We start from the raw sequence: 95,701 nt of genomic DNA on the forward strand, positions 1-95,701 counted from the left end.
ACCGCCGTGGCCGATGGCGCGCGCGGGCGGCGCAGCGCGTTCAGCCCGGCCGAGGAGCGGCTGATGCGCGGCGCCAGGCGAGCGAGCGCGCGTTGAGCGCGTGAAGATCCGCCACGCCCGCCGCCACTGCCGTCCCCAGCGCCACCGCGCGGGCGAGCGCGGCGGCGTCGATATGTCGATAGGCGGGGCGGCCCGGCACGTGATCGTACCACCGTCCGCCCACCGCATGGTCCAGCAGGATGCGCTGGAAGCAATGGTCCGCCGATACCGGCCAGCGGCGGGCGGCGGCGAGCGCCGGCAGCGTCTCGCGCGTCAACGCCAGCCACTCCCGCTCCAGCGCGTTGCGATCGTCCGGCGCGGGCGGATCAGCCTTCATGGATGGCGGGCGAGGCGGGATCGACGTGCTGGAGCGCCTGGAACGGGATGCCCAGCGTGCGCAGCCGCGCGACCGCGCTGCCGCGCAGGAAGTCCGCCGGCGCGCTGAGGAAGCGCCGCGGCGTGGTTCCCAGGAAGTCGTTGGCATCGCGCAGATAGTGCGAGCGGTCGAAGTAGCTCCTGTCGATCTCCCCCGTTCGCCCCGCCCCGTCCAGCCCGGTTTCGCGCAGGAAGGAGCGCAGGAAGCGGGCGCGCCGCAGCAGCGGCTTGGGCGGAAGGCCGAAGAAGCGCAGCGACAGCCGGCGCAGCGCCGCGGTGGAGATGCCGAGCCGCTCCGCGGCGGTGGCGATGTCGGGCGCGCCGTCCTCCACCACGATGGCGCCGAACGCCGCGATCAGCGCCTCCTGCGGGTGCGGCGTGCCGAAGAGCGGCGCCAGGTGGCGGTCGAGGATCGCGGGGATCTCCATGTCCGTGCCCGCGCCGGCCAGCGCGGCGGCCAGGCGTTCGCCCCAGCCCGTGCCGAACATCGCGCCCACCGGCACCACGCGGTTGTGGAAATCCGCCGCGGAACGCCGCGACGCCAGCCGTCCCCAGCCGAGCGGACTGATCCCCGCGCCGATCATCAACCCGCCGCGCGTCTGCGCGTGGATCGGCCGCGTCATCGATCCGTACAGCGCCACCTGCGGGACGGGATCGAAGCGATGCCGCCCGATCGTAACGGCCACCGGCCCCGCGTCGATCAGGACGTTCACCATGGCCATCATCGGCAGGAACGGGTCGGCGCGCGGCGCCTCCGCCACCGCGCCGTAGCAATTGTAGCCCGTCGCGAACGGGGCGAGCGCGGGCGCCGGCGCGAAATAGCGGACACGGGTGCCCGCCGGCATGTCGGGCGCGTCCAGGGGAGAGGTGGCGGCGACGAACGCGAAACGATCCATCGCCGCGCAACGCCTCAGATGTGGATCGGCTTCCCCGTCACCGCCATCGCCGCTTCCTTGATCGCCTCGGAATGGGTCGGATGGGCGTGGCAGGTGTAGGCGATGTCCTCGCTGGTGGCGCCGAATTCCATCGCCTGCGCCGCCTGCGCGATCATCGTGCCGGCGACCGTCGCGATGCACCAGACGCCCAGCACGCGGTCGCTCTTCGCGTCGGCGATCACCTTCACGAAGCCGTCGGGCTCGTGATTGGTCTTCGCGCGGCTGTTGGCCATCATCGGGAACCTGCCGACCTTGATCTCGCCCTTCTCCTTGGCCTGCTCCTCCGTCAAGCCGACGCCGGCCACCTCGGGCCAGGTGTAGACGACCGAGGGGATCACGTCGTGGTTCACGATGCCGTGCTGGCCGGCGATGTTCTCGGCGACGGCGATGCCCTCGTCCTCCGCCTTGTGCGCCAGCATCGGGCCGGGAATGACGTCGCCGATCGCCCACACGCCATCCACCGGGGTGCGGAAGTCGTGGTCGGTCTCGATCTGCCCGCGCTGGTTGGGTGACAGGCCGATCCTGTCGAGCCCGAGCCCGTCGGTGTTGGCGCGGCGGCCGATCGACACCAGCACCACATCGGCATCCAGCGTCGTCGCCTCGCCGCCGTTCGCCGGCTCAAGGGTCAGCGTCGCCGTCTCGCCGTTCACCGCCACGCCCGACACCTTGGTGCCGAGCCTGAACTCGATGCCCTGCTTCTTGAAGACCTTGTTCGCCTCCTTGCGGATGTCGCCGTCGAAACCGGGAAGGATCTGGTCGAGATATTCGACACAGGTCACCTTCGCGCCCAGCCGGCGCCATACGCTGCCCAGCTCCAGCCCGATCACGCCCCCGCCGATGACGACCATGTGCCGGGGCACCTTGGCCAGCTCCAGCGCGCCGGTGCTGTCCACCACCACCTTCTGGTCGATCTCGACGCCGGGGAGGGGCGTGACCGAGGAGCCGGTGGCGATCACGACGTTCTTCGCCGTCACCTTCTGGTCGCCGACGCTCACGGTGTGCGCGTCCTCGAAGCTGGCGCGGCCCTTCAGCCACGTCACCTTATTCTTCTTGAACAGGAACTCGATCCCGCCGGTCAGCTGCTTGACCGCGTCGCGGCGCTGGCCGTGCATCGTGTCGAGGTCGAGCTCGACCGTCGTCCTGATACCCAGCTTCGCCATCGCGCCGTTGGCGGCGTGGTCGTACAGTTCGGACGCGTGGAGCATCGCCTTCGACGGAATGCAGCCGACGTTGAGACAGGTCCCGCCCAGCGTCTCGCGGCTCTCCGCGCAGGCGGTCTTCAGCCCCAGCTGCGCCGCGCGGATCGCGGCGACGTAGCCGCCGGGGCCGGCGCCGATCACGAGGACGTCATAATCGAAATTGCCGTCTGCCATCACTAACCCTTCCGTGCTCCGGCGCAGGCCGGAGCGTTGGCCTCACGCACAAACGTCGGCGAAGAGGTCGCGCCAGTCGGGGTTTCGCTCCTCGATCAGGCGTAACTTCCACGCGCGCTTCCACTTTTTCATCCGGTACTCGCAGGCGCGCGCGTCCTGGAGATCGTCGAAATATTCGCACCAGACGAGCAGTGTGCAACTCTTGTTGCGCGAATGCCCGCCGATCACCCCGTTGCGATGCTGCCAGGCACGGCGGGGAAGGTCGCTCGTCACCCCAAGATACGTCTGCCCTCGGCGGTGATTTGCCATCAGGTAGACGCAGCCGGCTTTCACAGCGCCGCCTCGTCGGTGCGCTCGAGCCTAGGAGATGGCACGACAAGGTCCACAGTCATCGCGCCTTCTCCAGCGCTCCGGCCTGCGCCGGAGCACAACGAAACCTCTACAAATCGATTAAAATCCGCGTCGGATCCTCGATCGCATTCTTCAGCGCGACGAGGAACGTCACCGCCTCGCGGCCGTCGATCAGTCGGTGGTCGTAGCTGAGCGCGAGATACATCATCGGCTTCACCACGACCTGTCCGTCGCGCACCACCGGCCGGTCCTCGATGCGGTGCAGGCCCAGCACCGCGGACTGCGGCGGATTGATGATCGGCGTGGACATCAGCGATCCGAACACGCCGCCGTTGGAGATGGTGAAGGTGCCGCCCTTCATCTCGTCCATCTTCAGCGTGCCGTCCTTGGCGCGCTTGCCGAAGTCGCCGATCGTCTTCTCGATCCCCGCTACCGTCAGGTCCTGCGCGTCGCGGATGACGGGAACGACCAGGCCGTTGGGCGCCGACACCGCCACGGAGACGTCGACGTAGTCGTGGTAGACGATCTCGTCGCCCTCGATGCTGGCGTTGACCGAAGGAATGTCCTTCAGCGCCATGCAGGCGGCCTTCACGAAAAAGCCCATGAAGCCCAGGCGCACGCCGTGCTTCTTCTCGAACAGGTCCTTGTACTTGGCGCGCGCCTCGATCACCGCGGTCATGTCGACGTCGTTGAACGTCGTCAGCATCGCGGCGGTGTTCTGCGCGTCCTTCAGCCGCTTGGCGATGGTCTGCCGCAGGCGCGTCATGCGCACGCGCTCCTCCTTGCGACCGGTGGAAGCGGCGACGGAGGGGGTCTGCGGCGCGGGCGCCGGCGCTGCGGCCGGGGCAGTGGCGGGCTTGCTGGAGGCGGCGGCGGCGACGTCCTCCTTGGTGATGCGGCCGTCCTTGCCCGTGCCCTTGATCGTGGCGGGGTCGACGCCGTGCTCCAGCACCGCGCGGCGGACCGAGGGCGAGAGCGCGGCGGGGGCGTCGCTGTCCACCGGGGTGGCGCCGTGATTGCCGTAGCCGCCGGCGGCGGGCGCGGGCGCCTCGTCCCTGGCCGCTTCCGTCACGGCGGGCTGCGGCGCGGCCGCCTGCGCGGGGGCGCTGCCACCGGCATCGACGGTGGCGATCATCGCGCCGACCTGCACGGTGTCGCCCACGCTGACCGCGTGCGCCCCCATGACGCCGGCGACGGGGGAGGGGACCTCGACGGAGACCTTGTCGGTCTCCAGGCTCGCGATCGGCTCGTCCGCGGCGACGGCGTCGCCCGGCTGCTTCAGCCACTCGCCGAGCGTCGCCTCGGTGATCGATTCGCCCAGCGTGGGGACCAGAACTTCGGTTGCCATTCCTGTCGTCCTTACCACCCCGGCGCACGCCGGGGTCCAGTTACGCGACGCTGCGATGGAGCACGCCGCTCAACAACGATCGCCTTCCCAACTGGACCCCGGCCTTCGCCGGGGTGGAGGGAAGGTGCCAATCAACTTGCGGCCTTGCCGGCCTTCTTCACCGTCTCCGCCTCGCGCGTGCGACGGATCTCCTGGCGCACGCTGTGGCCCAGCGCATCGGCGATCAGCGCGCCCTGCTCGGCCTGGTGGCGCTTCATCAGGCCGGTCGCCGGGGAGGCGGCGGCGGCGCGGCCGGCGTAGCGCGGGCGCTTCACCGACGCGCCGGCGATGCCCAGCGCCTCCTCGATCAGCGGCTCGACGAAGAACCAATAGCCGTTGTTGCGCGGTTCCTCCTGCGCCCACACCACGTCCTCCAGCGCGGGCATGGCGGCGATCCGCCGCGCCAGCGCCTCGGTGGGGAAGGGGTACAGCTGCTCCACGCGGACGATCTGCGTGCCCTCGTCGCCCGCCGCGTCGCGCGCCTCCATCAGGTCGTAGGCGACCTTGCCGGTGCACAGCACCAGCCGCGTCGTCTGCGCATCCGCCGCGCCGTTCGGATCGGACAGGATGCGGCGGAAGTGGGTGTCGCCCTGGAAATCGGCCGCGCTCGACACCGCCGCCTTGTGCCGAAGCAGCGACTTGGGCGTCATCACGATCAGCGGCTTGCGGAAACTCCTGTGCATCTGCCGGCGCAGCAGGTGGAAGTAATTGGCCGGCGTGGTGCAGTTGGCGACCTGCATATTGTCGCCCGCGCACAATTGCAGGAAGCGCTCCGGCCGTGCCGAGCTGTGCTCCGGCCCCTGGCCCTCGTAGCCGTGGGGCAGCAGCATGACCAGGCCGTTGGCGCGCAGCCACTTCGCCTCGCCGCTGGCGATGAACTGGTCGATCATGATCTGCGCGCCGTTCACGAAGTCGCCGAACTGCGCCTCCCACAATACCAGCGTCTTCGGATCGGCAAGCGCGTAGCCGTACTCGAAACCGAGCACGCCATATTCGCTCAAGGGGCTGTCCAGCACCTCGAAATGCCCGTGCTCGACGTTCCACAGCGGCACGTACTTGTGCTCGTCGTTCTGGTCGACCCACACCGCATGACGCTGCGAGAAGGTGCCGCGGCCGGAATCCTGACCCGACAGCCGAACGCCATAGCCCTCCGACAGCAGCGTGCCGAAGGCGAGCGCCTCGCCGGTCGCCCAGTCGAAGTTCTCGCCGGTCGCGAACATCTGCCGCTTGGCGTCCAGCACGCGCGCCAGCGTCTTGTGAATCGCCAGGTCGTCCGGCACCCTCGTCAGCGTGCGGCCGATCGCGTCGAACAGCTTGGGCTCGACCCCGGTGTCCGCATTACGGCGCGTCGCCTCGGGGTCCTTGGGCGCGGAGAGGCCCGACCAGCGGCCCGCAAACCAATCCGCCTTGTTGGGCTTGTAGCTGGCGCCGGCCTCGAACTCGCCTTCCAGCAGCGTCGTGAACTGCTTCACGTTGTCGTCGATCCAGGCCTGGTCGATCACCTTCTGCTCGATCAGGCGCTTGCCGTAGATCTCGCTGACCGGCGGGTGCTGGCGGATCGCCTTGTACATCAGCGGCTGGGTGAAGCCGGGCTCGTCGCCCTCGTTGTGGCCGAAGCGGCGATAGCACCACATGTCGATCACGACGTCGCGGTGGAATGCCTGGCGATACTCGATCGCGATCTTCGTGGCGAAGGTCACCGCCTCGGGATCGTCGCCGTTGACGTGGAAGATCGGCGCCTGCACCCCCTTCGCCACGTCCGACGGATAGGGCGAGGAGCGCGCGAACTGCGGGCTCGTCGTGAAACCGATCTGGTTGTTGATGACGAAGTGGACGCAGCCACCCGTGTTGTAGCCGCGGATGCCGGAGAAGCCGAAGCACTCCCAAACGATCCCCTGCCCGGCGAAGGCGGCGTCGCCGTGGATCAGGACGGGCAGCGACTTGCAATGATCGGCCAGGTCGCCCGCGATCGTCTGAATGGCGCGCACCTTGCCGAGCACGACGGGGTCCGCCGCCTCCAGGTGGCTGGGGTTGGCGACCAGCGACATATGCACCTTGTGCCCGTCGAACTCGCGATCGGTGCTGGTGCCGAGGTGATACTTCACGTCGCCCGAGCCGCCGATGTCGTCGGGATTGGCGCTGCCGCCGGCGAATTCGTGGAAGATGACCCGCAGCGGCTTCGCCATCACGTTGGCCAGCACGTTCAGCCGGCCGCGGTGGGCCATGCCGAAGACGATCTCGTTGATCCCCGCCGCGCCGCCGTACTTGATGACGCTTTCCAGCGCCGGGATCATCGATTCGCCGCCGTCGAGGCCGAAGCGCTTCGTGCCGACGTACTTGCGGCCGAGGAACTTCTCCCACTGCTCGGCCTCGACGACCTTGTTCAGGATCGCCTTCTTGCCCTGCGGGGTGAAATCGACGCCCTTGTCCTTGCCCTCCATCCGGTCCTGGAGAAAGCGGCGCTCCTCCACGTCGGCGATGTGCATATATTCCAGGCCGACGTTGCCGCAGTAATTGGCGCGCAGCGTGTCGACGACCTCGCGCACCGTCGCCCATTCCATGCCCAGCGTGCCGCCGAGATAGACCGGACGGTCGATGTCGGCGTCGGAGAAGCCGTGGTATTCGGTGGTGAGGTCGGCGGGCAGCTCGCGCAGGCCGGACAGGCCCAGTGGGTCGAGATTGGCGGCCAGGTGCCCGCGAACGCGATAGGTGCGGATCAGCAGCTGCACGCGGATCGCGTCGCCCGCGGCCTTGATGATGTCCGCCTGCGACGGGGCGGGCGCGGCGGCGGCCGGGGCGGGCTTGCCCTTCTGCGGCTTCGGCGCGGGCTCCATCTGCGTGGGGTCGAGCGCGGCGGTCAGGTCGTCGGTGGTGCTGAGCGGCCAGCGCTCGTTGATCCACGACGGGCCGCGGCCGGCGCTCTCCAGCCCCTCGAACATCTGCCGCCACTGCGGCTCGACGCTGTCGGGCGACGCCTTGTAGCGCGCGTAGAGCGCGTCGATGAAGGCCGGCGAGACGCTGCCGGCGACATCCGAGAAATCCTGGCCTTCGTAGCCCATCTTACCACCTCTTTTCCCTTCTCCCGCCGGGAGAAGGAGGGGCCCGCCGCCTTGAAGGCGGTGGGAGGATGAGGGTGAGGCGGCCCCGTCGCCCTCACCCTTCCGCAGCCTCCGGCTGCTCCCTCCCTCTCCCGAGGGAAGAGGGATTTACTTGTTCAACACTTCCAGCAGCGTCGAGCCAAGCTCGGACGGCGATGCCGCCACCTTGATGCCGGCGGCCTCCATGGCCGCGATCTTGTCCTCGGCGCCGCCCTGGCCGCCGGAGACGATCGCGCCGGCATGACCCATGCGACGACCCGGGGGCGCCGTGCGGCCCGCGATGAAGCCGGCCATCGGCTTGCTTCGCCCGCGCTTTGCCTCGTCCCGCAGGAACTGCGCCGCTTCCTCTTCGGCGCTGCCGCCGATCTCGCCGATCATGATGATCGATTCGGTCGCGTCGTCGGCCAGGAACAATTCCAGCACGTCGATGAAATTGGTGCCGTTAACGGGGTCGCCGCCGATGCCGACCGCGGTGGTCTGGCCCAGCCCCGCGTTCGACGTCTGGAACACCGCCTCGTAGGTCAGCGTGCCCGAGCGGCTGACCACGCCGACCGAGCCCTTCTTGAAGATGTTGCCCGGCATGATGCCGATCTTGCACTCGCCCGGCGTCAGCACGCCCGGGCAGTTCGGGCCGATCAGCCGCGACCTGGAGCCGCTGAGCGCGCGCTTCACGCGGACCATGTCGAGCACCGGAATGCCCTCGGTGATGCACACGATCAGCGGCACCTCGGCGTCGATCGCCTCGAGGATCGAATCCGCGGCGAAGGGCGGCGGCACGTACACGACCGAGGCGTCCGCGCCGGTCTTCGTCACCGCCTCGGCGACGGTGTCGAACAGCGGCAGTCCAAGGTGCGTGCCCCCGCCCTTCCCGGGGGTGACGCCCGCGACCATCTGCGTGCCGTAGTCGAGCGCCGCCTGCGTGTGGAAGCTGCCCGTGTTGCCGGTCATCCCCTGGGTGATGACCTTGGTGTTCGCATTGACGAGGATGCTCATACGACGCCACGTTCCTTGTTAAAGCGGATCAGAGCCCAGATCAAAGCGGCGACGTTGCCGCCCCAAAAGGGGATGAACGCGAAGAGAATGAACCCGTGTGGCCCTAAACCTATTGCCTGAAGGAGCAGAACTGACAAAGCGGACCATCCACCTGCCAGCCAAGCTCCAATGCCCGGTCGCTTCAGCATCAGCGCCACGATCGTAGGTATCATCCCTACGAGGCCGCACAGGGCGAAGAAGCCGAGATCAAGCACATCAATTCAAGCTGCTATCGATCCCCTTGCAGGCGACCAGCAGTTCCTTGACCGCGTCGACCGAGACCTGGAGGTTGCCCTTCGCCTCGTCGGACAGCGATACCTCGACCACCTTCTCCACGCCGCCCGCGCCGATCACCACGGGCACGCCGACGTAGAGGTCGTCGATCCCGTACTGGCCGGACAGGTGCGCCGCGGCGGGCAGGATGCGCTTCTGGTCGTAGAGATAGGCCTCGGCCATCGCGATGCCGCTGGTCGCGGGCGCGTAATAGGCCGAGCCGGTCTTCAGCAGCGCGACGATCTCGCCGCCGCCGCCGCGGGTGCGCTTCACGATGTCGTCGACCTTCTCCTTCGTGGAGAAGCCCATCGCGATCAGGTCGCTGACGGGGATGCCGCTGACGGTGGAATATTCCAGCACCGGCACCATGGTGTCGCCGTGGCCACCCAGCACGAAGGTGTTCACGTCCTTCACGCTGACGCCGAACTCCTCCGCCAGGAAGTGGCTGAAGCGCGCCGAATCGAGCACGCCGGCCATGCCGACGACCTTGTGCGTCGGCAGCCCGCTGAACTCGCGCAGCGCCCACACCATCGCGTCGAGCGGGTTGGTGATGCAGATGACGAAGGCGTCGGGGGCGTTGTCGCGGATGCCCTCTCCGACCGCCTTCATGACCTTCAGGTTGATGCCGAGCAGGTCGTCGCGGCTCATGCCCGGCTTGCGCGCCACGCCCGCCGTCACGATGATGACGTCGGCGCCGGCGATGTCCTTATAGTCGTTCGAGCCCTTGATCGAGGCATCGAAGCCCTCCACCGGTCCGCACTGGCTGAGGTCCAGCGCCTTGCCCTGCGGCACGCCCTCGACCACGTCGAAGAGGACGATGTCGCCGAGGCCCTTCAGCGCGGCCAAATGCGCGAGCGTGCCGCCGATGTTGCCGGCGCCGATCAGCGCGATCTTCTTGCGGGCCATTCCATCCCCTCTTCTATCGTGGACGTCGAATGGAAAGGCCGCCTACGCTCTTTGGCGCAGCGGGGCAACCCGATAATCGTCGAAGCGGACAGTTTAAATGCAAATGTTTCGCAAGTGCATTAAGCTCCATGTCCCTGCACCAGGTAGGCTTCGGACCGCATCTCTTCCAGCCGGCTGACAGTCCGCTGGAACTCGAATGCGCCGTCGCCGCGTGGGTACAGCGCGTCCGGCTGCGCGTCGGCGGCGGCCAGCAGCTTCACCTTGTGCTCGTACAGCGCGTCGATCAGCGACACGAAGCGCGCCGCCTCGTTGCGGTTGTCCGGCCCCAGGACGGGAACGCCGACCAGGATGACGGTGTGGTAACGGCGCGCGATGGCGAGATAGTCCGCGGTCCCCCGCGCTTCGCCGCACAGCCGCTTGAAGGAGAAGACGGCCACGCCCTTCAGCGCCTTGGGCACGTGCAGCGCGCGGCCCTGCACGGTCAGCTCCTCGCTGGGCACGTGCGCGCGATCCTCGGGCGGATAGTCGGTCAGGCGGAAGAAGGCGGCGGACAGTTGCGCGGTCGCCGCGGAGCCGTTGGGCACCAGCCAGGTGTCCTGCTGCCCCAGCCGGTCGCGACGGTAATCGACCGGGCCGTTCAGCGCGAGGACGTCGAGCCGCGCCTTCACCAGCGCGATGAAGGGCAGGAAATGCTCCCTGTTCAGGCCGTTGCGATAGAGGTCGTCGGGCGCGCGGTTACTGGTGGTGACGACGGTGACGCCGGCCTCGATCAATGCGGTGAACAGCCGGCTGAGGATCATCGCGTCGGGCGAGTTCGTCACCATCATCTCGTCGAAGGCGAGCAGCCGCGCCTCCTGTGCGAGCGCCGCGGCGACAGGGGGGATCGGATCGCCCTGTTCCTTGCGCCGCTCCATCGCGATGCGGCCGTGAACCTCCAGCATGAACTCGCCGAAGTGCACGCGTCGCTTCGCCGCCACGTCGACGTGCGCGAAGAACAGGTCCATCAGCATCGACTTGCCGCGACCCACGCCGCCCCACAGATAGACGCCCTTCGCCGGCACCGCGCGGCGGCGGAAGAAGCCGGTCGTGCGCGGATGCTCCAGCTCGGTCGCGAGCGCGTCGAGGCGCCGCGCCGCGGCCGCCTGTTCCGGATCGGCGCGCAGCTCGCCCGCGGCGATCAGCTGGTCGTAGGCGGCAAGGACATCGGGCATTCGTCACCGGAACGAGAGGCGCCGCTTCGCGGCACGGTGGATGCCGGGACACGCCCGGCATGACGGGTCAGCTGCGCGGCGCCGACGGCTTCCTGATCGTGCCGGAGAACTCGCACACCACGCCCGCGTCCTGCACCAGCAGCCCGCGCAGGAACAGCAGCCGCTGCGTCTCGCGCAGCAGCTCGATCCGGGCCTCCAGCGGCTCGCCCACCTTGCCCGCGCCGATGAAGTGGGTGTTGAGGTCCAGCGTCACCGCGGGGCCTGCGGTCATCAGGCCGAAGCTGCGCATCGCGGCGAACAGCGCCACGTCGATGAAGCCGAGCAGCGCGCCGCCGTGGACGTTGTCGCCGAAATTGGAATGGCGGTGCCCCGGCACCATCCGGACGCGCGCCTGCCCGTCCTCCACGCGCACGATGATCTCGCCGAGAAAGGCGTTGAAGCGGGTGTCATCGCGAAATTCCCAGCTCATCCAGCCTGGATGGTCGGGATGTTCCTCGTAGGAGAAGGGGGGCGGGGTGGCAGGCGATCCAGGCATCAGCGTCCTTCGAGACGCCGCTTCGACAGGCTCAGCGGCTCCTCAGGACGAACGGAAACACGCAGACCTCCGTTCGTCCTGAGGAGGGACTGAGCGAAGTCGAAGGCCCGTCTCGAAGGACCTCAGACGATCCGCTCGACTTCCATCTTCTTGATCTCCGCGATCGCCTTGGCGGGGGACAGGCCCTTCGGACAGGCGTTGGCGCAGTTCATGATCGTGTGACAGCGGTACAGGCGGAACGGATCCTCCAGCGCATCGAGCCGCTCGCCCGTCATCTCGTCGCGGCTGTCGGCCAGGAAGCGATAGGCCTGGAGCAGGATGGCGGGGCCCAGGAACTTGTCGCTGTTCCACCAGTAGCTGGGGCAGGAGGTGGAGCAGCAGGCGCACAGGATGCACTCGTAGAGGCCGTCCAGCTTCTGCCGGTCCTCCGGCGACTGCAGGCGCTCCTTGCCCGAGGGCGCGGGCGTCACCGTCTGAAGCCACGGCTTGATCGAGGCATATTGCGCGTAGAAGCGCGTGAAGTCCGGCACCAGGTCCTTGATGACGTCCATCGACGGCAGCGGGGTGATCGTCACCTCGCCCTTCACGTCCTCGATCGCGGTGGTGCAGGCGAGGCCGTTCTTGCCGTCGATGTTCATCGAACAGGAGCCGCAGATCCCCTCGCGACAGGAACGGCGGAAGGTGAGGCTGGCGTCCTGCTCGCCCTTGATCTTGATGAGGGCGTCGAGGACCATCGGCCCGCATTCGTCCAGGTTGACGTCGAACGTGTCGAAGCGCGGGTTCTCGCCCGTGTCGGGATCGTAGCGGTAGATGCGGAACGACCGCATCGCGCCGCCGGGCTGGGGCGAGGCGTGGCGCTGCCCCTGCTTGATCCTGCTGTTCTTCGGGAGGGCGAACTCGGCCATGGGTCTGCGTCTCGGTGCGGTCAGGAGGTGGCGCGCGCGCCGCCCCAGTCGATGTTGCGGGTCAGGTACATGATCGCGGCCAGCGCCGCAAACAGAAGCCCGGCACCGATCAGTAGCGCGTAGGCCTCCAGGCTCAAGAGGATATAGAGAACGCCGTAGAGCGCGCCAAGGAGCGCAGCGACGAATCCGCCGCGTCGCCACGATCCGAGCACCGCGGCGGAATAGGCGGCGTTGAGCGCGATGATGGCGAGGCTGGCCAGGATGTAGGCGGCGGCGAAGCCGATCACCTCGGCGAGCGCGAGCAGCAGGACGAAGAACAGGACCAGCCCCGCGCCCACCAGCAGATATTCCGCCGCCGCGACGCGCACCCCCGCGATCAAGTCGAACATCAGGAAGGCGGCGAAGGTGAAGCCGATGAAGAGGAAGCCGTATTTCACGCTGCGGTTGACCTGCGCGTAGAGATCGACCGGCGACACGAGGCTGACGCGCGCCTCCTGCTCGCCCGGCGGGACAGCGGTGGCGAAGCGGTCCGGCGTGCCGACCTGCGCGGTGCCGCCGGGATCGCCGGTCGCCACCAGCGCGCGGCCGAGCGCCAGATTGCCGATCCGCCACGTCGCGGTGAAGCCCTCGCCGATGCGGTGCGATACGGGCAGGAAGCCGCCCTGGAAGCTGGGATGCGGCCAGCGTGACGTGACCCACCAGCGCGTGTCCCCCGCCTGCGGCACGAGGCCGAGCCAGCCGTTGCCGCGGAAATCGAAGCGGAACGTGGCGGCGATGGCGCGGGTGCGCAGGGTTGCGGCATCGACGAAGGTGTGGAAGCCCGACCCGCCCGTTTCCGCCGGTCCCTTGCCGGGCTGGAGCGCCAGCGCGGCGCCGTCCACCGTCACCGAGGGCGGGCGCCCGAACAGCCCGCGCGCGTCGCGCAGGCCGAAGCGCAGCTCGGCCCGGTCGAGCGCCAGCCGGTCCGCGGTAACGCCGTAGCGCGCGATGTCGGCGGGAAGCGCGAAGCGCGCCTGCCCCGTCACCGCCGCCTCGTACAGCACCGCCTCGTAGATCGAGCGGCTGCGCGTCTGCGGCGCCAGCGCGGTGCGGATGTCCGCGACCTGCGGCGCCAGCGTCAGTTCCTTCCATACCGTGCGCGCGCGGGTAACGGGACGGCCGCCCTCCGTGACCGTCTCCGTCGCCTGGTCCTGATAGGGGATGACGAGCACCGGTCCCGCCAGGATCTGCGGCCCGCCCCACCCCTGCGCGATGCCCGCGCGCGCGGTGTCCGACTGCGACTGGCGATCGTAGACGAGCAGGTAGGTGGCGAACAGCGGGATCGCGAGCAGCGCGGCGACGAGGATCGCGACGGCCAGCTTTCGACCGGGGCTGCGGGTGTCGGTGGTCACGGTGGCTCCCGGCGCTGGTGTCACCCGTTTCTACGGAGTGGCGCCGGGTGCGTCCACCGTCCGCCGGCCCCGTCATGCCGGGACCAGCGCGGCATGACGATCGTGCCCTCGCCCTGCCTTGTCGGGAGCCGCCCGTCAGATCACGTCCAGCACCAGCCCCAGGTCGCGCGCCTCCTCCGCCTCGATGTACCAATTGCTCGGCGCCTTCGCCTTCAGCTCGCTCAGTGCCACGTTGGTGCCGCGCACCAGGTCGGCGAAGCCCTCGTCCTGGATGCGGATCGAATCCTCGATCTCGTTCAGCTTGGCGAGCAGGACGGGGGACAGGGTGTTGAGCGGGCCGGAGAGCTGAACGGTCGAGTTCATGATCCGCTCGTGGATCATCAGCCGGGTGTTGCGTGTCAGGAAGCGCTTGTCGGCGGGGAAGGCGGACATGAAGGTCGCGCCGGCCGAATAGACGGCCACCTTGCCCAGGAACAGCGTCTCACGCCCGGTATAGTCGCGCAGCAGGCGGATCGAATCGCCCATCGCGCGCGCCATTTCCGGATCGCCGCCCAGCGTCGTCAGCGAGACGACGATCGGCCCGTCCGCCGGCGCGCCGGCCAGCTGGTCCTTGAACGCGGCGTACATCATCTCGTTGACGGGGCCGTGCAGCTGGATGTGCGGGGCGGCGAGCAGCGGGTAGTTCCGCGCGTTGTTGGGATCGGTCATGCCGCGCCGAACCGCGCGGGGGGCGGCTTGTTCCCGCGTTATTTCGCGGTGAGTAACGAGGCGGCCGGGCGGCCCGTCGCCGGAGTGGCGGGCGGCAGCCGCGCCTCCAGCGTCGCCAGCCAGCGCGCCGCCTCCGCGCCGATCGCCACCTGCGGCTCGGACGGCTTCAGCTTCGCCTGGCGTTCCCACGCCGCGATGTCGCCGCGCGCCGCCTCCGCCGCCGCTGCAAGCGGCACCGGGCGGCGCAGCGCGCGGTTCACCAGCGCGTCGCCGAAGAAGGTCCAGTCGTTGTCCGCCTGGCAGCCGAACGAGGTGCGATCGGCGGAAGAGGCGGTGACGATCGCCGTGCTGTCGGACGACAGCATCGGCACGAAGATACCCGAGTAGCAGGCGCTGATGAGGATCAGGCGGTTGCGGATGCCCAGTGCCGACAGCTGCTGCCACAATCGCGTCGGCGACACCGCACCGTAACCTTGGTCGCCGTCGTTGTAGTAGAGGCCGAAGGGCGCGCCGTGGCTGGTGGTGTAGAGCACGAGCACGTCCTCCGCCCCGTCCATCAGCTCCGCCACGCGGGCCAGCGCGAGCGCCAGGTTGGTGGGGCTGCCCATCGGCGCCGCGCTGTCCGCCGCCCCGTCGCTGCCCGCCAGCAGGATCGTGCGCCCGTCCGCGTCGTAGCGGCGCGCCAGCACCGCGGCGGCGGCGCGCGCCTCGCGCCCGAATACCGCGTCGCTGTCCAGCCCGGCGACCACGACATAGGCGTCCACCGTCCCCTTGCGCTGCGGCTTCAGCGCGGCGAGCGCGGCGGCGAGGCGGCGGTGCTCCGCCAGCAGCCACGGTGCCGCCCGGTCGCGCTCCACGTCGATGCCGCGGTCCGCCTCCGCCTGCGGGTCGCTGCCCAGCTGCGGCGGAGGCAGGGTGTGCTGCGGCGGCTGGTAGACCTGCGCCGACGCCGCCGTGGCGACGGCGAGCAGCAGCGCGGTGACGGCTCTTCTCATTGGCGACCCCCGTTTGACGGGAGGTTGAAGGCGGCAAGGCGTGCGCGTCAATCCTCCTCGGCGGGAAGCCAGGGGTTGGGGGGGGGGCAGGGGAATGCCTCGCCGCGTGACCTTCGCGGCACGCCTCCTTGCACCAGCTTCGCTGGTCCCCCTCCCCGTGCCCGGGAGGACAGGCTAGGTTGCCGGCATGATCGACCTCCATTTCGCCGCCACGCCCAACGGGTGGAAGGTCACCATCGCGCTGGAGGAGCTGGGACTGCCCTACCACGTCGTCCCGGTGAACATTGGCGCGGGCGAGCAGTTCGCACCCGATTTCCTCGCGATCAGCCCCAACAACCGTATCCCCGCCATCGTCGACCACGCGCCCGCCGACGGGGGCGCGGCCGTCAGCGTGTTCGAGAGCGGCGCGATCCTCCTCTATCTCGCGCAGAAGACGGGGCGGCTGATGCCGGCGGACCTGCGCGGGCGCGTACACGTGACCGAGTGGCTGATGTGGCAGATGGGCGGGCTGGGGCCGATGCTGGGGCAGAACGGCCATTTCCGCCTCTACGCGCCGGACCGGATCGCCTACGCGACCGATCGCTACGCGCGCGAGGCGGACCGGCTGTACGGGGTGCTCGACCGGCAGCTGGCGCGGACCGGCGCCTTCGTCGCGGGCGCGGCCTTCTCCATCGCCGATATCGCCTGTTTCCCGTGGATCATCACGCATAAGGCGCAGGGGATCGACATGGGCGCCTTTCCCCATGTCGCGCGCTGGTTCGCCGATCTGCGGCAGCGTCCCGCGGTGAAGGCGGGCACCGCGGTCGGCCGGATGGCGCGGCCAGACGAGATCGGCGAGGACGCGAAGCGGGTGATGATGGGGATCGAGCGGAAGTGATCGAGTTCTTCTTCGACGTGTCCTCGCCCTGGACGTGGCTCGGCTTCGAGGGCGTGCAGCCGCTCGCGGCCGAGCTGGGCCAGGAGATCGCGTGGCGACCGATCCTGGTCGGCGGCGTCTTCAACGCGGTGAACGGCAGCGTGTACGAGTCGCGCTCGAATCCCGTGCCCGCCAAGGCGCGCTACATGAAGAAGGACCTCGCCGACTGGGCGCGGCTGTACGGGCTCGACATCCGCTTCCCGCCGTCGATCTTTCCGGTGAACAGCGTGAAGGCGATGCGCGCCTGCTGCTGGCTGGGGCAGGATTGCGTGCCCTTCGCGCGCGCGGCGTTCCGCGCCTATTGGACCGACGACCGCGACATCGCGCAGGATGCGGTGCTGCGCGACGTGGCGGCGGCGGCAGGGGTGGAGGCCGACGCGATGTTCGCCGCGATCGCGCGCGACGAGGCGAAGGCGCGGCTGCGCGCGAACACGGAGGAGCTGATCGCGCGCGGCGGCTTCGGTTCGCCCACTCTGTTCGTCGGCGCGGACATGTACTTCGGCAACGATCGGCTGCCGCTGGTGCGCGCGGCGGTGCTGAGCCGGCGATAGCAGGCGCGCCTCACGCAGCGGCGGCGGCGGCACTCTCCTCGTCCAGCGGCGCGACGTCGACCGACACGTCCATCGCCTGCGCGCCCGCGCCCAGCACTACGCCGTCCACCGGCGCGATCTCCGCATAGTCGCGTCCGATCGCGACGACGACGTGATCGCTCGCCATCCAGATGCCGTTGGTCGGGTCCACGCCCACCCAGCCGCGCGCCGGCCCGCACCACAGCAGCACCCAGGCGTGCGTCGCGTCCGCGCCGACCAGCCGCTCCTGCCCGGGCGGTGGGATCGTGCGGATATAGCCCGACGCATAGGCCGCGGGCAGCCCCGCGGCGCGCAGGCCGGAGATCATGATCTGCGCGAAGTCCTGGCACACGCCGCGCCGCTGCGCGAACGCCTCGTGCGGGGGCGTGTCGACCAGCGTCGCCGCCGCGTCGAAGGCGAAATCGCGCTGGATCCGGCGGGCGAGCGCGATCCCCGCCTCCAGCGCGCCGCGCGACGGATCGAGGTCCGGCGCGCAATAGTCGGCGATGGCACGGTCGGGCGGGATCAGCGGGGAGGGATAGAGATAGGCCGCGGGGGAGGCCGCCGACAGGTCGGTCGACCCGCGCGCCATGCGCGCCACCTCCGCCAGCGTCGGATCGTCCGCCTGCGGCACCGGCACCAGTCGGTCGACCCGCACCCGCGCGCGGCTCTCGATCGTTAGCCGCCGCACCGGCTCCTCGATCACCAGCCGGGTCACGTTGGCCAGCCCCGCCTCGGCGCGCGCGGGGTGGGTGCGACCGGCGGGCGCGACCGTCAGCGCGTAATCCTCTACCTGCTGCCCCGGCCAGTCGATCGGTTGCAGCCGCAGGTTGCAGCGCGCGAACTTCACCGCGTGGCCGTAGTCGAAGCGGGTGACGTGGCGGATGTCGTAGATCATGCCAGCGTCAGCCCCGCCGCGCGCAGCGCCTCCGCGCCTTGCAGGAAATAACGGTGCGCGACCGCGTCGGACAGCGTCGCCAGCCGCCGGTCGATCTCGCCCAGGGTGCCCGCGTCGAGCGTGGCCGCCTGCGCCGTCGTCACCAGCGCGTGCAGCGCGGTCGCCTCCACCTGCTGCGGCTCCGCCATGCCGTCGTCGTCCAGCACCGGCAGCGCCGCCAGATGCGCGCGGATCGCCTCCACCTGGAAGGCGAGCGCGCGCGGATTGCCCGGATCGAGCGCGACGAGGTCCACCACCGGCACCCGCGCGATTCCGGTCAGGTAGCGCTGGCGATAGCTGATCTGGCTGTCGGCGAGGTCCAGCAGCGTCGTCAGGTCGTCGAGCGACGCGCCGGCCAGGCCGAACGCCCGCGTCGCGCGCGCGGTGGCGGCAGCGCGCTCGATCCGCCGGCCCAGATCGTGGAAGCGCCACGCCGCGGTGCGGCTCATGTGCTCGGCGGAGAGCCCCGCGATCGCGGCGTAGCGGCGCTGGAGCGAACCGCACCGCTCGAGCATCCCCGGCTGCCGCGGGAAGGGCGCGTCCAGCAGTCGCACCATGTCCGCGGACAGGCGGTCGCGCGAGACCGCGCCGATGCGGCGCGCGTGCGCATTGATCTGCGCCACCGACTGCCAGCCGCCCTCGCCGGCCTCCAGCGCGGTGCGCGCGAACGGGACCAGGTCCGCGCGGCGCAGCGAGGCGGGGCGGGGGGCGGCGCCGGCGGCGACGATCTCCCCCACCAGCCGCCCCACCGTCTCGGGCGCCAGCGCGGCGCCCGTGTCGGCGTCGATCGAATTGCCCAGCATCAGCCGGATCGCACCGAGCAGCGCCTCTCCGCGCTCCAGGTAGCGGCCCAGCCAGAAGAAATTGTCGGCGACGCGGCTCGGCAGCGTCCCGGGGTTGCGGCGGATGTGGAGCGAATCGGGCGCGGGCAGCAGCGAGACGGGCGCCACCGCCTCCGCGCCGTGGACGCACACGTCGGCGGACCACAGCCCCTCGCCCATCACCGCGGCGCGCGGATCGGGATGCTCGCCGATCCGCGCGAAGCCGCCCGGCATCACCTGCCACCGCCCGTCGCCGTCGCGCGCGGCGAAGACGCGCAGGGTGAACGGCCGCGGTTCCAGCCGGTCGCCGATGACGACGGGCATGGTCGACAGCCGCACGATCTCCTGCCCGACATAGTCCTGCGGCCGCCGCTCCAGGTCGGTGAGGAACGCCGCCCGCCCCTCCGCGGTCAGCTCCGCCCCGGGCGTCGTTCCCGCCAGCGCCGCCAGGGGGTGGCCGAACGCGCTGGACAGCAACATCGACGCCATCTCCGCGCGCACGTGCGCCGCCTCCGCCGGCTGGCCGCACCACCAGGTGGCGATCGACGGCAGGATCAGGTCCGCGCCGGTCAGCCGCGTCGACAGCTGCGGCAGGAAGGCGGCGAAGGCCGCGCTCTCCAGCACGCCCGCACCCGGCGAGTTGGCGAGGACAACGTTTCCCGCTGCCCAGGCGTCGATCAGTCCCGGCACGCCGATGCGCGAGTGGGTGTCGAAGGCGAGCGGATCGAGCAGCCGCGGATCGAGCCGCCGCCACAGCGCGTCGACCCGCTTCAGCCCGCCGATCGTGCGCACGTACAGCCGGTCCTCGCGCACCGCCAGGTCGTCCCCCTCCACCAGCAGGAAGCCCAGGTAGCGCGCCAGATGCGCCTGCTCGGCGTAGCTGGCGTTGTAGCGCCCCGGCGTCAGCAGCCCGATGCGCGGGTCGGCGCGGTGACAGGCGCTGGCCAGCCCGGCGCGGAACGCGGCAAAGAAGGGCGCGTGGCGACGCACGTTGATGCGCCCCTGCAACCCGCCCAGCGCGCGGCTGACCGCCAGCCGGTTCTCCAGCGCGTAGCCCGCGCCGGACGGCATGCGCAGGTGATCGGACAGGACGCGCCACTCGCCCGTCGGCCCGCGGCCCAGATCCACCGCGACGACGTGCAGGTGCCGCCCGCCCGCCGGCGCGACGCCGACGAGCGGGCGCAGGAAATAGGGGCTGCCGGTGACCAGCGTCGCGGGCACGTGGCCCCGCTTCACCAGCGACTGCGCGCCGTACAGGTCGGCGACGATCGTCTCCAGGAGGTCGGCGCGCTGCGCCACGCCGCGCTCGATCGTGCGCCACTCCTGCACGTCGATCAGCAAGGGGACGGGGGAGACGGGCCAGGGCCGCTCGAATTCCTCGTCGATGATGCGGAAGCCGGTGCCGATGTCGGCGGCGTGGCGCTGCACCCGCTCGCGCGCCTGGCCGAGATCGTCCCCGGCCACCGCCGCGAGCTCCTCGAACGCCGCCATCCACGCCGGATCGGCGCCGGCGGCCAGCACGTCGCCGCGCAGATCGTGCGTGCGATATTCCTCGATCCACCGCTGCGCGTGGCTGGCGGCGTCGAACAGGGCAGGCTGCGTCGCCAAGTGGCCGGGTTCCCCTATGCGGCGGCGGCGAGTGATAGGGGATGTGGCCTGTCGGTGGAAGGGAGTTGACGGCATCGGGACGAGGCCCGATGTTCCGCGCGATGACGAAGACGGCGCACTCCAGGATCGCGATTGATCCAACCGTCTGCGGGGGCCGGCCGGTCGTGGCCGGCACGCGGGTGCGCGTGTCGGACGTGCTCGACATGCTCGCCGGGGGCGCGAGCGAGGACGAGATCGTCAGCGACTTCCCCTATCTCGCGACGGCCGACATCCGCGCCGCACTCGCCTTCGCTGCGCACCAGATGGACCATCCGATCGTCGCCGCCGCGGAATGAGGTTCCTGATCGATGCCCAGCTGCCGCCCCGGCTGGCGCAGTGGCTGATCGATCACGGGCATGATGCGGAACACGTCGCCGCGATCGGCCTGGCTGACGCGCGCGACGCTGCGGTGGTGCAGGCGGCGCTGGAGCGCGGCGCCGTGCTGGTCACGAAGGACGAGGATTTCGTGCTGCTGCGCCTGCCGGATCGGTTCGTGCTGTTGTGGCTGCGCATCGGCAACGCCACCAACCGCGCCTTGCAGAACTGGCTGGAGCCGCGCTGGCCGACGATCGAGCGGATGCCGATCGCCGGCGAGCGGTTCGTCGAGGTCAGGTAATCAATACACCCGCTTCTTCGGCTTGATGTACTCGACGTCGTCGGTCAGCGTGTAGTCGTGCACCGGGCGATAGTCGATCGCGGTGGCGCCTTCCTTGCCGCCCCAACCCTGGAACGTCGTGATCGTGTGCTTCATCCAGTTCGCGTCGTCGCGATCCGGGAAGTCTTCGTGCATGTGCGCGCCGCGGCTTTCCTTGCGGTTGTCGGCGCTCTTCATCGTCACGACGGCCTGGCTGATGAGATTGTCCAGCTCCATCGTCTCGACCAGGTCGGTATTCCAGATCAGCGATCGGTCGGTGACGCCCACGTCCTGGAAGCCGCGGTAGATCGCCTCGATCTTCTCCACCCCCTCGGCCAAGAGCGCGCTGTCGCGGAAGACGGCGCAGTGGCGCTGCATCGTCTTCTGCATCTCCGCGCGCACCTGCGCCGTCGGCGTCGCGCCCTTGGCGTGGCGGAAATGGTCGAGCCGGGTGAGCGAGAACTCCTCCGCGCCCTTGGGCAATGCCTGGTGCGCGGTGCCCGGCCTCAGCGTCTCCTTCAGCCGCAGCCCGGTGGCGCGGCCGAAGACGACGAGGTCGATCAGCGAGTTGGAACCGAGGCGGTTCGCGCCATGGACGGACACGCACGCCGCCTCGCCCACCGCGAACAGGCCCGGCACGATCGCATCGGGATCGCCGTCGCGCGGCGAGACCACCTCGCCGTGATAGTTACAGGGGATGCCGCCCATGTTGTAGTGGACGGTGGGCGTCACCGGCAGCGGCTGGCGCGTCAGGTCGACGCCCGCGAAGATCTTGCCCGTCTCGGTGATCCCCGGCAGCCGCTCGTGCAGCACCTTGGGATCGATGTGGTCGAGGTGGAGGAAGATATGGTCCTTGTCCTTGCCGACGCCGCGGCCCTCGCGCATCTCCATCGCCATGGAGCGCGCCACGACGTCGCGGCTGGCGAGGTCCTTGGCGCTGGGCGCATAGCGCTCCATGAAGCGCTCGCCCTCGGAATTGGTCAGGTACCCGCCTTCACCGCGCGCGCCCTCGGTGATGAGGACGCCGGCGCCGTAGATGCCGGTCGGGTGGAACTGCACGAACTCCATGTCCTGCAAGGGCAGGCCGGCGCGCAGCGCCATGCCGTTGCCGTCGCCGGTGCAGGTGTGCGCGCTGGTCGCCGACTGGTACACGCGCCCGCCGCCGCCGGTCGCGAGCACGACGGCGTGGCTGCGGAAGCGGTGGATCGAGCCGTCCTCCATGCACAAGGCGATGACGCCGCGGCAGGCCCCGTCCTCCATGATGAGGTCGAGCGCGAAATATTCGACGTAGAAGTCGGCGTCGTATTTGAGGCTCTGCTGGTAGAGCGCGTGCAGCATCGCGTGGCCGGTCCGGTCCGCCGCGGCGCAGGTGCGCTGCACGGGCGGGCCCTCGCCCATGTTCTGCATGTGCCCGCCGAAGGGCCGCTGGTAGATGGTGCCGTTGTCGTTCCGGCTGAACGGCACGCCGGCGTGCTCCAGCTCGTAGACCGCCGCCGGCGCCTCGCGCACCATGTATTCGATCGCGTCCTGGTCGCCGAGCCAGTCGGAGCCCTTCACCGTGTCGAACATGTGCCACGACCAATGGTCCGGCGAGTTGTTGCCCAGCGACGCCGCGATGCCGCCCTGCGCGGCGACGGTGTGCGAGCGGGTGGGAAACACCTTCGTGATGCAGGCGGTCTTCAGCCCGGCCTCGGCCGCGCCCATGGTCGCGCGCAGGCCCGATCCGCCCGCGCCGACGACGACGGCGTCATAGGTGTGGTCGACGATCTGATAGGCAGCGGGCATCAGGCTTGGCTTCCGAAGGCGATCTTCAGGATCGCGAAGATGGCGGTTCCGGCGACCGCGGCGGTGTAGACGTTGAGGAGGACCATCGCGACGAAGCGGCTCTCCATCCGCGCGTAATCCTCGATCACCACCTGCAGCCCGAGGCGGAAGTGGTAGAAGATCGACGCGACCAGCAGCAGCATCGGCACCGCGACCCAGGCCGACGACAGCCACAGCCGCACCGTCAGATAGTCGTAGCCCGGCAGCGTCGCCAGGCTGGCGAGCAGCCACACGAGCGTGAGGAAGTTGGTGCCCGCGGTCAGCCGCTGGTGCCACCAATGGTGCGCGCCCTCGTGCGCGCTGCCCAGGCCACGGACGCGGCCGAGTTCGGTCCTCATGCCTTCACTCCGAGATACAGCCAGAACAGTGCCGTCATCGCGATGGAGAAGACGAAGCACAGCACGGCGGACAGCTTGTTGATCTTCAGCTCGTAGGCCGCGCCGGTATCCAGCACCAGGTGGCGGATGCCGCTGGCCATGTGCTGGAACACCGACCAGGTCAGCCCCACGCCGACGATCCAGCCGAGCGGGTTCAGCGCGCCCGCGTCGGTGGTGAAGACGTCCAGGAACACGGCATAGGCCGCGTCGCCCGCCGCCACGGCGGCCAGCCACCACACCAGCAGAAGCGCGCCCACGGTCGCCATGCCGCTGCCCAGCATGCGGTGGAAGATCGAGACCGTCATCGCCGGGCCCCAACGATAGTGGAGCTGCATCGGCCCGCGGAAGGCGTGCGGGCTGCGCGGGCGCTTGTGCGGTATGGCGGGCTTGGAGGCCAAGGCGCGGGTTTCCTGCCGATCGGATGGATGAGAAGACGCAGCGGTCCATGCCGTGCCGGGCGGCGGGATGCAAGCCGCGCCGCCCCCGTCCCCCGCGTCGCCCCCGTCCCCCGCGCGGGCCATCCCTAACCGGCTCTTAAGCATTTCCGCCGTAAGCCTCGACGCGACCACACGCATGGGGACGTTCACACAGTGACCGACAAGACGCTTCCGCCGCCGACGACGATCGCCGCCATGATCGATCTCGACCAGCGTATCCGCGCGTTCGACGCGGGCGGCGGCACCCTCCTGCAGCGCGCGCGCGACCTGTGGACGGTGCTGGAGCCCGATGCGGAGGAGATCGTCGAGGCCTATTGGTCGCACTGGCGGCTGGCGAACCCGGGCGCGGCGGAATGGACTCCGCTCGACACGCAGCGCCGCATGGAGGCGGGCTGCGTCTACCTGAAGAACCGCTTCACCGACGTGGCGGGGCGTGCCTGGGTCGAATCGCTCGAGCGGTCGGTCGCCGCGGCCTGGTCGGCGAACGTGCCGACGATGGCGGTGCTCGCCATGTCCTGCGCCAGCGACAATGCCGCGCTGAAGGTGCTGCTGCGCCGCCTGCCGTCGACCGACCCGACGTACCACGCGATGATCGACACGCTGATGCGGCTGTTCGGCATGGAGACCGAACTGACCGTGGAGCTCTACGCCGGCTTCAACGCCCATCACGCCGCGCACCAGCGCGACCGGCTGGCCGCGGCGTTCCACGACGGCATCGCCGCCACGGTGGCGGACACGATGCGCGACGGCAACGCGCTGCAGGTGCAGGCGGCCACCGCCTCCTCCTCCACGCGCGGGATGCTGGGCAAGACCAGCGAAGTGGCGGCGGCGGCGGAACAGTCGGCGGTGGCGATGCGCGACGCGGCATCGACCGCGGCGGGGCTGATCCGCGCGATCGAGGACGCGCGCGCCGAGGTGGAGGTGGCGGCCGACATCGCCACCCGCGCCGCGCACCAGGCGGGCGACGCGGTGGGCGTCAGCGAGGCCTTGTCCGAGCACGCGCAGTCGATCGAATCGATCCTGGGCCTGATCCGCGACATCGCCGGGCAGACCAACCTCCTCGCGCTCAACGCCACGATCGAGGCGGCGCGCGCGGGCGACGCGGGGCGCGGCTTCGCCGTGGTGGCGCAGGAGGTGAAGAGCCTCGCCAACCAGACCGCGCGCGCGACGGACGACATCGCCGCGAAGATCGCCGCGATCCAGGCCGCGACGCGCGTCACCGTCGACACGTCGGCGTCGATCAAGGCGACCGTCACCGAGGTGCAGGACAGCGCCACGCGCATCCGCCACGCGATGGAGAGCCAGGCGCAGACCGTCACCGCCATCACCGCCGCGGTCGACGAGACCGCGCTCGCCGCCGATTCGATGTCGCACACCGTCGCCGCGATCCGCGAGGATACCGAGGCGGTGGCGAGCGAGATCGACACGCTCGGCACCGGCTTCGCCTCGCTGTCGGGCAGGCTCGGCACGCTGGAAGGGCGCGCGGGCGATTTCGCGAAGAAGTTCGCAGCCTGACGGGACCGGCGCACGGGAGGGGGAAGGGACGATGGAAGGCTCCGTTTGGGCGCACAACGGGCGCGCGTTCGACGATCGCGTGCGCGACTACGACTGGGACGGACAGCTCGCCGCTTTGGGCGCGCGCATCCACGCGCTGCTGGAACCCGACGGCGGCTGGATGCAGGTGGGCGAGGCCTTCTTCGACCGCTACTTCGATCTTCCCGCCACCCGCCGCCTGCACAGCCTGACCACCGCGGAGATGCGCGCGCGCCAGATCGCGCGCGGCGCGCATTATGCCGCCACCAAGTATCTCGAGCCGTTCGGCACGCGCTGGCGCGACATGGCGGTCGCGCACGCGCAGATCGCGCGCCACCAGGGCGTGCCGATCGCCGGGCAGATGGCGGCGCTGTCGTTCGCGCACGCGCACACGCTGCGGCTGATCCGCGAGCGCAACACGGAGGGCGAGGAGGCGATGGCGCTGTTCGGCTGCGCGGTGCAGCGGCTGGCGCTGGTGGAGGCGGACGTGATGACCGCCCATCTCGGCCGGCTGGACGCGCACGACGCGCGCGAGCAGCGGGCGGCGCGCGGCGCGGCGTTCGAGGAGCGGATCTCGGGCGGGATCGCGGCCACCGCCGAACTGGGCCTCCATGTCCGCACCCAGGCGACCGTCGCGTCGCAATCGGCGCGCGGGATGCTGGGCAAGACCAGCGAAGTGGCGGCGGCGGCGGAACAGTCGGCGGTGGCGATGCGCGACGCGGCATCGACCGCGGCGGGGCTGATCCGCGCGATCGAGGACGCGCGCGCCGAGGTGGAGGTGGCGGCCGACATCGCCACCCGCGCCGCGCACCAGGCGGGCGACGCGGTGGGCGTCAGCGAGGCCTTGTCCGAGCACGCGCAGTCGATCGAATCGATCCTGGGCCTGATCCGCGACATCGCCGGGCAGACCAACCTCCTCGCGCTCAACGCCACGATCGAGGCGGCGCGCGCGGGCGACGCGGGGCGCGGCTTCGCCGTGGTGGCGCAGGAGGTGAAGAGCCTCGCCAACCAGACCGCGCGCGCGACGGACGACATCGCCGCGAAGATCGCCGCGATCCAGGCCGCGACGCGCGTCACCGTCGACACGTCGGCGTCGATCAAGGCGACCGTCACCGAGGTGCAGGACAGCGCCACGCGCATCCGCCACGCGATGGAGAGCCAGGCGCAGACCGTCACCGCCATCACCGCCGCGGTCGACGAGACCGCGCTCGCCGCCGATTCGATGTCCTTCACCGTCGCCACGATCAGGGAGGATACGGAGATGATCGCGCAGGAGATCGGCGCGCTGGACGGCGACATGGACGTGATTCGCCAGCGGTTGGAAAGCCTGAGCGAAGCTGCCGCCGACTACGCCCGCGACGTCGCATAGCGCTTCCGACGCCGCTTGGGCCGACCTCCGTTCGGCCCGAGCGAAGTCGAAGGCCACGCCCGGCGCACCCGAAGCATCCGAACGCCGCTTCGCGACCGGCAAGCCCTCTCCGCGTCTCCGCGTCTCCGCGCCTCCGCCTGAACATCCTCCAAGCGCGGCCTTTCCCGCCGTTGCCGCCCCGCCGCCGCCGCCGTAAGGCGCGGCCATGCCCAATATTCTCCTCACCGGCGCGTCGCGCGGGATCGGCGCCGCGATCGCCGCGGCGCTCGACCGGCCCGGCGTCGCGCTCGCCGGCCATGCCACGGGCGCGGGCCCGGCCTTCCTCACCGCGCACCTCGCCGCCGACTTCGCCGAACCCGCCGCTCCCGCCGCGCTGTGGCGCGCCGCGCTCGACCGGCTGGGCAGCATCGACGTCCTCGTCAACAACGCCGGCATCTTCGAAGCGAACCCGATCGACGCCTCCGACGCCGACTGGCAGGCGGCGTGGGCGCGCACGATGCAGGTGAACCTGGCCGCCGCCGCCGACCTCTGCCGGCTCGCCGTACTCCACTGGCAGGCGCGCGGGGTGCCCGGCCGCGTCGTCAACGTCGCCAGCCGTGCCGCCTATCGCGGCGACAGCCCGGCGCACTGGCATTACGCCGCGTCCAAGGCGGGGATGGTGGCGATGACGAAGACGATCGCGCGCGGCTACGCCCGCGACGGCATCCTCGCCTTCGCCGTCTGCCCCGGCTTCACGATGACGGGCATGGCGGAGGATTACGTGGAGAGCCGCGGCGGTGACCGGCTGCTCGCCGACATCCCGCTCGGCCGCGTGGCGGAGCCGGACGAGGTCGCGGCCGCGGTCCGCTTCCTGGCGCTGGAGGCGCCCGCGTCGATGACCGGCGCGGTGATCGACATCAACGGGGCCAGCTATGTCCGCTGAACAGGAGGCCGGGGCGGTCGACAGCTGGCGCACCACCTTGCCCTGCACCCGCGCGGAAGCGGAGGCGATCGACGCCGCCGACGATCTCGCCATCGACGCCGTGCTGATGACCAGCGAGACGGTGGAGGACGACCGCGAGCACTGGCGGCTCGACGCCTATTCGGAAGCACGACCCGACGCCGCCATGCTCGCCGCGATCCGCGCGCTGGTGCCCAGCGCCGCGGACGTGGAACCCGAGGTCGTGCCGCTGACCGCGCAGGACTGGGTGGCGATGAGCCAGCAGGGGCTGGAACCGATCCGCGAGGGGCGCTTCGTCGTCCATACCAGCGCGCATCCGGTCGATCCGCCGGCGGGCGGGCGCGCCTTCCTGATCGACGCCGGGCAGGCGTTCGGCACCGGCCACCATGCCACCACCGTGGGGTGCCTCGCGATGCTCGACGGGCTGGCCGGGCGGACGGTGACGAATGCGATCGACGTCGGCACCGGCACGGGGCTGCTCGCCTTCGCCGTGCGCCATCTATGGCCCGGCGCGCAGGTGATGGCGACCGATATCGATCCCGCGGCGGTGACGGTGACGCGGCAGAATGCGGCGGTCAATGGCGTGGAGGGCGTCGCGCTGGTCGTCGCCGACGGCGCGCTGGATGATGCGATCGCCGCGCGCGCGCCCTTTGACCTCGTCATCGCCAACATCCTCGCCGGCCCGCTCGTCTCGATGGCGCCCGAACTCGCCGCCATCGCCGCGCCCGGCGCCGCGATCGTCCTGGCCGGCCTGCTGGAGACGCAGCGCGCCCAGGTGGTCGCCGCGTTCGAGGCGTGCGGTGCCACGCTGGAGGCGGTCGACCGCCGCGGCGACTGGACCATCCTGCGGCTCACCGCGGGGGCGGAGCGTTACGTGCCGAAGACGCCGGTGGACCCGAAGGGACGGGACGGCTGGGCGCTCGATATCTGAACGCGGAGGCAGCAAACCTCAGGGATCGGACGGCTCGCCGCTCGTTTGCTTTGAGGAAAGGCTGAGCGAAGCCGAGGCTTCGTCTGGACCGGCAGACGCGGTGGGTCGGCTGGCGGGCTTCTCAGGGCGATCCCGATCCCTGTGCTGATTGAGTACAGACCCTAGACCTCGCTCACCAGCAGCTTGTCGATGCGCCGTCCGTCCAGGTCCACCACCTCGAAGCGCCAGCCCTGCTCCTCGAAGCTCTCGCCCTCGGTGGGCAGCTTGCGAAACGCGGCCAGCGCCAGCCCGGCGACCGTGGCATAGTCGCGATCCTCTGGCAGATCGATGCCCAGCCGCTCGGCCAGCGCGTCCGCCGGCATCGTGCCCGCCACCAGCAGCGACCCGTCGTCGCGCTCGACCAGGTTGGGTCCGTCGTCCGCCTCCGCGTCGCTGGCGAACTCGCCCGCGATCGCGGCCAGCAGGTCCGCCGGGGTCACGATGCCTTCGAGGTGGCCGTATTCGTCGCGCACCAAGGCCATCGGCACCTCGGCCCGGCGTAGCGTATCCAGCGTGTCCATCGCGTCGACCTGGTCCACCACCACCGGCGCCTTGCGCATCAGCGTGGCGAGGTCCAGCGTCAGGCCCTGCGACAGCGCGCGCGCCACGTCGCGCGCCTGCACCACGCCCACCACCGCGTCGATCGTGCCGTCCGCCACCGGCAGCCGGCTGTGCGGCGTTGCCATCAGCTTCTGCCGGATGCCCGCGTCGTCCAGGTTCACGTCCAGCCAGTCCACGTCGGTGCGCGGCGTCATCACCTCGCGCACCGGCCGGTCGGCCAGCCGCACCACACCGGAGATGATCGAGCGCTCGTGCTCCTCGATCACGCCGGACTTGCTGGCCTCCGCGACGATCAGGTGCAGCTCCTCCGCCGTCACCTGGTCCTCGCTCTCGCGGTTGAGCCGGAGCAGGCGGAACGCGAGCGCGCTCGACTGGTCCAGCAGCCACACGACCGGCTTGGTCACGACCGCCAGCCACGTCATCGGCAGCGCCAGGATCGCGGCCACCGCCTCGGGCTTGCGCAGCGCGATCTGCTTGGGAACCAGCTCGCCGACGATCAGCGAGGCATAGGTGGTGAGCCCGATGACGATCGCGAAGCCAAGGTTCTCCGCGGTGGCGGGCGTCATGCCCAGCGCCTCCAGCCGCGCTGCCGTGGGCGTGCCCAGGCTCGCGCCCGAATAGGCGCCGGTGCCCACGCCGATCAGCGTGATGCCGATCTGCACGGTCGACAGGAATTTGCCCGGATCCGCCGCCAGGACGATCGCGGCGCGCGCGCCGCGCCGCCCGGTCCGCGCCATCGCCTCGAGCCGCGCCCGGCGCGAGGAAACGATCGCCAGCTCGCTCATCGCGAAGACGCCGTTCAGTGCCACCAGCGCGAGGATGATGACGACGTCGAACCAGGGGAACGGCGGAAGCATGGTCGCACGGTCCTTACGCGGCAAAGCCTTGGCGCGACAATCGCCAAAATCACCGTCGCGCATCATCCGTCCCGCCGGTCAGCCGCCGTTCAGTGCGCAAGCGGAACAATCCGGCGTGCCTCCGGGTTCATCCGGCGTGTGCGTAGTCAAGGGAGCAGGGTGATGAAGCGTTCGAAGGTGTGGCTCGGTGCGGTGGCGGGCCTCTCGCTGGTGGCGACGGCGGCCTGCACCACCGATCCGGAAACGGGCGAGCGGCGGGTGTCGAAGACCGCGATCGGCGGCATCGGCGGCGCGCTGGGCGGCTACCTGCTGGGCGACCTGGTCGGCGGGCGGCGCGACCGGACGGAGAAGATCATCGGCGCCGGCATCGGCGGTATCGCGGGCGCGGGGATCGGCGCCTACATGGACAAGCAGGAGCGCGAGATGCGGGCCCGTACCGCGGGCACCGACGTGCAGGTGGTGCGGCAGGGCGACGACCTGCTGCTCAACATCCCGTCGGGCATCAACTTCGCGACCAATTCGGCAACGGTCGAGCCGCGCTTCCGCGACACGCTGGATCGCGTGGCCAGCGTGCTGAGCGAGTACGGCCAGACCTATATCGACGTCTACGGCCACACCGATTCGACCGGCAGCGACGCGTACAACCAGGGTCTGTCTGAACGGCGCGCCGCGTCGGTCGCGGACTATCTCTCCACCCGCGGCGTGCAGCAGGCCCGCATCGCCACCCGCGGCTTCGGCGAGACCCAGCCGATCGAGAGCAACGAGACCGAGGAAGGCCGCTCCGCCAACCGTCGCGTCGAAATCAAGATCGTGCCGGTGTCGCAGAACGACACGATGTAGGGCGCGCGCGTCACCCCGGCCTGGTGCCGGGGTTGCCGCGCCGGGGACCGACCGGCAGCGGCGGCCGGAGCGCGGTGGATGCCGGGAGCAGGGCGGCGTGACGGGTGCCGGGTCTGTTCGTTCCGAACGATGTCTCCCGTTCGTGCCGGGCGCAGTCGAAGCACAGCCACGGCGCACCCCGCAGACCGCGCGAACGCCCCGCTCGCTCCGCCGCCTACCGCCGCGCCGCGAAGAAGTCGCGCAGCAGCGCCGCCGCTTCCGCCTCGCCGATCCCGCCGAACAGCTCGGGCCGGTGGTGGCAGGTCGGCTGCGCGAACAGCCGGGGCCCGTGCTCCACCGCGCCGCCCTTGGGATCGGGCGCGCCCCAGTAGACCCGCGCGATCCGTGCCAGCGCGATCGCGCCCGCGCACATCGCGCACGGCTCCAGCGTGACGTAGAGGTCGCAGTCGGCCAGCCGGTCGTCGCCCAGTGCCGCGGCCGCGGCGCGGATCGCCAGCATCTCGGCGTGGGCGGTGGGGTCGTGCAGCGCGCGCGGCGCGTTGGCGGCCACCGCCACCGTGTCGCCCCCGCGCATCACCACCGCGCCGACGGGCACTTCTCCCGCCGCCGCCGCGACGCGCGCAGCGTCCAGCGCGCGACGCATGGGAAGGGGCAGGGGGAACATCGCGCGCGGTCTAGCGCGGCGCGCGGCGTGGCGACAGGTGCCGGATCAGCGCGCGGTCTCGCCCGGCTTCTCCACCGACACGCGCGGCACCTCCACCGTCTTGTTCTCCGTGCCGACGTCGATGCGGCCCACGTCCGCCTCGAACTTGGGCGCCTGCCCGCCCTCGATCCGTGGCAGCTGCGCGGTCTGCGTCTGGTCCAGCCGGACGAAGCCCAGCGCCAGCGCGGCGAGCAGGACGAGGGCGGCAATGCCGAGGATGACGAGGAGCGCGCGCATGGGGATGGCCTTTCGCAGGACGTGTCGTTCCGATACCGCAACCAACGTACCGCCAGCCGCCGGGTTGCATCCCGGGCACCGTGCCGGTTGACGAACCGCCCCGCCCGCGTTAGGTGCGCCCACTTTCCGGGCAACCCGAATTCAGGACACGCATCATGTCGCGCATCTGCGAGCTGACCGGCAAGGGCCGGCAGGTGGGAAACAACGTTTCGCACGCCAACAACAAGACCAAGCGCACCTTCCTGCCGAACCTGCAGAACGTGACGCTGATCTCCGACGCGCTGGAGCGGTCGGTGCGGCTGCGCGTGTCGACCCACGGGCTGCGCTCGGTGGAGCATAACGGCGGGCTCGACAACTGGCTGGTGAAGACCTCTAACGACAAGCTGTCGCTGAAGGCGCGCCGACTGAAGCGCGACGTCGTGAAGAAGCTGGCCGGGACCGCCGCCGCCGCGGCGTAAGCCGCGCCGACGCTTCTGCCGGAATGATCGAACGGCCCGCCTTCCCTCACCGGGACGGCGGGCCGATTCGCGTCCGGCTTGGGGGCGGGGCGTCGAGCAGGCGGAACTTGGCCAGGATCGTCTTTCGCCAGAAGTACCCGTCGTTGTCGGTCACGATCCACACCATCGTCGCGCCGCCCTCGCGCGTCACCGCGATGCCTTCCGCATTCTCGCCCAGCAGCGCGGGCGGGAAGGCGGCGATTTCCTCCGCCACCGCCAGCGCGCCGGCGCGCAGCGAGGCGGCGGGCACCCGCGCCACCCGCGCGGTGAAGCGCAGCGGCTTGTCCCACCGCCGGTGCAGCACCAGCAGGTCTCCGTTCGGCAGCGCCGTCGCGTCGGTCGGCACCACGCGGCGCGGCGGGCGGTAGCGGAAGCGCGCGACGCGCGTCGCCCGATCGGCGGGATCGCCGGCGAACAGTAGCGCGGGCCACTCCCTCTTCTCCCAGTCGCCGTTCTCCGACAAGGCGACGAAGCGCCCGTCGGGCAGGCGCACGAGCGATTCGGCGCCGCTGTTGTCGCGCCACAGCCGCATCGCCGCGGGGGCGCGCCACGCTTCCCACCGCGCGAAGCCGGGAGCGTAGCGGAAGACGACGTTGGCGCGCTCGAACCCGACGAACAAGGTGCCGGTGGCGGGATCGACGGCGAGCGATTCGGAGTCGCGGTCCAGCTTCGACCACCCCGTCCCGGGTCCTCCCGGCAGGGTGCCGGTGGCCAAGGTGCGCACCATCCCGCCGCGGATCGCCAGGCGCACGAACGTGCCGCCGTCGCTCAGCAGAATCGCCTGCCCGTGCCACAGCGCCAGCGCGGAGAAGCCGCCGAACGCGGGATCTTCCGCGCTCAGCGACACCGCGCCGACCGGCTCCAGCCGGCCGATCCGCCGCGGCCAGCCGCCCGCCGGCGCCCAGCCGCGCGCGTGCACCACCAGGTTGCGACCCGGCATCTCCAGCCGCGGCTCGCCCGACCAGGCCGGCACTGCCAGCGCAGGGAACAGCACCGCCGCCAGCCAGGCGCGACGCCGGGAGGAAAGCAGGCGCGTCAGCGGCCGAAGCCTGAACCGGCGATAACGGGCGCATTCAGGCACGGCTCAATGCGAATCGGGCAGAACCTCTTCATCGACGGGGTTTCCGTCGCAGGATTCGCAAACGGGAGACGACCCATGTTCAAGCAGCTGACCCTCGCCGGCGTGGCCCTCGTGATGGGTGCGAGCGCCGTGGTGCCGACCACCGCCGACGCCCAGCGCTATCGCGGCGGCTACGACCGCTATTACGACAACGGCCGCGGCTATCGCGACTACGACCGTCGTTACGACAACCGCCGCTACAACTACAACCGTCGCTGCAACGGCGGCACCACCGGCACGATCGTCGGGGCGATCGCGGGCGGCCTGCTGGGCCGGGCGATCGACACGCGCGGCGACCGCACGCTCGGCACGGTGCTCGGCGGCGTCGGCGGCGCGGTGGCGGGCAACGCGATCGAGAAGTCGAACAATCCGCGGTACTGCCGCTGACGGCCGCAGGCGGCGGGGCGACCCGCCGCCGATGCGCATAGCGCAGCGGTCGGCACGGCCGGCGCGTCGGCAAAGCCGAATCCGTCCGAAGCCTGTCCTGAGCGCCTGCCTTGGCAGGCAGTCGAAGGGCGGCGGCTTCGCCGTCGCGCCACCCGATCCTTCAAGCAGTTTTGGTTCCCTCGCGTAGCGTATGAGGGCGCGCGCCGGTCGATCCGAAAGGAACGGCCGGCGCGTTGTATTCAGCGCCGCTCCAGCAGCAGCGACTGCACCGCGCGGCCGAAATAGCCGTGCCGGTCCGCCAGCCGCGTCATCGCCACTCCCTGCCCGTCCGCCCCGGCCCAGGTCTCCGCATCGGAGAAGATCCACTCGCCCTCGGGCAGCCTCGCGAAGCTGACCGTCAGGTCGGCGTTCAGGAACGTCCACTCGGCGAAGGGCAGCACCGGCGCGATCCCGTTGGAGAAGTCCGCCACCGCCATCGCGCGCATCGCCGGCGACGTGTCCGCGCCGGCGACGGTCGCACGATGCTGCCGGAACCAAGCCTGGCCCGGCCCCAGCTCGCCGAACCCGCCGCGCAGCCGCCGCACGTCGAAGTTCGCGCCGAAGTTCACGGCATCGCGCGTCAGCCCGCGGAAGCCCGCGTCGGGCGCGACCTCCTCCGGCGCGGAGGCGACCGGCGGCATCGCCACGCCGCCCGGCAGCGGCTGATCCACCGTGCGGACGCGCAGCACCGTCGCGCGCGTCACCTCGCTGCCCTCGTGCAACAGGCGCACCTGCACCAACTGGATCTTGCGCCCTTGGCGCAGCACCTCGGCCTCGACGTGGATCGGGCCGACCGGCACCGGCCGCAGCAGCTCCACCGTCACCCGCGCCACGCGCATCGGCGCCAGCGTCGGCACCGCCTCCGCCGCGTGCACCGCCAGCGCGGACGGCGCGCCGCCGTGCTGGAGCCGGGGGTGCCACGGCCCCGCCGCGAAAGCGGTGGCGCGATAGGCGGCGCCCTCGCGAGTGAAGATCGCATCGTCGGTCATGCGCGCGAGGCTAGAGGGAAGAGCGCGGGTTCGACAAGCTCGGCGCGAGTGGAAGGGGGGACCGCCACCTCTGGGGTGAGCGAAGTCGGAGCCCGGTTCTTCCTCGGCGGGCCACGCCGCGGGCGAAGCCCGCGTCGTCGGACGGGTTCGGCTGACGCCGACCCGCCGGCCGTGCCGGACGCTGCGCCGCCGGCGCACCGGCCCGCGGCGCGCGGGCCTGCGCCCGTCAGTACATATGCTGCCCGCCGTTGATGCTCAGCGTCGATCCGGTCACGAACCCGCCCTCCTCGGAGCACAGGAAGGCGACGCCGCGCGCGATCTCGCTCGCCTGGCCCAGGCGGCCGACCGGGATCTTCGCCACGATCTTCTCCAGCACATCGGCGGGGACGGCGGCGACCATGTCGGTGTCGATATAGCCGGGCGCGATCGCGTTCACCGTCACGCCGGCGCGCGCGCCTTCCTGCGCCAGCGCCTTGGTGAAGCCGTGGATGCCGCTCTTCGCCGCGGCATAGTTCACCTGCCCGTATTGCCCCGCCTGGCCGTTGATCGAGCCGATGTTGACGATGCGCCCCCACTTCTTCTCGCGCATCCCGGGGAACACCGCCTTGGCCATGTTGAAACAGCCGCCCAGGTTGGTGTCCATGACCTCCTTCCACATCTGGTAGGTCATCTTCAGGATCGTGCCGTCGCGGGTGATGCCGGCGTTGTTCACCAGCACGTCGACCGGCCCCAGCGCCGCGGCGACCTCCGCCACACCCGCCTGGCAGGCGTCGTAGTCGGCCACATCCCACTTGAACGCCGCGATGCCGGTCCGCGCGGTGAAGTCGCGCGCGCGCTCGTCGTTGCCGGCGTAGTTCGCCGCGACAGTCATGCCGGCGTCCTTCAGCGCGACGCTGATCGCCTCACCGATGCCGCGCGTGCCGCCGGTGACGATCGCTACCCGTGCCATGCAAACTCCTCTCCCTTGCTCTGCGGCAAGGCTAGGCAGGCGCGACCCACCCCGCAAGTTCCCGCGCCAGTAAGCCACGCAACATCACAATCCCGGCGGGGGTGTCGTTGAGGCAGGGCAGGTAGGCGAAATGCGTGCCGCCCGCCGCCTCGAAGCTCTCCCGCCCCCGGATGCTGAGCTCCTCCAGCGTTTCCAGGCAATCGGCGGAGAAGCCCGGCGCCACGATCGCCACCTTGCGCGCGCCGGTGGCGGGCAGCGCCTCCAGCACCTTGTCGGTGGCGGGCTCCAGCCACTTGGCGCGGCCGAAGCGGCTCTGGAAGGTGACGGTCAGCTCGCGCCCCAGCGCCTCGGACAGCAGCCGCGCGGTCTTGCGGCAGTGGCAGTGGTACGGATCGCCCAGCTCCAGCGTGCGCTGCGGCATTCCGTGGAAGCTGGCGAGGATCGCGTCCGGCGCGAAATCCAGCTGCTGCAGCTGTGCGCGCACGTTGGTCGCCAGCGCGTCGATATAGGCCGGATCGTCGTGATAGGGCGGCAAGGTGCGCAGCGCCGGCTGCCACCGCATTCCCGCCAGCGCGGCGAACGCCTTGTCGTTGGCGGTCGCGGTCGTCGCGGCGCAATATTGCGGATAGAGCGGAGCGAACAGGATGCGCTCGCACCCCGCGTCCTTCAGCGCGCGCAGCCGGTCGACAATGGCGGGGCGGCCGTAGCGCATGGCATAATCGACCGTCACGTCCGGGCCGAACGCGTCCTTCAGCGCCAGCGCCTGCCGCCGCGTGATCGCGGCCAGCGGCGATCCGTCCTCGGTCCACACCTGCCGATAGGCGTGCGCCGACTTCTTCGGCCGCGTCGTCAGCACCGCACCGCGCAGGATCGGCTGCCAGACCAGCCGCGGGATCTCCACCACGCGGGGGTCGGACAGGAACTCGGCCAGGTAGCGGCGCACGCTGGCGGCGTCGGCGGCGTCGGGCGTGCCCAGGTTGACGAGCAGCACGCCGACGCGCGGGGCCGGGATTGTGGGGTGGTCGGAAGGGTTCATCGCGCGCTCAACGGCAGCGTGCGCACCCGCGTTCCGGTCGCCGCGCGCAATGCGTTCGCGACCGCCGGGGCGACCGCCACCACGCCCAGGTCGCCGACGCCGCCGGGATCGGCTGTGGAAGGGATCAGCTCCACCGTCACCTCGGGCGCGGTGGCGAGCGTCGGTAGCCGGACGGCGGACATCAACCGCGTCGTCGCCAGCCCTTCGGCGTATCCGGTGGTGCAGCCCGTCGCCAGCGCCGCGCCGAACACCAGCCCGCCCTCAACCTGCTGGCGCACTCCGTCAGGATTGATCGCGCGGCCGCAGTCCACCGCCGCGACCAGCCGGTCGATCGCGACGCGCCCGTCCTCGCCCTGGTGCACCTCGGCCAGGACGGCGATGCAGCTGCCCGCCATCGTGTGGCAGGCGATGCCCTGTCCGCTGCCCACCATGCCGCCCTCCCATCCGCCCAGCGCCGACACCGTGGACAGGCACCGCGCCATGCGCGCGTCGCCGCCCAGCATTCCGATGCGGTAGGACACGGGCTCGCTCTGCGCGACATGCGCCAGCTCGTCGACGAAGCATTCGGTGAAGAAGGCGGTGTAGCCATGCGCCCCGCCGCGCAGGTGGCCGATTGCCAGCGGCAGGTCGGCCGGGTGGTGGTCGATCGCGATCGCGGGGATGCGATAGCCCGGCCGTGCGCCCGCCACCGCATGGCCGTCCGCGCCGTCGGGCAGCGCGCGCGCCACCCGCGCGAGCGGATCGTGCGCCAGCAGCCGCGCCGCCAGCGCGCGGCCGCTGGCCGGGGCGGCGATGGCGGCGTGCCAGCCGAGGATCTGCCCGTTGGGCGCCAGCCGCGCGGTCATCCGCGCCCGCGCCGGCGCGCGCACCGGCTGGTGCATCAGCGCCTCGCCGCGCGACCAGGTCAGCTGCACCGGCCGGCGCAGCCGCTGCGCCAGGATCGCGGCCTGGCGCGCGACGGCTGGTTCCAGCGCCGCGCCGAAGCCTCCGCCGACCAGCATCGGGTGGACGATCACCTGCGTGGTCGACAGCCCGGCCGCCTCCGCCGCGGCGGCCTGCGCGATGCCGGGCGCCTCGGTCGCGATCCACAGCTCCAGGCGTCCGTCCTCGTACTGCGCCGTCGCCGCGGGCGTCTCGATGGCGGCGTGGAGCGCGGGCGCCACCGCGTACTCGGCGCGAATCAGCCGCGCCCCTCGGAATGCGGCGCCCACGTCGCCCTCGCTCGCCGCTCGCCAGCCCTCACCCGCCAGCGCCGCCTCCAGCGCTGCGTCGGGGTCGGCGGGCAGGGGGCCGTCGGTCGCGAAGCGGGGCGCCAGCGCGGCGAGCCCGCGATTGGCCGCCCACCAATTGTTCGCCACCGCCGCCACCCAGTGTGCGGTCTCGACCACGGAAACCATGCCGCGCACCCGCTCGGCGGCGCGCTTGTCGCACGACAGCAGCCGCGACGCGGGCGTCGGTCCCTGCCGGATGCTGGCGAAGACCATGTCGGGCAGGCGGATGTCCGCGGTGAAGTTGGCGCTGCCGTCCACCTTGGCGGGGACGTCGATGCGCGGCAGCGACCGGCCGGTCAGCCGTCCCTCGTCGCCGATGCGCAGCGGCAGCTCGTCGGGCAGCGTCTCCGCCGCCGCCGCCTCCGCCAGCTCGCCGAAGCGCAGTCGCCGCCCGCCCATTGTGACGAAGCCGTCGGCGGTGTCGCAGGCCTGCCAGTCCGCGTCCCATCGCGCGGCGGCGGCCTTGCACAGCAGCACGCGTGCCGCCGCCCCCGCCTCGCGCAGCGGCGCCTCGAACCGGCGCACGCCCGTGGAGGCGGCGGTCAGCATCAGCGCGGATCGTGTCCAATGCTCCTCGCGCACGCCTTCGGGCACGCGGTCGAACGCCCCGGCGAACAGCGCGTCGGCGGCCAGCGGATTGGCGTAGAGCGGGCTGACCGGCGCCGCCTCGACGCCCACCGTGCGCCAGTCCGCGCCCAGCTCGTCCGCCACGATCTGCGCCAGCGCGGTAGTGATGCCCTGCCCGGTCTCTGCCTGCGGCACCGCCACGATCACCTGCCCGTCGCGCGCGATCTTCAGGAAGGGGCCGAACACCGTTTCCCCCGGCGCGGCGGGCAGGGTCGCCCGATACGCCCGCGGCCACGCCGCCCAGGCGACGACCAGCCCCACGCCGACGCCGCCGGAGATCAGCAGATTGCGCCGGGTGATCGCCATGGTGGTGGGGTTAGCCCGTAGGGGAGGGAAGGGGAAGGTTCACGCGAAGACGCGAAGACGCGAAGAAAGACGAAGGCTTGTTCACGCGGAGGCGCGGAGACGCGGAGAGTTGCGCGCGCTGCTCCGTCCCGAGCCGCCGGCGGCGGCTCCCTCCAGACTATGCGAGGGTGAGGCCGCTTCGCGGGAGCGCGCGCGGTGCGACGACATCCTCCGCGTCTCCGCGCCTCCGCGTGAACCAACCTTCTTCGCGCCTTCCCGTCTTTGCGTGAACTCAACCCGCCTCCGCCGCCCAAACCGCGCGAAAATCGCGCCGCAACGACACCTTGTCGATCTTCTCCGTCCCCAGTCGCGGCAGCGGGTCCGTCGAGATCCAGACGCGCTGCGGTACCTTGAATGCGGCGATGTGCGCGGAGAGGAACGCGACCAGGTCCTCCGCCTCCACCGCGCCCGCCGAGCGCAGGTGGACGACCGCACCCGGCACTTCGCCGTAGCGCTCGTCGGGCAGGCCGAAGACGCACGCCTCCGCGACCTCCGGATGCTCGTACAGCGCCGCCTCCACCTCCTGGCAGCTGATGTTCTCGCCGCCGCGGATGATGATGTCCTTCTTGCGGTCGACGATGAAGAGGTACCCGTCCTCGTCGAGGTAGCCGATGTCCCCGGTGCGGAAATAGCCGTCGTCGGTGAAGCACGCCGCTGTCGCCTGCGGATTGCCCCAATATTCCTCGAAACACGCCGCCGACCGGATCGACACCTCGCCGCGTTCCCCCTGCGCCAGCGCGCGCCCGGCGTCGTCCAGGATGGCGAGGTCGACCAGCGGCAGCGACGGGCGCCCGGCGGAATTGGGCTTGGCCAGGTAATTGCCGCGCCAGTTGCCCGTGCCGACGCCGTTCGTCTCCGTCAGGCCGTAGCCGATCAGCGGCGCGCCCTCCATCTCCGCGTCGATCCGCTTCACGTGCTCCACCGGGCGCGGCGCGCCGCCCGCGGCGATGTCGGTGACGGTCGACAGGTCGTATTTGGCGCGGTCCGGATGCGTCAGCATCTCGAAGCTCATCAGCGGCACGCCGACGAAATAGGTGACGCGCTCCTGCTGGATCAGCCGCATCGCCTCCACCGCGTCCCACTTGGGCATCAGCACCAGCTTGCGCCCGATGGCGAAGCTCTGCAGCATCACCGGCACCTCGGCCGTGACGTGGAACAGGGGCACGTTCAGCAGTGTCGCCGGTTGCAGGTCGCTCGTCGCGCCATCCTGCGTCGCGATGCCCAGCATCATCATCGCGCTGGCGAGATAGTTGAAAACGCCCTGCATCACCTGGAAGTGCGTCGACAGCGCGCCCTTCGACTGGCCGGTCGAGCCGCTGGTGAACAGGATCGTGGCATGGTCCGCGCCGGTCAGTTCGGGCAGCGCCACGTCGTCGCTCGCGCGCAGCAGCGGCGCCAGCGCGACGTCCAGCGGCTTCAGGTCGTCGAATTCCACCACGCGCCACGTCGCGCCGGCGATCTCGGCCAGCCGGCGCGCGCGCGGCGGATCGGCAAAGACGAGGGAGACGTCCACGTCGCGCAGCGAGGCTTCCAGCTCCTCCTTCTGCCACCACCCGTTCAGCAGCGTGGCGACCCCGCCCGCGATCAGCACGCCCATGTAGAGGACGATCCAGCTCGCCGAGTTGCGCGCCGCGATGCCGATCCGGTCGCCCCGCTTCACGCCGTGCTCGGCGACCAGCGCGCGCGCCACCTTCACCGCGGCGGCGTGGACCGCGCCGTAGCGCAGCCGCTCCTCGCCCGCGATCAGGAACTCGGCCTCCGCGTGCTGGGCGGCGAAATGCGCGAAATAGGCGGCCAGCGTCGGCGGCGCAGCGGCGATACAGGGGAGTTGCTGTCCGAACCGTTCCACCCGGCCGAGCGGCAGGGCCCCGCCCTCGCCGGTCATGGCGGCCATCACCGCGTCCATCCGCCCGTCCAGCTCCGTCCGCATCCGTCTCTCCGCTTGGGTTTGTCCCTTGCACCCCTTATGCAGGCGCGGTTCGAGAGGGAAAAGCCTTGATCCTACCCATGTTCGCCAGTGCCGCCGGGATCGCCCCCGCCGTGGCCGGCCCGGTCGCCACCGCCGGCCATGTCCGCTTCGCCGATCTCGGCCTGCATCCCGACGTCTTCTCCATCGGCGCCTTCACGCTGCGCTGGTACAGCCTGGCCTATATCGCGGGCATCGTCGTCGGCTGGTGGTACCTCCTGAAGCTGCTGGCGCAGCCGGGCGCGCCGATGGCGCGGCGGCACGCCGACGATCTGGTCTTCTACGCCACGCTCGGCATCATCCTGGGCGGGCGGATCGGCTATGTCCTGTTCTACGCGCCGCGGATGCTGCTGGAGCCGCTCTCCGTCTTCCGGCTGTGGGACGGCGGGATGAGCTTCCACGGCGGGGTGATCGGCACCTCGCTCGGCCTCATCTGGTTCGCGCGGGTGCACAAGCTCGACTGGCTGCGCATCCACGACTACGTCGCCTGCGCGGTGCCCTTCGGCCTGTTCTTCGGCCGCCTCGCCAATTTCGTGAACGGGGAATTGTGGGGGAAGCCGAGCGACGTGCCCTGGGCGATCGTCTTCGACCGCACCGTGCCCGTCGGCATGGCCGAGCCCGCGCGCCACCCGAGCCAATTGTACGAGGCCGGGCTGGAGGGCATCGCGCTGTTCGCGCTGCTCGCCTTCTTCTTCTGGCGCACGCGCGCGCGCTACAATCCGGGGATGCTGGTCGGCATCTTCCTCGCCGGCTACGGCGTCGCGCGCTTCACCGTGGAATTCTTCCGCGAGCCCGACCAGCAATTGCGCGAGTTCGCCGCGGCGACGGGCCTCCACATGGGCCAGTGGCTGTGCGTGCCGATGATCGCCGGGGGCGCCTTCCTGATCGCGACCGCTAAGGCGCGCCGCCGCCGCGTCGAGCCGATCGCCGGGACGCAGAGCGTCGCGTAGCCGCGGCTACACACCGGCACAGCCAAGGAGAAGAACCGATGACGAACCGCATCCGCCTGTCGGGCGTCGCGCTGAGTGTCGCGCTGGGCCTCGGGCTGGCCGGCGCTGCATCCCCCGCCTTGGCGCAGGACGGGGGCGCGGCGCTCGACCGCTTGCTGGCGTGCGACGCAGAGGCGGACGCCGGCGCGCGCCTCGCCTGCTTCGACGAGCGGGCAGCGCAGGTCCGGCGGATGCGGCAATCCGCGGTAAGGGCGCTGGAGCCGCGCGCCGCCAGGCCGGCGCGCCCCGCCTTCTCCGCCGTGGATTCGACAGTGCGGGCTGTCGACATCCTGCGCAACGGCTACTGGCGCGTGACGCTGGCGGACGGGTCGGTTTGGCAGAACAGCCAGCCGTCGGAAGTGGCGCCCCAGCAGGGCAGTACAATGTCGATCCGCAAGGGAGCGCTCGGCGGGCTACGCGCCACATCGGGCGCGCTCAGCGGTGTCGCCGTTCGACCCGCGTCTTGAGCGGCGGTGCCCTGTCGGCGGGGCGCGGTTGCCGTGCGGTGCCCGGCCCGGCATGAGCATCACGTGACCGATCCCGCGACCGACCCGGCCGAACCGCTGCTGGCGGAGCGGCTCGCCCGCGCGATCACGCTGGGCGGGCCGATCCCGGTCAGCCAGTTCATGGGCGCCGCCAACGCCCATTACTATGCCACGCGTGACCCGCTGGGCGCCGCGGGCGACTTCACCACCGCGCCCGAGATCTCGCAGATGTTCGGCGAGCTGATCGGCGCCTGGGCCGCGGACCTGTGGACTCGCGCCGGGCGCCCGGCGGTCGCCTGGGTGGAACTCGGGCCGGGGCGCGGCACGCTCGGCGCCGACGCGCTGCGGGTGATGGCGCGCGCGGGGCTCACGCCCCCGGTCCACCTGGTCGAGACAAGCCCGACGCTGCGCCGCGCCCAGACCGAGCGGATGCCAGGCGCCACCTTCCACGATTCGCCCGAGACGCTGCCCGCCGACGTGCCGCTCCTCGTCGTCGCCAACGAATTCTTCGACGCGCTGCCGATCCGCCAGCTCGTCCGCCGCGGCGCCACGTGGCACGAGCGGCTGGTCGCCTGCCAGGACACGCTGTTCCTGCCCGTGGCGGGGAAGGAGGTGCCGCGCACCATCATCCCCGCGCACCTCGCCGACGCGCCGCCGGGATCGATCATCGAGACTTCGCCCGCCGGCGTCGCGGTGATGGCCGGCCTCGCCGCGCGCGTCACGGCGCAGGGCGGCGCCGTGCTGGCGATCGACTATGGCTACGAAGGACCCGCGGTCGGCGACACGCTCCAGGCGGTCCGCGCGCATGCCTTCGCCAACCCGTTCGAGGCGCCGGGCGAGCAGGATCTGACCGCGCACGTCGATTTCGCCACGCTGGCGCTGGTGGCGCGCGCGTCCGGCGCGGCGGTGGCGGGGCCGGTGGGGCAGGGCGCGTTCCTGACGGCGCTGGGGATCGACGCGCGCGCCGCGGCGCTGGGCGACCGGGTGGCGCCCGACCGCGCGCGACTGGTGGAGGAGATGGGAGAATTGTTCAAGGTGCTGTCGATCCGCCACGCCGACTGGCCCGAGCCGGTGGGCTTCGCATGACCACGCCCGCGTATCGCGACGCGCGCGGCGGGGACGCCGCGGCGGTGGCGGCGCTCGCCCGCCGCACGTTCACCGACACCTTCGGCCATCTCTACGCTCCCGCGGACCTGGCGCTGTTCCTCGACCGCCACACGGCGGATGCGTGGGCGGCGGAGATCTCCGATCCCGCCTATGCGGTGCGGCTGGTCGAGGCGGACGGCGCGATCGTCGCCTATGCCAAGCTCGGCCCGCCGTCGCTGCCCTTCACGCCGGAGCACGGCGCGGTGGAGCTGCGGCAATTGTACGTCCTCTCCGCCTTCCACGGCGGCGGCGTCGCGCAGGCGCTGATGGACTGGACGATCGCCACGGCCCGAGCGCGCGGCGCCGCGGCGCTCTACCTCTCCGTCTTCATCGACAACCACCGCGCCCGGCGCTTCTACGCGCGCTACGGGTTCGAGGAGGTCGGCCCCTACACCTTCATGGTCGGCACGCACGAGGACGAGGACATCGTCATGAGACTGGCACTATGACGGACGCCGGCGGCGTGGAGGTGAACCGCGCCCGGCTGCTCGCCGGGGTGCCGCACGGCTTCCTGGGCCGGCGCGGCGGCGTCTCCACCGGGGTGACGGCTGGGCTGGACCTCGGCCGCCGCGGGCAGGCGGACATCTCCGACGAACTGGCGGAGAATCGCCGCCGCGCGGTGGCGGCGGTGGCGCCGGGGCGTGCGCTCGCGACGCTCTACCAGGTCCATTCCGCCGAGTGCGTAACCGTGGCCGCGCCGCTGGACGACGCGGCCCGTCCCCATGCCGACGCGATGGCGACCGACCGGCCCGGGATCGTCCTCGGCATTCTGACCGCCGACTGCGCGCCGGTGCTGCTCGCCGACGCCGCCGCCGGCGTGGTCGGCGCGGCGCACGCGGGGTGGAAAGGCGCGATCGGCGGCGTCACCGACGCGACCGTCGCGGCGATGGAAGCGCTGGGCGCCGAGCGCGGGCGCATCGTCGCCGCGGTGGGCCCATGCATCGCGCGCGCCAGCTACGAGGTGGACGATGCATTTCGCCGCCGGTTCGAGGAGGCGGACGCGGAGAACGAGCGCTTCTTCGCCGATGCCGGCCGCGCCGGCCACGCGCGGTTCGACCTGGAAGGCTATGTCGCCCACCGCCTCGCCGCGGCGGGCGTGGGGAAGGTGGAGACGCTCGGGCTCGACACCTACGCGGACGACCACCGCTTCTACAGCTTTCGCCGTGCGACCCACCGGGGCGAGGCGGATTACGGCCGGCAGGTGTCGCTCATCGCGCTAAGTGATTGATCCGCATCACAATAGGAACATCGTCCGGTGCGGCCCGTTGCCCGGCCGATGCCCCTGTCCGATGCCGCCGGCTATCCCGTCTGGGCCAATGCGCTCATCTTCCTCGCCGCGGCGGCGGTTGTGTGGATCAGCGGCGGCCGGCTGACCCGCCATCTCGACGCGATCGCGGCGAAGACGGGGATGGAGCAGGTGTTCGTCGGCATGCTGCTGCTGGGCGGCATCACCTCGCTGCCGGAGGTGGCGAACACGGTGACGGCCTCGTCGATCGGCAATCCGGCGCTGGCGGTGAACAACCTGCTCGGCTCGGCCGCGATCAACGTGCTGCTTCTGGCGGTGGTGGACGGCTTCGTCGGGCGCGCGGCGGTGACGTCGATCGTGGCGCGGCCGTCGACGATGATGATGGCCGCGCTGTGCATGATCGTGCTGATCCTGATCGCCGCCATCATTACCGTCGGCGACGTCATGATTCCGGGCATCGGCGTCGGCGTCGGGAGCCTGGCGGTGGGGGCGGCGGCGATCTTCTCGTTCTGGCTTGCCGCGGGCCACGACCGCCGCTCGCCGTGGAGCGTGGACGAGGACGGGGACGGCCGGCCCGACGCGGAGGAGGCGGAAGGGCAGGTGGAACCCGACCTGACGCTCGCCGGCCTGTGGTGGCGCGTCGCGCTGGACGGCGCGCTGATCTTCGCCGCGGGCTACGCGCTGTCGCAGACCGGCGACGCCATCGCGACGCAGGCGGGACTGACCAGCGCCATCGTCGGCTTCGCGCTGATCGGCGCGGCCACCTCGCTGCCCGAGCTGGTGACGATCGTCGCCGCGCTGAAGCTCGGCCGCCCGGAAATGGCGTTCGGCCAGGTACTGGGCACCAATTTCGTCAACCTGGCGCTGCTGCCGCTGGGCGACGCGGTGTTCCGCGGGCCGCCGCTGATGGAGACGCTGGGTTCGTTCGAGACCGTGTCGGCCCTCCTCGGCGCGACGCTGATCGGCGTGTTCATGGTGGGCCTGCTGGAACATCGCGACCGCACCATCTGGAAGATGGGCGTCGATTCGGCGGTGGTGATCCTGATCTTCGCCGCGGGCAGCGCGGTGCTGGCGATGATCTAGCCTAGCCGACGGCGACGATCTCGATCGCGTCCTCGCGCCCGTTGAAGGGCAGTGTCTCCCCCGCCTCAGCGCCCATCATCGCGCGCGCGAGCGGGGCGGAGAAGGCGAGGAGGCCTGCCGCCGGCTCCGCCTCGTCGTCGCCGACCAGCGTCACGGTCCGCTCCTTGCCCGCCAGCACGAGGGTGACGCGGCTGCCGAAGCCGACCACGCCGTCGCCGCGCGGCGCCGTCTCGATCGCGGTGGCACGACGCGTGTGCCAGTAGCGCAGCTCGCGCCGCAGCGGCTTGGCCGCCTCCGCGTCCGCCGCGGCCGCCACTTGCGCCTCCAGCGCGTCCACCTTCGCCGCGATCAGCGCCAGCCCGCGCCCGGTGACCAGGTTGGGCCCGGGCGGGATCGGCAGCTCGAAGACGGGTTCGAGATGCTCCTCGTCGCTTTCCCGCCGGAACGCGACGCTCATCCCAGCTTCCCGAACTCGCGCTCGAACGCGTCGCGCTCGCCCGCCGCCAGCAGCCGCGCCTGCTCGCGCCAGCGGTCGCGCTCCATCCGGCCCTGGAACGGCGCCAGCCGTGCGTCCAGTGCCGCCGCCTCCGCGTCGGACAGCGCGGCGAGCTGGTCGACGGTGACGATGCCTTCCTCGGACAGGCGCGTCGCGATCTTCGGGCCCAGTCCCTTCAGCCGCGTGACCGGCTCCGCCGCCGGCGCGCCGTCGGTCGCCGCTGGTGCGGCTTCCGCCGCTGGCGAGGCGTCGAGCGGCGCGGCGGCGGCGATCGGTTCGTCCGCCAGCGGCTCCGGATCGCGCACCGGGGTGGGCGGGACCGGCTCGACGGATTCGACAGGGGCGGGCGCCACCGGTGCCGGGGCCGGCGCGGTGTCGGTTCCGGTGGTGGCTTCGACCCCGTCCGCCTCCAGCGCCTCGATCCGCGCCTGCTCCTCCTTTTCCGCCTCCACGCGCTGCCGCTTGTTGCGGGCGCCCACGATCATGCCGATCACCGTCAGCACCGCCAGGATCGCGGCGAGCCCGAGAGCGATCGCGACGAGCAGGCCGTCCTGGGAGAACGGCTCCATCGACCAGCTAGCGCTATTCATCATGTGTCCTTTTCACGCCGCTGCAACGCGCGAGTCCGATGGCGGTGCCGTATCGACGTCGGCGTCATCGGGTCGCGCGCCAGCCGATGTCGCGGCGGCAGAAGCCGGTGGGAAAGTCGATCGCGTCGACGGCGTGATAGGCCGCCTCCTGCGCCGCGGCCACGTCCGCGCCGGTCGCCGTCACGGCCAGCACGCGGCCGCCGGCGGCGACGATCGCGCCGTCGCGCGCGGCCGTGCCCGCCTGGAACACGACCGCGCCCGTCGCCTCCGCCGCGTCGATGCCGTGGATCGCGCCGCCCGTCTCCGGCGTGCCCGGATAGCCGCGCGCCGCCATCACCACGGTCAGCGCCGCCTCGTCGCGGAACTCCGGCGCCGGCTCGTCCGCCAGCCGCCCTGCCGCCACCGCCAGCAGCAGCGCGGCGAGATCGCCGTCGTAGCGCGCCATCAGCACCTGGCACTCGGGATCGCCGAAGCGGACGTTGTACTCGATCAGCTTGGGGCCGTCCGCCGTCAGCATCAGCCCGGCGTAGAGCACGCCGACATAGGGCGTGCCCGCCGCCGCCAGCGCGTCGATCGTCGGGCGCACGATCTCGCCCAGCGCGCGCTGCTCCAGCTCGGGCGTCAGCTCGTGCGCGGGGGAATAGGCGCCCATGCCCCCGGTGTTCGGCCCGGTGTCGCCCTCGCCGACGCGCTTGTGGTCCTGTGCGCTGCCGAAGCTGGCGATGCTGGTGCCGTCGGACAGCACGAACAGCGACGCTTCCGGCCCCTCCAGCCGCTCCTCGATCACCGCCTCCACCGGCCCCTGCGCATAGAGGTCGCGGATCGCCGCCTCCGCCTCAGCGCGGGTGGCGGCGACCACGACGCCCTTGCCGGCGGCGAGGCCGTCGGCCTTGATGACGCAGGCCTCACCGAAGTCGTCGAGGCAGGCGAGCGCGCCGTCGCGCGTGGTCGTGCGGAAATAGCGCGCGGTGGGGATGCCGACGCGCGCGCACAGGTCCTTGGTGAAGCCCTTCGATCCCTCCAGCCGCGCCGCCTCGCGCCCCGGGCCGAACACCGGCACGCCGATGGCGCGGATATTGTCGGCCAGCCCCTTCACCAGCGGCGCCTCCGGCCCGATCACGACCAGACCGATCTGGTGGCGGCGCACGAAGTCGATCACCGCTCGATGATCGTCCACGTCCAGCTCGGCGATGCGCGCGTGCTGCGCGATGCCGGGGTTGCCCGGCGCGGCGAAGAGCGTATCGGTGGTCGGCGATTGCGCGAGCCGCCACGCCAGCGCGTGCTCGCGACCGCCCGACCCGACCAGCAGGATGTTCATGCCCGACCCCTTTTCCGATACGCCGACGGGCCGGCTGGTAGCCGAGGCGACGCCCGGCGACAATGCGATGGCCCTTTCCGTGGGCGAGCTGTCCGGCAAGCTGAAGCGGATGGTGGAGGGGGAGTTCGGCCACGTCCGCCTGCGCGGCGAGATTTCCGGCTACAAGCGCGCCGCCTCGGGCCACGCCTATCTCTGCCTGAAGGACGACAGCGCGGTCATCGACGGCGTGATGTGGAAGGGCAGCGCCGCCGGCCTCGCCTTCCGGCCCGAGGACGGGATCGAGGTGGTCGCGACCGGGCGGCTGACCACCTATCCCGGCCGGTCGAAATACCAGATCGTGATCGAGCGGATGGAGCTGGCCGGCGCGGGCCAGCTGATGGCGCTGCTGGAGAAGCTGAAGGCGAAGCTCGCCGCGGAGGGGCTGTTCGACCGCCGGCGCCCGCTGCCGTTCCTGCCGCGCGTGATCGGCGTCGTCACCTCGCCCACCGGTGCGGTCATCCGCGACATCCTGCACCGGCTGGAGGATCGCTGCCCGACCCACGTCGTCGTCTGGCCGGTGAAGGTGCAGGGGCAGGGCGCGGCGGAGGAGGTGGCCGCCGCGGTGCGCGGGTTCGGTGCGCTCGCGCCGGACGGTCCGGTGCCGCGACCCGACCTGCTGATCGTCGCGCGCGGCGGCGGCTCGATCGAGGACCTGTGGGCGTTCAACGAGGAGCCGGTGGTGCGCGCCGTGGCGGCCTCGCCGATCCCGGTCATCTCCGCCGTGGGGCACGAGACCGACACCACGCTGTGCGACCACGCGGCCGACCTGCGCGCCCCGACGCCCACCGCCGCGGCGGAGATCGCGGTGCCGGTGCTGGCCGAGCTGCGCCTGTCGCTCGACACGATGGCGGCGCGCACCGCCCGCTGCGCCCACCGCCACGTCGAGCGCGGGCGAGAGCGGGTGGCCGCGCTCGCCCGCGTGCTGCCGACGCGCGACCGGCTGCTCGGCCCCCAGCGCCAGCGCACCGACGAGCTGGCGCTGCGCCTCGACCGCGCGCTGGAACGCCGCGTGTCGCGGGCGCGCGGGGAGCTGGGGCAGGTGGCGGGCGCGATCCGTCCGGCGACGCTCGACCGCCGGCTGGAAGCCGCGCGGCGGCGGCTCGGCGACATCGGCCGGCTGGTCGAGACGCTGAATCCCGACCGCCTGCTCGATCGCGGCTACGTCCGCGTCGAGGCGCAGGCGGGCGGCACGATCACCTCGGCACAGGCGGCGCGCGAGGCGGGGGCGGTGCGGCTGCGCTTCAGGGACGGCGCGGTCGACGCGGTCGTCGGTGTGGCTGGCGGCGGCACCCACGTTGAGAAACCGGCGCCGCGCCCCTATTCTCGAACCAAGCCCGCCGACCAGCCGCGGCTGCTGTGACCTGAACCCACGAGTGCCTCCTTCATGCTGATGTCGCAATCCGATCGCCCCGCCAAGCTGCACTACATGGCCAACGGCTTCCGCGTGCTGACCGCCGGCGACCACGTTCTGTGCGCGGTGACGGGGGCGCGGATCGGGTTGGAGGACCTGCGCTATTGGGACGTGCGCACGCAGCGCGCCTTCGCCAGCTCCGCCGTGGCCGCCGGGGAGATGGCGCCGCGGTGAGCGGGCGCGCCGCCGCCGCTCTCCTGCCCGCGCTCGCCGCGGGATGCGTCGCCGCCGCGCCGGTCCAGCTGCCGCCGCGGGTCGCCGTGCCCGCCCCGCTGCCGCCGCCGCCCGAGCTGGCCGCTCCGGGGCGCTTCGCGCTGGAAGGGATGCCGCAGCAGGGGGCGCTGCTGCTCGGCACTGCACCGGAAGGAAGCGCGCGCGTCATGCTGGACGGAGAGGCGGTGCCGGTCGCGCCTGACGGGCGCTTCGCCGTCGCGTTCGATCGCGACGCCGCGCCGCAGGCGATCCTTTCCGCCACGCTGGCCGACGGTCGGACGGTGACGCTGCCGCTCGCCGTCGCACCGCGCGCCTGGCGGATCGAGCGGCTCGACCGGCTGGCGAAGGTGCCGGTGCCCGACGCGGACTTCGTCGCGCGCCGCCCCGCCGAACTCGCCCGCATCGCCGCCGCGCGGGCGCGGGCAAGCGACGCGGCGGGCTGGCGCCAGCGTTTCGTGTGGCCGGCCACGGGGCGGATCTCCGGCCTGTTCGGCAGCCAGCGCATCTATCGCGGGGAACCCGGCAGCTACCACGGCGGCGTCGACGTCGCCCTGCCCACCGGTGCGGCCGTGGTGGCGCCCGCCGATGGCGTCGTTGTCCTCGCCGCGGCGTCGCCGTTCACGCTGGAAGGGCGCCTGCTGATCCTCGACCACGGCCACGGCCTCAACAGCGCCTTCCTCCACCTGTCGCGCATCGACGTGGCGGAAGGCAGCCGCGTGCAGCAAGGCGAGCCGATCGGCGCCGTCGGCGCGACCGGCCGCGCCACGGGTCCGCACCTCCACTGGGGCATGATGCTGGGCCGCGCGCGGATCGACCCGCTGCTCGTGGCGGGGGCGATGGGGAAATGACGCGCGGCGAGATGCTGGCGCGGGCTGCCGCGCTGTTCCGACATGGCGACACGGCGGCGGCGATCCCGGCTTACGAACGCCTGCTGCACAGCCACCCGGACCTGCCCGACAGCTGGTTCAACCTCGGTATCCTCTATCGCCGCTGCGGACGCTTCGACGATGCCATGGCCGCCTATGACCAAGCGTTGGCGCAGCGGGTGCGAGACCCGCACGAGGTGCTCGTGCAGCAGGCGGTGATCCTGTCGGAAGACCTCGCCCGTCCCGCCGATGCGCGCCGCTTGCTGGAACGGGCGACCGCGCAGGCCCCCGGCTATCTCGCGGCCTGGCTCAACCTCGGCAATCTCGCCGAGGAGCTGGGCGACGTGGATGCCGCGCGTAAGGCGTATGCCCGCGCCCGCGCGATCGATCCGCGCGATGGCCTGGCGCTCGCGCGGCTGCTGGGCGTGGCTGGAGCCCCGGCGGGCCTGATCGACGACGCCCGCCGGTTTCTCTCGCAGACGGGCGACGTGCAGGCGCGGGCGGACGTCGGCTTCGCGCTGGGCGGCGCGCTGGACAAGGTGGGCGACTATGACGGCGCGTTCGACGCCTATGTCGAGGCCAACGGGCAATCGCGCGCGTTCGCACGCCAACAGGGCGTCCGCTATGACAGAGCGGCCCTCGAGGCCTATGTCGAGCGGTCGATCGCCGCGTTCGATCGGTTCGACGGCGAGCCGGCCAGCGGCGTTGCGCCGGTCTTCGTCTGCGGCATGTTCCGTTCCGGCTCGACGCTGGTGGAGCACCTGCTGGCGCGACACCCTGCGGTCGTGGCCGGCGGCGAGATCGACGCGCTGCCCCGTCTCGCCTCAGCCTTGTTCGCGAACGATCCCGCTAGGGTCGCCGCTGCGAACGATGACCTGATCGCACGCGCACGCGCCAGCTATGGCGCTGCGGTGGCGCCGCGCCGGGCGGCAGGGCGGCGGCTGATCGACAAGCGGCCAGACAACGTCCTGCACCTAGGGCTGGCGCAGCGGCTGTTTCCCGGTGCCACGATCGTCAACACGGTGCGGCACCCGGCGGACGTCTGCCTGTCCGTCTACTTCCTGCACGCAGGCGCAGGCGTTCCTTACGCGACGGATCTGGGCGACACCGCCCATTACTGGCGCCAGCAGCGCCGGCTGATGCGGCACTGGCGCGCCATCGGGATGCCGGTCCACACGGTCGATTACGACCGGCTGGTGGAGACGCCGAAGCCGGTTTTGGCGGCGCTGTCCGCGGCATGCGACCTGCCGGCGATGGACCTGCTGGCGCTGCCGCCCGCCACCCACGCGGTTCGCACGGCGAGCGTGGCGCAGGTGCGTCGGCCGCTCTATCGCGAATCGTCGGGCCGGTGGCGCCACTACGCCCGGCGCATCGAACCGGTATTGGGCGCATTGATCGAGGAGGAGCGGGAATGAGCGAGGCGCAGGCAGTGCTGGCGCTGGCGCGGTCGGGCGATCTCGCAGCCGCGATCGCTCGCGGCGAGCAGGCGATGGCGGCCGGGCAGGCAGACGCCGGGCTGACCATGTTCGTCGGCGTGCTGTGCTGCCGCGCCGGCGATCTGGACGCTGGCATCGCTCATCTTCGCGTTGCCGCGGGGCTGGCGCCGGATCAACCGGTGCCCGCGCTCGAACTGGCGCGCGCGCTGCTTTCCGCCGGGCGGTTCGACGAGGCGGAGACGACCGCGGCGTCGTTGATCGACGGCGGCCTCGCGGTGGAGCGCGAGGCGACCCGCATCCGCGCGCTCGCGCTGTCCCGGCTGAAGCGCATCGAGCAGGCCCTTCCGCTGTTCGAACGCCTGGTCGCGTCCGATCCCGGCGACTTCGAAAGCTGGGCCGGGCTGGGCGTGGCTCGGCTGGCGCAGCAGGACGCCCACGGAGCCGAAGACGCGCTCGAACGAGCGCTGCGGCTGCGGCCGAACAACGCGGCGAACGTCATCCAACTGGCGCGCGCGCGTTCACTGCGTAACGATCCCGAGGCCGCGCTCGATGCGGCACTACGCGCCATCGCGCTCGATCCGGCAAGTGGAGAAGCCAGGGTCGAGGCCGCGCGCGCCGGCGCGAGCCTCCGCGACTTCGCGTCGGTGGCGCTGCATCTCGAGGCGGCGCGCGACCTCCTGCGCGATCAGGCGGATGCCCTGTGCGACGTCGGCGACATCGCCGCTTCCGCCAAAATGCTCGATCGCGCGGAGGCTGACTATCGCGCCGCGCTGACACTCGACCAAGCGAGCGACCGTGGGTGGGGTGGTCTGGCGACCGTACTCGAGCGATTGAACCGCGCCGACGATCTTCACCGCGTGATCGTTGAGGCTCGGGCCGCCGGGGCCGGCGAGGCGGCGCTGGCGCTGGCGCGCGCGCGGACACTGCGGAGCGAAGGTCGCCTCGCGGAGGCGCTGGCTGCGGCGCGGCTCGTGCCGGACGACGGCGACGTGGTCGGCCGCGAGCAGGTGATCGGCGACACGCTGGACCGGATGGGCGACACTGCTGCGGCTTTTGCCGCATTTTCCCGCGCCAATGCCCGCCTTGCCGAGCTGAATGCCGGGTCGGAGCGGGATGCGGAGGAGTATCGCGCGAGCTTCGAGCGGCTGGGCAGGCTGGTCTCGCCGGCCTGGTACGCCGATTGGGAGGCGCCGCCGCCTCCATCGGCTCGGCCTGCCCCGCTCTTCCTCTTCGGCTTCCCCCGGTCCGGCACGACGCTGATCGATACGATGCTGGGCGGTCACGAGGATGCCGTGGTGCTGGAGGAGGAGGCATCGGTCGACCGGGTCGCCGCCGCGCTCGGTGCGCTCGACCATCTCGGGCAATTGCCGCTCTCGGAGATCGAGCGGCTGCGCGAAGTCTACTTCGCCGAGGTCGACCGGATCGTGCCCGATGCGGGCAGCCGCCTGATCGTGGACAAGCAGCCGCTGGCGCTGGGCAGCACGCCGATCCTGCACCGCATCTTTCCCGATGCGCGCTTCCTGTTCGCCGAACGCCATCCCTGCGACGTCGTGCTCAGCTGTTTCATCACCAGCCCGCAGATGGACGCGAAGGTGGCAAACTTCTTCGATTTCGACGCGACCGCCCGGCTGTACGACACCGTGCTGCGCTATTGGACGCGGTGTACCGAGGTGCTGGCACTCAACGTCATGGCCACGCGCTACGAGCGGCTGATCGCCGATCCCGCGCGAGAGTTGCGCGCGGTGGCGCACTTCGCCGGGCTGGACTGGTCGGAAGCGCTGATCGACAATCGCCGCCACGCGGCCGATCGCGGGTTCATCGCCTCACCCAGCTACGCGCAGGTGGCGCAACCAATCTATCAGCGCGCGCGCGGACGCTGGTTGCGCTATCGCGAACAGATGGCGCCGGTGCTGCCGCTGCTGCTGCCCTGGGCGGAGCGGATGGGCTATCCGGCCGATTGACGGCGGCGCTCAGCTGCCCTGCTGCGGCTTGAACGCCTGGATCCGGTCGACGGTGGTCCGCTGCTCGCGCCGCATGTCCTCCCACTGCTGCGCGGTCATGCACGTCCGCTTGCTGGCCAGCCGACTGCCGATCACCTCTTCCGTGCGGCAGATCATCTTGTTCGGATCCTTCGAGTCCACGTCGCGCGGTTTGCGCGCCTCCGCGGGCGCGACGGCGAGGAGGGCGAGCAGGAGGATCGGCAGGCGACGCATGGAAGATCCCTTCAGTGAAAAGCGGCCGGATCGTGACATGATTCCGGTCGTCACGCCACATCGAAGGCGACAGTCAGCCGCTCCCCTTGCGTGAAGGGACGGGTCGCGTGCCAGGTATGGGACGGGAAGAGGACGAGCCGTCCGACGCGTGGCTCGATCGTTCGCAGGGGCGCGAGGCCGGTCGCGAGCGCGCGCTGCGGCTCGCCCAGTGTCAGCCAGCCCTGCTCGCCGTCACTCGGCGGCAGCGCGATGTAGAGCGCCGAGCTCAGCCATCCTTCCGGATGGACGTGCGCATCGTGATGCCCGTCGCGCAGCAGCCTGACCGACCATGATCCGACCACGCGCGGATGCCGCGGGACGGGCAGGGGAGCGGCGCGGGCACGTGCCTGCGCGGCGTAACGGTCGACCGCGCGCCGGACGTGACCGCGCAGCTCCGCAATCTCGGGATCGACACGCCAGAGCAGCATGTCGCCGGTCTGTGTTCCCGCACGCACCGACTGGTCGAGCGGCTGTCTGCGGGCGCGGTGCAGGCGTCGCAGCAGGGTGGCGACGCCGGTCAGGAACGTGGGCGTCAGCGGCAGGTCGACGACGCTGATGGCGGCCGGATCGTCCAGCGCTGCCGCACGCGGATCATCGAGCAGGCGATACGCGAGCGAGAGATAAGGCAGGTCGTCGGCAGTCGGCGCAGGGTGCGACAGCGCCACCACCTCCTCCGGCCGCCCGCGGCGCAGATGGTGTCGCAGCACGTGCAGACGGTGCAGCGGATCCGTTCGCGGAGACAGGGTCGCCATCTGCCGCTCCGCTGCGGCCGCCGGGCCAAACTCGCTGGTGATCGCGGCGCGGATCGCGGCGAGTTCCGCCACGTCGGGAGCGGCCGCCAGCGCCGACAGCGCCGCCTCCGCCTGACCGATCCGCAGCCACGCGGACAGCTTCAGGTCGTGCAACCTCCAATCTAGCGGCGCACCGGTGATCGCCCGGTCGATCTCCTCCTGCCACGCCGCACCCGCGGCGTATCGCATCCGCATCAGTCCCTGATGACCGGGCAGCCAGCCGGGATGCGCGCGCAGCATGGCGACCAGCAGATCGTCTGCGGCCCTATCGTCGCCTGCCTCCGCCAACGCAGCGGCCTGCCCGAGGATGACGTCGCCGTCATTCTGCGCCACTGTCCGCGCAGCGTCATATCGATCGCGCGCATCGAGCCCCGCTTCCAGTGTCGCGCGCGCACGCGCATGGAGAAGCAGCGGCTGCGCCGGGGTGAGCCGGAAGGCGGCGTCGAAGGCGGCGAGTGCCGGGGCGAGATCGCCCTGCGTGCGATGAAGGAGGCCGAGGAGGTGCCAGACGACCGGATCGTCGTGGCGCCGCGCACTCGCGTTGATGGCGGCGATGACTTCCGGTTCGCGGCGCTCCGCCAGCGCCGCATGGGCGAGCGCCTGCGCGTCGAGCGGGGGCAGCGTGGCGGCACGATCGGTCCGCAGCCAGCCATCGACGCTCACGCTCAAAGCGGAGCCCCGCCGGTCGCTTCCTCCGCCTCCATCAGCGCGCCGATCGCGTGCCGCTCCGCTGGTGACAGGCCGGGATGCCAGCAATCGACGATGAAGACGACGCGCGTCTCGTCGCTGTCGTTGGCCGCTTCATGCTCGATCGTGTCGTCGAAGACGAAGGCGCGTCCGACTTCCCACCCGCGCGTCTCCGCGCCGACGCGAAAGCGGCAGGCCGGCGGGACGATGAGCGGCAGGTGGCAGACCAGGCGCGTGTTGGCGACCCCGGTGTGCGGCGGAATGCGCGTGCGCGGCTTCAGCACGGAGAACATGGCGTTGGGGCCGCGGCCGGTGATCGACGGCTGATCGACCGCCGATAGCGCGGCCATGGTACGCGGGCACCGGCCGGCGTTCTCCGCCACCACCAGGCCGTTGCGGACGAGGTGGAAGGCGGTCCAGTCGCGCGAGTGGTTGAGCGTGGTCCACTGGCGTGTCGGAAGGCTGGCGTCGTACTGGATGTATGGTTCCGCCCGCGCGTCGGTGAGCGCTTGAAGCGCGAGGAATTCCTCGCGGATCGCGTCGGTCGCGTCTTCCAGCACCGACAGCCAGGGGAAGGCGTCGCGCTCGTGGAACTCGCGTTCGATCAGACCTGGGAAGTGATAGTGCGTCGGCTCGCTATGGAAGACGCGCGTCGTGCGCAGGACGTTGCTGTTGAAGCGATCCAGGCGGCGTCGCTCCGGTGCTGAAAGCTCGCACAGCGCCGTCACGATGGCGTCGCGCTTCGCCGTCTCGGCCGCGACGTAGCGAGCTCCCATCTCGCGGGCGTGCGCGACCAGTGCGGTCAGTCGTGCGGGCAACGCCTCCTCGTCGCGCAGTTGCGCGAGCGCGCGCATGAAGGTGCGCGCGGCCTCGTTCGCGTCGCCGTCGCTTTCGAGCACGTGGGCGCGGCTCATCAGCGCCATGAAATGCAGCGGGTCTATCGCGAGTGCGCCGTCGATCGCGGCAAGCGCCAGCTTCGGCCGCCCCGCCGCGCGGCGCAGCGCGGCGAGCTTTAGCCAGCGATCGACGGTGGGCGGCGCCAGTTCGATCGCCCGCTCCAGCATCGTCGCGGCGGTTGCGACATCCCCGCGCGCCGCCGCACGATCCGCCTGATCCTCGTGATTGCGCCATGACATGAACCGAACCCCCTCCTGCACAACGTGGCATGCGGACGCGCAAAAGAAAACGGCGGGCCGAAGCCCGCCGTTGAAAGGTCATCGCTGTTGCGACGATCAGAAATCGAGCGTCACGCCCGCGTAGATGTAGCGGCCGAGCGCATCATACACCTGAGAATAGGTGTTGCCGTTGCCCAGCGAGTTGCCGTTGAGCGGCGGCTGACGGTCCAGCACGTTGTTGGCGCCGATGCGGAACGTGAACGTGTCCTCCAGCGGCACGGTGAGTGCCAGGTCGAAGTAGCTCTGCGCACCGAATTTGAAGTTGCCAGCGCGGTTGCCGATGGCATTCGGGTTCGGCGTGGAGGTGTCCCCATTGGCATTGGGGACGCCGTTCAGGTCCTTGTCGCGGCTTGCGTCGTCGTTGCGAACCGCCGCGAAGTAGCGCCACAAAGCCGATACTGTCACGCCGCTCGGCGCCGTGTACGTCAAACGGGCGCGATGGCGCCACTCCGGTGTGGGGGTGCCGCACTGCGCACCGAAATAGCCCACGCAGTCGTACTTGATGGCACCCACCGGGTCGACGATGTAGGTGTCGAGCCACGTGCCGACCAAGCTGGCACCCAGCGTACCCGCGCTGCCGATCTCCTGAGTGTAGGAGGCGTTGACGTCGATGCCCTTGGTGGACTGACCGCCGGTGTTCGCCAGCGTGTTGACGACGAAGCCGTCCTCACGATCGAGACGACCGGAGGCGCCGCGATTGATGAGCGAGCAGAAGCCGGTGTCGCCCGTGGCGATGCACTGGTTGAGGATGGTATCAACGCCGATCGTGCCAATCGCATTGGTGATACGGATGTTGAAATAGTCGACGGTCAACTGGAAGCGCGGGAGGAAGCTCGGCGTGACGACGAGGCCGGCGGTGAACGAATTGCCGACTTCCGGCGTCAAATTCGGATTGCCGCCGAGCAGGCCGTTGTACTGGGCGGCTGGGTTGGGCGAGATGCGGCCGAACTGCGCAGCCGTCACACCGGTGAGCGCACACTGCGCGAAGGTGTTGCCGTTGACCGTCCCCGCCGTGGGATTGGCAGCGTTGGTCGACGTACCCGCGCAGGGGTCGTTCGTGCCACTCAGGCCGATGCTGGTCGCCGAGAACAGCTCAACCGCGTTGGGCGAGCGGACCGAGCGGCTGTACGTCACACGGGCCTTGATGTCGCGGATAGGCGCGTAGGATCCACCCAGCTTCCACGTGTCGGTGCCGAACTCGTTCTGCACGCCCGCGCCGTTGGTGCGATACTGCGACCGGCGATAGCCGCCTTCGAGCGAGAGGTTCTCGAAGAAGCTGCGATCCTGGATCAGCGGCAGCACCGCTTCCACGAAGGCCTCCTTCACGTCGAAGCCGCCCGACACCGGCGTGGTCGGGCCGCCTTGACCGGCACCGTCGCCCGACAGGAAGTTCGAGTCCACCTCGAAGTTCAGGCGCTCGTTACGGTATTCCGCGCCGATGTTCAGGCCGAAACCTTCGGTCGCGAACGGGCTAACCGCACCGAACTCCGTTCCGTTGAAGGTGAACGAGGCGTTGGCGACCTGCTCCGTCGTCTGGCCACGCGAGAACAGCGGCAGCTGCAGGTAGTTCAGTGCCGCAGCGCTGACGCCGCCGGTGGTAAAGATATTGTAGGGAACGCAAGCCGGATCCGTACCGTCCAACACAGAGCGGCACACCGGGTTGCCGCTCGTCGGGTCGGTTACGACGTCGATGGCACGACCCGAACGCAAGACCGAGAAGTCGTTGCGATAGGTCTGCGCGAAGTTCACGCGGCCGTACTGATAGAAGGCGTCGTAGGTGACGCCCGGCGTGACGTCGCCCTTCGTGCCGGCGACGAAGCGATAGGTGGTGTGCTGCAGGTCGTCCTGGCGCCCGCCCCCCTCGACGTTCCGCCGACCGATGTAGACCGTCCCGCGGGTCACACCTTGCGGATCGACGAAGGTGTTGCCCGCCTGACAGACGATGGAGCGCTGCTGAGCCGACAGAAGCGGATTGTCGCAGTTCAGCGAGGAAGTGTTAAAGAAGAGACCCGACGGTGCGATCTGCGCGACCGTTCGGTCGTCCATAAACATGAATTCAAGGTACGGCTTGAACTGCTCCGAAACCTCGTAGTTGGCGAAGAGGCCGGCCGTATAGCGCTCGTCCGGACGCTGGAAGTAGTTCGTCGGCGCGAAGTTGAAGAGAACTTGTCCGGGGACGAACTGATTACCCTGCACGTTGTAGTAAGACGCCGTCGATCCGATGTAGAACGAGCCGGGGGCGGAGGTGCCCGAGCCGCCGCAATTGTACGCGCGGCCAAGCGCGGTCACGTTGGCGGGCGTGTTCGCGCTCAGCGAGCATGCCGAATAGTCGCGTCGATCCTGCGTCACCGCATCAATCTTGCGGTAGCCGGCGTAGGCGGTAATGTGGCCGCGGCCGTCGTCCAGGCCCACGCCGAAGCTGGCGGAGACATCCACCGTACCGCCGTCGGCGACATGGCCATCAGGATAGCCGAAGTTGCGCGCGTTCAGCGCGTTGCGAACGTTGCCGTTCGCGCGATTGACGTGGTCGAAGAAGCTGTACTGACCGTCGAGGCGAAAGCCTTCGAAGTCGGTGTCCATCACGAAGTTCACGACGCCTGACACGGCATCCGCACCGTAGACCGACGAGGCGCCACCCGTCAGCACGTCCACGCGCTTCAGCAGAGTCGCCGGGATGATGTTGATGTCGGCCACCGGATCGCGCGGATCGCCGGGGACGATGCGACGGCCGTTGACCAGTACGAGCGTGCGCGTGGCGCCCAGGCCGCGCAGGTCGACGGTCGCAGTGCCGGTGGCGCCGTTCGACACGTTGCCCCCCTGGCCGGCGAAGACCTGCGGCAGGGCGTTGAGGAGATCCTCGGTACGCGTCGTGCCGGCGTATTTGAACTCCTGCACGCCCACGGTCGTCACCGGGCTCGCCGATTCGATCTCGGGACGGGCGATGCGGCTGCCGGTGACCACCAGGTCGCCGCCCGACGCGGTCGAGGTCGTGTCGTCCGGCGTGTTCTGCGTGACCGGCGCGGTCGGCGCCTGGTCGGTCTGTGCCATGGCCGGCGTGGTCAGCACGGCGCCGAACAGCGCCGTCGAGGCGAGCAAGTGCTTCCGCGTGGTAAGCATCAGATGAATCCCCTGTTGGATTGGTCGGGCAGGCCAGTTGTTCAGGTCGCTGCCGCTGCCTCGATGCGTAGCGGAGCGTCGAAGCGCGGTGCAACGCGCTGCCCCGTTGCGACGCTCGTATTTCCTTTCAATGTCACATATTGGCCACAGCGAGGTGAGCCGAGGCGCCATTGCTCGGCGGGGCCACGCGCCCTAGCAATCGCTAGAAAAGGTGAACGTTATGAACCGCATCGCCATAGTTCCGCTAGCGGCTTTCGCTCTCGCGATTGCCGCCGCCAGTCCCGCCGCCGCGCGCGATGTACAGGTGAAGGCAATTCGAGACGTACTGGATTGTCAGAAAGTTACGGAAACGTCTGCACGCCTGACCTGTTTCGAACGCGCCGCCTCTGCGCTGGCGCGCGCGACCGGAGAGGGGGAGGTGGTTGTGCTCGATCGCGAAGCCGTGAGGAAGACGCGCCGCGATCTGTTCGGATTTAGCGTGTCGACCGCCGAGCTCTTCGACAAGGGGAATGGGAAGGACGGGAAGCCTGAGGAACTGGACGAGATCACCTCGAGTGTCACTGCGGTGACGCTGAAGCGCGACGGCGGGTACATTCTGAGCCTCGCCGAAGGGGGGCGCTGGGAGCAGATCTCGGCGGGCAGCTTTGGCCGTGCGCCGCGGCCCGGCATGACTGCGGTGGTGCGCAAGGCCGCCTTCGGCAGCTTCAAGATGAAGGTCGGTGAGGCCCCCGCGATCAAGGTGCGGCGAATCAACTGATGCGCCGTCCCTCCCTCCTTCGTACCTAATCGATATCAATAACGTCAGCTAGTCGAACATAATTTGATCTAAATCAATGCATTGTGACCGTTTTATCACAGGCTCGTGCCAAAGTACGTCATGATTGCGGACCTGCGTTGCCGGTTCGTATCCAACCCTCCTAAGCCGACCACCAATTCGTGAGGAATCTTTCTTCTCGAATTGGTTATCGCCGAGACGCGCGAGGCGCCGGCGCCAAGAGGGGTTGCAGACCAATGAAGACGTTCAAGTCTCGTCTGCTGGCAACGACGATCACGGCCGGCATGGCCATGGTCGCGCTGCCCGCAGTCGCGCAGATCACGCCCGACGCGGTTCAGACGACGCAGGCGGATGGTTCCGACGCCACGCAGGGCGACGTGGTCGTCACCGGGTCGCGCATCGCGCGACCGGAGGTTGATTCGCCTGTGCCGGTGACCACCGTCGACCGTGCGCAGCTGCTTCAGCGCGCGTCGCCGAACGTGTCGGACATCCTGAACGAGCTTCCCCAGGTGGGCATCGGGCAAACCCGCACGAACACCAACTTCCTCACCTCGGGCACCGGCGTGTCGACGGTGAACCTGCGTGCGCTGGGCTCGAACCGCACGCTGGTGCTGGTCAACGGGCGCCGCTTCGTCGGCGGCTTCGGCGGCGACACCGCGGTCGACATCAACAATATCCCCGTCGACTTCCTGGAGCGCGTCGACAACATCACCGGCGGTTCGTCGGCGGTCTACGGTTCGGACGCCGTGGCCGGGGTCGTGAACTTCGTCCTGCGCGACCGGTTCGAGGGTCTGCAGATCCGGGCCCAGGGTGGCACTACGGAGCAGGGTGACAACGGCCGCTACTTCGTCAGCGTCACCGGCGGCACGAAGTGGGGCGCGGACGATCGCGGCAATGCCATCGTCAACTTCTCGTACGACCGCGACGAGGGGCTGTTCTCTGCCGATCGCGCCATCTCCGCGCAGGATTGCGCGGGCCTGATCTGCGGCCCGGCCTCGTACAGCTCGTACGCGCCGCAGGGCCAGTTCCAGCTGATCGGCGCCAACGGCGGGACGCGTCCGGTGTTGGCCGGTGGCCAGTCGACCTTCTCCTACAATCCCGACGGCACGCTGGCGGTGCTTCCCGGCTACCAGTCGGGCGTGTACGGCTTCAATCGCAACGGCGTGCGCCGCATCGCCGTGCCGCTGGAGCGCTACCTGGCCAGCGGCATCTTCAACTATGAGCTGAGCGACAAGATCACCGCCTATTCGGAGGTGACCTATGCCCGCACCAGTTCGAACGCGTCGCTGGAGGCGTCCGCGCTCGCGAACACGGACATCTACAGCGCCGGTGGCATCCCGATCACCAACGCCTTCATCCCCACGTCGGTGGCTGCGGCGATCGCGGCGGCGAACAGCGATGGCGATCCGACCAACGACGTCACGTCACTGGGCTTCCGCCGTCGTCAGAACGAAGTGTTCGACCGCAGCAACCGTGCGCAGCGCGACACCTGGCGCGCCGTCGTCGGCGTCCGTGGCGACCTCGGCTCGAACGTCAACTATGACGTCAGCTACGTCTACGGCCACCTGAACGACTTCAACGCCAGCCAGGATGTGGACACGGCGCGCTATCGCCAGTCGCTCGACTCGATCCGCGTCGGCGCGGGCAACGTCGTCGGTGTCGACATCGTCTGCCGCGACGAGGCGGCACGCGCCAACGGCTGCATCCCGATCAACTTGTTCGGACGCGGCACCGCGGATCCGCGCGCGTCGTCCTACGTCCAGGCGGTGGTGCCCAAGTCCGAGGACATCACGAACGAGCAGCATGTCGTCACCGGCACGCTCTCGTCGTCGTCGCTGTTCGACCTCGGCGCCGGCGGCGTCGGCGTGGCGGTGGGCTTCGAATATCGCTACGAATCGGTCGTCGACGATCTCGATATCCTCACCAACACCGGCGGCAACTCGGGCAACCAGATCCCCGATCTCACCGGCTCGCAGGACGTGCGCGAGGTGTTCGGCGAAGTGAACGTGCCGCTGCTGGCTGACCGTCCGTTCTTCGAATATCTCGGCGTGAACGGCGCGGCGCGCTATTCCGACTATTCGACGATCGGCAACGTGTTCAGCTGGAACGCGGGTGCGGAGTGGGAGCCGGTGCGCGGCTTCCGTCTGCGCGGCCGCTACGCGGTGGCGAACCGTGCGCCGAACAATAGCGAGCTGTTCAGCGCGCCCTCTGAAACCTTCGCCGGGGTCACCGATCCCTGCGACGGCATCACCAGCACCTCGACCGGCGCGACCGACGCCGCCTGCCGGGCGATTCCCGCGATCGCGGCGTTCTTCAACGCCAATCCGAACGGCACCTTCGCCTACACGCTGGCCGACACGCAGGGCATCAACGGCTTCGTTGGCGGCAACCGCGACCTGCAGGAAGAGACGGCGAAGACCATCACGGCCGGCTTCACCTTCACGCCGACCTTCGTTCCCGGGCTGCAGTTCACCGCGGACTATTTCGACATCAAGATCGAAGACGCGATCAGCACGCTGGATCGCAGCGACACGGTGGAGAAGTGCCTGCTCACCAATGACGCGGTGTTCTGCAACAACGTGCTGCGCTTCGGCGCGACGGGGTATCTGCAGACGGTCAATGCCCAGCTCATCAACATCGCCGGCTTCCAGGTCCGCGGCATCGACGCCACGTTGCGGTACGGCCGTCCGCTGGGCGTGGCGGAGAACGATCGCCTGACACTGGTCGCGAACTACACCTACCTACTCGACTACAAGCAGCAGACCGATCCGGCGACGCCGGAGGAAGAGTTCGCGGGCACGTTCGGGCGCGGTTTCTCCACGCACAACCTGAACGCGCGGGCGACCTACGAGGTGAACGGGACTGGCCTTAGCTGGCAGACCACGCTGCTGAGCGGCGGGCCCTACCTGCGCAACGCCTTCATCAGCAACGATCCCGCCGTGGTCGCGCTGAACGATGTGGACGATTACTGGCTGCACAACCTGCAGATCAGCCAGCGGATCGACGACCGCTTCACGTTCTTCTTCAACGTGGACAACGTTTTCGACACGAAGCCGCAGTACCTGCCCGGGACGCCGTACGGCACGCCGACAGGTCTCGAGACCTCGGCCGACTTCGACGTCTTCGGCCGCCGCTTCACCGCGGGCGCTACGTTCCGCTTCTGACCCGTTCCGGCCGGCACCCCGGTCCCGGCCGCGAGCATCCTTCGCGCCGGTGCCCTCCACAGAGGGCGCCGGCGTTTTTCTATCTGACGCGCTCGATGCGTACGCTGCGTGCGCGATTGAACGATCCGAGATAGCTGCCCATCGCGCCGCGCTTGATGTGCACGCTGTTGCCCACCTCCGGCTCATACCGGGCGCGCTCGGTCGTGCGCCACACGCTGCCGTCGTCCAAGACCACGGTGAACGTGTCGCGGCCGGCACGCGACAGCCGGGTCACGGTCGAGTCGAGCGTCTCGATCGGCGCGATCTTCGCGGCCTTGGCGCCGTAGAGCCGCTGCTCCGACACCGGCAGGCCGAAAACCGCGCGCTGCCCCTCCTTCACTTCGGCTGGCGAGAGTACCGTGAGCTCGTTGCGCTGACGCGCCACGATCAGGTTATCCGCGGCACGATCGTAACAGGCGAGGCGACGTGCGCCGTCAGGCTCCGCTCGGCAGGTGGCCACCGCGTCGATCACCCGCTCGCCCGCCGCCTCCCGATCCTGCGCCGCCGCCGGCGCCACGCCCGTCGCCACGATGATCGTGGCCAAAACCGCCCATTGTTTCGCCATGTTGCTCGCTTCCCCGATGTGTGTCGTCGATGTCACAGCCTGAAGACGACTACAATTGTATGCAACTGCGGAATATTGCTCGATCCGGACGCATCTTCCTAAGCTTAGTTTATCTCGCGGATTGGGTCATCTTTTCTGTCGTAGATTACATGCACGGCGACGCAATCATGCGCACGTCGCGAATGGGGGTTGTCATAATGAAGACTTTGAAGACGCGCCTTTTGGCGTCCGTCGTCACGGCTGGGGTAGCCGTGATCGCGACGCCCGCGATGGCGCAGGTCGGCACGCCGGAGGCTGAGTCCCAGGCGAGCGGACAGGATTCGCAGCCCGACGTCGTCGTCACCGGGTCGCGCATCCGCCGCAACGACCTGACATCGACGAGCCCGGTGACGGTCGTGTCGGACCAGGAGTTTGCGCTGCAGGGCGCGATCAACGTCGAGCAGGTCGTGAACACGCTGCCGCAGGTTCTTCCCGGCCTGACGGGCTTCTCGAACAATCCCGGCAACGGCGCGGTCACGCTGAACCTGCGTGCGCTTGGGGCGCAGCGTACGCTCGTGCTCGTGAACGGCCGGCGCTGGATGTTCTATGACACCACCCAGGTCGTCGACCTGAATACGATTCCGCAGTTCATGCTGCAGAACGTCGAAGTTTCGACGGGCGGCGCATCGGCCGTCTATGGCTCGGATGCGGTCGCCGGCGTCGTGAACTTCAAGCTGCGTGACGACCTGAACGGCGTCCTTGCCGGCGCCACGTACAACATCACCGAGCGCGGTGATGCGGCGAGCTACTCGGCCGATGTCGGTATCGGATCGAACTTCGCGGACGATCGCGGCAACGTCACCCTCTTCGCGAACTACACCGAGCGCAAGCCACTGTTCCAAAGCGCGCGGCGCTTCTCCAACACCGCGATCGCCGATGGCTGCGTGGTTCCCGGTAGCGGGGATCCGAGCCGGTCAGGAATCGGTACCATTCAGCCGGGCGGCTCCGCGATCGGCACCTGCGCCGCGCGTGGTGGCGAAGTCGGCTTCGTCAACGGCGGATCGGCCAACACGCCGATCGCCACCTTCAATGCGCCGGGCGGCACGTACATCTTCAACGGCAGCGGTGGTGGATCGCGCCTGTTCCAGAACCCGGCTGACCTCTACAACTTCAATCCGACCAACTATTTGCAGCTGCCGCAGGAACGCTACCTGCTGGGCGGGTTCGCGCATTACGAGGTTGCCGACGGGGTCGAGGTCTTCAGTGAAGTCAGCTTCGTCAACAATCGCGTAAACCAGGAACTGGCGCCGACCCCGACCGGTGTCAGCGGAACGTTGCAGATTGCGAGCCCGTTCTTCAACGAGCAGACCCGTGCGCTGCTGCGCGCGCAGGACGCGATCGACGCGACGCCGAACAATGGATACGCGACGACGACGGTCAACTATCGCTTCCTGTCCGCCGGTTCGCGCAATGCCGAGCAGACGCGGCAGGCCTATCGCCTGCTGCTGGGCGTGCGGGGCGACATAACCGATAAGCTGAACTACGAGGCGTATTACTCGTACGCCCGTACGAACAACACGCAGTACCAGCAGGGCAACGTCTCCAGCAGCCGCTATCGGGCGGCGCTGACGACCGAGTTCGTACCAGGCAGCACCACGGAGATCCGCTGTCTCGACCCGGTCGCGCGCGCGGCGGGCTGCGTCCCGATCAACGTTTTCGGCAGCGGTCTCGCAAGCCCGGCGGCCGTCAACTACGTACGCGTGAACTCGACCAACCTCGACATTTCCGAGTTGAAGAACGCGGTGGCGAGCGTCAGCGGGTCGCTGTTCAACTTCGGCATGGGCGCGGATGACGTCGCGTTCTCGCTCGGCACCGAATATCGGCAGATGCGCTCGCGCTACATCCCGGACACGTTCCTTTCCTCGGGCGACGTGCTCGGCTTCAACGCCGGTCAGCCGACCCGTGGCAGCTACGATGTGAAGGAAGTTTTCGGCGAGCTTCGCGTGCCGCTGGTGCGCGATGGTTTTGTTCACGCGCTCGAACTGACTGGTGCAGCTCGCTACTCGGACTATTCGCTGCAGGCAGTTGGCGGCACCTGGACGTACACGGGCGGCGCTGAGTTCGCGCCGATCCGCGACATCCGGTTCCGCGGCCAGTATTCGCGAGCAGTGCGTGCGCCGAACGTGCAGGACCTGTTTGGTGGTCAGTCTACGGGCTTCCCCTCGGTCAACGACCGCTGCGGCCAGTTTGCGCCGCAAGCGTCGCGAACGGAAGCGGTGCGTGCGCTGTGTGTTGCCAGCGGTGTGCCCGCTGCCAACGTCTTCACGGCATTGGCGCAGCCCAACCAGCAGATCCAGACGGACGTCGGCGGCAACCCGAATGTCGAGGAGGAAGTTTCGGACACCTACACCGCCGGTGTGGTGATCTCGCCCAGCTTCATCCCTCGCCTGAACGTCACGGTCGACTATTTCAACATCAAGGTTGAGAATACGATCGGTCAGCTGGCGGGTGGTGTCGCGACGGCGATCCAGCTGTGCTACGACACCATTCAGGATGTGAACAACGCAATCTGCGCGCCCTTCGTCAATCGGCCGGGCTTCCAGGTTCGTAACCCGCAGACCGGTGCGCTGGGCGCCTCGGCAGGCGGGTTGAACCCGCAGTTCACCAGCGCGAACGTCGGAACCCTGAAGACGTCGGGCATCGACATGCAGGTCGACTACAACCTGCAGTTCGGCGGTGGTCAGCTCAGCTTCTTCTACATCGGTACGTGGCTCGACAAGTATCGCAGCATTCCGATCACCGCCATTCCGGAGCGTGAGTTCATCAGCGAGGGCACGTTCGGCCTGCCGAAGTACCGCCACACGGCGCGCGTGACCTTCTCCGACGGGCCGGCCTCGCTGTCGCTCCGCTGGGGCTTCGAAGGGAAGACGCAGAGCACGAACATCAACAACATCTTCAATGGTCTGACCCGTGTCGGCACGGACCCTGCGCTGTTGTCGGTGGCGCGCCTGGGAAGCTACAGCCAGTTCGATCTGACGGCGTCGGTCGATGTCAACGACGCGCTGACGTTCAACTTCGGTGTCAGCAACCTACTCGACAAGGACCCGCCGATCCTCGGCTCGCAGTCCGAGCAGGCGAACACGCTGCCGAGCTTCTACGACGTGCTCGGCCGTCAGTTCTTCATTGCGGCGCGCGTCCGTCTCTGATCGATCGGATCGCGTGAACATCTGGGCGGCGGATCGTACGATCCGCCGCCCTTTTCTTTTGCCTCAATCGGCCGCCACGTCGAAGGCCACCGTCATCCGCGTGCCGGCGCCGATCGGCCGGGTCCCGTGGAACAGCGTGCTGGGGAAAAGGACGGCGTGGCCCGGGCGAGGTGGGATCGTGGCCATAGCAGGCAGGTCGGTCCGCAGGTCCGACGGGGGGCGACCGAGTTCCAGCCACCCCGCGCACTCGTCGTTCTGCTGCGCCGGGGGGACGACGAAGTAGGAAGCGGACGAGACGATCCCGGCCGGGTGGATGTGCGACGCGTGGCGGCCTGCGCCGTTCAGCCGGATCGACCAGCTCCCCGTCACCTTCCACGGGCGGTCGCGATGGCGCAGCAGGGGATGCGCGGAATCGTGCGGGGGCAGGCCCGCGCGATAGCGCTCAATCGCGTCCGCGATGGCCTCGCGGATGGCGCCGATCGCCGGCTCGGCGCGCGCGAACAGGGCGCCGCGCGTCTGGCTGCCGTCCTTCACCGACTGGCCGACGGGCATCGCCGCGCGATCGTGCAGGCGGTGGAGCAGCGCGATCGCCGCTTCCATGGCCGCGGGGGGGAGGGCGAGCGGCGCATCCATCACGAGGCCGGGCTGACCGGACAGCCATGCGTGCCGGTCGTCGCCGGTCATGCGCCACGCCACGTCCAGCAGGCTCCACGCGAAGATGTCGTCGGCACGCGTCGCGACCACGCGCTCCAGCAGCGCCGCGGCACCGGCCGGGTCTACACGACGAATCCGGTGCCGCGCGCGGTGGATCGCCCAGGTCTCGCCGCCATCGTCGTGGGCGGACAGCAGCCGCTCTTCCCGCATCAGGTCGCCCGCCGCGCCCGCCGCCATCGTCTCCACCACGGCGAGCGGGGCGGCGTCAGGCCAGCGGCGCAATCCCTCGCGCGCGACATCGGCCGCCTCTTCATGCTGATCGACGCCCGCCAGCGTCATCGCCCAAGAGTGGAAGAGCGCGGCGGAGGCGCCGCCCGCTGCCGCGGCGGCATAATGATCGCAGAAGGAGTCGCGCTCGCCCATCGCCCACCGCAGCGCCGCATGCGCCTCCATGCCCTCCGTCCAGTCGGGCACCTGCGTCGCGAGCGCCTGCGTCAGCGCCAGCGCCTCGGCCGGGCGACCCGCCGCCTCATAGGCCTGCGCCAGCCCGCGGACGACGAAGCGATCGCCGGGCGCCGCGGCCAGGGCACGCTCGTGCCACGCGACCGCATCGTCCGCCCCGCGCTGCAGCGCGACCTGCGCGCGCCCCTGAATGGCGCGGGCGCTGGCGGGATCGGTGCGCAGCGCCGCGTCGTAGCTGGCCTGCGCCGCCGCGGGATCGTCCGCGGTAAGCTCGGCCGCGGCACGCGCGGTCCAGTAGCGCGGATGGCCGCGCAGCGACGCTTCGCGTCGCGCGAGGTCGGCCGCCGCATCGCGCGCGCGTCCCAGCCGGCCGAGCACGATCGCGCGGTTCAGCGCCGCCTCGGCATGGCTCGGCGCGAGGGCGAGCGCGCGGTCGAACCAGGCGAGCGCCGTCGCGTCGGATCGTTGTCCGGCATGGAAACTGCCGACACTGTTCAGCAGCGCCGCGTCGCGCGGATGCTGCGCGGCCGCTTCGTCGAACAGCCGCGCCGCCTCCTCCAGCCGACCGGCGCGGGCTGCAGCGAGCGCGCGCTCGCGCATCGCGGCGGCACTGTTCACCGGTCGCGGAACCAGCCGGTGATCGAGTAGCGCCCCACCGGCGCGAACGGCGGCACGTAGCTGACCGCGTGGAGCGCCGGGACGGCGAATAGGCTCAGCGCGTTGAAGCGCGGCTTGTAGCCGGCGATCACGTCGCCGTCCTCGTCGAAGAACTGGAGGTAGCCGCCCCAGTCGGGCCGCCAGTCCTCGCGGCAGAGGCTGAGCACATAGGCGACCCGCCATCCCTCCGCGGCGTGGCTGTCGATGTGCAATGGCAGGAATTGGTTGGGGGCGAACAGCGTCGCCTGTGCGTCGGCCTTGCGCAGCTCCGGTATGCTGGTGACGGTGCGGATCAGGTCGAGGAACGGCTGGTCGTTGAGGTGCTCCAGCAGGATGTCGTGCGGCCCGTCCGGGTTGGTCTTCGCGAGATAGGCGTCGAGGATCGGGTAGCGCGCGTAGGAGAAGGCATAGTCGCGCCCCTGCATCGACCGGAAGATCCGCTCGCCGGTCGCCTGCCGCTCCGTGGGCGATAATCGCGCGACCTCGCCCGCGTCCAGCCCGTGCGGCCCGTCCTCGCCCGCGCGCCATGCGAGGCCCCAGGGCGTGTCGCGCGCCAGCACGCGGTGCAGCGCGGCGGCGGCATCCTCGGTCAGCACGTCGCGAATCTGTACGCGACGATCGCGCGCGAAGCGCCGGGACAGGTCCGCGCGATCCAGCGCAGGGTTCAGGTCGAAGAGGGAAATCGGCACGGCAGCGCTCTTGTTGCGGCGCCGGCACGGGCCTAGCGCGGGAGGATGTCGACGCTTCCGCCTCTTTCCCTCAACCCCGCGCTGGATGCAACCGCGCTGGCGCGGCGCTTCGCCATCGACGGCCGCGTGCAGATCGCCGACTTCCTCCCGCCCGAGGTGGCGGACGCCTGGCATGCGATGCTGCGCGGGCGTGGGGACTGGGTGCAGGTGGTCAATTCGGGCGACAAGCTGTTCGAGCTGTCGCGCGAGGTCCGCGCCGGCATGGCCGCGGCGCAGCGCGAGGCGCTCGACCAAGCGGTCTATGCCGGCGCGCGCGACGGCTTCCAGTTCCGCTACGAGGCGATCCGCGTACCCGACGTCGCCGAGGCGCGGCGCGGCAGCGACGATCCGCTCGCCGCGCTGGCGCGCTTCCTGTCCGAAGGCGACGCGCGCGATTTCCTGCGGACGGTCACGGGGGAAGCGCGGATCGACTTCGCCGACGCGCAGGCCACGGCCTTCTCGCCCGGCGACTTCCTGACCGGCCACGACGATGCGGTCACGGGGAAGAAGCGCCACGCCGCCTATGTGCTGGGCCTCACGCCGGTGTGGCGGACGGAGTGGGGCGGCCTGCTGCTCTTCCACGACGGCCGGCGGATCGCCGACGGGTTCGTGCCCGCGCTCGGCACGCTCAACCTGTTCCGCGTGCCGCAGCGGCACAGCGTGACCGAGGTCACGCGCGCCGCCGCGTACCGCCGCTACTCCGTCACCGGGTGGCTCCGCGCGCGCTAGCCGACGCGCAGCGACAGCTTCCCGTCATCCTCGTCCACGTGCACGGCGGCGCCGTCCTTCACCTCGCCGCGCAGGATCAGCTCGGCCAGCGGATCCTGCAGGTAGCGCTGTACGGCACGCTTCAGCGGGCGGGCGCCGTAGACGGGATCGTAGCCCACCCGTCCGAGCCACGCGCGCGCGGCGTCGGTCAGGTCCAGCGTCACCTTGCGGTCCGCCAGCAGGCGGCCGACGCGGGCCACCTGGATGTCGACGATCGGCCCCATGTGCGCCTGGCCCAGCCGGTGGAACAGGATCACCTCGTCCAGCCGGTTGAGGAACTCGGGCCGGAAATGCGCGCGCACCACGTCCATCACCTGCGGCTCGACCGCCTCCACGTCCTGCCCCTCGTCCAGGTTCGCGAGATATTGCGAGCCGAGGTTCGACGTCAGGATGATGAGCGTGTTCGAGAAGTCGACCGTGCGGCCCTGCCCGTCGGTCAGCCGGCCGTCGTCCAGCACCTGGAGCAGCACGTTGAACACGTCGCCGTGCGCCTTCTCCACCTCGTCGAACAGCACGACCTGGTAGGGCCGCCGCCGCACCGCCTCGGTCAGCACGCCGCCTTCCTCGTAGCCGACGTAGCCCGGCGGCGCGCCGATCAGCCGCGCGACGGCGTGCTTCTCCATGAACTCGCTCATGTCGATGCGGACCATGGCGTTCGCATCGTCGAACAGGAACTCGGCCAGGGCCTTGGTCAGCTCGGTCTTGCCGACGCCGGTGGGGCCGAGGAACAGGAAGCTGCCCAGTGGCCGGTTCGGGTCCTGCAATCCCGCGCGCGCGCGGCGCACGGCGGTGGAGACGGCGCGGACCGCGTCGGCCTGTCCGATCACGCGCTTGCCCAGCACCTCCTCCATCTTCAGCAGCTTCTCGCGCTCGCCTTCCAGCATCCGGTCGACCGGCACGCCGGTCCAGCGGCTGACGACGCCGGCGATGTCGTCGCTGGTCACCTCCTCGCGCAGCATCGCGCCGGCGGTCGCGCCCTGCGCCTCGGCCAGCTCGCGCTCCAGCGCGGGGATGCGACCGTAGGACAGCTCGCCCGCCTTGGCGAGGTCGCCCTGTCGCTGCGCCTGCTCCAGCTCCAGCCGCGCGGCGTCCAGCTGTTCCTTCAGCTTCGCCTCGCCCGCGATCTTGTCCTTCTCCGCCTGCCAGCGCGTCGTCAGCTCGGCCGACTGCTGCTCCAGGTTCGCAAGCTCGCCCTCCAGCGTCTCCAGCCGGTCGACGCTGGCGGCATCGGTCTCGCGCTTCAGCCCCTCGCGCTCGATCTTGAGGCGCAGAATGCGCCGATCCAGCGTCTCGATCTCCTCGGGCTTGCTCTCCACCTCCATCCGGATCCGGCTGGCGGCCTCGTCCATCAGGTCGATCGCCTTGTCGGGCAGGAAGCGGTCGGTGATGTAGCGGTTCGACAGCGTCGCCGCGGACACGAGCGCGCCATCGGTGATGCGCACGCCGTGGTGCAGCTCGTACTTCTCCTTCAGCCCGCGCAGGATCGAGATCGTGTCTTCCACGGTCGGCTCGCCGACGAACACGGGCTGGAAGCGCCGCTGGAGCGCGGGGTCCTTCTCCACGTACTTGCGATATTCGTCGAGCGTGGTCGCGCCGACGCAGTGCAGCTCGCCGCGGGCGAGCGCGGGCTTCAGCAGGTTCGACGCGTCCATCGCGCCGTCGCTCTTTCCCGCACCGATCAGCGTGTGCATCTCGTCGATGAACAGGATGACATCGCCCTCGGCCGCCTTCACCTCGTCGATGACGCCCTTCAGCCGCTCCTCGAACTCGCCACGATATTTGGCGCCCGCGATCAGCGCGCCCATGTCGAGCGCCATCAGCGTCTTGTCCTTCAGGCCATCGGGCACGTCGCCGTTGGCGATGCGCAAGCTGAGCCCTTCCGCGATCGCAGTCTTGCCGACGCCGGGTTCGCCGATCAGGACCGGATTGTTCTTCGTGCGGCGCGCCAGCACCTGGATCGTGCGGCGGATCTCCTCGTCCCGGCCGATCACGGGGTCGAGCTTGCCGTCGCGTGCCGCCTGCGTCAGGTCGCGCGCGAACTTCTTGAGCGCATCGTAGCGGTCCTCCGCGCTGGCGGTGTCGGCGGTGCGCCCGCCGCGCAAGCTGACGATCGCGGCGTTCAGCGCCTCGGGCGTCGCATTCGCCGCCTTCAGCGCCTTGCCCGCCGCGGTGTTGAGCGACAGCGCGAGCGCCACCAGCAGGCGCTCGACCGTGACGTAGCTGTCGCCCGCGCGCGTCGCGATCTGCTCCGCCTGGTCGAGCACGCGCACCGCATCCGCGGACAGGCCGGGCTGGTTCTGCGCGCCCGATCCCGACACGGCCGGGATCTTCGCCAGCGCCGCATCGGTCTCCGCCAGCGCACGCTTCGGATCGCCGCCCGCGGCGGTGATGAGGCCGGAGGCCATGCCCTGCTCGTCCTCCAGCAGCGCCTTCAGCAGATGCTCGGGCGCGATCTGCTGGTGGCTCATGCGGATGGCGACGGTCTGCGCCGACTGGAGGAAGCCCTTGGCGCGGTCGGTGAATTTCTCGAGGTTCATCTGGTGTCCCTGTTGTGCTTGGGTGTCAGATGGTGTTGCGCGAAAGCAACACAAGGGGGTGGTGCTTGCACGCGAAGAGCTAGGCTGGCACCCGCACCTTCGCAAGGAGTGAGGCATGAAGCAGGTTCTGGTCACCGGGGGATGCGGCTTCGTCGGCCGGCACCTCGTCGCGAAGCTGGCGGCGGAAGGGGGCTGGACGATCTGGATCGTCGACGACCTGTCGACCGGCAAGGCGCCTGCCGACTGGGAAGTGCCGCGGCTGGTGCCCGCGGGCGAGGATGGCGGCGTCGCGCTGTACCGGGTCGACGGGTTCGATGCCGAGGTGCGCTTCGTCCACGCCGACTTCATCGCGGTCGCGCAGGCGGAACTGGGAATGACGCCCTCGCTCGGCCTGCCGCGGCTGCCCGCCTTCGCGGAAGTCTATCACCTCGCGTCGGTCGTCGGGGGGCGCAACGTGATCGACAACGATCCGCTCGCCGTCGGCATCGACCTGGCGATCGACAGCACGTTCTTCCTCTGGTCGGCGAAGGTCGCCCGGCCGGACCGCATCCTCTACGCCTCCTCCTCCGCCGCCTATCCGATCGACCTGCAGGAAGCGGGAGAGAGCCGCGCGCTGCGCGAGGAGGACATCTCGTTCGACAAGCGGCTCGGCCTGCCCGACTATACCTACGGCTGGAGCAAGCTGACCGGCGAGTATCTCGGCCGCATCGCGCACGAGAAATACGGGCTGAGCGTCGGCGTGGTGCGACCGTTCAGCGGCTATGGCGAGGACCAGGATATCGTCTATCCCTTTCCGGCGATCGCGCTGCGCGTGGCGGCGCGGCACGATCCGGTCCGCGTCTACGGGTCGGGATATCAGACGCGGGACTTCGTCCACATCGACGACGCCTGCGACGCCTGCCTGCTGGTGTGCCGCGGCGTCAGCGACGGCCGCGCGTTCAACATCGGCACCGGCGAGGCGACGCGCTTCCTCGACCTCGCTGCGAGCATGGTGCGAGTGGCGGGCTACCGTGCCGACGTGCTGGGAACCGAGGGCAAGCCGGTGGGCGTGGCGGAGCGCTATTGCGACCCGACGCGGATCGTGACCGAACTGGGCTGGCGGCAGACGATCCCGTTGGACGACGGCATCGCCCGGGCGCTCGCCTATGCGGAGGGGCGGCTGGCGCGGGGGGTGATGCCGGAGGTTCTATAGGTTCGCGCGAAGACGCTGAGCCGCGAAGACGCGAAGAGAAGAAGATTTGTTCGCGCGGAGGCGCGGAGGCGCAGAGAGGGCTCGCCTGTTTGTCCCGTCCCGCGTCAGCGAGGCTTTTACGATCGCGGCTGCCGCGGGTGAATGGCTGCTGCCAGCCGGGGCATTGCAGCCAGCGCAAGATCTCCGCGCCTCCGCGCCTCCGCGCGAACAAATCTTCTACCTTCTTCTTCGCGGCTTAGCGTCTTCGCGCGAACTCATCCCTTCTCCCACGTCTTCTCGCGAAGGTTCAGGTGCGTCGCGTTGCGCCGCGCCAGCCGCGGGCCGAGGAAGCGGTGGAAGTACCAGCCCTTCGCCGCCGATGGCGTGAAATGGTACAGCAGCCGCTCCACCCGCGTCCAGCGCACGCGGCGGCGGTCCGACCGGCGCGGGGAGGGAATGCACCACAGGTCGTAGGGGTAGACCGCTCGCCCCTGTCTCAGCACGCGCTCCATGATCTCGTGGTCCATCAGCACGTAGGGCCAGAAGCGGTGCGCATAGCCGCCCGCGGCCTTCAGCGCCGCGGTGCGGAACGTCTGGCCGAACCCGCCGGTGTGCGTCTGCTTCGGCCACAGCCGGCTGACGATCCGGTTGTGCCGCCGCTTGCGTCGCGCCTTTCCGGCATCCTCCGGCACGTCGGTCGCCATCGCCGCGACCACGCCGGGGCGCTCCAGCGCGGCCTCGGCGGTGGCGAGGTAGTGCGGCGGGTAGAAGGTGTCGGCATCGCCGAACGCGACCAGCTCGGTCTCGATCGACGCCATCGCCGCCTCCAGCGCGAAGATCTTGCCCGGCCGCGCTTCCGACAGGTGGACGACGTGCACGCCCGGCATCGCCCGCCGCGCGATCCGCGGCGACGCGTCGGTCGACCCGTTGTCCACCAACACCAGCCGGAATCGCCCGACCGTCTGCGCGGCCAGGCTGTCCAGCGTCGCGGCGAGGAACGCCTCCTCGTTGTAATAGGCGATGACGACGGTCCACCGCATCACGCCACCTCCGCCAGCGCGAGCAGCCGCCGGCACGCCGGCTCGCTGGATGTGAGGCCGTGCGTCGCCACCGCGTGGGCGCGCGCCGCCGCGCCCATCGCCGCCAGCCGCGCCGGATCGGCCAGCAGCGCCGCCACGTCGCGGCGGTAACTGCGCTCGGTGACGCGCAGGCCGCAATCGGCGGGCAGCACGTCCGCGCCGATGCGGTCGGCGAAGGCGACCACCGGCCGCGCGCACGCCATCGCCTCCACGATCGCGCGCGGGAACCAGTCGCGGCGCCCGGCGTGGAAGAACAGCTGCGACGCGGCGAGCAGCGTCGGCACGTCGGCGTTGCGCTGATGCCCCAGCCACTCGATCTCCGGATAGCGCGCCGCCAGAGTCGCGTGGTCCGGCCCGCCGCCCGCCACCGCGACGCGGTGGTCCACCGCCAGCGTGCCCACCTCGGTGAAGCTTTTGTACCGCGTCAGCCGGCTGACGGAGAGGACGTCCCACCGCGCGATCGCGGAGAGCGGCGCGAACAGCCCGGTGTCGATCGACTTGGGCAGTCGCTCGATCCGCGCCGGGTCGATCGCGCGCCGCCAGAAGCGCGGCGCCGGGTTCACCAGCCGCGTCTCCTGCATCGCGCATTCGGTCAGCACCAGCTGCGCGCGGGGCACCAGCCGGCTCCAATAGTCGCCGCCGATGACCACGGCGAAGCGGCGGCGATCCGGCTCCAGCACGCGGTCGAACAGGCGATAGCCCGCGCCGCCGTTGCTGCCGATCATGACGAACAGGTCGGCCGGGTCCGCCTTCGCCGCCGCGACCATCGCGTCGCTCCAGTGATCGCGCGACTTGGCGCCGCCGCCGTCCTGCGCGAACAGCCGGATGCGATACGGCGCGCCGACGCCCGCCGGAGAGACATGCTCCGCCGCCTCGCGCGCCACCCCCCACAACTCGACATCCGCGCCCATCGCCGATAACAGCGCCGGCATCCGGCGGTCGCGGTTGTCCCAGCGCAGCCATTCCGCGGGATCGGCGACCGAATGATAGGTCGGATAGGAGAGGACGACGACGATGCGGGTCATGGCAGGCGGCGGCCGGATACCAGCGCTCCCCCCCGCTGCCTAGGTCGAGCCGCGTGAAACCCACTCCCGCCCCCTTCGCCGACGACGGTCCGCGCATCTCCTGCCTGATGGTCACGGCCAACCGGAAGCGCCTGGCCGAGCGGTCGGTCGACTGCTTCCTCGCGCAGCGCTACCCCAACCGCGAGCTGGTGATCGTCGACGACGGCGAGGAGGATTACGCGCCGATCCTGGCGGCCATCCCCCCTGACCGCGTCATCCACCACCGTTTGCCGAAGAACCCGGCGACGACGCTCGGCGAGCTGCGCAACCTGTCGCTCGACATCGCGCGCGGGCAGCTGATGTCGCATTGGGACGACGACGATTGGTTCGATCCCGAGCGGCTCTCGCGGCAGATGGCGGCGATCGGCGACAAGGCCGCGGCGTGGATGCCCGCCGCGCTGATGCACATGGACGATCCGGCGTGGATCGACCGGCCGTACGTGGGCTATTTCAAGGGCGGCGCGCCCAGCACGATCCTGCACCGCCGCCGGGACGACATCCGCTACCCGCGCGAGCGCAAGGGAGAGGATTCGACCTACCGCGACCATTTCGTGCGGCTGGGCAGCGTCCTGATGGACGTGGACGACGCGGGGCTGCTGATCCGCTGCTTCCACGGGCAGAATACATGGGATCGCGACCATTTCGAGAAGCGCGTCGCGCTGCGTCCGCAGGACGTGGTCGAGTGGCGCGTGCGCCGGATGATCGGTCGCGAGGCGGGCTATTCCGCCTTCCGCCTGTCGCCGCGCCAGCGCGCCTCGTTCGACGCGTACGTGGCGCATTCGCGGATGCTGGGGCTGTTCTGAGCCACGTCGATCGCCTGCGCGACTGGGCGGGCACGCCGGCGGCGAAGCGGCTGGGCAAGGCCGCACGCTGGCTGTTCCTTGCCACCATGGTGCTGTGGCTGGTGCTGAAGGTGCGTGCGATCGGCTGGCGCGAGGTTGCCTCATCGCTGCCGGTGGAGCCGCTGTTCTACATCCTGTTCTTCGTCAACTTCCTCGTCCTTCCCGCGTCGGAGACGATCGTCTTCCGCTGGATCCTGCGCCGTCCGCTGCCCGGCGCCTTTCCCGTGCTGATCCAGAAGCGCGTCTACAATTCGGCGCTGGTCGGCTATTCGGGCGAGCTCGTGTTCCTCTTGTGGCTGAAGAACCGGCTGAAGCTGGCGACGAAGCCCGTGCTGCTGGCGCTGAAGGACAATGCGATCCTCTCCGCGGTGGCCTCGGGCCTCGTCACCGCCGGGCTGCTGGTGGCGTTCGCCGCGGGCGGGCACGCGCGTCAGATCGCGCATTGGCTGCACCCCGGTCCGGCGCTGCTGATCGCGGGCGGGCTGGGCGCCGCGTTCGTGCTGCCGCTGCTGTTCCGACTCCGCAAGCGGCTCATCACCTTGCCCGCCGGCACCGCCTGGGGCGTGCTGGGCATCCACGTCGCGCGGATCGCGCTGGTCGTGCTGTTGCAGGCGACGCAATGGGCGGTGGTGCTGCCGGCGGAGCGGTGGAGCACCTGGCTCGTCTTCCTGACCGCGCAGATGGTGATCTCCCGTCTGCCGATCGTGCCCAACCGCGACCTCCTGTTCCTGTCCGCCGGGCTGGAGATGAGCAACACGATTGCGGGGCCGCGCGCGGCGATGGCGGGGCTGCTGCTGGCGGGCGGCGCGCTGACGCAGGGGATGAACCTGGCCTTCTTCGTCATCACCGCGCTGCTGCCCAAGCCTCCGGTGGGGGAGGGGGAGCCGGAGGACGACGGGGAGAAGATCGCGGGCGTGCCGTGAGGCACCATAGTCGTGCTTCGCTCAGGGCGAACGGGCGGGGACCAATCCCTGCCGCCCGCTCAATCCACCCAGTCGAGGCCGATGTCGCGATAGACTCCGCGGTCCTCGTCCCAGCCGGGCTTCACCTTCACGTGGAGGTACAGGTGGACCGGACGCCCCCACAGCGCCGCCAGTTCCGCGCGGGCGCGTGCGCCGATATCCCTGATCCGCGCGCCGCCCTTGCCCAGCACGATCGCGCGCTGCGTCGGGCGCTCGACCAGGATCTGCTGGTGGATTTCCGCCGATCCGTCCTCGCGATCCTCGAACTTCTCCGTCTCGACCACGCTGGCATAGGGCAGCTCGGCGTGGAGCTGGAGGTAGAGCTGCTCGCGCGTCACCTCCGCCGCCAGCGCGCGCTCGGTCGCGTCGGAAACCTGGTCCTCGGGATAAAGCCACGGACCTGCCGGCATCGCGGCGGCCAGGGCGTTCTTCAGCTCGGCCACGCCGTCGCCGGTGGTCGCCGAGACGAAGAAGGTCTCGGCGAAGGGCGCGATGGCGTTCAGCCGCTCGGCGTGGAGCAGCAGCTTGGGCTTGTCGGCGACATCCACCTTGTTGAGGATCAGATAGACCGGCTCGCGGCGATCCTTCAGCGTCTCGGCGATCTCGATCACCTTGGGCGGCAGCCCGCCCTTGGCGTCGACCACGAAGGCGAGCACGTCCGCCCCCTCCGTCCCGCCCCAGGCCGCCGCCACCATCGCGCGATCAAGCCGGCGGCGCGGATCGAAGATGCCGGGCGTATCGACCAGCAGCAGCTGCACGTCGTCCTGGATCGCGACGCCCAGCAGCTTGGCGCGCGTCGTCTGCGCCTTGGGACTGACGATCGCGACCTTCTGCCCGACCAGCGCGTTGACCAACGTGGACTTGCCCGCATTAGGCGCGCCCACGACCGCGACGAGGCCGCAGCGCGTGGCCGAATGTTGAGAAGGTTGAGCCGCCGAAGCGTTTTCGACGCGGCTCATTCCCCGGCGAACGCTGTTTTCAGCCGCGAGAAGAACCCCTGCGACTGCGGGCATTCCTCGCCCGTTTCCGTCTCGCGGAACTCCTCCAGCAAGGCGCGCTGCTTCGTCGTCAGCTTCGTCGGCGTCTCCACTTCCACCTGGATGACGAGGTCGCCGTAGCCGCGGCCCTGCAGCACCGGCATCCCCGCGCCGCGCTGCTTCAGCTGCTTGCCAGACTGGATGCCTGCGGGGATCTTCACCTCGTGCCGCTTGCCGTCGAGGCCCGGAATCGACAGCGTCCCGCCCAGCGCCGCGGTGGTGAAGCTGACGGGCGCGCGCGCGAACAGCGTCGTGCCCTCGCGCTCGAACAGCGCGTGCCGCTTGACGTGGAGGAAGATGTAGAGGTCGCCCGGCGGGGCGCCGCGCGCGCCCGCCTCGCCCTCGCCGGTCAGGCGCACGCGCGTGCCCTCGTCCACGCCGGGCGGCACGTTGACGGCCAGCGTCTTCGTCTTCTCGACCCGGCCCTCGCCGCGGCAGTCGGGGCACGGGTCCGAGATGACCTGGCCCGACCCGTGGCAGTGCGGGCATGCCCGCTCGACGACGAAGAAGCCCTGCTGCGCGCGCACCTTGCCGTGGCCGTTGCAGGTGGTGCAGGCGTGCGCGTGCGTGCCGGGGCGCGCGCCGGTGCCCTGGCAGCCGTCGCACGGGGCGGAGATGTCGACGGTGATCTCCGTCTCCTTCCCGTGATACGCCTCCTCCAGCGTGATCTCCATGTCGTAGCGCAGGTCCGCGCCGCGGCGCACCTGCTGCCGCCCGCCGCCGCCGCGGCCGCCGCCCATGAACTCGCCGAACACGCTCTCGAAGATGTCGGAGAAGCCGCCAAAGTCCTGCGCCCCGGCACCACCGCCGCCGTTCCTGAAGGCAGCGTGGCCGAAGCGGTCGTAGGCGGCGCGCTTCTGCGGGTCCTTCAGACAGTCATAGGCCTCGCTGACCGCCTTGAACTTGGCCTCGCTGTCCTTGCAGCCGGCGTTCTTGTCCGGATGGTATTTCATCGCGAGCTTGCGATAGGACGACTTGATCGTCCCCGCATCCGCGGTGCGCTCGCATTCGAGCAGTTCGTAGTAATCGACTTCGGTCATCGTACGCCCCCGCCGTCCCGACCGTCACCCCGGCGGAGGCCGGGGTCCAGGGCCACGAGCGAGCACGCCCTTGGCTCTGGATACCGGCATTCGCCGGTATGACGGGGGAAGGTCATTTCACATTACTCCGGCGAGCTTACGCCTTCTGGTTGTCGTCGACCTCGGAGAATTCCGCGTCGACCACGTCGTCGTCCTTCTTCGGCTCCGCACCGGCGTCGCCCGCCGGCGAGGCGTCGGTCTGCGCCTGCTTCTCGTAGATCGCCTGACCGAGCTTCATCGCGACCTGCGCCAGCGCCTGGCTCTTCTCGTTCATCGCCTCGGGATCGCCGCCCTCGACCGCCGCCTTGGCAGCGTCGATCGCCGACTGGATCTCGCCCTTCAGCGCGTCGTCCACCTTGTCACCGTTGTCGGCCAGCTGGCGCTCGGTGGTGTGGATCAGCGATTCCGCGTTGTTCTTCGCCTCGGCGCCCGCGCGGCGCTTCTTGTCCTCCTCGGCGAACTTCTCCGCGTCCTGCACCATCTGCTCGATGTCGCTGTCGGACAGGCCGCCGGACGCCTGGATGCGGATCTGCTGCTCCTTGCCGGTGCCCTTGTCCTTCGCGCTGACGTTGACGATGCCGTTGGCGTCGATGTCGAACGTGACCTCGATCTGCGGCACGCCGCGGGGCGCGGGCGGGATGCCGACCAGGTCGAACTGCCCCAGCATCTTGTTGTCCGCCGCCATCTCGCGCTCGCCCTGGAACACGCGGATCGTCACCGCGCCCTGGTTGTCCTCGGCAGTCGAGTAGGTCTGCGACTTCTTCGTCGGAATGGTCGTGTTGCGGTCGATCATCCGGGTGAACACGCCGCCCAGCGTCTCGATGCCCAGCGACAGCGGGGTCACGTCCAGCAGCAGCACGTCCTTCACGTCGCCCTGCAGCACGCCCGCCTGGATCGCCGCGCCCATGGCGACGACCTCGTCCGGGTTCACGCCCGTGTGTGGGTCCTTGCCGAAGAAGTTCTTCACCGCCTCGCGCACCTTGGGCATGCGCGTCATGCCGCCGACGAGGACGACTTCGCTGATGTCCGCGGTCTTCACGCCCGCATCCGCCAGCGCCTTCTTCATCGGCTCGATCGTGCGCTGGATCAGCGGCTCGACCAGCTTCTCGAGGTCGGCGCGGCTGATCGACTTGACCAGGTGCTTCGGCCCGTTCTGGTCCGCGGTGATGAAGGGCAGGTTGACCTCGGTCGAGGCCGCCGACGACAGCTCGATCTTCGCCTTCTCCGCGGCTTCCTTCAGCCGCTGAAGCGCCAGCTTGTCCTTGGCGAGGTCGATGCCCTCGTCCTTCTTGAAGCCCTCGGCGAGATATTCGACCAGCTTGTTGTCGAAGTCCTCACCGCCCAGGAAGGTATCGCCGTTGGTCGCCTTCACCTCGAAGACGCCGTCGCCGATCTCCAGGATCGACACGTCGAACGTGCCGCCGCCCAGGTCGTAGACCGCGATCGTCTTGCCGTCCTGCTTCTCCAGGCCATAGGCCAGCGCCGCCGCCGTCGGCTCGTTGATGATGCGCAGCACCTCCAGCCCCGCGATCTGGCCGGCGTCCTTGGTCGCCTGGCGCTGCGCGTCGTTGAAGTACGCCGGCACGGTGATGACCGCCTGCGTCACCGTCTCGCCGAGGTAGGACTCGGCGGTCTCCTTCATCTTCTGAAGCGTGAAGGCGCTGATCTGCGAGGGCGAGTAATCCTTGCCGCCCGCCTGCACCCAGGCGTCGCCATTCTGCCCCTTCACGATGTGATAGGGGACGAGCTCGGTATCCTTCTTGGTGATGGGATCGTCGAAGCGGCGGCCGATCAGGCGCTTCACCGCGAAGATGGTGTTGTCGCCGTTGGTGACGGCCTGGCGCTTCGCCGGCTGGCCGACCAGCCGCTCGCCATCCTTGGCGAAGGCGACGATCGACGGCGTCGTGCGCGCGCCCTCGGCATTCTCGATCACCTTGGGCTTGCCGCCCTCCATGACCGAGACGCAGCTGTTGGTGGTGCCGAGGTCGATACCGATAACTTTTGCCATGAGTGCTTTGCCTAGCCCCTACGTGAATTGACCGGTGTGCGCCCCGTTACGGCAGCGCAACCGCGTTGACGGTGGCGATATAGGTGGCGTGCCCCGCCCCGCAAGATTACGGCGCACGAGGTTTGTTCCACGGCGGGAGGCGATCGCGTGAAGGTGGGTTCGATGGTGGCGGCGGCGCTGCTGCTCGCGGGATGCTCGGGCGGGGCGGAGCCCTCGGTCAGCGATGCCTGGGTGCGGCTGGCGGCGGTGCCGGAACGGCCGGCGGCGGGCTATTTCACGCTCCACGGCGGCGCGAAGGCGGCGACGCTGGCGCAGGTCGCCGCCGCGGGTGTGGCGCGGGTCGAGCTGCACGAGAGCCGCGCGACGGCGAACGGCATGATGGCGATGGACGCGGTGGCGAGCGTGCCGGTCCCCGCGGGCGGCACGGTGGCGTTCAAGCCCGGCGGCTATCACGCGATGCTGTTCGGCGTGCCCGGGTCGGTGAAGCCGGGCGCGACGCTGACGATGACGTTCCGCTTCGGAGATGGTCGCGCGGTGGAGGTGCCGGCGAAGGTGGTGAGCGCGGGGGAGGCGGGGCCGGAATAATATCCTTCCCGGCACGGGAGGGGGACCAGCGAAGCTGGTAGAGGGGGATAGCCGCAGGCGATGCGCTGCGTGGAGATCCCCCGCCACCACGCCGCTTCGCGTCGCGGTCCCCTCCCCGTGCCGGGAGGATAGATCAGCGCCGCCGCTTCTTCCTCGGCTTCTCGCGGCTCGACAGGTCCGCCAGCAGCGCCGCCGCCGCCGCGGTCTCCGCCTCCTGCTTGCTCGTGCCCTCGGCCTGCGCCGCGTCCGGACCGATCGTGACGGCCACGGTGAAGCGCGGGGCGTGGCCGGGGCCGGAGCGGTCGACCACGGCATAGGCGGGCACCGCGCGCCGGTTGGCCGCCGCCCATTCCTGCAACGCCGACTTGGGATGCTGCGGCGCGCGCGCGTCGGCGTGGAGCTTGTCCTTCCACCAGCGCCGCACCAGCGCGCGGGCCGCGTCCAGCCCGGCCTCCTGATAGATCGCGCCCAGCAGCGCCTCCACCACGTCGCCCAGCACGTTGTCGCTCTGCGCCGCGCCGTCGTCGCGCGCCTGCTTGCCGAGGCGCAGGTGCGCGTCCGCGCCGATCTCGCGCGCCACCTCGGCGCAGACCGCGCCCGTCACCAGCGCGTTGAAGCGCTTCGACAGGCTGCCCTCGGGCTCGTCGGGAAACGTCTCGAACAGCCATTCCGCCATGGCGAGGCCGAGGACGCGATCACCCAGGAACTCCAGCCGCTCGTAGCTGGCGCCCTCGCGGCTGGAATGCGTCAGCGCGCGCTCGAACCGGGCGGGGTCGAGCGGGGCGTGGCCCGTGACGCGCTCCACCCAGGCGGCGATGTCGCTCAAGAGCGCAATCCCCTCAGAACCCCTGGCCCAGCCGGTCCCAGCGCGCCGCCGTCACCCACGTCCACGGCTTGATCCACTCGGCCGATCCGTCGGTGGACCAGAAGGTGACGATCGCCTTGCCCTGGATGCGCTCCATCGGGATGAATCCCATGCCCTGCGGCGGGGCGAAGCGGCTGTCGGCGCTGTCGTCCCTGTTGTCGCCCATCAGGAAGACGTGACCGGCGGGCACCTGGTACACTTCCGTATCGTCCGCGACGGGGATGTTCTGCTGGTCGAGCACCTCGTACGACTTGCCGTTCGGCAGCGTTTCGCGGAAGCGCGGGTAGCGGCAGATCGGCTGCTGCTGCGCGTCCAGCGCCTGGAACGGGGTGCCGCACTTCTCCACCGGGAAATTGGGCGTGATCGGCACGATGAAGTCGGCGACGCGCTGCTTCGGAATGGCCTTGCCGTTCAGGAACAGCTGCCCGTCTCGCATCTGCACGGTGTCGCCGGGCAGGCCGATGATCCGCTTGATGACGTCGTGGTCGTCGGGCTCCATCGACCGGAAGACCACAGTGTCGCCCCGCGCCGGGTCGCGCGGCAGGATGCGTCCCGGGATCAGCGGCAGCCCCCACGGCAGCGACCAGCGCGAATAGCCGTAGTTCCACTTCGAGATGAACAGATAGTCGCCGATCAGCAGCCGCGGCAGCATCGATTCGCTGGGGATCGAGAAGGGCGAGAAGATGAAGGAGCGCAGGACGAAGACGATCAGCGCGAACTTCAGGAAGAAGCGGATCGTTTCGGCCGTCTCGCTCTTTTGCTTGCCGGGGGCGTCGGTGGTGGCCATGGGGTTCGCGCGTTGCGCGAGCGCGCAGGCGCCGTCAAGCAGGAGACGAACGAGATGGCCGACTGGTCGAGGATCGAGGCGCTGCCCAAGGAACGGCTGGAGGCGCTGTTCGCCGCCGACGAGGGGCGGCTGGCGCGGCTGTCGCTGGACGTGGCCGGCATCCACTTCGACTGGTCGAAGACGCACCTGACCGGCGACGCCATCGCCGCGTTCGAGGCGCTGGCGAAGGAGGCCGACCTCGCCGGCCGGCGCGAGGCGATGTTCGGCGGCAAGAACATCAACACGACCGAGGACCGCCCGGTCGAGCACACCGCCGAGCGCGGCGAGGGCAAGACGGAGAGCGTCCAGCGTGCGGGCATGCAGCACGCGCGGATGCGCGCGGTGATCGACGCCATCGAGGCGGAGGCGTTCGGCCCGGTCCGCTCGATCCTGCACGTCGGCATCGGCGGCTCCGCGCTCGGCCCGCACCTGCTGGTCGACGCGCTCGGCCGCGAGAGCGACCGCTACGACGTCGCGATCGTCTCCAACGTGGACGGCATGGCGTTGCAGGACGTGTTCGACCGCTTCGATCCCGCCACGACGCTGCTGGTGGTCGCGTCGAAGACGTTCACGACGACCGAAACGATGATGAACGCCGACAGCGTCATCGCCTGGATGCAGGACGCCGGGGTGGAGGACCCCTACGGCCGCGTCATCGCGCTGACCGCCGCGCCCGACAAGGCGGTGGAATGGGGCGTGGACGAGACGCGCGTGCTCGGCTTCGGCGAGGGGGTGGGCGGACGCTATTCGTTGTGGTCGGCGATCGGCTTTCCCGCCGCGGTGAAGCTGGGCTGGGACCAGTTCGAGGAGCTTCTCGAAGGCGCGGCGGAGATGGACCGCCACTTCCGCCTGTCCGCATTGCACGAGAACGCGCCGGCACTCGCCGCGTTCGCCGACCTCTATTACACGCAGGTCCGCAGGTGCGAGACGCGCGCTCCCTTCGCCTATGACGAGCGGCTGCGGCTGCTGCCGAGCTACCTGCAACAGCTGGAGATGGAATCGAACGGCAAGGGCGTGACGATCGACGGCCAGCCGGTCGGCCGGCCCACCGCGCCGATCACCTGGGGCGGGGTCGGCACGGACGCGCAGCACGCGGTGTTCCAGCTGCTCCACCAGGGCACGCACCTGGTGCCGGTCGAGTTCCTCGCCGTGATCGAGGCGGGCGACGCGCTCGATCCCGAGCATCACCGCCAGCTGCTGCTCAACGCCTTCGCGCAGGGCGCCGCGCTGATGAAGGGCAAGCAGGCGGACGATCCGGCGCGCAGCTACCCCGGCGACCGGCCGTCCTCGACGCTGCTCCTCGACCGGCTGGATGCGCGCACGCTGGGCGCGCTGATCGCCTTCTACGAACATCGCGTGTTCGTCAGCGGCGTGCTGCTGGGCATTAACTCGTTCGACCAGTTCGGCGTCGAGCTGGGCAAGGAGATGGCCAAGGCCGCGGCGAAGGGGGGCGGGGACTTCGACCCCTCGACCACGGACCTGATCGCGCGGGCCGGGCTGGCGTAGCCCGACTTCTGTCATGCCGGGCGTGTCCCGGCATCCACCGCGCCGCAAGGTGCGCCTGGTCGGGGAGAGGTGGACCCCGGAACACGTCCGGGGTGACGAGAAATGAGCGATTTCGACTACGACCTCTTCGTCATCGGCGCCGGCTCCGGCGGCACGCGTGCGGCGCGGGTGGCGGCGGCGCATGGCGCGCGCGTGGCGGTGGCGGAGGAGTATCGCGTTGGCGGCACCTGCGTCATCCGCGGCTGCGTACCGAAGAAGCTGCTCGTCTACGGCGCGCATTTCGCCGAGGACCTCAAGGACGCGCGCCGCTTCGGCTGGCAGGTGCCGTCCGAATGTGAGTTCGACTGGAAGTGCCTCCAGCAGAACGTGCTGGCCGAGGTGGACCGCATCAACACGGCCTATACGACGACGATCGAGAATTCGGGCGCGGAGATCATCCTGCAACGCGCCACCGTGTCCGGCCCCAACGAGGTGACGCTGGCGGATGGCACGAAGAAGACCGCGGCGAAGATCCTGATCGCCGTCGGCGCCCATCCCGCCGTTCCCGAATGTCCCGGGCACGAGCACGGCATCACCAGCAACGAGGCCTTCCACCTGGACGCCATTCCCAAGCGCATCCTGATCGCGGGCGCGGGATACATCGCCAACGAGTTCGCCGGCATCTTCCATCAGTTGGGCGCGCACGTGATCCTCATGAACCGCACGAAGGAGATCCTGCGCGGCTACGACCTCCAGATCCGCGACCGATTGTTGCAGATCAGCATGATGAAGGGGCTGGAATTCCGCTTCGACGCCACGTTCGAGGGGATCGAGAAGCAGGAGGACGGCTGCCTGAAGGTCAGCATGTCCGGCCACGAGCCGGTGACGGTCGACCTCGTCATGTTCGCCACCGGGCGGCGGCCCAACACCGACGGACTGGGGCTGGAGAGCGCCGGGGTCGAGCTGGACGACAAGGGCGCGGTGGTCGTGGACGAGGACAATCGCTCCACCTGCGCGTCGATCTATGCGGTGGGCGACGTGACGAACCGCATCCAGCTGACGCCGATCGCGATCCGCGAGGGGCAGGCGTTCGCCGACACGCATTTCGGCGGCAAGCCGACCAAGGTCGACTACGACTGTGTCCCCTCGGCCGTCTTCAGCCACCCGCCGCTCGCCGGCGTCGGCATGACGGAGACGGAGGCGCGGCAGAAGCTGGGATCGGTGAAGGTCTATTCCAGCGACTTCCGCCCGATGAAGAACGTGCTCGCGAACCGCGATGAGCGCGCGCTTTACAAGATGGTGTGCGACGGGGAGACCGACCGCGTGGTCGGCATCCACATGATCGGGCCGGATGTGCCGGAGATCATCCAGGCCGCGGCGGTGGCGGTGAAGGCCGGGCTGACCAAGGCGCAGTTCGATGCGACGGTGGCGCTCCACCCGACGATGGCGGAGGAGCTGGTGCTGCTGAAATAAGGGGGCGGGAGCTTTCCCGTTTTCCCGATGGCATCGTCGATTTCGGGAAACGCGGAGCGGGAACAGGTTTCGGGAACGTGGAACCTGCGGGTGGCCGTCACGGCAACTGGCATGGACAATTGCCTGCTTCCGGTTCGTTTTCGGGAATGATGCCGGCGCCGGTTGCAATACCATGATCGGCCAAGTGGTATGTCCCCATTCGACATGGCAGGGAGTGATCCGAAAAATCGCCCGGATACCAAGCATGTCCGATTGCCGGATCGCACACCTGACCATCACCAGGCACGAGGCACGCTCCCCCGATCCGAGCGAGGCTTGCCTTTGGCTCGGTTACTTCATCGAAGAAGCGCTTGAACGTGGCTGGGATGAGAACGAGCTTCCGCCCGACGCCATGCAGTTTGCCGCGCTATGGGCTTATCATGGCGAGCGCGCCAATGGCGGACATGCTCAATATTATGAGAACAGGGATGGCGATCTAACCGCGTTGCGGAACGTATCAGAACTTCTAGGCCGGATTGGGCTGGGCCAGCATGGCAAGCTGATCGATCACTTTATAGAGGTCGCAAACACAAATGAACATCGTCTTCATGACCTTTATGCCAGCGGCAACAACCAGGATGTGAAAGCTATATTCTACGATCTCGATGAATCGTTTGCGGAGTTGGAGATAAGCGAGGGCAAGCTTCTAGATCATCTTCATGACTGGGTTTTGCAGCAAAATTGGGTCGTTGTTGGTGGTGCGGATGGCCCGGCCAACACCGATTGGTTGCGGCACATCGTTCCCGAGCCTCCATTGCGCGCAGCCCGCATGGCTGCACGCGAGAGACGCCGTCACGCTGAACATCACGGGTCGATGATGGCCCTGATCCAGAAGCTCTGGCGCCGCTAACTACGGCCGACCTCCCGCATCTGGCTTCCCGATACTTGATCCCAATCGCAAAGGCGCACGTCTGCTCACCCCACCGCGCCACGATCCACCGCGATGATCGCCAGCGTGAAGCGCGAGATGCAGACGAGCTTTCCCGCCTCGTCCTCGATGCGGATCGACCACACCTGCGTCGTGCGTCCGCGCGCCTCCGGCCGGGCGGTGGCATAGACGAAGCCGTCGCCTGCGGGGCGCACGTGGTTGGCGTTGATCTCCAGCCCGACGGCGGCGAACTTCGCCGGGTCGACCGTCATCGCGCCCGCGACCGAGCCCACCGTTTCGGCGAGCGCGACAGAGGCGCCGCCGTGCAGCCGGCCGTAGGGCTGCTTCGTCCGCTCCGTCACCGGCATGCGCGCGCGCAGCCAGTCCTCGCCCGCCTCCACGAACTCGATGCCCAGGAAGCCGGGCATGCTCCCTTCGCCGAAGGCATTGGCGCGGGCGAGGTCGGGAAGGGTGTCGCCGAACCAGATCATGCGCGTACTCCGGTGAACGGAAGGATGCTGTCGTACTGCGCCACGTCCGGCGCACCCGGCACGCGGTGCCCGGCGCGGAGCAGGAAGGCGTGGCGCACGATCTCCGCCTGCTGTTCCAGGCCATAGCGCTTCAGCGGCCAGCCGGGCTTCAGCGTGTAGGAATAGCGGCAGAAGGGATGGCGCGCGAGCGGCAGGCAGATGCCCTGCTGATGCTGCCAGACGTGGCACATCTCGTGGATGAAGAGGCCCTTGAGGTCGTGCGGCGCGGTGCAGAAATCGTCCCGGCACAGCGTCCCGCGCGGGTGGAAGTGGATCGTGCCGCGCGGCGCCATCACCGTGTCGCGCGGCTGGAAGAAGGCCCATTTGCGCTGCGCGATCCGCACCGGCGCATAGTCGATCGCGTCGCCGTACACGGATCGCGCCAGCGCGATCTCGCCGGGGGTGAGGGGGCGGTCTTCGGCCATCGACATGCCATCGCGAAAGGAAGAGGACGACGCAACCCGTCTCGCGAGAGCACGTGGGATCAGAGGATCGCGGGCAAGTCCAATCCCTTTTCCCGCGCGCAGGCGATCGCGTCCGCGTAACCCGCGTCGGCGTGGCGCATCACGCCGGTCGCGGGATCGTTCCACAGCACGCGCTCGAGCCGGCGTGCCGCCTGCGCGGTGCCGTCCGCCACGATCACCATGCCGGCGTGCTGCGAGTAGCCCATGCCGACCCCGCCGCCGTGGTGCAGCGACACCCAGGTGGCGCCGCTTGCGGTGTTGAGGAGGGCGTTCAGCAGCGGCCAGTCGCTCACCGCGTCGCTGCCGTCGCGCATCGCCTCGGTCTCGCGATTGGGGCTGGCGACCGAGCCCGAATCGAGGTGGTCGCGCCCGATCACCACCGGCGCCTTCAGCTCGCCCGACGCGACCATCTCGTTGAAGGCGAGGCCCAGGCGGTGGCGATCGCCCAGCCCCACCCAGCAGATCCGCGCCGGCAGCCCCTGAAACCGGATCCGCTCGCGGGCCATGTCGAGCCAGCGGTGGAGGTGCGCGTCGTGCGGCAGCAGTTCCTTCACCTTCGCGTCGGTCCTGAAGATGTCTTCCGGATCGCCCGACAGCGCGGCCCAGCGGAATGGGCCGACGCCGCGGCAGAACAGCGGGCGGATATAGGCGGGGACGAAGCCGGGGAAGGCGAAGGCGTTCTCGACGCCGGCATCCTTCGCGACCTGACGGATGTTGTTGCCGTAATCGACCGTGGGAACGCCCGCGGCCTGAAAGGCGAGCATCGCCTCGACGTGGCGCGCCATCGACTGTTTGGCGGCGGCGGCGACGCCGGCGGGGTCCTGTTCGCGCGCGGCGTTCCAGCGCTCGACCGTCCAGCCGGCGGGAAGGTAGCCGTTCACGGGATCGTGCGCGCTGGTCTGGTCGGTCAGCAGGTCGGACCGCACGCCGCGCCGCAGCATTTCCGGCAGCACTTCGGCAGCGTTGCCGAGCAGGCCGACCGACACGGGTTCGCTCGCGCCGGTGACGATCGCCAGCGCCTCGTCCAGGCTTTCCGTGGCGCGGTCGAGATAGCCGGTGCGCAGCCGCATCTCGATGCGCGAGGGCTGGCACTCGATCGCCAGGCACGAGGCACCCGCCATCACCGCCGCCAGCGGCTGCGCGCCCCCCATGCCGCCGAGCCCGGCGGTCAGCAGCCAGCGACCCGACAGGTCGCCGCCGTAATGCCGCCGTCCCATCTCGACGAAGGTCTCGTACGTTCCCTGCACGATGCCCTGCGTGCCGATGTAGATCCACGACCCCGCGGTCATCTGACCGTACATCGCGAGGCCCTGGCGATCGAGCGCGTCGAAATGTTCCCATGTCGCCCAGCGCGGCACGAGGTTCGAATTGGCGAGCAGCACACGCGGCGCGTCGGCGTGCGTGCGGAACACGCCGACCGGCTTGCCCGACTGGATCAGCAGCGTCTCGTCGTCCTCCAGCCGGCGCAGCGTCTCGACGATCCGGTCGTAGCTCTCCCAGTCGCGCGCGGCGCGGCCGATCCCGCCGTAGACGACCAGCTCCGCCGGGTTTTCCGCGACGTCCGGATGCAGGTTGTTCATCAGCATGCGCAGCGCCGCCTCGGTCTGCCAGCTCTTCGCCGAACGGGCGGTGCCGGTGGCGGGACGGATGACGCGGGACGGGTCGCGGCGGGTCATGCGGCAAACTCCAGGCAGGCAGCGAGAATGGCGGCCAGCGTCGCGCGCAGTGGCGCGGCATGGGCGGGGTCGTAGGCGGGCGGCCAGTCGTCGGGCGTCGGCTGCGCAGGCTCCGGCAGATAGGTGCGCAGGGCGAGTTCCATCTGGATCGCGTGGACGCCGTCGCCCGGCCGGCCGTAGTGGCGCGTCGTCCAGCCGCCGCGGAAGCGCCCGTCGAGCACGAAGCCGCGGTGCGACGCGGCGGCGACCGCCCCCACCGCGTCGCGCAGCGCCGGCGCGCAGGTCTCGCCACCGTTGGTGCCGATGTTCAGCTCCGGCAGGGCGCCGTGGAACAGCCGCGGGATGCGGCTGCGGATCGAGTGGCAGTCGTAGACGACGACGCGGTCGTGCCGCGCGCGCAGCCGCGCGATCTCGGCGGCGAGCGCGGCGTGATAGGGATCGAAATACGCCGCGCGCCGCCGCGCGATCTCCGCGGGGTCGGGCGCGGTGGTGACGTAGAGCGGATCGCCGTCGAAGGTGGTGGAGGGGCAGAGCTCCGTCGTCGCCTGGCCGGGGTAGAGCGACGCGCCGGAGGGGTCGCGGTTCACGTCGATCACCGCCCGCGACACGGGCGTCGCGATCGTGGTCGCTTCGGCGAGGCCCTCATACAGCGCCTCGATATGCCAGTCGGCGTCGCGACGCGCGAGCCAGGGGGAGACGAGCCCGTCGATCCCCATCAGGTCGGTGCCGCCGTGCGGGAAGGCGAGGATCAGCGGCGTGTCGGCGCGACGGACGCGGATCATGGCTCGATGCCCGGAAGCGAGCCGGCCAGGCCGACCAGCGTGCCATCCGCCACCAGCGACGTGGCGGCGGCCATGTCGGGCGCCATGTGCCGGTCGTCGCCCAGTGTCGGCACCTCCTGCCGCAGTCGCGCGCGGACCGCCTCCACGGTGGCGCTCGACGTCAGCGGCGCGTGAAAGTCGCAGCCCTGCGCCGCGGCGAGCAGCTCGATGCCGAGCACCGCGTCCACGTTCGCCGCCATCGCCATCAGCCGCCGCGCGCCGTGCGCCGCCATGGAGACGTGATCCTCCTGATTGGCGGAAGTGGGGATGGAGTCGACGGAGGCGGGATAGGCACGCTGCTTGTTCTCGCTGACCAGCGCGGCGGCGGTCACCTGCGGGATCATGAAGCCGGAGTTGAGGCCCGGGCGCGGCGTCAGGAAGGCGGGAAGGCCCGACAGCGCGGGATCGACCAGCATCGCCACGCGCCGTTCCGACAGGCTGCCGATCTCGCACAGCGCCAGCGCGATCATGTCGGCGGCGAAGGCGACCGGCTCGGCGTGGAAATTGCCGCCGGACAGCGCCTCGTCGGCGGCACCGCCGGCGCCGGCGAACACCAGCGGATTGTCGCTGACGCCGTTCGCCTCCGTCACCAGCGTCGACGCGGCCTGACGCAGCAGGTCCAGCACCGCGCCCATCACCTGCGGCTGGCAGCGCAGGCAATAGGGATCCTGCACGCGCACGTCGTCCTCTCGGTGGCTGGCGCGAATTGCCGAGCCCTCCATCATCCGGCGCAGCGCATCGGCGGTGTCGATCTGCCCGCGATGCCCGCGCAGCGCGTGGATGCGCGGGTCGAACGGCGCGTCCGATCCCTTCGCCGCCTCGGTCGAGAAGATGCCGGTGACGAGTGCGCTGCGATACAGCCGCTCCGCCTCGAACAGCGCGGCCAGCGCGTAGGCGGTGCTGAACTGCGTGCCGTTGAGCAGCGCCAGCCCCTCCTTCGGCCCCAGCACGAGCGGCGCGAGCCCCGCGTCGGCCAGCGCGCGCGCCGCGGGGCGGGGAACGCCGTCGACCAGGATCTCGCCGACACCCAGCATCGCCGCCGTCATGTGCGCCAGCGGGGCGAGGTCGCCGCTGGCGCCGACGGAGCCCTGCGCGGGCACGACCGGGGTCAGCCCGCGCGCCAGCATCGCCTCCAGCAGCGCGACCGTCCCCGCGCGCACGCCCGACGCGCCGTGCGCCAGGCTGGCGAGCTTCAGCGCCATCATCAGCCGCGCGACCGGCACCGGCATCGCCTCCCCGACGCCGGCGGCGTGGCTGAGCACGATGTTGCGCTGGAGCGTGGCGAGATCGGCGGCCTCGATCCGCACGCTCGCCAGTTTCCCGAACCCGGTGTTGATGCCGTAGACCGGTTCTCCCTTCGCCACGATCCGCGCCACCGCGTCGGCCCCGCGCGCGATCGCCGCCGCGCAGGTCGGGTCGAGCCGCGGCGCCGCGCCCCTGTAGATGTCGCGCCAGTCGGCGTAGGCCAGCCGGCCGGGGGAGATCATCATCGTCCGTTCCTGACGCGTTGGTGGAGGGGGTTGAAGCCGATGCGATAGACCAGCTCCGCCGGGTCATCGATCGACCAGATCGCCAGATCGCACGCCTTTCCCGGCTCCAGCGTGCCGATGGTGTCGGCCAGGCCCAGCGCGTGCGCGGCGTTGACGGTCAAGCCTCGCAGCGCCTCCGTCACCGTCAGGCGGAACAGCGTGGCCGCCATGTTCAGCACCAGCAGCGGAGAGGTGAGCGGCGACGTGCCGGGATTGCAGTCGGTCGCCAGCGCGATCCGCACGCCGGCGGCGCGCAGGGCGGCGACCGGCGGCAGCTGCGTCTCCCGCATGAAGTAGAAGGCGCCCGGCAGCAGCACCGCCACCGTCCCCGCCGCGGCCATGGCGGCGACGTCCGCAACCGTGGCGTGTTCGAGATGGTCGGCGGAGAGCGCGCCGTGGCGCGCGGCGAGGCCGGCCCCGCCCAGCGCGGAGAGCTGCTCGGCGTGGAGCTTCACCGCCAGGCCGTGGCGGCGCGCGGCGTCGAACACGCGACCGGTCTGCGCGGGCGAGAAGCCGATCCCCTCGCAGAAGGCGTCCACTGCGTCCGCCAGTCCCTGCGCGGCGATCGCGGGGATCATCGTGTCGCAGACCTCGTCGATATAGCCGTCGCCATCGCCGGTCCGGTCGGGCGGCAGCGCGTGCGCGCCGAGGAAGGTGGTGGCGACGCGCACGTCGCGCTCTGCGGCGAGGCGCCGCGCCGCGCGCAGCATCTTTTCCTCGTGCGCGAGCGACAGGCCGTAGCCCGACTTCACCTCCACCGTCGTGACGCCCTCCGCGATCAGCGCATCGAGCCGGGGGAGGGCGCCCGCGACGAGCGTCTCCTCGTCCGCGGCGCGAGTGGCGTGCATGGTGGAGACGATGCCGCCGCCGGCGCGCGCGATCTCCTCGTAGCCGGCGCCCTCCAGCCGCTGCGCGAACTCGCCCGCGCGATGGCCGCCGTGGACCAGGTGGGTGTGGCAGTCGATCAACCCTGGCGTGATCCAGCGCCCGCCGCCGTCGATCGTCTCGCCCGCCGCGGGGGCGTCAACCGCGGGGCCGGCATAGGTGATGACGCCGTCGCGCGCGGCGAGCGCACCGTCCTTAACGATGCCCAGCCCGTCGCCGGTCATCGTCGCGAGCCGCACGTTGCGCCAGAGCCGGTCCGCCATGCTGTCCTCCGTTATGTCTATACAAAAGCAGGTGCGGGTGGCGGTGTCCAGTCGCCCGGTCGCAGGCTCCACGCCGCAGTTCCCCGGCCGATTGCAAAAAAAGTGCAATGGGCGCTTGACCCCCGATGATTCGACTCATAGATGGGCGTCACCGCAGCGACGGACCGAACGGTTCTCGCCACGGTGATCGGAAAGCCTCGGCGCCGGAGCGATCTCTTGAAAGAGGGATTGCGACACGGCGTCGGTTTTTCTGGCTCTTTGACATTGTTGAATTGATGAAGGGACATGTGGGCGGCGGTTTGGCCGGTCTGTGTGGCGTTATCGAGGCGTCGTATGGATCGTTAAAGCCAGGCCGTTTCTCGCA

Annotated in this window: 87 protein-coding genes (1 of these 87 only partly in view); 34 read left to right on the forward strand and 53 right to left on the reverse strand. The window is 70.2% G+C overall.

Annotation, left to right across the window (positions count from 1 at the left end):
* Positions 1-96: the end of a serine hydrolase domain-containing protein gene (locus HBH26_RS08585; protein WP_168134169.1), read on the forward strand. The gene continues 1,125 nt to the left of window position 1, outside the view; the window shows 96 of its 1,221 coding nt (coding positions 1,126-1,221); its start codon lies beyond the left edge, outside the window; it ends in the stop codon at positions 94-96.
* Here the strand turns inward: HBH26_RS08585 and HBH26_RS08590 are convergent.
* The 15 genes from HBH26_RS08590 to HBH26_RS08660 form a co-directional block, all read right to left on the reverse strand.
* The gene (locus HBH26_RS08590) at positions 41-376 is read right to left on the reverse strand and encodes a GCN5-related N-acetyltransferase (protein WP_168134170.1); all 336 of its coding nucleotides are present in this window, start codon (positions 374-376) and stop codon (positions 41-43) included. The genes HBH26_RS08585 and HBH26_RS08590 overlap by 56 nt on opposite strands.
* A complete protein-coding gene (locus tag HBH26_RS08595; RefSeq protein WP_168134171.1) occupies positions 366-1,310 on the reverse strand; it encodes an AraC family transcriptional regulator in 945 nt (314 codons plus the stop codon). The genes HBH26_RS08590 and HBH26_RS08595 overlap by 11 nt, the downstream gene beginning before the upstream one ends.
* Positions 1,311-1,324: 14 nt before the next feature.
* On the reverse strand, positions 1,325-2,722 hold the full coding sequence (lpdA, locus tag HBH26_RS08600) for a dihydrolipoyl dehydrogenase (RefSeq protein ID WP_168134172.1): 1,398 nt from the start codon (positions 2,720-2,722) through the stop codon (positions 1,325-1,327).
* 42 nt (positions 2,723-2,764) lie between these two features.
* Positions 2,765-3,055, reverse strand: coding sequence for a GIY-YIG nuclease family protein (locus HBH26_RS08605; protein WP_338057302.1), 291 nt, complete (start codon positions 3,053-3,055; stop codon positions 2,765-2,767).
* Positions 3,056-3,161: 106 nt separating this feature from the next.
* Positions 3,162-4,421 carry a 2-oxoglutarate dehydrogenase complex dihydrolipoyllysine-residue succinyltransferase gene (odhB, locus tag HBH26_RS08610; RefSeq protein ID WP_168134173.1) on the reverse strand — a complete coding sequence of 420 codons (1,260 nt, stop codon included), beginning with the start codon at positions 4,419-4,421 and terminating at the stop codon, positions 3,162-3,164.
* Between the two features lie 131 nt (positions 4,422-4,552).
* Positions 4,553-7,519, reverse strand: coding sequence for a 2-oxoglutarate dehydrogenase E1 component (locus tag HBH26_RS08615; protein ID WP_168134174.1), 2,967 nt, complete (start codon positions 7,517-7,519; stop codon positions 4,553-4,555).
* A gap of 147 nt (positions 7,520-7,666) precedes the next feature.
* Complete coding sequence (sucD, locus tag HBH26_RS08620; RefSeq protein ID WP_168134175.1) at positions 7,667-8,551, reverse strand: succinate--CoA ligase subunit alpha; 885 nt, start codon at positions 8,549-8,551, stop codon at positions 7,667-7,669.
* The gene (locus tag HBH26_RS08625) at positions 8,548-8,748 is read right to left on the reverse strand and encodes a hypothetical protein (RefSeq protein ID WP_168134176.1); all 201 of its coding nucleotides are present in this window, start codon (positions 8,746-8,748) and stop codon (positions 8,548-8,550) included. Before HBH26_RS08625 ends, sucD begins: the two co-directional genes overlap by 4 nt.
* Positions 8,749-8,806: 58 nt before the next feature.
* On the reverse strand, positions 8,807-9,769 hold the full coding sequence (gene mdh, locus HBH26_RS08630; protein WP_168134177.1) for a malate dehydrogenase: 963 nt from the start codon (positions 9,767-9,769) through the stop codon (positions 8,807-8,809).
* Between the two features lie 119 nt (positions 9,770-9,888).
* A complete protein-coding gene (gene zapE / locus HBH26_RS08635; protein ID WP_168134178.1) occupies positions 9,889-10,980 on the reverse strand; it encodes a cell division protein ZapE in 1,092 nt (363 codons plus the stop codon).
* Positions 10,981-11,047: 67 nt separating this feature from the next.
* Entirely contained in the window at positions 11,048-11,449 is a 402-nt protein-coding gene (locus tag HBH26_RS08640) for a PaaI family thioesterase (RefSeq protein WP_239024654.1), read from the reverse strand.
* A 188-nt stretch (positions 11,450-11,637) separates the two neighbouring features.
* Positions 11,638-12,420, reverse strand: coding sequence for a succinate dehydrogenase iron-sulfur subunit (locus tag HBH26_RS08645; RefSeq protein ID WP_168134180.1), 783 nt, complete (start codon positions 12,418-12,420; stop codon positions 11,638-11,640).
* Between the two features lie 20 nt (positions 12,421-12,440).
* Positions 12,441-13,811, reverse strand: a complete 1,371-nt coding sequence (creD, locus tag HBH26_RS08650; protein ID WP_168134181.1) for a cell envelope integrity protein CreD — start codon at positions 13,809-13,811, stop codon at positions 12,441-12,443.
* A 135-nt stretch (positions 13,812-13,946) separates the two neighbouring features.
* Complete coding sequence (locus HBH26_RS08655; protein ID WP_168134182.1) at positions 13,947-14,519, reverse strand: ClpP family protease; 573 nt, start codon at positions 14,517-14,519, stop codon at positions 13,947-13,949.
* 38 nt (positions 14,520-14,557) lie between these two features.
* On the reverse strand, positions 14,558-15,514 hold the full coding sequence (locus HBH26_RS08660) for a C13 family peptidase (protein ID WP_168134183.1): 957 nt from the start codon (positions 15,512-15,514) through the stop codon (positions 14,558-14,560).
* Between the two features lie 187 nt (positions 15,515-15,701).
* Between HBH26_RS08660 and HBH26_RS08665 the strand changes: the two genes are divergently transcribed.
* Together HBH26_RS08665 and HBH26_RS08670 are read left to right on the forward strand one after the other, a co-directional pair.
* On the forward strand, positions 15,702-16,391 hold the full coding sequence (locus HBH26_RS08665; protein WP_168134184.1) for a glutathione S-transferase N-terminal domain-containing protein: 690 nt from the start codon (positions 15,702-15,704) through the stop codon (positions 16,389-16,391).
* Complete coding sequence (locus HBH26_RS08670) at positions 16,388-16,981, forward strand: DsbA family protein (RefSeq protein WP_168134185.1); 594 nt, start codon at positions 16,388-16,390, stop codon at positions 16,979-16,981. The genes HBH26_RS08665 and HBH26_RS08670 overlap by 4 nt, the downstream gene beginning before the upstream one ends.
* A gap of 10 nt (positions 16,982-16,991) precedes the next feature.
* Here HBH26_RS08670 and HBH26_RS08675 read toward each other — a convergent pair whose 3' ends face one another.
* Positions 16,992-17,897, reverse strand: coding sequence for a transglutaminase family protein (locus HBH26_RS08675; RefSeq protein WP_168134186.1), 906 nt, complete (start codon positions 17,895-17,897; stop codon positions 16,992-16,994).
* Positions 17,894-20,365, reverse strand: coding sequence for a circularly permuted type 2 ATP-grasp protein (locus HBH26_RS08680; protein ID WP_168134187.1), 2,472 nt, complete (start codon positions 20,363-20,365; stop codon positions 17,894-17,896). Before HBH26_RS08680 ends, HBH26_RS08675 begins: the two co-directional genes overlap by 4 nt.
* 101 nt (positions 20,366-20,466) lie before the next feature.
* On the opposite strand from HBH26_RS08680, the gene HBH26_RS08685 reads away from it, so the two are divergent.
* Together HBH26_RS08685 and HBH26_RS08690 are read left to right on the forward strand one after the other, a co-directional pair.
* Positions 20,467-20,700 carry a DUF433 domain-containing protein gene (locus HBH26_RS08685; protein WP_168134188.1) on the forward strand — a complete coding sequence of 78 codons (234 nt, stop codon included), beginning with the start codon at positions 20,467-20,469 and terminating at the stop codon, positions 20,698-20,700.
* Positions 20,697-21,020 carry a DUF5615 family PIN-like protein gene (locus HBH26_RS08690; protein WP_168134189.1) on the forward strand — a complete coding sequence of 108 codons (324 nt, stop codon included), beginning with the start codon at positions 20,697-20,699 and terminating at the stop codon, positions 21,018-21,020. Before HBH26_RS08685 ends, HBH26_RS08690 begins: the two co-directional genes overlap by 4 nt.
* On the opposite strand, the gene sdhA is transcribed toward HBH26_RS08690, so the two are convergent.
* Genes sdhA through sdhC form a run of 3 tightly spaced genes read right to left on the reverse strand, consistent with a single transcriptional unit; the run spans position 21,021 to position 23,637 of the window.
* Positions 21,021-22,823: a succinate dehydrogenase flavoprotein subunit gene (gene sdhA, locus HBH26_RS08695; RefSeq protein WP_168134190.1), complete on the reverse strand. Its 1,803-nt coding sequence runs from the start codon at positions 22,821-22,823 to the stop codon at positions 21,021-21,023.
* Positions 22,823-23,200: a succinate dehydrogenase, hydrophobic membrane anchor protein gene (gene sdhD / locus HBH26_RS08700; RefSeq protein WP_168134191.1), complete on the reverse strand. Its 378-nt coding sequence runs from the start codon at positions 23,198-23,200 to the stop codon at positions 22,823-22,825. Before sdhD ends, sdhA begins: the two co-directional genes overlap by 1 nt.
* Positions 23,197-23,637 carry a succinate dehydrogenase, cytochrome b556 subunit gene (gene sdhC, locus HBH26_RS08705; RefSeq protein WP_275402951.1) on the reverse strand — a complete coding sequence of 147 codons (441 nt, stop codon included), beginning with the start codon at positions 23,635-23,637 and terminating at the stop codon, positions 23,197-23,199. The genes sdhD and sdhC overlap by 4 nt, the downstream gene beginning before the upstream one ends.
* 192 nt (positions 23,638-23,829) lie before the next feature.
* Between sdhC and HBH26_RS08710 the strand changes: the two genes are divergently transcribed.
* The 4 genes from HBH26_RS08710 to HBH26_RS08725 all read left to right on the forward strand — a co-directional run bounded on the left by HBH26_RS08710 (position 23,830) and on the right by HBH26_RS08725 (position 28,449).
* Positions 23,830-25,191: a methyl-accepting chemotaxis protein gene (locus HBH26_RS08710; protein WP_420824983.1), complete on the forward strand. Its 1,362-nt coding sequence runs from the start codon at positions 23,830-23,832 to the stop codon at positions 25,189-25,191.
* Between the two features lie 31 nt (positions 25,192-25,222).
* On the forward strand, positions 25,223-26,578 hold the full coding sequence (locus HBH26_RS08715) for a methyl-accepting chemotaxis protein (RefSeq protein ID WP_168134193.1): 1,356 nt from the start codon (positions 25,223-25,225) through the stop codon (positions 26,576-26,578).
* Positions 26,579-26,783: 205 nt separating this feature from the next.
* Positions 26,784-27,500 (forward strand): SDR family NAD(P)-dependent oxidoreductase, encoded by a 717-nt coding sequence (locus tag HBH26_RS08720; RefSeq protein WP_168134194.1) that lies wholly within the window; start codon positions 26,784-26,786, stop codon positions 27,498-27,500.
* Positions 27,490-28,449, forward strand: a complete 960-nt coding sequence (locus HBH26_RS08725) for a 50S ribosomal protein L11 methyltransferase (RefSeq protein WP_168134195.1) — start codon at positions 27,490-27,492, stop codon at positions 28,447-28,449. The genes HBH26_RS08720 and HBH26_RS08725 overlap by 11 nt, the downstream gene beginning before the upstream one ends.
* 161 nt (positions 28,450-28,610) lie before the next feature.
* Here HBH26_RS08725 and HBH26_RS08730 read toward each other — a convergent pair whose 3' ends face one another.
* A complete protein-coding gene (locus HBH26_RS08730; protein ID WP_168134196.1) occupies positions 28,611-29,906 on the reverse strand; it encodes a hemolysin family protein in 1,296 nt (431 codons plus the stop codon).
* Positions 29,907-30,068: 162 nt separating this feature from the next.
* On the opposite strand from HBH26_RS08730, the gene HBH26_RS08735 reads away from it, so the two are divergent.
* Complete coding sequence (locus HBH26_RS08735) at positions 30,069-30,746, forward strand: YiaD family glycine zipper/OmpA-like lipoprotein (RefSeq protein WP_168134197.1); 678 nt, start codon at positions 30,069-30,071, stop codon at positions 30,744-30,746.
* A gap of 214 nt (positions 30,747-30,960) precedes the next feature.
* Here the strand turns inward: HBH26_RS08735 and HBH26_RS08740 are convergent, their stop codons facing one another.
* On the reverse strand, positions 30,961-31,410 hold the full coding sequence (locus HBH26_RS08740) for a nucleoside deaminase (RefSeq protein ID WP_168134198.1): 450 nt from the start codon (positions 31,408-31,410) through the stop codon (positions 30,961-30,963).
* 45 nt (positions 31,411-31,455) lie between these two features.
* Complete coding sequence (locus tag HBH26_RS08745) at positions 31,456-31,686, reverse strand: hypothetical protein (protein WP_168134199.1); 231 nt, start codon at positions 31,684-31,686, stop codon at positions 31,456-31,458.
* 155 nt (positions 31,687-31,841) lie between these two features.
* Here HBH26_RS08745 and rpmB point away from each other — a divergent pair, with 155 nt between their 5' ends.
* The gene (gene rpmB, locus HBH26_RS08750) at positions 31,842-32,144 is read left to right on the forward strand and encodes a 50S ribosomal protein L28 (protein ID WP_168134200.1); all 303 of its coding nucleotides are present in this window, start codon (positions 31,842-31,844) and stop codon (positions 32,142-32,144) included.
* A gap of 46 nt (positions 32,145-32,190) precedes the next feature.
* Here the strand turns inward: rpmB and HBH26_RS08755 are convergent, their stop codons facing one another.
* Positions 32,191-33,264, reverse strand: coding sequence for an esterase-like activity of phytase family protein (locus tag HBH26_RS08755; RefSeq protein ID WP_168134201.1), 1,074 nt, complete (start codon positions 33,262-33,264; stop codon positions 32,191-32,193).
* Positions 33,265-33,339: 75 nt separating this feature from the next.
* Here HBH26_RS08755 and HBH26_RS08760 point away from each other — a divergent pair, with 75 nt between their 5' ends.
* Positions 33,340-33,690, forward strand: coding sequence for a glycine zipper 2TM domain-containing protein (locus HBH26_RS08760; protein WP_168134202.1), 351 nt, complete (start codon positions 33,340-33,342; stop codon positions 33,688-33,690).
* Between the two features lie 239 nt (positions 33,691-33,929).
* Here HBH26_RS08760 and HBH26_RS08765 read toward each other — a convergent pair whose 3' ends face one another.
* The 5 genes from HBH26_RS08765 to HBH26_RS08785 all read right to left on the reverse strand — a co-directional run bounded on the left by HBH26_RS08765 (position 33,930) and on the right by HBH26_RS08785 (position 40,876).
* Positions 33,930-34,718, reverse strand: coding sequence for a thioesterase family protein (locus HBH26_RS08765; protein WP_168134203.1), 789 nt, complete (start codon positions 34,716-34,718; stop codon positions 33,930-33,932).
* Between the two features lie 226 nt (positions 34,719-34,944).
* Positions 34,945-35,667, reverse strand: a complete 723-nt coding sequence (gene phbB, locus HBH26_RS08770) for an acetoacetyl-CoA reductase (protein ID WP_168134204.1) — start codon at positions 35,665-35,667, stop codon at positions 34,945-34,947.
* Positions 35,668-35,698: 31 nt separating this feature from the next.
* The gene (gene hemH / locus HBH26_RS08775; protein WP_168134205.1) at positions 35,699-36,703 is read right to left on the reverse strand and encodes a ferrochelatase; all 1,005 of its coding nucleotides are present in this window, start codon (positions 36,701-36,703) and stop codon (positions 35,699-35,701) included.
* The gene (locus HBH26_RS08780; protein ID WP_168134206.1) at positions 36,700-38,907 is read right to left on the reverse strand and encodes a molybdopterin cofactor-binding domain-containing protein; all 2,208 of its coding nucleotides are present in this window, start codon (positions 38,905-38,907) and stop codon (positions 36,700-36,702) included. Before HBH26_RS08780 ends, hemH begins: the two co-directional genes overlap by 4 nt.
* Before the next feature lie 271 nt (positions 38,908-39,178).
* Positions 39,179-40,876: a class I adenylate-forming enzyme family protein gene (locus HBH26_RS08785; protein ID WP_168134207.1), complete on the reverse strand. Its 1,698-nt coding sequence runs from the start codon at positions 40,874-40,876 to the stop codon at positions 39,179-39,181.
* Between the two features lie 77 nt (positions 40,877-40,953).
* On the opposite strand from HBH26_RS08785, the gene lgt reads away from it, so the two are divergent.
* The 6 genes from lgt (at position 40,954) to HBH26_RS08815 (ending at position 45,861) form a co-directional block, all read left to right on the forward strand.
* The gene (gene lgt, locus HBH26_RS08790; protein ID WP_168134275.1) at positions 40,954-41,862 is read left to right on the forward strand and encodes a prolipoprotein diacylglyceryl transferase; all 909 of its coding nucleotides are present in this window, start codon (positions 40,954-40,956) and stop codon (positions 41,860-41,862) included.
* 38 nt (positions 41,863-41,900) lie between these two features.
* Positions 41,901-42,368, forward strand: coding sequence for a hypothetical protein (locus HBH26_RS08795; protein ID WP_168134208.1), 468 nt, complete (start codon positions 41,901-41,903; stop codon positions 42,366-42,368).
* A 63-nt stretch (positions 42,369-42,431) separates the two neighbouring features.
* Complete coding sequence (locus HBH26_RS08800; RefSeq protein WP_420824984.1) at positions 42,432-43,472, forward strand: class I SAM-dependent methyltransferase; 1,041 nt, start codon at positions 42,432-42,434, stop codon at positions 43,470-43,472.
* Positions 43,469-43,981 (forward strand): GNAT family N-acetyltransferase, encoded by a 513-nt coding sequence (locus tag HBH26_RS08805; RefSeq protein ID WP_168134209.1) that lies wholly within the window; start codon positions 43,469-43,471, stop codon positions 43,979-43,981. The genes HBH26_RS08800 and HBH26_RS08805 overlap by 4 nt, the downstream gene beginning before the upstream one ends.
* Positions 43,978-44,760: a peptidoglycan editing factor PgeF gene (gene pgeF, locus HBH26_RS08810; RefSeq protein WP_168134210.1), complete on the forward strand. Its 783-nt coding sequence runs from the start codon at positions 43,978-43,980 to the stop codon at positions 44,758-44,760. The genes HBH26_RS08805 and pgeF overlap by 4 nt, the downstream gene beginning before the upstream one ends.
* A 48-nt stretch (positions 44,761-44,808) precedes the next feature.
* On the forward strand, positions 44,809-45,861 hold the full coding sequence (locus HBH26_RS08815; protein ID WP_168134211.1) for a sodium:calcium antiporter: 1,053 nt from the start codon (positions 44,809-44,811) through the stop codon (positions 45,859-45,861).
* Between the two features lies 1 nt (position 45,862).
* Here HBH26_RS08815 and HBH26_RS08820 read toward each other — a convergent pair whose 3' ends face one another.
* From HBH26_RS08820 to purD, 3 genes are all read right to left on the reverse strand, one after another.
* Positions 45,863-46,318: a GreA/GreB family elongation factor gene (locus tag HBH26_RS08820; protein WP_168134212.1), complete on the reverse strand. Its 456-nt coding sequence runs from the start codon at positions 46,316-46,318 to the stop codon at positions 45,863-45,865.
* Complete coding sequence (locus HBH26_RS08825) at positions 46,315-46,950, reverse strand: hypothetical protein (protein ID WP_168134213.1); 636 nt, start codon at positions 46,948-46,950, stop codon at positions 46,315-46,317. Before HBH26_RS08825 ends, HBH26_RS08820 begins: the two co-directional genes overlap by 4 nt.
* A gap of 61 nt (positions 46,951-47,011) precedes the next feature.
* On the reverse strand, positions 47,012-48,265 hold the full coding sequence (gene purD / locus HBH26_RS08830; RefSeq protein ID WP_168134214.1) for a phosphoribosylamine--glycine ligase: 1,254 nt from the start codon (positions 48,263-48,265) through the stop codon (positions 47,012-47,014).
* On the opposite strand from purD, the gene xseA reads away from it, so the two are divergent.
* The 5 genes from xseA to HBH26_RS08855 are packed head-to-tail and all read left to right on the forward strand — an operon-like array spanning position 48,264 to position 54,191.
* Positions 48,264-49,664, forward strand: coding sequence for an exodeoxyribonuclease VII large subunit (gene xseA, locus HBH26_RS08835; RefSeq protein ID WP_168134215.1), 1,401 nt, complete (start codon positions 48,264-48,266; stop codon positions 49,662-49,664). The genes purD and xseA overlap by 2 nt on opposite strands.
* A gap of 24 nt (positions 49,665-49,688) precedes the next feature.
* Positions 49,689-49,889, forward strand: coding sequence for a DUF2093 domain-containing protein (locus HBH26_RS08840; protein ID WP_168134216.1), 201 nt, complete (start codon positions 49,689-49,691; stop codon positions 49,887-49,889).
* Entirely contained in the window at positions 49,886-50,776 is an 891-nt protein-coding gene (locus HBH26_RS08845; RefSeq protein ID WP_420824985.1) for a M23 family metallopeptidase, read from the forward strand. The genes HBH26_RS08840 and HBH26_RS08845 overlap by 4 nt, the downstream gene beginning before the upstream one ends.
* Positions 50,773-52,209, forward strand: a complete 1,437-nt coding sequence (locus HBH26_RS08850) for a tetratricopeptide repeat-containing sulfotransferase family protein (RefSeq protein ID WP_168134217.1) — start codon at positions 50,773-50,775, stop codon at positions 52,207-52,209. The genes HBH26_RS08845 and HBH26_RS08850 overlap by 4 nt, the downstream gene beginning before the upstream one ends.
* Positions 52,206-54,191, forward strand: coding sequence for a tetratricopeptide repeat-containing sulfotransferase family protein (locus HBH26_RS08855; protein WP_168134218.1), 1,986 nt, complete (start codon positions 52,206-52,208; stop codon positions 54,189-54,191). The genes HBH26_RS08850 and HBH26_RS08855 overlap by 4 nt, the downstream gene beginning before the upstream one ends.
* A gap of 9 nt (positions 54,192-54,200) precedes the next feature.
* Here the strand turns inward: HBH26_RS08855 and HBH26_RS08860 are convergent, their stop codons facing one another.
* The 4 genes from HBH26_RS08860 to HBH26_RS08875 all read right to left on the reverse strand — a co-directional run bounded on the left by HBH26_RS08860 (position 54,201) and on the right by HBH26_RS08875 (position 60,423).
* A complete protein-coding gene (locus HBH26_RS08860) occupies positions 54,201-54,443 on the reverse strand; it encodes a hypothetical protein (RefSeq protein WP_168134219.1) in 243 nt (80 codons plus the stop codon).
* Between the two features lie 50 nt (positions 54,444-54,493).
* The gene (locus HBH26_RS21165; protein WP_168134220.1) at positions 54,494-55,936 is read right to left on the reverse strand and encodes a putative 2OG-Fe(II) oxygenase; all 1,443 of its coding nucleotides are present in this window, start codon (positions 55,934-55,936) and stop codon (positions 54,494-54,496) included.
* 2 nt (positions 55,937-55,938) lie between these two features.
* Entirely contained in the window at positions 55,939-57,096 is a 1,158-nt protein-coding gene (locus HBH26_RS08870) for an aspartyl/asparaginyl beta-hydroxylase domain-containing protein (protein WP_168134221.1), read from the reverse strand.
* A gap of 96 nt (positions 57,097-57,192) precedes the next feature.
* On the reverse strand, positions 57,193-60,423 hold the full coding sequence (locus HBH26_RS08875) for a TonB-dependent receptor domain-containing protein (RefSeq protein ID WP_239024655.1): 3,231 nt from the start codon (positions 60,421-60,423) through the stop codon (positions 57,193-57,195).
* 49 nt (positions 60,424-60,472) lie between these two features.
* On the opposite strand from HBH26_RS08875, the gene HBH26_RS08880 reads away from it, so the two are divergent.
* The gene (locus tag HBH26_RS08880) at positions 60,473-61,009 is read left to right on the forward strand and encodes a hypothetical protein (protein ID WP_168134222.1); all 537 of its coding nucleotides are present in this window, start codon (positions 60,473-60,475) and stop codon (positions 61,007-61,009) included.
* A gap of 254 nt (positions 61,010-61,263) precedes the next feature.
* Positions 61,264-64,191 carry a TonB-dependent receptor plug domain-containing protein gene (locus HBH26_RS08885; protein WP_168134223.1) on the forward strand — a complete coding sequence of 976 codons (2,928 nt, stop codon included), beginning with the start codon at positions 61,264-61,266 and terminating at the stop codon, positions 64,189-64,191.
* Between the two features lie 79 nt (positions 64,192-64,270).
* On the opposite strand, the gene HBH26_RS08890 is transcribed toward HBH26_RS08885, so the two are convergent.
* Positions 64,271-64,759 carry a hypothetical protein gene (locus HBH26_RS08890; protein ID WP_168134224.1) on the reverse strand — a complete coding sequence of 163 codons (489 nt, stop codon included), beginning with the start codon at positions 64,757-64,759 and terminating at the stop codon, positions 64,271-64,273.
* Between the two features lie 233 nt (positions 64,760-64,992).
* Here HBH26_RS08890 and HBH26_RS08895 point away from each other — a divergent pair, with 233 nt between their 5' ends.
* A complete protein-coding gene (locus HBH26_RS08895; protein WP_168134225.1) occupies positions 64,993-67,980 on the forward strand; it encodes a TonB-dependent receptor domain-containing protein in 2,988 nt (995 codons plus the stop codon).
* A 63-nt stretch (positions 67,981-68,043) separates the two neighbouring features.
* On the opposite strand, the gene HBH26_RS21170 is transcribed toward HBH26_RS08895, so the two are convergent.
* Both HBH26_RS21170 and HBH26_RS08905 read right to left on the reverse strand, forming a co-directional pair.
* Positions 68,044-69,714, reverse strand: coding sequence for a putative 2OG-Fe(II) oxygenase (locus HBH26_RS21170; protein ID WP_168134226.1), 1,671 nt, complete (start codon positions 69,712-69,714; stop codon positions 68,044-68,046).
* A complete protein-coding gene (locus HBH26_RS08905; RefSeq protein ID WP_168133966.1) occupies positions 69,711-70,442 on the reverse strand; it encodes a 2OG-Fe(II) oxygenase family protein in 732 nt (243 codons plus the stop codon). The genes HBH26_RS21170 and HBH26_RS08905 overlap by 4 nt, the downstream gene beginning before the upstream one ends.
* Positions 70,443-70,487: 45 nt before the next feature.
* On the opposite strand from HBH26_RS08905, the gene HBH26_RS08910 reads away from it, so the two are divergent.
* Complete coding sequence (locus HBH26_RS08910) at positions 70,488-71,210, forward strand: 2OG-Fe(II) oxygenase (protein ID WP_168134227.1); 723 nt, start codon at positions 70,488-70,490, stop codon at positions 71,208-71,210.
* Here the strand turns inward: HBH26_RS08910 and clpB are convergent.
* Positions 71,207-73,786: an ATP-dependent chaperone ClpB gene (gene clpB / locus HBH26_RS08915; protein WP_168134228.1), complete on the reverse strand. Its 2,580-nt coding sequence runs from the start codon at positions 73,784-73,786 to the stop codon at positions 71,207-71,209. The two genes, HBH26_RS08910 and clpB, sit on opposite strands and share 4 nt — an antisense overlap.
* 115 nt (positions 73,787-73,901) lie before the next feature.
* On the opposite strand from clpB, the gene HBH26_RS08920 reads away from it, so the two are divergent.
* Positions 73,902-74,978, forward strand: coding sequence for an NAD-dependent epimerase/dehydratase family protein (locus HBH26_RS08920; protein ID WP_168134229.1), 1,077 nt, complete (start codon positions 73,902-73,904; stop codon positions 74,976-74,978).
* Between the two features lie 254 nt (positions 74,979-75,232).
* Here the strand turns inward: HBH26_RS08920 and HBH26_RS08925 are convergent, their stop codons facing one another.
* Both HBH26_RS08925 and HBH26_RS08930 read right to left on the reverse strand, forming a co-directional pair.
* Positions 75,233-75,997 carry a glycosyltransferase family 2 protein gene (locus tag HBH26_RS08925; protein ID WP_239024687.1) on the reverse strand — a complete coding sequence of 255 codons (765 nt, stop codon included), beginning with the start codon at positions 75,995-75,997 and terminating at the stop codon, positions 75,233-75,235.
* On the reverse strand, positions 75,997-77,061 hold the full coding sequence (locus HBH26_RS08930; protein ID WP_168134231.1) for a glycosyltransferase: 1,065 nt from the start codon (positions 77,059-77,061) through the stop codon (positions 75,997-75,999). Before HBH26_RS08930 ends, HBH26_RS08925 begins: the two co-directional genes overlap by 1 nt.
* Before the next feature lie 53 nt (positions 77,062-77,114).
* On the opposite strand from HBH26_RS08930, the gene HBH26_RS08935 reads away from it, so the two are divergent.
* Both HBH26_RS08935 and HBH26_RS08940 read left to right on the forward strand, forming a co-directional pair.
* The gene (locus HBH26_RS08935; RefSeq protein ID WP_168134232.1) at positions 77,115-77,903 is read left to right on the forward strand and encodes a glycosyltransferase; all 789 of its coding nucleotides are present in this window, start codon (positions 77,115-77,117) and stop codon (positions 77,901-77,903) included.
* A gap of 86 nt (positions 77,904-77,989) precedes the next feature.
* Positions 77,990-78,865, forward strand: coding sequence for a hypothetical protein (locus HBH26_RS08940; protein ID WP_168134233.1), 876 nt, complete (start codon positions 77,990-77,992; stop codon positions 78,863-78,865).
* Positions 78,866-78,924: 59 nt separating this feature from the next.
* Here the strand turns inward: HBH26_RS08940 and era are convergent, their stop codons facing one another.
* From era to dnaK, 3 genes are all read right to left on the reverse strand, one after another.
* Complete coding sequence (gene era, locus HBH26_RS08945; RefSeq protein ID WP_168134234.1) at positions 78,925-79,863, reverse strand: GTPase Era; 939 nt, start codon at positions 79,861-79,863, stop codon at positions 78,925-78,927.
* Positions 79,860-80,981 (reverse strand): molecular chaperone DnaJ, encoded by a 1,122-nt coding sequence (dnaJ, locus tag HBH26_RS08950; RefSeq protein WP_168134235.1) that lies wholly within the window; start codon positions 80,979-80,981, stop codon positions 79,860-79,862. Before dnaJ ends, era begins: the two co-directional genes overlap by 4 nt.
* Before the next feature lie 136 nt (positions 80,982-81,117).
* A complete protein-coding gene (gene dnaK, locus HBH26_RS08955; protein WP_168134236.1) occupies positions 81,118-83,028 on the reverse strand; it encodes a molecular chaperone DnaK in 1,911 nt (636 codons plus the stop codon).
* A gap of 147 nt (positions 83,029-83,175) precedes the next feature.
* Between dnaK and HBH26_RS08960 the strand changes: the two genes are divergently transcribed.
* The gene (locus HBH26_RS08960) at positions 83,176-83,613 is read left to right on the forward strand and encodes a copper chaperone PCu(A)C domain-containing protein (protein WP_168134237.1); all 438 of its coding nucleotides are present in this window, start codon (positions 83,176-83,178) and stop codon (positions 83,611-83,613) included.
* 133 nt (positions 83,614-83,746) lie between these two features.
* On the opposite strand, the gene rnc is transcribed toward HBH26_RS08960, so the two are convergent.
* A complete protein-coding gene (gene rnc / locus HBH26_RS08965; RefSeq protein ID WP_168134238.1) occupies positions 83,747-84,439 on the reverse strand; it encodes a ribonuclease III in 693 nt (230 codons plus the stop codon).
* A 13-nt stretch (positions 84,440-84,452) separates the two neighbouring features.
* Entirely contained in the window at positions 84,453-85,265 is an 813-nt protein-coding gene (gene lepB, locus HBH26_RS08970) for a signal peptidase I (RefSeq protein ID WP_168134239.1), read from the reverse strand.
* A gap of 54 nt (positions 85,266-85,319) precedes the next feature.
* Here lepB and pgi point away from each other — a divergent pair, with 54 nt between their 5' ends.
* From pgi to HBH26_RS08985, 3 genes are all read left to right on the forward strand, one after another.
* On the forward strand, positions 85,320-86,810 hold the full coding sequence (gene pgi, locus HBH26_RS08975; protein WP_168134279.1) for a glucose-6-phosphate isomerase: 1,491 nt from the start codon (positions 85,320-85,322) through the stop codon (positions 86,808-86,810).
* 102 nt (positions 86,811-86,912) lie between these two features.
* Positions 86,913-88,262: a glutathione-disulfide reductase gene (gor, locus tag HBH26_RS08980; RefSeq protein ID WP_168134240.1), complete on the forward strand. Its 1,350-nt coding sequence runs from the start codon at positions 86,913-86,915 to the stop codon at positions 88,260-88,262.
* A 214-nt stretch (positions 88,263-88,476) separates the two neighbouring features.
* Positions 88,477-89,151 carry a DMP19 family protein gene (locus HBH26_RS08985; RefSeq protein WP_168134241.1) on the forward strand — a complete coding sequence of 225 codons (675 nt, stop codon included), beginning with the start codon at positions 88,477-88,479 and terminating at the stop codon, positions 89,149-89,151.
* Positions 89,152-89,216: 65 nt separating this feature from the next.
* On the opposite strand, the gene HBH26_RS08990 is transcribed toward HBH26_RS08985, so the two are convergent.
* The 6 genes from HBH26_RS08990 to hutI are packed head-to-tail and all read right to left on the reverse strand — an operon-like array spanning position 89,217 to position 95,337.
* Positions 89,217-89,660, reverse strand: coding sequence for a hotdog fold thioesterase (locus tag HBH26_RS08990; protein WP_168134242.1), 444 nt, complete (start codon positions 89,658-89,660; stop codon positions 89,217-89,219).
* Positions 89,657-90,130, reverse strand: coding sequence for a vgr related protein (locus HBH26_RS08995; RefSeq protein WP_168134243.1), 474 nt, complete (start codon positions 90,128-90,130; stop codon positions 89,657-89,659). The genes HBH26_RS08990 and HBH26_RS08995 overlap by 4 nt, the downstream gene beginning before the upstream one ends.
* A 53-nt stretch (positions 90,131-90,183) precedes the next feature.
* Positions 90,184-91,839: a urocanate hydratase gene (gene hutU / locus HBH26_RS09000; protein WP_168134244.1), complete on the reverse strand. Its 1,656-nt coding sequence runs from the start codon at positions 91,837-91,839 to the stop codon at positions 90,184-90,186.
* Positions 91,836-92,621 (reverse strand): N-formylglutamate deformylase, encoded by a 786-nt coding sequence (hutG, locus tag HBH26_RS09005; RefSeq protein ID WP_168134245.1) that lies wholly within the window; start codon positions 92,619-92,621, stop codon positions 91,836-91,838. The genes hutU and hutG overlap by 4 nt, the downstream gene beginning before the upstream one ends.
* Positions 92,618-94,150, reverse strand: coding sequence for a histidine ammonia-lyase (hutH, locus tag HBH26_RS09010; RefSeq protein ID WP_168134246.1), 1,533 nt, complete (start codon positions 94,148-94,150; stop codon positions 92,618-92,620). The genes hutG and hutH overlap by 4 nt, the downstream gene beginning before the upstream one ends.
* A complete protein-coding gene (gene hutI / locus HBH26_RS09015; RefSeq protein WP_168134247.1) occupies positions 94,147-95,337 on the reverse strand; it encodes an imidazolonepropionase in 1,191 nt (396 codons plus the stop codon). The genes hutH and hutI overlap by 4 nt, the downstream gene beginning before the upstream one ends.
* Between the last annotated feature and the right edge of the window lie 364 nt (positions 95,338-95,701).

It is taken from the genome of Sphingomonas corticis (assembly GCF_012035195.1).
Lineage (GTDB): Bacteria > Pseudomonadota > Alphaproteobacteria > Sphingomonadales > Sphingomonadaceae > Sphingomonas > Sphingomonas corticis.

Coding starts and splice junctions, on each gene's coding strand:
- HBH26_RS08590 (WP_168134170.1), bottom strand. CDS start 376: ATGAAGGCTGATCCGCCCGCGCCGGACGATCGCAACGCGCTGGAGCGG.
- HBH26_RS08595 (WP_168134171.1), bottom strand. CDS start 1,310: ATGGATCGTTTCGCGTTCGTCGCCGCCACCTCTCCCCTGGACGCGCCC.
- lpdA (WP_168134172.1), bottom strand. CDS start 2,722: ATGGCAGACGGCAATTTCGATTATGACGTCCTCGTGATCGGCGCCGGC.
- odhB (WP_168134173.1), bottom strand. CDS start 4,421: ATGGCAACCGAAGTTCTGGTCCCCACGCTGGGCGAATCGATCACCGAG.
- HBH26_RS08615 (WP_168134174.1), bottom strand. CDS start 7,519: ATGGGCTACGAAGGCCAGGATTTCTCGGATGTCGCCGGCAGCGTCTCG.
- sucD (WP_168134175.1), bottom strand. CDS start 8,551: ATGAGCATCCTCGTCAATGCGAACACCAAGGTCATCACCCAGGGGATG.
- mdh (WP_168134177.1), bottom strand. CDS start 9,769: ATGGCCCGCAAGAAGATCGCGCTGATCGGCGCCGGCAACATCGGCGGC.
- zapE (WP_168134178.1), bottom strand. CDS start 10,980: ATGCCCGATGTCCTTGCCGCCTACGACCAGCTGATCGCCGCGGGCGAG.
- HBH26_RS08640 (WP_239024654.1), bottom strand. CDS start 11,449: ATGAGCTGGGAATTTCGCGATGACACCCGCTTCAACGCCTTTCTCGGC.
- HBH26_RS08645 (WP_168134180.1), bottom strand. CDS start 12,420: ATGGCCGAGTTCGCCCTCCCGAAGAACAGCAGGATCAAGCAGGGGCAG.
- HBH26_RS08655 (WP_168134182.1), bottom strand. CDS start 14,519: ATGACCGATCCCAACAACGCGCGGAACTACCCGCTGCTCGCCGCCCCG.
- HBH26_RS08660 (WP_168134183.1), bottom strand. CDS start 15,514: ATGAGAAGAGCCGTCACCGCGCTGCTGCTCGCCGTCGCCACGGCGGCG.
- HBH26_RS08665 (WP_168134184.1), top strand. CDS start 15,702: ATGATCGACCTCCATTTCGCCGCCACGCCCAACGGGTGGAAGGTCACC.
- HBH26_RS08675 (WP_168134186.1), bottom strand. CDS start 17,897: ATGATCTACGACATCCGCCACGTCACCCGCTTCGACTACGGCCACGCG.
- HBH26_RS08685 (WP_168134188.1), top strand. CDS start 20,467: ATGACGAAGACGGCGCACTCCAGGATCGCGATTGATCCAACCGTCTGC.
- HBH26_RS08690 (WP_168134189.1), top strand. CDS start 20,697: ATGAGGTTCCTGATCGATGCCCAGCTGCCGCCCCGGCTGGCGCAGTGG.
- sdhA (WP_168134190.1), bottom strand. CDS start 22,823: ATGCCCGCTGCCTATCAGATCGTCGACCACACCTATGACGCCGTCGTC.
- sdhD (WP_168134191.1), bottom strand. CDS start 23,200: ATGAGGACCGAACTCGGCCGCGTCCGTGGCCTGGGCAGCGCGCACGAG.
- HBH26_RS08715 (WP_168134193.1), top strand. CDS start 25,223: ATGGAAGGCTCCGTTTGGGCGCACAACGGGCGCGCGTTCGACGATCGC.
- HBH26_RS08720 (WP_168134194.1), top strand. CDS start 26,784: ATGCCCAATATTCTCCTCACCGGCGCGTCGCGCGGGATCGGCGCCGCG.
- HBH26_RS08725 (WP_168134195.1), top strand. CDS start 27,490: ATGTCCGCTGAACAGGAGGCCGGGGCGGTCGACAGCTGGCGCACCACC.
- HBH26_RS08730 (WP_168134196.1), bottom strand. CDS start 29,906: ATGCTTCCGCCGTTCCCCTGGTTCGACGTCGTCATCATCCTCGCGCTG.
- HBH26_RS08735 (WP_168134197.1), top strand. CDS start 30,069: ATGAAGCGTTCGAAGGTGTGGCTCGGTGCGGTGGCGGGCCTCTCGCTG.
- HBH26_RS08740 (WP_168134198.1), bottom strand. CDS start 31,410: ATGTTCCCCCTGCCCCTTCCCATGCGTCGCGCGCTGGACGCTGCGCGC.
- HBH26_RS08745 (WP_168134199.1), bottom strand. CDS start 31,686: ATGCGCGCGCTCCTCGTCATCCTCGGCATTGCCGCCCTCGTCCTGCTC.
- rpmB (WP_168134200.1), top strand. CDS start 31,842: ATGTCGCGCATCTGCGAGCTGACCGGCAAGGGCCGGCAGGTGGGAAAC.
- HBH26_RS08760 (WP_168134202.1), top strand. CDS start 33,340: ATGTTCAAGCAGCTGACCCTCGCCGGCGTGGCCCTCGTGATGGGTGCG.
- HBH26_RS08765 (WP_168134203.1), bottom strand. CDS start 34,718: ATGACCGACGATGCGATCTTCACTCGCGAGGGCGCCGCCTATCGCGCC.
- phbB (WP_168134204.1), bottom strand. CDS start 35,667: ATGGCACGGGTAGCGATCGTCACCGGCGGCACGCGCGGCATCGGTGAG.
- hemH (WP_168134205.1), bottom strand. CDS start 36,703: ATGAACCCTTCCGACCACCCCACAATCCCGGCCCCGCGCGTCGGCGTG.
- HBH26_RS08780 (WP_168134206.1), bottom strand. CDS start 38,907: ATGGCGATCACCCGGCGCAATCTGCTGATCTCCGGCGGCGTCGGCGTG.
- HBH26_RS08785 (WP_168134207.1), bottom strand. CDS start 40,876: ATGCGGACGGAGCTGGACGGGCGGATGGACGCGGTGATGGCCGCCATG.
- lgt (WP_168134275.1), top strand. CDS start 40,954: ATGTTCGCCAGTGCCGCCGGGATCGCCCCCGCCGTGGCCGGCCCGGTC.
- HBH26_RS08795 (WP_168134208.1), top strand. CDS start 41,901: ATGACGAACCGCATCCGCCTGTCGGGCGTCGCGCTGAGTGTCGCGCTG.
- HBH26_RS08805 (WP_168134209.1), top strand. CDS start 43,469: ATGACCACGCCCGCGTATCGCGACGCGCGCGGCGGGGACGCCGCGGCG.
- pgeF (WP_168134210.1), top strand. CDS start 43,978: ATGACGGACGCCGGCGGCGTGGAGGTGAACCGCGCCCGGCTGCTCGCC.
- HBH26_RS08815 (WP_168134211.1), top strand. CDS start 44,809: ATGCCCCTGTCCGATGCCGCCGGCTATCCCGTCTGGGCCAATGCGCTC.
- HBH26_RS08820 (WP_168134212.1), bottom strand. CDS start 46,318: ATGAGCGTCGCGTTCCGGCGGGAAAGCGACGAGGAGCATCTCGAACCC.
- HBH26_RS08825 (WP_168134213.1), bottom strand. CDS start 46,950: ATGATGAATAGCGCTAGCTGGTCGATGGAGCCGTTCTCCCAGGACGGC.
- xseA (WP_168134215.1), top strand. CDS start 48,264: ATGCCCGACCCCTTTTCCGATACGCCGACGGGCCGGCTGGTAGCCGAG.
- purD (WP_168134214.1), bottom strand. CDS start 48,265: ATGAACATCCTGCTGGTCGGGTCGGGCGGTCGCGAGCACGCGCTGGCG.
- HBH26_RS08840 (WP_168134216.1), top strand. CDS start 49,689: ATGCTGATGTCGCAATCCGATCGCCCCGCCAAGCTGCACTACATGGCC.
- HBH26_RS08850 (WP_168134217.1), top strand. CDS start 50,773: ATGACGCGCGGCGAGATGCTGGCGCGGGCTGCCGCGCTGTTCCGACAT.
- HBH26_RS08855 (WP_168134218.1), top strand. CDS start 52,206: ATGAGCGAGGCGCAGGCAGTGCTGGCGCTGGCGCGGTCGGGCGATCTC.
- HBH26_RS08860 (WP_168134219.1), bottom strand. CDS start 54,443: ATGCGTCGCCTGCCGATCCTCCTGCTCGCCCTCCTCGCCGTCGCGCCC.
- HBH26_RS08870 (WP_168134221.1), bottom strand. CDS start 57,096: ATGTCATGGCGCAATCACGAGGATCAGGCGGATCGTGCGGCGGCGCGC.
- HBH26_RS08875 (WP_239024655.1), bottom strand. CDS start 60,423: ATGGCGCCTCGGCTCACCTCGCTGTGGCCAATATGTGACATTGAAAGG.
- HBH26_RS08880 (WP_168134222.1), top strand. CDS start 60,473: ATGAACCGCATCGCCATAGTTCCGCTAGCGGCTTTCGCTCTCGCGATT.
- HBH26_RS08885 (WP_168134223.1), top strand. CDS start 61,264: ATGAAGACGTTCAAGTCTCGTCTGCTGGCAACGACGATCACGGCCGGC.
- HBH26_RS08895 (WP_168134225.1), top strand. CDS start 64,993: ATGAAGACTTTGAAGACGCGCCTTTTGGCGTCCGTCGTCACGGCTGGG.
- HBH26_RS08910 (WP_168134227.1), top strand. CDS start 70,488: ATGTCGACGCTTCCGCCTCTTTCCCTCAACCCCGCGCTGGATGCAACC.
- clpB (WP_168134228.1), bottom strand. CDS start 73,786: ATGAACCTCGAGAAATTCACCGACCGCGCCAAGGGCTTCCTCCAGTCG.
- HBH26_RS08920 (WP_168134229.1), top strand. CDS start 73,902: ATGAAGCAGGTTCTGGTCACCGGGGGATGCGGCTTCGTCGGCCGGCAC.
- HBH26_RS08925 (WP_239024687.1), bottom strand. CDS start 75,997: ATGCGGTGGACCGTCGTCATCGCCTATTACAACGAGGAGGCGTTCCTC.
- HBH26_RS08930 (WP_168134231.1), bottom strand. CDS start 77,061: ATGACCCGCATCGTCGTCGTCCTCTCCTATCCGACCTATCATTCGGTC.
- HBH26_RS08940 (WP_168134233.1), top strand. CDS start 77,990: ATGGTGCTGTGGCTGGTGCTGAAGGTGCGTGCGATCGGCTGGCGCGAG.
- era (WP_168134234.1), bottom strand. CDS start 79,863: ATGAGCCGCGTCGAAAACGCTTCGGCGGCTCAACCTTCTCAACATTCG.
- dnaJ (WP_168134235.1), bottom strand. CDS start 80,981: ATGACCGAAGTCGATTACTACGAACTGCTCGAATGCGAGCGCACCGCG.
- dnaK (WP_168134236.1), bottom strand. CDS start 83,028: ATGGCAAAAGTTATCGGTATCGACCTCGGCACCACCAACAGCTGCGTC.
- lepB (WP_168134239.1), bottom strand. CDS start 85,265: ATGGCCACCACCGACGCCCCCGGCAAGCAAAAGAGCGAGACGGCCGAA.
- pgi (WP_168134279.1), top strand. CDS start 85,320: ATGGCCGACTGGTCGAGGATCGAGGCGCTGCCCAAGGAACGGCTGGAG.
- gor (WP_168134240.1), top strand. CDS start 86,913: ATGAGCGATTTCGACTACGACCTCTTCGTCATCGGCGCCGGCTCCGGC.
- HBH26_RS08990 (WP_168134242.1), bottom strand. CDS start 89,660: ATGATCTGGTTCGGCGACACCCTTCCCGACCTCGCCCGCGCCAATGCC.
- HBH26_RS08995 (WP_168134243.1), bottom strand. CDS start 90,130: ATGTCGATGGCCGAAGACCGCCCCCTCACCCCCGGCGAGATCGCGCTG.
- hutU (WP_168134244.1), bottom strand. CDS start 91,839: ATGACCCGCCGCGACCCGTCCCGCGTCATCCGTCCCGCCACCGGCACC.
- hutG (WP_168134245.1), bottom strand. CDS start 92,621: ATGATCCGCGTCCGTCGCGCCGACACGCCGCTGATCCTCGCCTTCCCG.
- hutH (WP_168134246.1), bottom strand. CDS start 94,150: ATGATGATCTCCCCCGGCCGGCTGGCCTACGCCGACTGGCGCGACATC.
- hutI (WP_168134247.1), bottom strand. CDS start 95,337: ATGGCGGACCGGCTCTGGCGCAACGTGCGGCTCGCGACGATGACCGGC.